Below are 115,343 nucleotides of genomic sequence, written 5' to 3'. Positions count from 1 at the left end.
CAAACGCAAACTGACGCCTTCCTCTTTTAATGTGATCTATACCACGCCGCTGAGTGCCATTTATGAAAAAATGAAATTTCAGTTGCTCAATGGTGCAATACTGAACTTGATTTCCGCCATTTTTATCGGGCTGTTTACCTGGATTCTGGAACGGCGGATTTTTATGCCGGCGGAGAATAATGCTGTGCGTCTGGAAGAGCATGAGCAGTTCAATCATAAAATTGTGGCCTCCGCACCTGTCGGTATCTGTATTTTGCGGACCCAGGACGGCACGGCACTGCTGAGTAATGAGCTGGCACATAATTACTGGCGGATGCTCTCTTTTGAGGATCGCAACCGTATCGGGCTTCTGATTAAAGAAAAGCGGCAGGGAATGGAGGATATGGTGACCCGTAACGGAGGACACCTTCAGGTCAGTTTCGTGCATTCACGCTATCAGAATGAAGAAGTGGCTATTTGTGTGCTGGTGGATATCAGCGCCCGTGTACAGCTCGTTACAGGAAGTGGCACAGGCGGCAGAGCAGGCGAACCAGTCCAAGTCCATGTTCCTGGCGACAGTCAGTCATGAGCTGCGTACACCGTTGTACGGCATTATCGGTAACCTGGAACTGTTGCAGTCAATGGCGCACTCTCAGGATGCACAGCGCCTGCTGGGCACCATGAATAACTCCTCATCTCTGTTACTGAAAATTATCAGCGATATTCTCGATTTCTCTAAAATCGAGTCCAAACAGCTGAAAATTGAGACAAGAGAGTTTAATTTCCGCGAACATATCCATTTTGTGGTGGCGAACTATTTGCCGCTGGTGGCAAAAAAACATCTTTCACTGTACTGCTTTATTGAAAAAAATGTGCCGGAGCTGGTGTGTAATGACCCGGTACGTATGCAGCAGGTCATCGCCAATCTGTTTAATAATGCGATTAAATATACACAGGTTGGTATGGTGTGCATTCATGTTTATGTGCACGGTGACTATCTGCATGTGGATATTCAGGATACCGGCGGGGGCATAAGTGATGATGAGCTGCGCCAGTTGTTTGACCCGTTCTATCAGATTATACCGAACAGGGACAGCCCGTCTCAGGGCACCGGGCTGGGGCTGCCTATCTGTGAAAAACTGATCTCACTGATGGATGGCGACATGATTGTGGAGTCACAGAAAGAAGTCGGCAGCCTGTTCGGGATACGTTTTCCGCTTTATACCGCGTACCGGTCCGGCAATTGTACTGATATTGAGCCGCTGACAGTCCCTCTGGTGTTTGAATTCAATAACCGTGTGCTGGCTGATTATATGCAGTGTGCGTGGTCAGGGATTGCCCCGGCACTGCTCTGTTTGGATGAGTGCGCGGATTTATCGCAGGCGGTGGTGATAACGGATATGGTTACACCGGTGATGAAGCAGGCACGGCTGCTGATTGAACTTAATGCAGGTTATACCGATAAACCTGTGCCGCAGGGCGGAAACCACTGGCTTCATAATACCCATCAGCTTGACGGCTTGTATGAATTTATCTCTGACCGGCTGGATAACCGTAAAGAAGAGCCGGATGATATGCCGCCGCCGGCGTTGCCGGATAATCAGCAGGCGAACTATGTCCGTATCCTGATTGTGGATGACCATCCGATCAACCGACACCTGCTTTCAGATCAATTGCATCTGTTTGGTTTCCATACGGCGACTGCGGATGACGGGCTGGATGCGCTGAATTTCCTGGAAACCCATGAGGTGGATATCATTTTGTCAGATGTTAATATGCCGAATATGAACGGCTATGATTTGACACGGGCATTGCGCAGGAAGGGCGTGGTGCTGCCGATTATCGGTATCACCGCAAATGCGATGGCAGAAGAGCGTGAGCGCTGTCTGGCCGCCGGTATGAATGATTGCCTCTCCAAACCGGTATCAATGCAGTCACTGCGCACCATGATGCAGAAGTATGTCCCTGAGGTTACCCCGGTAAAACCGGTGTAAGCGGTGTGGTAACAGGATAAAAAAACCGCCGTTCACTGAACGGCGGTTTTTTATTAATAACCGGTACGGTTACATTATACTTCTCTGTGACTGTCAATAGTGACAGACGAAAGATAGTTCAGCAGAGCGATGTCATTTTCAACACCCAGTTTCAGCATGGCAGATTTTTTCTGACTACTGATAGTTTTGATACTGCGGTTGAGTTTACGCGCAATCTCAGTAACCAGATGTCCTTCGGCAAATAACCGCAGAACCTCACTCTCTTTTGGTGACAGGCGTTTATCGCCATAACCGTTGGCATTTACTTTCTCCAGCAGTTTGGCAACACTTTCAGGTGTAAATTTCTTCCCTTTCTGCAATGAAGCCAGTGCTTTCGGCAGATCTGCCGGGGCGCCCTGTTTCAGTACGATCCCTTCGATATCAAGTTCCAGTACGGCACTGAGTATCGCCGGGTTATTGTTCATGGTAAGAACAATAATGGCCAGGTCAGGATAATGGCGCTTGATATACTTAATCAGCGTAATACCATCACCGTATTTATCTCCCGGCATAGAGAGGTCAGTTATCAGAACATCTGCATCCAGACGAGCTAAATTATTGATAAGTGCAGTTGAATCTTCAAACTCACCGACAACAGTGACTGTCTCCAGTTGTTCCAGGGATTTTTTAATCCCGAAAATAACGATGGGATGATCATCAGCGATAATAACATTCAGGTTATTCATACTCGTGGTTACCTTGCTGCAGCAATTCAATGACAATGGCATCGATTTCACGGATACCTTCATCAATTTTAATTTTGTTTTTGTCTGCGATATACTGTTCTATATCTTCACACCGTGTTTTCAGATAATCAAAGTCAAGCACAGCAAAGACCCCTTTAACCCGATGTACCGTCAGCGCCAGTGGCTGCAATTCACTTAATTCTGCTTCGGTGTACATCTTATTTATATCAGGAGGTACTGTGGTGGCAAACAAATCGTTATACGTACTTTGTGCCAATTGATTTTTATATAAAGCAACAATTTCCCCTACGGAAAGTGCGTTTGTATTAATACCCGAATCTCCGGGTAAGAATCTATCATCAAACTCATCCGAAGTTAAGCTTTGTTCGATGAGTAATGTAATTGCATTCAGAATCTCATCGTTGAAATTATAATTACATTCCACAAGAGAAGGTGTAATCATTTTATGTTCAACAATATCATTACGTAAAAATAATATCGGCTTTCTCGCTTTCTTATCAAAATCTGTTATCAGGATGTCGTACTCATCTTGCAATAACGCGCGATTTTTATCAAATAAAATTCCGCCGTTTTCACTTATAATTGCATTAATTATTTCCCGAATACTTGGATTAATGATATTGAGTTTGAAAAGAGTGTCTTCCAGAATACCGGATGGTTCACCACGCGACTCCGTTGCAGGCAGCGGCAGCTCTACAATGTAGTGGGTACCGATATCCGGTTTACTGTCAATTTTCAATTTACCTTTAAGCTTCTTACATAATAAATCACATAAATAAAATGCCAGACCTGAATTAGGACGATTCTCTGTTTCTGCTACCTGACACATAAAAGGATCATAGCGGTTAACAAGATCAGAAGAGGGCAAACCAGAGCCGCTGGCAATTATCTCAAATTTGATATTATTATGTTCATCTTTGAATATATTCTTAAGGCGGACAACTAATTTACCATATTTTAAATTACTGACAGCGTAATTCAGCAGTAATAAAATAACCTTACTTATGATCGAACCATCACCAATATAATTTAACTGTCTGTTTATACCGTTATGAAAATAAAGGGGTATCCCTTTGTCATTAATTTGTTGTGAAAACTGCTTCACAATATCTTCAATGGTTGTAGATAACAGGAACTCATCATTTGTTGGCTTCCAGTCATCTGTTTCGAGGTCGGCCAGTAAAATAATATTTTCAATCCATTCACTGAGGTAGCCGGACTCGGTCGCAACTTTATTCATCAACTGTCTGCCGGTATTGTCGGTGACATACATTTTCAGTGCGTGCAGGTCATTACCAAGTTGCTTAACCGGTATCGCTAACTCAGATTTAATATTCTTCAGCACGGAGTGGCGGGCTTTAATACTCTTATTATATTCACGGTCAGATAATTGCAGACGTCGCGCTGTCAATGCTTCCTGATCTTTATCCTGGAACAGGATCAGATAGGTATCATTCATACTGCGGACAGGGTTCATACTGACTTCATAGACGACATTATCAATGGTGGTTTGGATCCGTCCCTGATGTTCACGGGCCATATCACGTGTTTTACTTAAATCGCTTAATGCCAGTAGTTGATTGGCAATTGTGTTACTTATCAGCCGCTTATTAGTGGCGAAATCATAAATCGCAAGCCCGAGCGGGAGCTGGGCGACTATTTCATTCGTCATGGCTTCACTATTTTTTGCCTGGCGGATTAATGAATTCAGCGGAGAAATGAATCGCTTGCGGATATAAATAAGACCACCAACCGATAAAATACTGAAAAGCAAAATTGAGATTAACAACCATATATTGGCGGACAGCATCTCTTCAGCCAGTGCGAGCAGGGAGAGCTGATAGATAACCTGATACGGCATATCACTGAGGCGGTAGCTTAGTTTCAGTGACAGCCCGTTAATACTGATTTGCACCGGACTTGTCCGGTTGCTGATGACATTTGATTCCGCAGGGACCAGCGCGAGGTTTGCGAGGTCGAGGTTATCAGGCACCATGGTATTAATTGGTAAATCGAATGCGACCACACTGGTTAATTGACCGGGGTTATTAAACATCGCGCGGTATGTGTAGTAATAAGTCGATTCAGTCCGCAGTTTAGTAAATGACGACAATGTTTCCCGTTCATCCAGCGCTGTTGAATCCGCCAGCATTTCTGTGCGTTTTTCATCAGCACTGAGTGTCAGATAGCTTTCGCGATAGCGTAATTCCGGACGCAGGGCAGAGTGAGATGTGACTAACAGCAGACTGTTATCCAGACCATTAAGGTAATACATTGAATTGAACTGATTGTTTCCGCCCCACAAAATGGTCAGATAATCGGAAAACCGTCTGGCAATCGAATAGGTTTCGTCATCAGTTCGCCCGAATAAAATAGCATCAACAATCGGTACACGGCTGTCAATCCAGTAAATGTCATTCAGGATCTTATGTGGAGGAACGAGTTCGGGTCGTTTTTCCGTATCTGCTGCATTGGCAAGCCTGAACAGCTCAATTGACTGATATCTGTATGTTTCAACCTGATGTTCTATCCGGTTGCTGAAACTGAGTAATGCGCCTTTTTTGCTTCCCAGCCAGGCATCGTAGTAGTTATATCCATATAAGAAGAGAGATAAAACTAACAGCGAAACAAATGATGCATAAAAGCCGGGTATCGTATAAGGCTTGGAATTTGAATGTCTGTACATATTTTCCGTTACAACCTTATTAGTAAGTACTTGACTGAAAATCCACCGGGAATTGATTCTAGCATATTAATTACCGGCACAATAATAGCTGTAATCAGCCACAGATAAGGCGGAATGCCTGAATGTTGAGCAGACAGACAAAAAAAATGATTTTTTTTGCTTACAGGGGTAGACAGGTTCCTCATTTTTCAGGATAATCGCGCCCCATGGAAGGATGGCCGAGTGGCTTAAGGCAGCGGTCTTGAAAACCGCCGACGGGAGACCGTCCTAGAGTTCGAATCTCTATCCTTCCACCAAATTAGCCGGCTTAGCTCAGTTGGTAGAGCAACTGACTTGTAATCAGTAGGTCACCAGTTCGACTCCGGTAGCCGGCACCATATAAAACCCGCCATCTCTTTGAGATGGCGGGTTTTTCCTTTTGTACTCGCCAACAACGTTTAGTGTAGTGTGGGACATATTTGAGACATCACTCCTGAGAGCCACATCAATTTGCTGTGAGTGCCGGCTTAAATGCCTTGGTGCCAGGTGAGCGTAACGCCGTACCATTTCAATTGATTCCCATCCTCCCATTTCCTGTAATATCGACAGGGAGCTCTCGTCTTGATTAACAGGTTCGCTCCACGCGTACAGTAAACCATCAAACCGAAAGTTAATGATCTCTGCCGGTCTTAAATTTGTTTTCCGGGCTGTAATATCAATAACATTGATACAATGCTGCGGGAGGTACGCTGCAAACAACCACGTCCTGCCGCATCAAATTAAAAATTATCTTACTATAAAGACAGATGTTTTCGCATAATGAACGAGTGATGAGGCAGTAGACCCCAGGATATGTGTTTTGAAGCTTGGGTTGCGGGAACCGATAATAATGAGGTCGGCTTTTATTTGTTGTGATACATCAATGATTGTATCAGCAATGCTGCCAATCTTAACAAGTAACGTTATCTGATTTTCAGGTATTTCAAATTTGCTTATAACGGCTTTCAGTTCAACCTTAATACTCTCTGTCATTTCATCTTCTGACTTTGTGTTTTCAGTAATTACAGGATATCCAACACCATATTCATTATATTTTTCGATAGGTGAAATGACTGTCAAAAAATAAAAATGTGTATTTTTATTTATGGAATACCCGTTAACTTCGGAGATAACCTTATCAGTCAATGAGCTCTGATTAAGATCGATAGGTACAAGAATTATTTTATGCATAACCAACTCCTTAGTAGAAAAACCAGCGTATCTTTGATTAAGGATAGTCCATATTATCACTACTAATCGATAGTTTTTACAATTAGGGTATTTTTCAGGAGAAACCATTATGCAAAATATTATATTCAGTGGTATTTATCCCGGTAAACAGCCATTTCACATCAATCATTGGGATAAATAAGCAAGGTGACTTTATATAAAAACCCATATGAATCAAATTGATGGGTTTTTGATAGAGTGCTCATCTTCAATCGTTGTAATCGAAGTCTGCGCAGGTGCTTATTTTATGAGCGTGACGGATTAGCAATTCAGGCCATGAAGAAAATTTAATATCTCCACAGTTTGTTCGTCCATCTGTCGCTGTTGCGGTGTATTTATGATGTCCCCACAGATGTTGTACTACTGGCTTTCCTGGCATATTCCTGATTGTTTGTTCCGGTAACCATTTTTGTGACAGGCGAAATGTGTAAATCCGATATTAAAAGCGGGATAGAAAAAGATCACGCAAAAATCAGACAGATCGCTCCGTGGTCTTTTTTATAGAGTTACAGGCATGGCTGAATGACGGATTACAATAGCTGTGTTTCGTTAATCCAGACGACCTCAGTTATGCTTTTAGCAACTAATTTCCCGGTGTGGGGCATTTTAAAGTGTGCGTTAACAGATTCTTTATCTTTCCATTTTTCCCATAGTATAAATTCACCTTTTTCTCTGTCGGAAGGGTAAACAGAGAAAAAAATATTACCATCTTCATTTTGGGTTTCTGCTTCTAACCACTTTAAATCATTATAAACATCTTCAAATGAATGATTATTTATAATGCGTATGCAAGCTGTAATTAAGTACATAATGAATCCCGTTTCTACTAAATGTGTAGCCAGTTTATAATCAATCAGACGGCAGGGGCTAAAATATTTACAAAATTCGTACCAATTCAGAAAGCTTTGCTTTTTGAACTGCAAACCTCAGATTGTGCCGATGCAGCCGATGATGAATACCAAGAAAAATTTTTTTGTTACGATATAGATGTTTCAACTAATATTTGTATAAATACCATCTCATTTTTTTGAATCCCCGAGAGTATTTGAAAGGAAAAAATTTACTGATAATATTGATAATTATATCAATATTAAATATATATTTAATAACAAAAAATTTTTGGCGGAAGGATGCTATATAAGTAGGATGGATTTAAATGAAGCCACAAATAAAAAATATATCAGGAGCAGAGTAAATCGGACGTAATGCAGGATAAATTAAGTTCCCGGAAGGATGAGGATTCTTTCAGGATGTAAGTTAAATAAGTGACGTTAGGGAGATGGATGGAAGTAAAGATAACAATATCAGCTATAGATTTACGGACTTCTATAAAAATATCCAGCATTAATTATACCTTAAGTATCTTCAATAATCAGCTATTAGACCATCAAGTTTATCATTACTTAAATTATTTTCCATGTGAAAAGATAAGAATAAAGATCAAGAAAAATATAAAACAAAAAATGAGGTATAAAAAATAATTGATTTTTATCAATAAAAGGGCATTGCAATGTTAATTATCAATAACTAAATTAAATAAATCTATCTAATGGCTTCGTATTTATATGATTTTAAAGAATAAAACAAATAATCAATAATTCTTATTATCATATTGACTATGATTGAATTTATTAATATATTAATTCGCAACGGTATTTAGTTAATATAAGTAACCCTTATTAATTAAAAGGAATATGGTACGAATATTATATTCAAATCCATAGCTGTACCCGCAACTGTAGACGTAGCTGGATATCTTTATATTCATCAGGCTAATATGATGAGTAAGTCACTGTAATTATTATGGGAAGGCTGATATCTCAGAGTTCGTAAGCCAGTAGACCTACCGTTAAATGCAATATTCAATCTATAAGGCGGGATAGTCCTTATGATGAATGACAATTTCTTTAGTGAAATTGAGAAATATATTGGTTTAACTTGTATATTGCGACGTTATATCATTATTATTTAACACTATTACAACGTCCACGATACCTAGCTATATAATTTCATAAACATTCATTATATATATCTATTCCGATAACATAAAACACAACAATTGTGTCTTAATGAAATCAGAGGATAGTATGTTAAGTAACAATATTAAAACAAAAAATCAAAACCTACGAAATAAACTTATCATTAATACAAGTAGCCTCTTTCTATTACTATACTCCGGCATTTCATTATCTGCCCAAACTGAATACCCGCTCACAATTAAAAACTGTGGAAAGGATATTACTTTTACCAAAGCACCTGAACATGTTGTAACCGTAGGTCAGAACAGCACCGAAATCATGTATATGCTGGGGCTTGCTGATCGTGTTGCAGGAACATCACTCTGGTTTACCCCTGTCATGGAACAATTCAAAGAGCAAAATGCTAAAGTTGATGTTATTGCTGAAAATATTCCTACATTTGAAGGTATTCTCGCCAAGAAACCTGATTTGGTGGCAAGCCAGTTTGAATGGCAAATAGGTTCTGCGGGCGTGGTTGCAACTTATGAGCAATTTGATGAATTAAAGGTTCCTGTCTATTCCTCACCAGCTGATTGTGCAAAAAGTAATGAAGATGGTGGTGATGGTGTAAGAAAAGAAATGTTTGATATTAATCTTGTGTATCAAGAGATTAATGATCTGGCTAAAATATTTAATGTTCAGGATCGCGGTGATGAATTAGTGATGTCACTGAAAGAAAGAGAAAAATCAGCAAAAGAAAAAGTGGCGGATATCAAACCCGGCACTTCTGCAGTATTTTGGTTTTCCAGTGCAGATCTGGAATTAGATCCTTATGTTGCCGGAAAACTGGGTCCTGCGGCTTATATTGCTAAAGAGTTGGGAATCAAAAATATTATTAATTCTGATGAAGAATGGCCGACAGTTGGCTGGGAAACAATAGCAAAAGCAAATCCATCAATGATTGTATTAGGGGAAATGTCCCGCCGGCGTTTTCCTGCGGATGATTGGAAGGTAAAAATGGAATATCTCAAATCTGATCCTGTAACCAGTCTTATTCCTGCCGTTAAAAATGAATACTTACCTGTGATTGATGTACAGACAATGAATGCAGGTGTACGGACAATTGATGGGTTAGAGCAAATTGCAGATGCGTTATTAAAATATAACTTAGCTGAAAGTAAACATTAATAATACTTATGGTAAATCCTGCCGGAATTATATTTTTCGGCGGATTTTAAACTAATTCAGGTATGAATATGTATTTTTCTGCTGTGAAATATCGTGTCTGCATCCGGTTTTTTGCTAAAGCTATTTTTTATTTTTTAGTTACCGGTCTGATTTTATGTATTGCAGTTCTATTGGGGATATCCATAGGTGAAACGGTTATTCCATGGAAAAACGTAATAGAAACACTTGGAAATAAGCTTTTTACATTAAATTATGATGTCGATGCTTTAGATGCCGGGATCGTATGGAATTACCGGTTAACCAGAGCAATAGTTTCAGCATGTTGTGGCGCCTGTCTTGCTGTTTCCGGTGTGGTGTTACAGTCATTACTGCGCAATCCGCTGGCGGACCCTTATCTTTTGGGGATTTCAGCCGGAGCATCAACAGGAGCAGTTGCTGTAGCATTAATCGGGATTGGTGGCGGAATTATTTCTATGTCATTTGGTGCATTCATTGGTGCATTAATTGCGTTTTTATTTGTAGCGGCTTTAGCAGCTCTTGCACGTGGTGCAAGGGAGGCGGTAGCGACCCAAATTATACTTGCCGGTATTGCAAGCTCTCAGTTATTTAATGCAATAACGTCTCTGATTATCACAAAATCAGCAAACGCCGAGCAGGCCAGAGGGATAATGTTTTGGTTACTGGGTAATCTCAGTGGCGTTCGCTGGCCGGATGTCATGCTCGCAGTTCCGGTTACAGTTATTGGAGTGATGACGTGCTTTTGCTATGTGAGGTCACTCGACGCATTTACGTTTGGTACACAATCGGCGGCGTCTTTAGGGATCCCGGTTAAGCGGACCCAGGCTGTTTTGATAACGGCCACAACATTAATGACAGCCATTATGGTTTCGATTGTCGGCGCTATCGGTTTTGTGGGACTGGTTATCCCACATGCGGCAAGATTAATTGTCGGGCATCAACATCATAAATTATTGCCGGTCAGTGCAATAGTAGGTGCTCTTTTTATGATAGCAGCAGACGTTATCTCCCGGACAATTGTTACAGGGCAGGTTTTACCAATAGGTGTAATCACTGCATTAGTTGGTGCCCCGATATTTGCGGTTATTTTGGTTAGGGGGAAACGTTCAAAATGATTAATATCCGGAATCAGGCTGCATACACAGCTGAACAGTTCTCTATGACTGACACTATATTAAAAATTGAAAATATCAGCTTACGTATCAGGAAAAAAAATATCGTTAACAATGTCTCGATGAGGGTAAAAAGAGGCGAATTTCTGGGAATTATTGGTGCGAATGGTTCCGGAAAAACAACATTAATTTCTATGATTGCGGGTTTAAATAAACCCTTCTCCGGAATGGTCGAATTTGACGGAAAGAAAATAGGATTATATTCGCGTCGTCAACTGGCACAAAAAATGGCACTGGTTGAACAACACGCTGAAACAACCGACCAGATGACAGTAAGACAAGCTGTCGGGCTGGGCCGGACACCTTACTTAAGTCTGGTGAATCCGTGGTCTGAGAATGATAGTTCGGTTGTCAATGCAATACTCGATAAAATAGATATGAAAGATTTCTGTAACCGGAACTGGCAAACGCTGTCAGGGGGAGAGCGCAAACGCACGCATATAGGAAGAGCGCTTGCCCAGGAGCCAGAATTATTAGTGATGGATGAACCAACCAATCATTTGGATGTAAAACATCAGATAGAGTTGTTGTACCTGATAAAGTCACTGAAACTTACTGTTATAACATCATTACATGACCTTAATCATGCTGCGATGTTTTGTGACAGGGTGGCAGTTATGCAGGGGGGGGGGCTGGTCGCTATAGATATACCTGAAAAAATATTCACACCTGAAAATATAAAATTATTTTTCGGCATAACCGCTATTGTTGAGTCCGAAGAAAATAACGGAAATTGTTTTATCCGATATCAATACCCGCATTGCTAAATACCTCATTAAATTAAACAGGAAATAAAATGAATTTATTAAAGAGTATACTAATTTTAACCGGTTCACTTTTGCTGGTTTCCCCTGTTTTGGCAGAAACTCACGAAGTGCTGATGAAAAACCGGGGAGCATCAGGCCCGATGATTTATGAACCGGATTATATTGAAATTAAACCTGGTGATACTATTAAATTTGTCCGGACTCATAAAAGCCACAATGCAGCATCCATTAAAGAAATGTCACCTGCCGGGTACAAAGGATTTATGGGTAAAATTGATCAGGAAATAGAAGTAAAATATGATGATACGGGCTACTACGGAGTCAAATGTACTCCTCACTATGCTCAGGGAATGGTTATGTTAGTTAAAGTCGGTAATGCAGATTTACCTCAATCCTACCGCGATTTTAAAGCACCAGGATTAGCGGATAAGCGATTTAAAAAATTAATAGAGACGCACGTTGATAAATAATATTAATTTAAATTAATGGCGATGCCTGATTATCATAAATAATAGAACAGGCTATCCCATTTTATATTGTGTCATGCAACATATTTGTATTCTGCAAGAAATTAACTGCCAGTAAAAAAATAGGAAATATTTAATGAATGGCAAGAACGATAAAGTAATACAGGATACCGGTAAAACCTTACTAAGCCGCAGAAAATGTATCTACAGGCTGACACAGTTGATTGGTACTGTTGGCATAGCTGCCGCCGCCTGGCCTCTGGTAATGAGTTTTGGACCTGATAAGCGAAGTCTGGTGAGTAGCGGCCCGATAGATATTAATCTTGAGAATTTACAACCTGGTCAGGTAATAAAGAAAGTATGGCGTGATAAATTAATTTTAATTCGCTATCGAACGGAAAGTGAAATTCAGGCAGCACGCTCAGAAAATATATCATTTCAATTGGATCCTCAGCCTGATAGTGAAAGAGTCAGGGAAGGTTATGAGCAGTGGCTGGTTCTTTTTGGTAATTGCCCGCATGCCGGTTGTATACCAAGAGAAATTAGTGGTGAAAACACAGGATGGATTTGCCCCTGCCATGGATCTGAGTTCGATATGTCCGGTCGTGTGACTAAAGGTCCTTCAACAAAAAACCTGGATGTTCCGGAATATACTTTTTTGAATGAAGGACTGGTTCTTCGTGTAGGTGCCAGTAATGTATAAACCACATGAAGGAATTGGATTAAACCCTGAGAAATCAGTATTAAAGACGTTATTATCATTTCTTGGAAAAACAATAAGACTGCCTAAGTCTGGCTGGTTGCTATGGTCTTTTGGCACAGGCGCTATACTATTAGTTGTATTAATTATACAAATAGTAACAGGGCTGATTTTAGCCATGTATTATATACCAACTGCGGAGCAGGCATTTGATTCCATTATTAATATCATAAGAAATATAAACAATGGCGAGCTTATAAGAAATTTACATACGATAGGCGCATCCCTTTTTTTTGTTGCCTGTTATATTCATATATTCCGTGGTATGTACTTCAGTGTTTATCGCAGGCCATTCGTCAGGATGTGGATGATAAGTGTAACACTGTATTTGTTATTAATTATAACTGCTTTTCTTGGATATAGCCTTATATGGGGACAAAAAAGTTATTGGGCTGCAACTGTAATGACCGAATTAAGTAAAGCTATTCCGTTTATTGGTGGGAATGTGCACGATCTTATCGTTGGTGGGTTTTCTATAGGAACACCGATGCTTGGTCGTTTTTATGTTTTTCATTTTATGATACCGTTTATTATTGTTATTTTTACAGTTATACATATACGTACAGTTCAGCTTGCCTTTTCTAAAGCGGTCAAGAAGCCATTGACAGATAAACAACAAAAAAAATTATTATTTAATTATAAAATAACAAATGAGGATGCTATAAAAGTAGTATTGTTTTTATTTGTACTTGTTTGGTTTGTTTTCTTCTCTCCGCAATCATTAATGCATACAGATAACTTTATCAAAGCCGAATCAACGATCACACCAGAAATAGTATCACCGGAATGGTATTTCCTGACATTATTTTCTATATTACGGTGTTTTCCTGACGAACTTGTAGGTATTGCTGCAATGTTTGGTGCCATTTTTGTTTTTTATCTTTTACCCTGGCTGGATGGTTCAAAATCTAAGTTCAGAAACTATAATATATATTTAAAAATAATATTTTTCATTTGGGTCTGTAATGCTATCTTTTTAGGGTGGTTAGGCTCACAAGCATTAAGCGGTCCGGATTTAATTAATTGGTTGAATCATGAAGAGAGTGGTTGGATAAGGCCTGCATCTCAATTTTCGACAATAATTTATTTTTCTTATTTTTTTATTGTCTTGCCATGCAGGAAATTTATAGAGAAACAGGATTAATTTGATGAAAAACTTAATAGCTATCATTTTATTCAAATTCTTGCTTAGTTTGTCTTTTTACTCTTATGCTGAAGAACCTATAATTAAACCAGAAAAACCGGATATACAGCAATGGAGTTACTCTGGTATAGATGGAAAATATGATAAAGAACAGCTCAGGCGGGGACTCCAGGTTTACCAGGAGAAATGTCAATCCTGCCATGGGATGAAATATCTTGAATTTTATCAATTGACAGATTCAGATGGTCCCTCATTCACATCAGAAGAAGCTAAATTAATAGCGGAAGGCTATGTCTTTACTGATACTGATGACATGGGACAACCAATTGAACGGCAGGGAACACTTACCGACTATTTTCCCTCCCCTTATTTAAATTCACAAGAAGCAAGTTATCTTAATAATGGCAAAGAACCGGTGGATTTAACATATATTACAAAATCCAGAGGATATGAAAGAGGGCTTCCTCAATCCTTTTTTGATGTGTTTATTCCATATAATGAGCATGGTTCTGATTATGTTTATGCACTTTTGACAGGTTATCCTGAAAGTACCGGAGAAAATGACATGTATGTTTTTAATCGTTATTATCCGGGTGGGTTAATTGCTATGAATAAGCAATTACATGATGGCGATATTGTATATAAAGAGAATGTAAATGGTATAAATGTAATGCCTGAAACAGCAGAACAATATGCAAAAGATGTTACTGCTTTTCTGGCCTGGGCTGCAGATCCTTACATGAAAAGCAGAGCAGAGAAAGGATGGGTAGTTTTAGGGTATCTTTCTGTACTTCTTATCTTATTATTAATATTGAAAATAATAAAAAACAAATTAAAGGCGATTCAATGACATTACTAAAAATAGAGTCTCTTGTACATGATTATATTAAGCCAACACAACTATTTTTATCTGAACAACTTAACAATTTTTTCAAGTATGAGTACGATTTAAAAAATAATAAAGATGATGTGTTCTTATTAGAAAATAAATATATAATACCGGAGAGAAGTAATTTATGGATCGCTTTGGATCATCAAAATAGTGTCATAGGTTCTATTGCTGTATCTTCTTATGATAACCGAATAGATGTACTAACAGATCGTTATAATCTTAACACAACATCAGAAATTTGTAGGTGCTATGTTCACCCGGAACATCGTCGTAAAGGGATTGGAAGTCATTTATTGATGTTGGCAGAAAATTTTTGTGTTGAAAAATGTTTTAGTACTATTTATTTACATACTCATCATTTCCTTCCCGGTGGATATGATTTTTGGAAAAAAAATAATTATAGTACAACTTTTGATATGGGTTCGGCACAACAAATTATTCATATGGAAAAAACGTTATAAATTTCTATTATCCTTTTATAGTAGGCTAGTGACTAAATGTTAATTGCAGAAAAAATAACATTCATAGAAAAGGAATCAATTTTACTTAACGAAATTAGTTTTGTATTGAATTCTGGTGATGCCATCCGAATAGAAGGTAATAATGGCGCAGGTAAAACAACATTATTAAAAATAATTACAGGCATGATTCACCCGGATTCTGGTGAGATTAGCTGGAAAAATATATCTATTTTTAAATTAAAAGAAGATTATCACAGTAAAATAATTTATCTTGGACACAAGCTTGCTTTAAAAGGTGATCTGACCGTGTCAGAGAATCTTCAATTTTATTCTCTTTTAGCCAGGAAAAATAAAAGTAACATAACATTTGAATCTATTATTGATCAACTAAACTTGGGTAACTATAGCGATATTTTAGTCAGGAATTTATCTGAAGGTCAAAAAAGGCGGGTTGCTTTGGCGCGCCTGTGGCATAGTGATGCCAAATTATGGATATTAGATGAGCCATTTACTGCAATTGATTATGAATTAAAACAACAATTAATTAAATTATTTGATAGTCATATAGGAAATGGTGGGATGATTTTATATACATCACATCATTATGTTATAAGTAATAGTATTATACTTAAACTAAATGAGGAGGGTATTAATACTATATATCAGAATGGTAAGAGTATATGATCTCATTTTTTATAAAATATAACATAAAGGGTTTATCAAGAAACATTAATCAGATAGTTAGCCCATTATTATTTTTTATGATTGTGATGGTCTTTTTCCCTTTAAGTATTGGACAAAACACTCATTTACTGTCTGTTATTTCTGTTCCTATTTACTGGATTGTGGCAATGCTATCCTCATTATTATCTCTTGACCAAATTTTTAAGGATGACTATGATGATGGAACACTGGAACAATTATATATATCAACACATTCATTTTATTTTATTATTTTGTCAAAAATATTAATACATTGGGTTGTTTCTTTTTTACCAATAATAATTATCTCGCCACTTATGTCTGTTTTTTTATCAATGGAATATGATAAATTAATAATAATGGTTATTGCATTGTTATTAGGAACACCTATTCTTAGTATAATAGGGTCTATAGGTTCCGCATTAACGTTATCTCTTAACAAAAATGGCTTGCTTATCAGCATAATCACGCTTCCACTTTATATCCCTGTACTTATCTTGGGGAGTGGGATCAGTAATTTACATCAAAACAATCAACCTGTTGATGGGGCATTTGCTATTTTGATTTTATTGTTAGTTATAAGCGTTATTTTTGTACCCTTTGCTATTTCTGCTGCATTAAAAGTACATGTTTCTGATAGTAGATAGTTTGTAATGTATACATATGAACTATGTAAATAGTGTGGCTATTATTAATATGATTTACCTAAAAACATTGAGAGATATCATGAATATCCATAATGACCCTGAGAAAATATATATTTTGTGTAAGAGAGTAATTCCGATGTTTTGGCTTGTTTCAGTAACATTAATAATTATTGGTCTTACATGGGGATTGATTTATACACCGCAGGACCGTGTACAAGGTGATGGTTATCGTATTATCTACCTACATGTACCAGCTGCGATTTCATCTATTGTTATCTATATATTTATGGCTTTTTGCGCATTAATAAATTTAATATTCAGAATAAAATTATTTAATTGGTTGAGTTCATCTGTGATGCCTATTGGTATGATATCTACCCTAATTGCCTTAGTTACAGGCGCTATATGGGGAAAACCAATGTGGGGAACGTGGTGGGTATGGGATGCAAGATTAACATCAGAACTTATTCTGCTATTTTTATATTCTGGAGTCATTGCATTACATAGTACATTTGGTAATCATAGGAATGGAGATAATTTAACTAATATACTTATTATTGTTGGTGTTATTAACATACCCATTATTCATTACTCAGTAGATTGGTGGAATACGCTTCATCAAGGTACGACAGATTTACATAAAACGATAGATGTAAGCATGAGATATCCTTTAAGAATTGCTATAGTAGGTTTCTCTATGCTATTTATTACCTTATCGTTAATGCAATTAAGAAATATAATTTTGTATTCAGAGATAAACAAATATTGGGTTTATAAATATATCGTTAAATAAAAAGAGTGTCTTATGAATGAAATTTTGTGCTTGGCAGACAGTTTTATATCTATAAAAAAACATGAATACTATATTTTCCTGGCTTTTCTTTCAACATTGGTGGTCTTTATAATTACTTTACTTTATATACAGTATAGTCATTACATTATTATTACCAAAGTTAATAAAGGTTTTAATATGAATTTCCCTGTCAGGCAGAGAAGTGATAGAAGGTAAGGGGTTATGAGGGAAATAAGAAGGAAAAATAAATTGGTGCTGATTTTATTTGTTATTTTTGGCGTGATCCTATCATTTTGTTTATTGTTTTACATAGCGGGTAAAAATATAAATTATTTTCACACACCTTCAAGTATATTATATAGTAATACCGGGGCAGATTTACAGCCAGAGACAGGCACCAGTTTCAGACTGGGGGGAATGGTAAAGAAAAATTCAATTAGTCGCTCTGCTGATGGGCTTGATATTATATTTGTAGTATATGATGATAATGCTGAAATTAAAGTAGCTTATCATGGCATTGTACCTGATCTTTTTAAAGAGGGACAAGGTGTTGTTGCTCAGGGCATGCTGTCTGAAAATAAAATTTTTTATGCAACTCAGATTTTAGCTAAGCATAATGCGGAATATGCTCCTCATGACAGCATTGATTCAAAAAATAATGAAATACATATTATAAATGCGGATATACCGGGTATGAAACAATGATCCCTGAAATTGGCAGTATTTTATTAGCTTTATCATTATCATTTTGTATATTATCTTGCATTTATCCTTTACTTGGAGTTGTTAGATCCGAACAGCGTTTAATGCTAAGTATTAATATATTAACATTAGGGTATTTTGTTTGTCTTTTTGGCGCTTTAATTTGCTTGATATATATTATCGTCACCAATGACTTTACTGTTAAATATGTTATCCAAAATTCAAGTAGGTATTTACCCCTTTATTATAAAATTGCATCAGTCTGGGGAGGTCACGAGGGGTCCCTGCTTATGTGGATATTTTTAATGAGTGCATGGTCAGTTACAACTGCCTTTTTTAATAATATCGCATCAGATATAAAAGTAAAGGCATTGATTTTATTGGCATTTATTAATTCCGGATTTATAGGTTTTACTCTGCTTACGTCAAACCCGTTTGAGCGTTCATTTCCGTTTATTCCTCTGGAAGGTGATTCTCTTAATCCAATGCTGCAAAATGTGAATCAAATTTTTCATCCTCCATTAATATATCTTGGTTACACTGGTTTTTCTGTTGTTTTTGCATTTTCTGTAATATCTCTTATAACAGGACGCACTGATATATTGTTAATGCGCTGGTTACGTATACGCGTCATTATCTCCTGGATATTTTTAACGGGAGGAATATTGTCAGGAGCATATTGGGCTTATCACATATTAGGCTGGGGTGGTTGGTGGTTTTGGGATCCCGTTGAAAATGCTTCATTAATGCCATGGTTGGCCGTAGTAGCATTAATTCATTCCTTATACGTTACTGAGAAGAAACAAATTTTTGTACTCTGGACTATTCTGTTAGCAATAATTGTATTTGCAACATGTCTGGTCGGTCTTTTTTTAGTTCGCTCTGGTATTTTAGACTCAGTCCATTCATTTGCATTTGACTCTAAACAGGGATTATTTTTCTTATTATATATAATTATAGTAATTGGTTCTTCTTTAGTGTTATTTGCATGCAAGGGAAATAAGTTACTTTCTATTATAAATAAAAATGATAACTTACAGTCTATTTTTTCCAAAAAACATCTTATGTTATCTGGTAATGTTATTTTATTATCAGCACTTGGTATTGTTATTTTTGGGACATTTTCTCCATTAATTTATCAATTAGCCTGGCTTGGTAATATTTCTATTGGCGAATCTTTTTTTAATAAAACATTTGAGGTTTTATTTGTTCCATTATCTATTCTTATATCTGTTACACCTTTAACTAAATGGGATGCTATAGATATACAACGAATTAGATATTATTTATTTATTGATATTATCATAAGTATTATGTTGTCATTTTTAATAGTTAAGTTATATGCTGTTGGTTTTGATTTCATGGTGTGGTTGTATTTGTCTCTGGCCTTATTTATTGTAACTACAACTGTAACAAATCTCTATGTTACCCTGATAGTTAACCAGCGTTTACAAGAAAAAACAGCCCGATACTATGGTATGATTTTTGCCCATTTAGGTATTTCGGTAATGGTTATTGGCATAGTATTTAGCCAGTCTTATACTGTGACAAAAAATATCAGTATAGGTCCGGGGGAGTATAACTTTATAGATGATTATCAACTTTATGTTAATGAAAGTGAAATTGTTTATGAAGAAGGTTTTATCAGTGAGGTAATTACTATTCATGTTTATAAAAAAAATAAATTAATTACCCTGGTTTATCCGGACAAACGTTTTTACCCTGAGCGCAATGTAACTATTACAAATCCGGCTGTTTACAGTAGTATATCCAGTGATCTACATATTATACCCGGAGAGAAAACATCAGAAGGTTCATGGACATTTAGGTTATATAAAAAACCATGTATATTTTTTATATGGTTTGGCTGTGGTCTTATTATTTTTGGAGGGGTATTATGTATACTTTCAAAAAGTAACAAATATATTATAATAAATAAGGAATGTAAATGTGAAAGATAAAATTCTGGCCATTCCATTGATTTCATTTCTAATATTAATGTTTTTATTTTCATTCTATTTATATAATTATAAAGGCAAAACAGGAGAATTAATCTATGTAGGTATTCCATTATCTTATTCCAATATGAATCCATTATTTTATAATGAGCAATCTGCTTTGTTCTTGCCAAAGAAAAAGAAATATCTACTGAATGTATGGGCGACATGGTGCTTATTATGCAAAGCTGAACATGAGTTTTTGAATAAGCTCAGAGCCGATGGTGTAATTATTATTGGACTTAATTATAAAGATGAAAGACAAAAAGCCATTGACTGGTTAACGCATTATGAAAATCCTTACTTATTAAATTTCCTTGACCAAGGCAGTACTGTTGATATAGGGCTGATTATTTATAGTGTACCTGAAACATTTATAATTGATCAACATGGTATTATTTTGTATCGATACAGTGGTGAAATTAACAGCTCAGTATGGGATAGTCAATTAAAAGCTATTTTTGATGATTTATGATAATTGGCTGATGTTATCATCATACACTTTTTTTGTAAGATTATTTAGCCTTTTTATTTGTATTTATTAGAAGTTTTGGTGTTGGTAGAATAAAATTAAGCGAGAAGGATGACGAGTAAAATGAATATTTTCTCCATATTTATTATTTTTTTTATTCTTTGTGTGTCTTTATTTGTTATTCCGGCTTTCTTGTGTCCTGAGAAAGCAGAAGATTCAATAACATTATTAACATTTAAATCATTATTAATATCTAACCAGCTATGGCAGCCCGTTTTTTTGTCATGTACAATACTGTTGTTTATTCTTTCCGGAGGAGCATATTATTTATCCGGAGGTGGTGTTAAATATATGAACTTAAATTCATTAGTAGTATCTCCATCGTTAATTAAAAAAAATATAAATAATGAATTTTTAACTAAGAAGGATTTGGATGAATATATACTAAGCATTAAGTATCATTTAATTAACAACAGGAGTGATATTTTATTATGGGAGGCTTTAGGTAAACTATCGTTACATAACAGGGATGTTGAGACAGCATTAATTTCTTACAATCAAGCTTATATGATCAGTCCTGACTATAATCATAAGGTATTGTATATTCGTGCATTAATGAAAAAAAATACATATGAAAGCCTGGGGAAATCACAGAGTATGTTAGAGGATATGCTTGCTGATTATCCGGGGAATATAAGCCTTATGGAAATGCTTTCGGTTAGTTTCTTCCTTCAGAAGAAATATTCATCTGCAATTTCCATTTGGAGTAATATGATGGATTTATTAAATGTAAATGATTATCGATATGATTTATTGAAAGTAAGAATACAAAATGCGAATGAAAAATTAAGTTACGAGTAAAATTCTTGAGGTTTATCACTTTAATATATATAAGTGCATGCTAAATTGTTTAATATGGAAAAATTTGGTTGTGATGGCGGAAAATTATAAATAAGTATTTTATAAGACTGCTTTACATATATTTTCGCTGATAACTGCACTAATATAATTTAAATGTCCGATCCGAAGTGGAGCAGGTAAGTGGGTTATACAAGACGTAAATTTATAATCAGCATCAGTACCATCATGATATTTCCGGATCTGCAAGGTTCTGTATTTGCAGCGAAAGAAACTGCCATGACTTCCCGTTATGCATTAATTCATGATGAGAATCGTTGTAACGGGTGTAATTTGTGCGCTAGCATTTGTCATAAGCTACATCGTATTCCAAAGAATAGCGCCCGTTTAGCTATCGCAAGGATTCCGGTGAAAACGAATAATGATATTATTAGTCACCATTTTTTTCGCCACTCATGTCAGCATTGTGAAAATGCACCTTGTATTGAGGTATGTCCTACAGGTGCATCTTATCAGGATAATGACGGTATTGTCCGGATAGATACAGCAAAGTGTATCGGATGCAGCTATTGTATTTCTGCCTGCCCTTATCAGGTTCGTTATCTGAATTCAGAGACTAATGTTGCGGATAAATGTGATTTTTGCGCACAAAGCCGCCTGGCAAAAGGACTTATTCCAATTTGTGTAAAAGTTTGCCCTGAAAATGCATTACTCTTTGGCAGAGAAGATAGCCCGGAAATAAGTGACTGGATGAAAAAAAATAAATTTTATCAATATCAGTTAAACGGTGCAGGTAAACCTCATTTATACCGGCTTGCCCGCATGCAGCCATTAATGTAAGAGGATATATGAACGCTGAATTTTTTCAATCGCAGCTGCACCTTTATGTACCGGTTTATGATGTCAATTATTGGCCGGATTGGCTATTAATTGTAACTGTTTTATTTTCTGTTTTTTTTATAATAATTATTATTCATGTGTTATTACGTTTATTATCTTATTCGGGAAAAGAGACTAAGCCTTCAAAAAAAATATATCTTTATCCACTTTCTATTCGGCTATGGCATTTGGCTAATGCCGTGTTATTTTCGGTCTTACTGTTAACCGGGCTCATTAATCATTTTACATTGGTGAATTATAGGGTTACCGCTATTTTTGTAGATATACATAAGGTATCCGGTTATTTATTGTCTGTGACTTGGTTTTTTTATATTTCGTGTAATTTGTTGTCAGGTAATGCCCGACATTATTTTTTAAAGCGAGAATCATTAAGAAAAAGTATCATTCAGCAAATTTTATTTTATTCTTATGGCATGCTTAATCACAGTAAACCACCGTTTGTCGTTAGTCTGAGTGCCAAGTTTAATCCTCTTCAGCAAATAGTCTATTTATTTATCATGTACTTTTTTTTACCACTGTTACTCATTACCGGTTTTCTTTCACTGTATCCGGGTACAATTGATTTTTTATATAAAAACATATCACATTACATTTTTCAATTTCATTTTATGTTAGGCGTTGCCAGCGTTTTTTTTATTTTCAGTCATATTTATTTGTGCACTACAGGACGGACACCTACGGATATATTTAAAAGTATGCAGGATGGTTATCACCGGCATTAATAAACATTTTTTATTTCATTTGAAATTAATTTGTTTTTTGAAAGTTGTATTTATTAATCAACATCAGGCAGGGGGAGGCGATTTATCAGATGGATATTAACTATACTTAACCTGAAGAGAGCTTGGTTGTGAAACAGGCATGGACAGATTGAAATTATCTGTTCCTGAAGGCGTTCCCCTGTGAATTTCACTGCCATAACGTAAGTGTGGCAAGTGTTTTCTGAAGAGGAACATCTGTCATAGCTCTATTTCAATAAAACAGTGTCACAACAACCGTATCAGTATAATTTCCTGATACCGGCCAGTCCTGTGGCGGTATAGTGCCATGCACTGTTACACTCTGACTGTTACCATTGTCAGATACTATATTGACAGTATTGGTATGAATACTGTCACCCCACGGTGCTGAATTTGCCGCATCCTGATAAAGCTGATAGCTGACACAATTTCTCTGGTTACAAAGCTGCCGGCTGTTATCTTTATAATGTAATCCGGGGCCTAGTCCCAGATAAAACGATGTGTTAACAGGGCACCTGGCTGTAATTTTGGCTGTTGTTTTTGAGGCTAGTTTTTTTCCGCTGACAGGTGACAATGTGCCGAAATTCATATCACTGACGCTGTCTATCTGACATCCCTGTCTTATTTCTGTACTGGCGGATGATTGAACTGTCCGTAAATTTGTTTCCGGCATTGCGTTGCAACCGGGTAATTGCTCCTGTTTTTCTGCTGCCATAAACTTAATCACAGTAGAAAACCCATAGTTGTAATAAGACGATGCCACCAGTGATGTCTGGTTCGGCATTATTTTTGCCGATAGATTAAAATAGGCTTCTTTAGTGGATGCTGTCGGGAGGACATAATCGATTTGCGCATATTGTTGTGTCGAGCGACTTAAAGGAACACTCTGATCATTAAGCGGATAAAGGTTAAAATAGAGCTCATTTGCCGGATAGCTGTTTGTTCGCATAGTTAGCGGAGCCTCATCCTGTAAACGCAGGCAGGCACGGATATACCGTGTCGAATTTTCATAGTTATTACAGGTGAAAATAACCCTTCCGGTTGTTGCGTTAGCCTGACCCTGAGTACTGGTCCCGAAATTAAATGCGGTGCCACTTCCGTTCCAGCAATTGCTGCTTGCAAATGCAGCAGAGGATACGAAAAATATACCAATGAAAATCAAATAGTTATTATTTACAAGCATATTGCATTTTCCTCAGTAACGGCTGTGGTGCTCTGTTTTGTATCAGGTATCTGAATATGGCACTGGCCTTCTGGCCAGGTCACATTAATAGTTTCTCCGGGAGTCCATGATTCCAGGTAAATCCGGCTGTCATACCCGACAATTGTTTTTTGTGTTTTATCTTCAGTTGTCACTGTTGCTGCAAAGGGGATAGGTTGCCCGCTTTTTTGTGTCAATTCCAGCAACAATGCCCGTGTTTGGTATAGATTAAAGGTTACTCTGGTTCCGCTGCCATCCCTTAATATCACGCTTTTTTCAGTGTCTCTGATACGATAATCGGCAGGAAGTGACAAAGCATTAATTCTTATTTTTTGTGGTTCATAGCCATACAGGTCATTAAGCAGTAAAAATCCTTTTTCATCTGTTTTTCCTACTTCAACATTTTGCAGATAGACCGGGATTTCGGGTATTCCGGATGTGTCAGCAATTGCGAATGCATTTCCCAGTGTCCGCATAAAATAAAATTGACCGTCCAGAAGACCTATCGCTCCGTTACTGCCGGCAAACCAGCTGTCCTGGCTGTTATTACGGTTATAACCAAGCTGCCATTCGTTTATTTCATTACGGTGACTGATATCAGCATGAAGGTTATTATTATGACCTGTCTGAGATGAGAATCCCCATCCCCAACCGGTTTTATCCGGTATCAGGCTTTTCTGATATTGAATTTGCTGATTAACACGCTGATCTTCATAGCTGGTCTGGAGAGAGACATAATGTTCAGAAGATAAGGGAATATTAAGCATAAGATATAAGGCATGATCATTCTGATTTGTCAGTTCTTTGGTAGCATTGACAGATAATGTAAATGAATTATCCCATGTCCGTGTCCAGGAGATATTTGCATATTGGACTTTTGTCGATTGATATTGTCTGGTTACCCATCCGCTGCCAAGTGTTCCTATATTGTCAAATGCCTGGCTGATAAATACACTGTCAGATGTTTTCGGCAGCGTATTACCTGCCACTACCGACATATCCGCATAATTATCGCTGAATTGCTGATGATCTGCCGATATATTGAATTGAGGATTATTCCATTGCCATCCGGCTCCCCATTGTAACCCGCTATTGTTCCGGTAACGGCTAAATCCCGTATCAGCCCGGAATACGCCGAGGTAAGGTGAAATAAGCCAGTGATAACCAGCTCCTGTATTCTGAAGTGAACTGCTTACTTCACTGTGTACAGCCAGTGTGACTTTATTATTTAATCCGTAGCGTCCGTCACCGACAGTCATCAGTCGGGGGTTATAACTGAAAGAGCGGTCACTGTAATCATCACGCAGCCAGCCGGTGCTGATATCCCAGGTGTACAGTCCCGGGGACAATAACTGATTAGTGTTATAAAGCGATAAATCAATTTTCTGCTGTTGTCCGTTAATATCGGTAATGACAAGTTGCGCATTACCGGCACCGGAGAAATAGGGGGCGGTATTTAATGTGAATTGTCCGGGTTCAATCCGTTGCGTGCTGTTTTTCATACCCTCAATATATAAATCAACTGTCGAGGGTAATACAGCGGTACTGCTGTAAATAGGTTGTGATGCAGTATTAAAATTAGGCTGAACGGTATAGTTATGTGAAAACCGGATACCACCGAACCGGACTCTGTTTGTCCGTGATTGTCCACCTGTAATGCTGTCTCCGAGTGTCAGTACATTTAAAGAATCAACATTACTGTATGTCCAGGATGTCATCAGCCGGGTAAATGTATTGTCTGTTATGTCATTTGTGCGGGAAATCCGGGTATTAAATGATGATGAAAAACTTCCCTGACCATAACCAAATGCCCGCAGTTCAGTATATGCACTGGCACTGTCTGTGTATTTATCCTGACTGGCAAACAGATCATAGTTAATGACCCCGCCTTTAATTGCCGGAGCTATCTGATTTTCTTTCAGTAAAAAACCCTGTTCCGGGGAGGATTTGTTCTGATACCCGGCAAGCAGGTTGCTTTCGGCTGTAATAGAGAGGGATTGTGTCAGTGGGTCATAATTAAACGCCAATCCTGGTTGGGGAGTTAGTTTTATCCAGCCATCCTGTCTGGATAATGTTTCGGTATTTAATTGCAGAGACTGGCTTTCTTCCTCTGACAGCCAAAAGGTATCACCTTCTTTTTTTACCGGGATAAGATCAGGTATTGCCCGTTTATTAACTGAAACATCAAGATAAAGCAGTTCTGTTGCAGGTGCTGCAAGAGCGCCTGCGGTATACAAGGCGGTACTAATCAGAATTAATAACGAAATTCTGAGGTTCTGAATGTTCATTAATAGTCACTTTCAGTGTCTGTCCTGATGACAGGTTGCCCGGTATAGGCCATTGCATCTGACTGTTTGCCAGCACATATCCCAGCAAGCCTTTATTAATAATCTGTTCTTTTCCGTTACTGACAATCGCAACATCACTTAATTTAATGTGTTGGGCATTACTATTGCGAACCTGAAGCGTGGCCGGTTGTGTATGGCTATTAATGCGAACATCAATTTTATGGTTATCAAGGGCTTCTTCAGGTGTACTAATAAAGACAGGCAATGAATAACGAAGTAAAAAGTTTACCGCACCGTCACTTTTCGGAGCATCATTTCCCGGTAATTCGTCAATCACAAGGCGGTACGATTGTTCTGTCCCTGTTGTTTTAAGTCCCGGAATAATGATACGAATTAACTGTTGTTGTTCAGGCGGAATATCAGTGATCGGTGGGCTGACAATAATATTTTTTGTTTCCGACAGTTTATTCTTACCGTTTTGTTGTTCCCAGAGGAATATCCGGACCTGGGCATTAATAGCAGTGCTACCGGCGTTAGAAACATAGACGGCTTTAACTTTTTCATCTTGTGAAAAATCGATATTGACCGGATAAACCTGCAATGTTGCTGCATCAGCAGATAAAGAGATCAATAAAGCTAAGGGAAGAAAAATTTTTAATCTTTTAAATATTGATTTAAACATAAAATAAGCCGGTATAAGGCGGAAAAGGAGTCATAAAGACTCCTTCCGTTTTGTGTGATCAATAATCTACTAAAATAGAAACCGTATCTTTATAAACACCGGCAGGAGCCTGCTTCAGTGTATTTGCTGCAATTTTACCATAGATTTTTAATTGCTGGGCAGAACCGGTACCGGTTTCTGCCGTTCCGGTTGTCATCGGAATTTTGCCTGCCTGGTCGGTATATAAAGCATAAGAAACTTTATTACCGCTGTTGTCTTCCAGCATATACTCATCTGCAGCATCGGCCGTTAATTTATAGTTAGTTCCCTGGGTACATGTCACGGAGGCCGTAGCATCTGTGGTTTGCTCCCCGGCATTACTGAACTGGTTACCGAAATTCATATCACTGACAGAAACCGTACAGGCTTTAAGTACAGTCAGATAAACATTCATGTTCGCACTAACTTTCTCTGATGTAATCGTACTGGCAAAAGTAGTAGCAGAGGTAGATAACATCACTGCTAAACCTAAATATTTAATTTTTTTCAACGCGGGTTTACCTTAGTGGGGAGTGCTGTGTTTACTTATATAATTATCATTTTCATGCAGTTATAATTTTAGGTAATTCAAAATTAACATTTGCATCAGATAATTTTTTGTTTTTAGTAAATAGGTGGTTTACAGATACTTCCTATTTTTTATATTTTAAAATAATCGTATAGAAGATCAATAGATGCGGGGTTTAATTTTTGTATATAAGTAATATACGAAGTATTACTCTGACTATTGGTGAAAAAATAGCTTAAATCTGTAGAAAACTCGAGTATCTTTTTTTGTTCATTATTAGCTGCTGAAACATTAAAATAGCTGCTATCTGCTACGTATTAGTCTGTTAGGTAATAATAACTATTTTCATATTGAAAATAAGTGAAATAACGTTAATAACAACGGGCCATGCATGATGTTAGCCAATTTCGTCCAAGTCATAATGTTAAGAAAAAGTAATGTTCCTGCCACGGCAGAGTGACACTTTATACTATCAAAATACCAGTAAGGGTTTGCGGGGTGTTACATTAAAAAACACACATGACCAAATCAGTTAACCGGCTCAGCGTGATTAATCCGGGGATAAAGTACAGTGAATAACAAAACCTTATTTCGGTATTATCTGAAAATAGCCTGAATCTGTCTCAGATAAAAATATCACCTATTATAATGCATTTTATCTGATATCATCTGACAGTGAATGTCATATAAAATAGTGTGTTATGAATATTATGTGAGTGTTATTCCGGTTGGTTTTTTCTATTTTCATGAAGAATGTTTGCGTCAGATGTAATAAGTAAATATTACTAATTATGAATATATCAGAGCAGATCCATGGTTATTCATCATTATTTTCCGGACCGTAAGCGACGGGAACAACGCCACCGGTAAAGCACTATAATCATAATTCAGTTTATTGCAGATAGGGACGATACGTTATGACTGATAACCACGATATGCCGGATTATTCAGAATTGAATTATGAGGCCATCTCGCAGTGCAATATAATTAAAGATAAGTTACTGGCAGCGTTGGGAAAAAGAAATAGAGAAATGCAGCGTTTACGTATAAAAGCGCAGGAAATTCAGCGTGATTATCCGGGGGATCTGAAAAGACTCCAGGCACACATGCGAGAAATGAAAGATTCTAACAACGAAGTGATGTCTCTGGTCAGAGAATACAATGTATGGGCTGAAAAAGCGGGCCAGGAAAAGCTGGTATTAGAATGAATCCGGCAATATGTTAATAAAGAAAAATATATCCTGTTATTTTTCTGCCACTATCTTATTTTTTATTGTTCTGTTTTCCTCTGTTTTTATTAAACAAACAGCAGAAGGTAAAAGTAAGGACAGCAGCAGAATTAACTTTTTATCAGCAGAATCAGCTGATGAATTTTACCGGGTACTCCGTTCACGGACGGCGGTTAACCGGGCTGCTATATTAAACCGGCTGCCGGATGAAGTGGTAATGCAATACGCGGATAACCGCCTTGCTCTGTTTAATCAAACGCTGGCAGATGATCCGTCCGGCAAGCGCTGTTTCCGTGGTATCTATCCTGAAAACCCTGCAATATACACCTCCGCAGTACAGATAAAGCCGTTTATGGTACAAAACCCGGTTTCCGGATTATCCGGGGCGGAGATCGATGCATTATATATGGGGATCTTTCTCAGGCTCCGCCACACCTATGGTGATCTGATTGACGAAAAAGACGCAGATATTCCGGAAAAAGACGCTATATTAACCTGTGAAATAAAATCAGCGTTGTATCAGAGTATTTTGCAGTTAGATCCACACGAAGGTGCGGGATTACTGCGTTATTTATGGGTAAGTGAAGGTATCTTTTAACTTTCTGCAGCAACTGAACAGGAGCCATATTAATGCGCAGACGTGTTACAGGTGTATTGTGTGGTGTGCTGCTGTCAGTTATTGCGCCGGTCGCCCATAGTGTGGATAAACTGAGCCGGGCAGCACAGCAGTTGAATAGTCTGGTATTTTATGATGCAGCGTATGAAAAAATTCCGTATCCCGGTGGTGATGTGTCCCCTCTCAGGGGCGTCTGTTCTGATGTGGTGATCCGCAGTTACCGGAAAATCGGCATTGATCTGCAACAGGAAGTTCATGAGGATATGAAAGCGAATTTTTCCCGCTACCCGAGCCGGAAATTGTGGGGACTCACCCGGACAGATACTAATATCGATCACCGGCGGGTACCGAATCTGGCTGTTTTTTTCAGCCGCAAGGGAGAGAGTAAACCTGTTACACAGCAGGCGACAGACTATGTTCCCGGCGATATTGTGACCTGGCAACTGGATAACGGACGCCCGCATATCGGCATAGTGATTGATAAAAAATCGCTGCTCAGCGGGCGACCACTGGTTATGCACAATATTGGTGGCGGGCAGGTCAGTGAGGATGTGCTGTTTAGCTGGAAAATAACGGGACATTACCGTTACACGAAAGCAGGGTAAGACAGGGAGCCGGCATGATACCGGCTCCGGTAAATTATTTTTTTCCTGTCTGACGGCCGATAAGTCCGCCGATTGCTGCACCACCAACAGTACCCAATGCACTGCCATCAGTTAAGATAGCGCCACCAACAGCACCGACACCGGCACCAATTGCGGTGTGCCGGTCGCGTTTCGACATATTTGAACAGCCGGCAACAGCAAGTAACAGAGCCGCAGATAAAATCACCGTACTTACTCTTTTGATATTCGCATTCATATTATAAACTCCTGAGCAAAGGGCGTATGACAACATAGTTCTGTTTTGCATGCGCCAGTATCAGAATAATCGGGAAAACGTACGAAAATACCGGAATTATCACCGGTACTTTACCTGATTCAGGTTACGGGTGTTTTAAATGATAAGTGACAATATAAAATACTGTACGTTGAGTTTATCGCGTTATACAAATTTTCTACTTTTTCATTATGCTCCGCAATGGCACTTTCGCCGGATAAACCGGGGTCTGTGATAGTCACTGCGGCGAAATGATGCGTCGGCAGCAGTGCAAGTTGTGTATTATCTTTCAGCAGATACCAGGGTGATGCAGACGGAGAGGGGATTGTTTCATGTTTGCGCAGCCGCCAGCCGCCCAGCATTTGTTTGTCTGTCAGCTCTTTTAACAGGGGCAGAAGTTCCTCTTCTGCGTCACACTGAATATGTGCGACAGTGATATGTTCTGCGTGTGATGTCATCCTTATCCTCCGTGAAATCAGCAGATACCTTAATTCATAGTAACCCGTTCCCGGGCAAAAAACAGAGCGGATATGAACAGGTAATTCCTAATTTTGTTATTATCAGGCTGCGATCAGAATAATGACCGAATGAATAAGATAAAGTACGTTCATTATGACAAAAGAAGGGTTTATATTATGGAAAACTACGTATATCTTACCGGCTTGGTTATGATAATTTCGCTGGGTATTTATATTTTGTTAAGCCGGAAAATACCGTCAGGCAGAAAAATGGTATACGGATTTGTGCTGTTTACCTTTATTCTCGGATTTAGTGATACCTATAGTGAGCGACAGGAGCACACTGAACAAAATGCATCATCACCTGACAGCCGTGAAGGTGTGTCACTGGCTGATAATATATAAGGCTACCTTACAGGGTTATCCAATATCACCGGAATATAATAGTGTAGTGCGCGGATCAGGGATTTTGGCTCTGCACGGGTGTCTTCAGCTCTTTTGTCTGTTAACAGGTATTCTTCAATATCCGGATGGCCGGGATGACGGATAATACTCATTTCAGACAGAATATTATTGTAAATATCATAGGTAATATCCTGAAAATCAATATCTGAAAAATCACCGGAGAATATGATTTTCAGATAATGTACGCGGCCTGGTTCATAAACAATATCCTGTGGTGTTGTATTTGTCAGCCAGTGAGTTTCTGCCATTGTGGTATAACACATCGAAAATGTATCACCGGTTGATTTATTTACACCATGTGTTGCATATACGACATCCGGTAAAACAGGAAGCCGCTGTAAAAATAATGACCAGTATTGCTGACGTAATACAGGAGTATTCAGATTCCAGGTATCGGATGCTGCCTGATATATATGTGATGTACCGGTTAATATCTTCTGCGGCAGCATCGTTATTTCCAGTGATGAGTGTAGTTTATCAATATAACGTTTTGGCAGAACAAAACCACCGGGGTGCCAGCCATGTTTTTTCCGGTAACCGGATGGTGTAATACCAAAATGCTGTTTAAATGCACGACAAAATGTTTGCTGCGAATCAAACCGGTATTTTAATGACAAGTGCATCAGGTTAAGTGGCAGCAACCGCAGGGCAATTGCTGCACAGGACAAGCGGCGGGCCCGGACATAATTTGCCAGGGTATAGCCGGTTTGTTGTTTAAATATACGCTGAAAATGCCATTTTGAATAACCGGCTTTGTGTGCCACAGCTTCTAATGAAAGATCTGATTCCAGATTACTTTCTATCCAGCGAAGAATGTCATCAACAACGCGTTCATTAAACATAATTTTTCCGGTAGGTTTTTTTACCCGTGGTATTATATCTGCCTCAGCACTGAATAACAGTTGATTTACAATAACAGATAAATATCAGTGATCCTGGTCGGAATATGTTCTGTGGCGGATGGTCATGCAGGTGCTGTATAAATAATTTATACACAGATAATTGAATAAGCGTGGTTTTATTTGTTTACCGATGTAAAATACCGCAGATTTTATTAATGAGGTGAAAAATGAAAAAAATATTGGCAGTTATTGCACTTTCTTTTGTTCTGGCAGGATGTGGTGAAGCCACGCTGGATATGAGTACACAGGAAACAGCAAAAGAATCAATTACAACAATGGAAAAAGATCTTTCACCTGAAGATGCGCGTGAACTGAAAGGGGCTATTACCAAAATTGGTTTTCAGGCTGCCTTTGCATCGGGTGGTGATGAAGCAAAAATGATGGCTGCGATGAAAGAGAAATTGCAGGGAAAAACAGCAAAAGAAATTATTAAGCTGGCAAAATAATATAGTCGATCCCTCCGGAACACTCTGTACCGGAGAGATCGTCGCAGTAATCAGTTATTTTTTTCGGCGTCACGGTGATATTTCAGACGCTCTTTAAACCAGGCCCGCAACCGTGCAGGGCGCTGCTGTTCAGTTTCTTTATCAATTTTAAGCAGTTTCAGTTTATCCCGCTGTACAAGACTTTTAGCCAGCGATTCGATCTCTTCTTCTTCTTCCTGCGTCATCTTTGGCTTTGTTGAATTATCTGACATACATCCTCCTTTTTTGCCAGTTTACTTTATTTTTGTATCCGGGATAGCTCGGGTAATTACGTATTATTTATTAAAAACAGCGTGTTACTCATTTTATGACACACTATGTACCGTAAATATTTATTTTATTTGGTAAGCGCCTTAATCGTGGCATTAATAACCGGTTCTGCCTTAATAGCGGACATTTCGTGGTCACCCTGTGCCATCAGCAGCGGGCAGGCAAACCCGGAGATAACCTGATGTATTTCCGGGTTCTGGTAAGGTCCGGTGTAACAGGGATTTGCACTGACAAACAGGCTGATAGTCGGTACTTTTAATGCCAGGGCAATGTGCATTGTCCCGGTATCGCCGGTAACCAGTGCATCAATATTATTGACGGCTTGTGTCAGTTCAGCTACAGAGGTTTTTCCGATTAATAATTCCGTTCTGTGATGAAATTGCGTTGGCAGGAGGGTTAAAAATTGCTCACCTAACTGTATTTCACCGGGTGCGCCGAATAATACGATTGTTAATTTTTTATCATGGGCAAACAGCGCCAGTGCAACCTGCACAAAATAATGAACCGGCCAGCGGCGCTCTTCACTTGATGCACCCATCTGAAAACCCACCCGCAGGCAATCTGATTGTGTTTTTGTGACATCGCAGGGAACGTGCATCTCAACACTGGTTTCAGTAAATTGACAGCCAAGCGGGGCAATAAGATCCAGGCGTGCCTGAACCGAATGACCATGAAATGCCGTGAGATAATTTGTCAGCCAGCGCTCAGTGCCCCGGATCCCGGTATCTGAGCAACTGAATATAAACCGGGCTCCGCTTATTACTGCACTCAGATAATCATACGGGCCGCGGGAATGGAGTATAAGGAGTAAATCAGGTGCGCCCTGTGCGTTGATGGCTTTGACCAGTGCGGGCACGCCATGAATTTTCCCGTTCCACGGGATGACTTCATCCCAGTCTTTACCGGTGCCGCTGTTGATATAACTGTGCATTTTGTGGCTGGATACAACAGTAATACGGGCATCCGGAAAGCGGACTCTTACGGCGTGTATCGCCGGGGTGTTCATCAGAAAATCACCGAGTGCTGTAGTGGAATAAATAGCGATATTTCTAAAATCCGGATTTTTTAACTGTTTGAATTCAGAGACAGTGTGTGATAAATCACGGCGGCGGGTATAACACCGGAGGAACCATCCTGCTAATTTATGTTTGAGTTTTTTTGACATGGTATTCCTTATAAATTAAACCCGTATAATTCTGATTACCGACAGAGTTACCGTATCTCAGCGTCGCCGGGTGGCGAGCCAGCAGAGCAGGGAACCGCCTGTGACCATCAGCACGCCCTGCCAGAAAGCGAAAGAGAGGGCGGTACTGAGTAACAGAGATGAAAACGCGGTAGAGAGTACCGGTGTAAAATAAGAAAGTGTGCCAATTAGTGCTACATTGCCGCGCAAAACAGCGATAGTCCAGAGTGAATTAGCCGCACAGGTGAGGGCGGCAGCGGCAACCAGAAAACCAAGGGTGGAGACGGAGACATCAGCCGGTATTGCGATGCCGTCAAACGCGCTCAGTACCCACAGCCCCAGTGCAGTGAGGATAAAAAACAGGGTAATGCCATTGTTTCCGTCAGCCAGTTTGCGTGACAAATTACTGTAAAATGCCCAGATAATGGCCCCGGTAAATGCCAGCCCGTAACTCAGCGGATTGAGTGCGACATTGTCCATAACGGAGGAAAGGGATAACCCGCTGTCACCGCCGATCACCCGGCTTATTCCCAGTACGGCAAGCACCAGTCCGGCGATAAGCAGTAGTCGCAGGCGCTGTCCGCCCATAATCACTGCCAGCCCGACAGTAAGTGAAGGCCACAGATAATTAACCATTCCCAGCTCAATAGCCTGCTGGCGGTTCTGCGAAAAGCCCAGCGCCAGGATAAAACATAATTCATAGCTGACAAACAACGCCGTACCCCAGATGAGGTATTTTCGCGGATATTTACGGATGGCGGGAAGTCCCATAACGAGCAGCAACATCACAGAGCCCAGGGTATAAATCAGTGCTGCACCAAATGTCGGCCCGAAATCCTCACTCACCCGTTTGATTAAAGCAACAATTGTGCTCCAGAACAGGATAGCCAGAATGCCGTAAAAAGTGGCAGTGTGTGCGGAAAATTTTCCCATAAATATCAGCCTGTGATAAATACATTGATAGTATCTATACCCAACGTCATTCAGGATACAATTAACGAACCTGCAGTTTGAATGAATAAGGGGATATACGTTAAACTAATAATGAATTTGCCAGCATACCGCGATATCACCTCCGGACAAAGGGAGAGATCCTCATATCCGGCAAGACATGGAGCACGAAAATGGAAGCACAGGACATTCTGAATTTCTGGTTCAATGAAATCACGCCTGAACAATGGTTTAAAAAAGATACGCGGTTTGATACACAGATCCGCTCACGATTTCTGACTGTATGGGAGCAGGCAGCAGCCGGAGAGTGCTTTGGCTGGCGTGAACATATCGGCGGGCGTCTTGCTGAAATTATTGTTCTTGACCAGTTTTCGCGTAATCTTTTCCGCGATAATGCACAGGCTTTCTCACAGGATACTATGGCTCTGGTACTGGCGCAGGAAGCGGTAAAAACACCGGATTACCTGCAATTACCCCCTGTTCAGCGGAAATTTGTACTGATGCCGTATATGCATTCAGAATCGGCATTGATCCATAAGCAGGCAGTGCTTTTGTTTAAAGGTCTGGATGAGAATACCGAAGATTACGAGCGGCAGCACAAAGCGATCATTGACCGCTTCGGCCGTTATCCGCACCGTAATGAGATTCTGGGGCGAAAATCCACCCCGGAAGAATGTGAATTTTTACGACAACCCGGCTCCGCGTTCTGATTCTGATTCACGGGCAACAAAATGTGCGGCAATGCCGCGCATATCAAAGCCTGTTGGTGTCTGATGTACCCGCAGATGGAATTGCGGCAGAATCGCAAACAGGTGATCGAAAATATCGGACTGGATCTGCTCATAAGCTATCCACGCCGTTACATTGGTGAAAGCATAGATTTCAATCGGCAGACCATCCGGTGTCGGCGCTAACTGGCGCACCATAATGGTCATTTTTTTATGTATAGCCGGGTTTGCTTTAATATAGGCTTCTGCATAGGCGCGGAATGTTCCGAGGTTTGTCAGTCTGCGATGGTTGAGCGCACTGTCTTCCGGCTCTTGTGACTGTGCATTATAATCTGTTATTTCTTGTGATTTCGCATCAATATAACCAGAAATAAGGCGTGATCGCCGCAGTTTACTGATTTCTTTGTCATCCAGAAAACGGATGCTGGTGGTGTCTAAATTCATGCTGCGCTTAATGCGCCGTCCGCCTGAGGACGTCATGCCCTGCCAGTTTTTGAATGAGTCGGAAATCAGGGCATAAGTCGGGATAGTCGTGATGGTATTATCCCAGTTCTGCACTTTCACCGTGGTCAGCCCGATATCCGTCACCGCCCCGTCCGCCCCGTATTTCGGCATCTCCAGCCAGTCGCCCACATTCAGCATATCATTGACGGATAACTGAATTCCCGCAACCAGCCCCATAATCGGGTCTTTAAAGACCAGCATCAGTACGGCGGTCATCGCACCCAGTCCGCTCAGTAAAATCAGCGGCGATTTACCAATCAGCAATGAAATAATCAGGATGCTGAATAATACGGCGATAATGAGTTTCAGGCTCTGCATTACACCGCGCAGGGGAAGTTTACTCAGTGATTGTGTGCTGCGGGAAAGCGTCAGCAGGATATCCATCAGTGAGAAAAGCAGCAGCATGCCGAACAACAGACACCATGCCTGTGCGCCGGTGGTCAGAATTTCCTGTGTGGTGCCGCGGTGCAGCCAAACCAGTGCCTGGATATTTAATACCAGCCCCTGGATAAGAAAGGCAAACCGGTTGAACAGCTTGGTGCGGGTAATTAATGCGCCCCACGGACGGGAGCTTCCGGCTGAGCGGCGCTCTATATAGGGCAGCAGACCTTTGTGCAGCGCGAGGTGCAAAATCACACCTATGAGGACTATCAGGGATATGACACCGGTTATGGCCGTGCCTGAAGCATAATCCTGGTTGAGTTCGAATTGTTGTTGCAGCCACAGCCGCAGTTGTTGCTCCATAAAAAAGTCTCCGGGTCGGAATGTAACCGGCTCACTGGTGAGCAGAAAATGTTAAAAAAGGGATCGCATTGATTACTGTATCATTTTCCGACGGATTTAGCGCGCAATAGCCGGAAATACAGCAGGGAATTGTGGCAAAAGCGGAAAAAAAGAAAGAAAATCAGAAATGTGAATGGCGGATACGGGGGTGTGAAACAGACTGTCTGAGTCACACCACCCGGTATGTACTAAAAAAATCAATCAGGAGATTAACTGTTCTTTTTCAGCATTGAGGCAATCGCAATCAGACCGAATGAACTGAATAACAGCTCGATACCCACCAGAGTGGCAATCAACGTGACAGAGACAAGCGGACCATTACCGACCAGAAGATAGGCAATGAAAAGATCCAGCAGGCCGATAACCAGATTTAACCAGCCGCGCGGCTGTGAAAACTGACGCAGACCTGCCCCCAGGCGCAGGATCCCGCCGGCAATAAACAGGATAGCCAGCAAAATAGCGAGGCTCATCATGCCTTGCAGCGGATCGGTCAGGAATACATAACTCAGCAGAAGATAGGCAACGGCGACAAGAATGGAGAAAATTTTACTGCCACCGCTGTAAATCCGGCTGCTGAGTGTCATAAACAGCATGGAAATCCCGTTTATCAGGAGCAGACCGCCGATAATATAGCTGAGTGTCACTCCGGAAATCAGTGGATTCATGAGGCATGCCACGCCGCCGATAAGAAGCAGTATGGCGATAATCCATAAATAGCCCCGTTGTTTTTTCAGGGCATCAGCGGTCATCTGCGTTAAATTCTGACGATTAAAATCAAGCATAGTTTTTCCTTAGTAAGCCCGTAACATGGGATCAGGGCGTCAAAGTATAATATGACGCCGGATGCGGAATATACATGAAAAATATAGCGTAATTTAACATTATTTGCGATAAACCTGATTTTATAAATTCAGGACGGGTATCAATGCTCAATAATCATCACGGCGGTAGTGTCCGGCTCAAGCGCTTTAAATATATGCGGAACATCACCCGGATAGGAAATATAATCGCCTGGCAACAGGGTGGCGGGTTCGTCAAGTGTGCCGGCAACAGCACTGCCGGTCATCAGCAGGATATGTTCTGTTACCTGAGCCATGTGTGGCCCGGACACACGATCTTTACCCGGTTGGGCGGTAATTGTATAGAGATCACGTCGGTTGACAGATGATGCAGAGGAGAGCAAAAACGCATGATAATACGAGTTTTCAGCACTGACCCGTATTCCTTCGCCGCGCCGCAGCACAGTCATACGGCTTTTCGGTGTTTCAAACAGACTGGCAAACGGGATATTCAGTGCAACACAAAGTGCCCATAATGTCTCAATTCCCGGATTTCCCTGAGCAGATTCCAGCTGTGACAGTGTGGATTTTGCGATACCTGCACTGCGTGCAATATCGGCAATTGAGCGGCCCTGGCGCTGGCGCTCCTGCGTCAGGGTCGCCGCCATAATCTCAAGGGGTGGAGAGGCAGATGGTTCCATAGAATTCACTCTCTTTGATTAACAGGCTATAACCCGGAATTAACACTTGCGTAATTTAAAGCGTTCGACATAATGGACATATCGTTCATTTTATAAGTCTACCGCAATGAAACTTGCTCTTCCACTTGATAATGTCACGATCCGCAATATTGTTTTGGTATGTGTGGCGGATTTAATCGTCGGCGTATCCTATGGTGCTCTGGCTCATGCCAACGGATTTCCGCTCTGGGTGCCGCTGACGCTCTCAATAATTGTGCTTGCCGGGGCATCTGAATTTCTGTTTATCGGCGTGGTGGCAGCCGGTGGCAGTCCTGTCTCTGCCGCACTGGCCGGGCTTCTGGTCAATGCGCGCCATGTACCGTTCAGTATGGCGGTTCATGATCTTACCGGCAAGGGCGCTAAAAAACTCCTTGGCTTTCATATCCTTAATGATGAAAGTGTGGTGTTCGGGATGGCTGAAAAAGAGAAGGATAAGCAAAAAGCCGCGTTTTGGTTGTGTGGACTGGGGATCTTTCTGTGCTGGCCGCTGGGGACTATTATCGGCGAATTTCTTGGCACGTTTATTGTTGATACCAAAGCGCTGGGGCTGGATGCGATGTTCCCGGCCATTATTCTTGCACTTTGCCTGCCTGCTCTGCGTGAGGCAAAAACCCGCCGGGCAGCACTGTCGGGTGCGGTGATCGCGCTGGCAGCCACGCCATTCTTACCGCCGGGTATCCCGGTACTGTTATCACTGCTGGGGCTGGTTGTCAGCCTGGGGAGAGTATAATGCCGGATACATTATCAATATTGACCGGCATTGCGCTGTTGGCAGTCGGAACCTATGCTATGCGCGCATCCGGTGCGCTGCTCAGCGGACGTTTTTCTGTGTCATCACATGTGAAAAACCTGCTGTCTATGGGTGCGATTGTGATTTTGTTCGCCGTCGCCGTTACCATGACTATTTTCAGCGGACAGGAACTGTCGGACTGGCCTAAGATTGCCGGTGTGGCAGTTGCAGGGCTTCTGACATGGTATAAAAAACCCTTTCTGCTGATTGTCCTGGCCGCCGCCGTTGTCACTGCGCTGTTACGTTATCTGCTGTCATTGTGGTAATAATTTCCCCCTGTTACCGGCCGGTAACAGGGAACGCGCTACTGTATAGACCCAACGTCATTCAGGATGCAGCCAACGAACCTGCAGTGTGAATGAATAAGGGTATATATTACGTGTCTGAATTGTCATGATGTATCGCAGACGTACTGCTGCTCTCTGTAAGTGCAGAGATCCCGTGTGCAGAAATATGGATAACAAAACCGATCCCGCGCTGTTGTAAACCATCCGTGACAGACAAATACCCGCCAATTTTCCCGGCCAGATTTTGTGCAATTGCCAGCCCGAGTCCGCTGCCGGTTTCACAACTGCCCGGAACACGGAAAAAACGTGAAAACAGGCGGGGGCGATATTGTTCACTTATACCGTCGCCATTATCACGGATGATAATCCGGATATCATCTGCGTTACCGGTTTCCAGTGTGGTTTCGACCAGACTGCCCGGCGGGCAATATTTAACCGCATTATTCAGGATGTTGTTAATTATTGAGAACAGCGCCTGCTTATCGGTTGTGACCGGGTAAACCTGGGGACCATCAAAGGCCAGTTCAATATTTTTGCGCAAGGCATAAGGCACCATCATGGCGATGGTGTGGCTCAGTTCCCGGCTCAGGTCAATCTCTTCCATTTTCAGTGGGTAGTCTTCCGTTTCCAGCCGTGCCAGATCAATCAACTGGCGGGAAAGGGAAACAGCACGGTCAAGGCTGATTTCCATATCGGCGGTGATTTCATTGCGCTCTGCCGGGTCATCAATCTGTTTTAGCAGGTGAATCTGCGCCAGAACGGCCGCAATCGGGGTGCGCAATTCATGAGCGGCATCTGCCATAAATTGTTTTTCCCGTAAATTACCGGCATCGACCCGCTGCATTAACTGGTTAATTGCCCGGAGAACCGGACGCAGCTCATTGTACTGATGCTTCATACTGATAGGCGTCAGATTACCGGGATTGCGGGCGGCAAGACTTTGTGTGGTTTCCCGCAGCGGACGCATGCTGAGATAAGTGGTAATAATAGTCGATGCCAGCATGGTACCGAGGATAAACAGCAAAGGAATAGCGGTACCGGAAGCCGGATCGCCAATCAGCATGTGGCGGTCTGTTGCGGATTCTCCCACAACCGCCGTCCTGTTTACGGCAGTATCGGTATCATAAGCCAGATACCAGGTTTCACCTTCTTCACTAAAACGAACTATTCCGTTTGGTTTCAGCGGGATATGAATATCGGGTTTATTGCTGTAAAGAATCTCACCGTTACTGTCGAGTATGGCAATCAGCGGATCATAGTTTTCGTCTTCCAGACCACTGCGCATCGCGTTGGTGTACATGCTTTCAAGGGCGGAGGCAATTTGCCGGAAATTGGCAGAATCTGTAGGGGTATCTTTGAGCGTATCAGAAATACCGCGGGCAATAACTAACTGCTGGGTATTAAAATCTTCACTAACGTCAGGCAGATAAGCGTATTTCAGCCAGGCAATCCAGACGCCCCACAGTAAAAGCATGCAAACCGTCTGGAGAAAAACAGTATAAACAAAGATTGAGCGGACTTTCACTTATTCGCTGTCCTTTTTTAATAAATAGCCGATACCGCGTACAGTAATAATCTTTTCTTTGCCTATTTTCCGGCGTAAATTATGAATATGAACTTCCAGAGAATTACTTTCAATCCGGTCATCCAATCCGAATAACCGCTGTTCCAGTTCCTGTTTTCTGACAACATTGCCGGTATTGCGCATTAATTCGTATAACAGCTGGTACTCTTTGCCGGACAGTAATAATAATTCCTCATTCATGCTGACCTGATGATTCATCGGGTTTAAGGTAATATTATCCACCTTCCATAACTGAGAAGAGAACCCGGCAATTCGCCGTGACACGGCTTTTACGCGGGAAATCAATTCCGGCAGTTCAACCGGTTTGGAAATAAAATCATCTGCGCCGGAGTCCAGTGAATTAACCAGATGATCCCGCTGGCTGCGGGCAGTCATAATGATAATCGGGATCTGTTCTCCGCTGTTACGCCATTCGACAAGAGAATCAAAACCATCACCATCCGGCAGCCCCAGATCCAGCAACATCAGATCAAAATGCTGCTCAGTCAGCCGCTTACGGGCATCACTAAGCAAACGTAACCAGCACACACGGAACCCGGCGAGTTCCAGCCCCCGGCACAGCGCTTTACCTAATTGTAAATCATCTTCGACTAACAGAATTTGCACGTTGACTCTCTCTTTGTACTCTTTATATTTCAGTGTAATACTGCCCGATACTGTGACAACACAGACCAATTATAGTGGCATCGTGACTTAATATAGCCTTAATAAAGGATTAATAACCGGAGATCCGCTTAATAAAATCATCAATTAAATAACCTGCATATTTTTCTGTTTGTTTTTGCAGGACATAAAAGTAAAAAATGGTACCAAAAAGAATAAAGGCATATATAAAAATGGCCCAGATATAGGTAAGGCTGAGATCAAGAATGGTCAGCGCCAGATAACTTATGTCAATATCCAATGAAAACCAGTTAATAATTTTTTGAGAGAAAAGTAACAGAGTATAAAATAGCACCGGAAGTGCCAATATACCGGTCAGAATATTGATCCGGCGGCGGCGGGTGGCAAGGGTCGGATACTCGTCATTATTCATATACACGGCAATATCGGTAAGCTGACGATCCAGTTCATCGTGGCATGCAACCGGCACATCCTGTTGTTCTATCTGCTGATGCAAAAGGCGTAAAAGTTGGCTGTTATCGGTACTTTTTGCAAAAGCGGTAATAATTCCCATGGGGGACTCCTGAAAAATCCGTGTCGGATGGCTATTATTTAACAAATCGACCGCCGGGTCATGCGGCTTTATTAACATTTACTGAATTATAAAATATTTCGCTCTCCACGGGGAAATACAGATACGTTATATACCCAACGTTATCCAGGATGCAGGCGGGCTGAGAGCAGCCAACGAACCTGCAGTTTGAATGAATAAGGGTATAGTGGAAAGCATTGTGCTATATGGTTGACGGCAGAACACTTTCATTTATCAGGGACTATTATGTTACGCATTACCGCCTTGCTGGAAAATACCAATACAGACACCCGCCTGGAAGCACACGCAGGGCTGTGTCTGCTGCTTGATGACGGTGAAACATCTCTGTTGTTTGATACCGGTGCGGACGATACCTATATCCGCAATGCGCAGGCGCTGGGGATTTCTCTGGCAGAGATTGATGCGGTGGTGTTGTCTCACGGACATTATGACCATTTCGGCGGACTGACCCGGACTGCCCGGCACCATCTGCCGTCGCCGCTGACGGTTATTGCGCATCCGCATATTTTTGAGCCGCGCCGTGCCGCACTCTGGCTCGGCGGGTATCCGCTGAAATTTAAGCGACTTTCACCACCGTTTTGTGAAGAGACATTGCGGGCGCAGTATCAGTTTGTGCTGACGGAAAAACCGTACGCCATATCGTCCCGTTTTTTGTTTGCCGGTGAAATTACACAGCGGGCTGTAATACGCCGTTATGGTGTGCTGCTCAACAGCGGAGAGGCAGACTATGTGCGTGACGACAGCTTTCTTATCTGGCGCGGGGATGAAGGTATTGTGATTATTACCGGATGCAGTCACGCGGGGATTGAGTCAGTGGCAGAGCATGCCCGGAAACTGACGGATAATGCACCGGTTCAGGCGGTGGTCGGCGGGTTGCATCTGCGCCGTGCCACTCCGGCAGCACTGCGCCGGGCACAACAGGCGATTGACCCTGAAACGCAGGTGTTCGGCTGTCATTGTACCGGGAACAGAGGGCGCAATGCACTGAAGGCAAAAGATTTTAATACCGGACAGCAGCTGACATTTCTGTAATGCTGTCCGGGAAAGTATCCGTCGGGAATATTAACCGTGCTGTGCCAGGAATGCGGTGTAAGCATCAACCCATTTCTGTACAAACGCACCGGTTTTTTCATTGAATCTGCCGCCTGCATCGATCATATCATCGTTCCATTGCAGGTACATTTCCGGTTGATTGAGTGTCGGCATGTTAAGGAATGCCAGCACATTACGCAGATGCTGTTGCGCCATTGCGGTGCCCATCGCACCCGGCGAGGTGCCGATAATTCCGGCGGGTTTACTGTCCCAACTGTTCTGACCCCAAGGGCGGGAGCCCTGATCCAGTGCATTTTTCAGCACACCGGGGATAGATCGGTTATATTCAGCGGTTACAAAAATAACACCATCTGCCGGTTCAATCTGCTGTTTAAACGCACTGACCACCGGAGAGGGATGCGGGTCAGCATCCTGATTATAAAGAGGAAGTGAGCCGATACTGATAAACTCACACTGAATATGGGCGGGAAAAAGTGTCACCAGCGCCTGAGCCAGCCGGCGGTTGTAACTCTGTTCACGCAGGGAACCGACAACAACTGCAACACGGTATTGTTTCATTTTAACCTCTCTGAGCGGCTGTAGAGCCGGGGATGGATAAGAAATAAAACCTATGAAAACATTATTATCATAATGCCGGATACCGGAACAGATAACATTTTTTTGATAATTTTTTTGACCTGACAGCGAAAGCTGTACAAATAAGGATCACGTATGCAGGCCCCGAAAGCAATGCAGAAGCCCGTTCAACTCACGGCGCACGGCGAAACAAGAACAGATAATTACTATTGGCTGCGTGACGACAAACGTAAAAATAAAAAAGTAATACAGTATCTTACTGATGAAAATCAATACACGCATGAGAAACTTCAGGCGTGTGACCCGCTGCGTGATGAGCTGTATCAGGAAATGGTTGCCCGTATGCCGCAGGCAGATGAGTCCGCGCCTTATATTTACAACGGTTATATTTACCGTACCCGCTTTGATGCGGGCAAAGAGTATCCGTTGTATGAGCGCCGCCACGTAACAGATGAAGACTGGGAATTACTGGTGGATGGCAATGAACGCGCACAGGGACTGGCCTATTATGAACTGGTGTCACTGGCTATCAGTGAGGATAACCGCCGGATAGCGATAGCAGAAGATAAACTGGGGCGGCGTGAATATGTGGTTTCGTATAAAAATCTGACGGAGGCAACCTGGCACGAGTCCGTTATTACGGGTGTTGCCGATGACCTGGTATGGTCGGCAGATGCAGATACACTGTTTTATGTTAAGCAGGATCCGCAGACTTTGCTGCCGTTTGAGGTATATCGCCACCGGTTCACAACAGATGCCGCACAGGATGAACTGATTTACCGCGAAGAAGACGACCGTTTTTATACCGGGTTGGCACTCTCTTCCTCGCGTGAATGGATTATTATCGGCTGCCACAGCCCGGTCACGTCAGAGGCACATCTGATTAATGCCCGCGAACCACAGCAACCGGTTGTATGCTTTTCGCCGCGTCAGGACGGTCGCGAGTATCATATTGATCATCTTGACGGACAGTTTTATATCCGCGCCGATCATGAAAGTGAGTTGTTCGGCCTGTATCAGACCCCGTCCCCGGAACAACCGTGGGAGACTGTGATTGCCCCGCAGCCGGATACCGACCTGGAAGATTTCACGCTGTTCCGTGACTGGCTGGTATTGCAGGAACGCACAGCCGCGCTGCCGCATATCCGCCTTATTCATCGCCACAGCGGGGAGGAAAAGCAGGTTGCGTTTGATGATGCAGCTTACTGTGCGTGGCTCGGACTGAACCCGGAACCGGACAGCATCATGCTGCGCTATGGTTATACCTCAATGACCACACCGGCGACGGTTTATGAACTGAATATGGACACCGGCGAACGGATGTTGCTTAAACAGACGCAGGTTAATGGTTTTCAGCGGGATGATTACCACAGTGAGCGTATCTGGGTAACCGCACGCGATGGCGTACAGGTACCGGTTTCCCTGGTATGGCATAAGGATCATTATCAGCAGGGAAATAATCCGCTACTGATTGAAGGCTATGGCGCATACGGGTCAAGTATGGACCCGGATTTTGATGCCAATCGCCTGAGTTTACTGGATCGCGGGTTTGTTTATGCGCAGGCGCATATCCGTGGTGGTGGCGAGTTAGGTAAACGCTGGTATAACGCAGGTAAAATGCAGCATAAAATCAACAGCTTTAATGATTTTGTCGATGTTACCCGCGAATTGATTACGCAGCGTTTTGGTGCTGCTGATCGCATCTATGCCACCGGCGGCAGTGCGGGCGGGTTATTGATGGGGGCGGTGATAAACCAGGCGCCGGAGCTGTATCGGGGCGTGGTCACACAGGTTCCGTTTGTTGATGCGCTGACCACAATGTCTGATCCGTCCATTCCGCTGACCACTGGCGAGTATGACGAGTGGGGCAATCCGGACAATGAATCAGCATACCGCGATATCCGCGCTTATAGCCCGTATGACAATCTGGAGGCTAAAGCGTATCCGAACCTGTTGGTCACATCCGGTCTGCATGATTCTCAGGTTCAGTACTGGGAGCCGGCAAAATGGGTGGCAAAACTGCGGGAGCTGAAAACAGATGATAATCTGTTGCTGCTTTATACGGATATGGAGGCGGGGCACGGCGGGAAATCAGGGCGTTTCAATTACTTATGGGATATCGCGCTCGGGTATGTGTTCCTGCTGATGCTGGAAGAGCAGGCTGAAGATATGAAATAATACCGGCGAATACATTTGTGACACCGTCACCAATAAGTGACGGTGTCACAATACTAATCCGGATTATTCAGCGGCTTTGCGTTTACGGGGAGCCGTTTTTTTGTGTACCGCGATAATTTCACTCTCTATCTGTCCGTCCTGTAACAGCGTCGTGATTTTTTGTCCGACTTTCACCTGACGGGTTTTGTTCAGTACTTCGCCGCTGTCTGTCTGGCTGATACTGAACCCCCGGCTGAGTGTTGCCAGCGGACTGACACCCTCAAGCGTCGAGCAGAGCCGTGCAAAGCGTTCACGCTGCTGACTGACCTGCTGGCGCATGGCAGACGCGAGCCGGTACTGTAACTGCTGCACATGCCGCTGGTGCTGCTGTAACTGCGGGCGCGGATCACGGCGCATCAGGCGCTGATCCAGCATGGTCAGCTGACGGGTTTTCTGTATTACCGCCCGCTGTCCGGCCTGAATCAGCCGCTGCTGTAATCCCTGAATTAACTGTTGCTGCCGTGCCAGGCGCAATTGCGGATGCTGCTGTTGCAGACGGTGATGTAACTGACTGAATGTTCGCTGCTTTTTGGCAATAAAGTAATCCATTGCCATTTCCAGCCGTTGTTGTACCGACTGAATCTGCCGCAGGCGCTCCACCTGATCGCGGCTGACTAATTCAGCCGCCGCAGAAGGGGTCGGCGCACGTAAGTCCGCCACAAAATCGGCAATAGTCACATCTGTTTCATGACCCACGGCACTGATAACCGGCAGACGGCTGGCAAAAATTGCCCGCGCCACCCGTTCATCATTAAAACTCCATAAATCTTCCAGCGAGCCGCCGCCGCGCCCGACAATCAGCACATCACATTCATTACGGCGGTTAGCGGTTTCAATTGCGCGGACAATTTGCGCAGGCGCATCCGCACCCTGAACCTGTGCCGGGTAAATAATCACCGGCAGTGACGGGTCACGGCGGCACAGAATATTCAGGATATCGTGCAGTGCCGCGCCCGTTGCGGACGTCACCACTCCCACACAGCGGGCAGGAAGCGGCAGCGGTTTTTTCAGATGGGCGGCGAACAGACCTTCGGCATTCAGTTTTTCTTTGAGCTGCTCAAACTGCTGCTGAAGTAAACCTTCACCGGCAGGTTGCATGGATTCAATAATCAGCTGATAATCACCACGCGGCTCATACAGCGTAATGGCAGCACGCACCAGCACCTGCTGACCATTTTGCGGCGCGAACGTCACGCGGGTGTTATTTCCCCGGAACATCGCGGCGCGGACCTGGGATTTTTCGTCTTTCAGCGTAAAATACCAGTGACCGGATGAGGGTCTGGAAAAATTGGAAATTTCAGCGCTGATCCAAATCCGGCCCATCTCCAGTTCGAGTAACTGTCGTACGGTCGTGTTCAGGCGCGTAACGGTAAAAATTGCGTTGTTTTCTGATAGCAACATGTGAGCCAGATCAAATAATAAAACAATGACTTAATCGTCCGATACTACCGCCTTCTGACAGATTATCAACGCATTTTTTTAAAAAAAGGCTAGGCGCAACCGATTACCACCTGTATAATGCCGCGGCAATATTTTATCCCTTTTAATCCTGCTGCCTGGTGAGATATTGCACATGCTACGTATCAAAAAAGAAGCTTTAACATTCGATGATGTTCTCTTAGTTCCGGCCCATTCTGTGGTTCTGCCAAACACGGCCGACTTATCAACACAGCTCACCGCAAAAATCCGTTTAAACGTCCCGATGATCTCGGCGGCGATGGACACTGTAACGGAAGCACGTCTGGCGATTGCCCTTGCCCAGGAAGGCGGCATCGGGTTTATCCACAAAAACATGTCAATTGAGCGTCAGGCTGATGAAGTCCGCCGCGTGAAAAAACATGAAAGTGGTGTGGTCACCGAACCTCAGACTGTCACTCCCTGCACAACACTGCGCGAAGTCAAAGAACTGACTGTACAGAACGGCTTTGCCGGTTATCCTGTCGTTACAACCGAAAACGAGCTGGTGGGTATTATCACCGGTCGTGACGTGCGTTTCGTAACAGACCTGGAACAGCCGGTAACAGCAGTGATGACCCCGAAAGAGCGCCTGGTTACCGTCCGTGAAGGCGAAGCCCGCGAAGTGGTTCTGAAGAAAATGCATGAGCGCCGTGTTGAAAAAGCGCTGGTCGTGGATGATTCATTCCATCTGCTCGGCATGATCACCGTAAAAGACTTTCAGAAAGCAGAGCGCAAGCCAAACGCCTGTAAAGACGAGCACGGACGTTTACGTGTCGGTGCTGCTGTTGGTGCCGGTGCCGGTAATGAAGAGCGTGTGGATGCGCTGGTTGCCGCTGGTGTCGATATTCTGCTGATTGACTCCTCACACGGTCACTCCGAAGGCGTTTTACAGCGTATCCGTGATACCCGCGCAAAATACCCTAATCTGGAGATTATCGGCGGCAACGTTGCTACCGCAGAAGGCGCAAAAGCCTTGGCGGAAGCGGGTTGTAGTGCCGTGAAAGTCGGGATTGGTCCTGGTTCCATCTGTACCACCCGTATTGTGACCGGTGTGGGTGTACCGCAGTTAACCGCTATATCTGATGCAGTCGAAGCCCTTTCCGGTACCGGTATCCCTGTTATCGCCGATGGCGGGATCCGTTTCTCCGGTGATATCGCAAAAGCACTGGCAGCGGGTGCGGCCTGTGTCATGGTCGGCTCAATGCTTGCCGGTACGGACGAATCTCCGGGTGAAGTTGAACTGTACCAGGGGCGTTCTTATAAATCCTACCGTGGTATGGGATCACTCGGCGCGATGTCTAAAGGGTCATCTGACCGCTACTTCCAGACCGATAATGCAGCAGACAAACTGGTGCCGGAAGGTATCGAAGGCCGCGTTGCCTACAAAGGGGTGCTGAAAACTATCGTTCACCAGCAAATGGGCGGCCTGCGCTCTTGCATGGGACTGACCGGTTGTGCAACTATTCACGAACTGAATACTAAAGCAGAGTTTGTCCGTATCAGTGGTGCCGGGATTCAGGAAAGTCACGTCCATGACGTCACTATCACCAAAGAAGCACCGAACTACCGTTCAGGTCTCTGATTCATGCGGCGGCCTGCGGGCCGCCAGCCTATAATTGTTTGCTTTTGGAACATACATTAATGACTACGAATATTCATCAGCACCGCATTCTGATCCTCGACTTTGGCTCACAATATACCCAGCTTATCGCGCGCCGCATCCGCGAAATCGGTGTGTACTGTGAACTGTGGGCATGGGATGTTACTGAAGAACAGATCCGCGCATTTAATCCGAACGGTATTATTCTCTCCGGCGGACCGGAAAGCACCACAGAACATGACAGCCCGCGCGCACCTGACTATGTCTTCAGCGCCGGTGTTCCGGTTCTGGGAATTTGCTACGGCATGCAGACCATGTCGATGCAGCTTGGCGGGACGGTTGAAACCTCAGGTGAGCGCGAGTTCGGTTATGCGCAGGTTGAGATCCGTGAAACCTGTGAACTGTTCCGCGGCATTCACGACATGCTGGATGAAAACGGCAAACCACAGTTGGATGTGTGGATGAGTCACGGTGACAAAGTCACCTCGATCCCGTCTGATTTTACCACTGTTGCCAGCACAGAAACCTGCCCGTTTGCCATTATGGCGAACGATGCAAAACGTTTTTACGGCGTACAGTTCCATCCGGAAGTCACTCACACACATCAGGGTCTGGCTATACTGGAACGCTTTGTCCTGGAAATCTGCCAGTGTGACGCGCTGTGGACACCGGAAGCCATTATTGAAGATACCGTTATCCGTCTGCGTGAGCAGATTGGCGACGATCACGTTATCCTGGCACTTTCCGGCGGCGTGGATTCATCTGTCACCGCGATGCTGTTAGATCGCGCCATCGGCAAACGCCTGACTTGTGTCTTTGTTGATAACGGCTTACTGCGCCTGAACGAAGCAGAGCAGGTTATGGCGATGTTTGCGGGGCAATTTGATTTCAATATCATTCATGCCAAAGCCGAAGACCGCTTCCTCAATGCATTGAAAGGCATTGCGGACCCGGAAGCAAAACGCAAAGCAATCGGTCATACTTTCATTGAGATTTTTGATGAAGAAGCCTCAAAACAGAAACAGGTGAAATGGCTGGCACAGGGCACGATCTATCCTGACGTCATTGAATCCGCGGCATCTGAAACCGGCAAAGCTCACGTCATCAAGTCACACCATAATGTCGGCGGATTGCCGGACGATATGGAACTGGGGCTGGTTGAGCCGCTGCGTGAGCTGTTTAAAGATGAAGTCCGTCGTATTGGTCTGCAACTGGGTCTGCCATACGATATGTTGTACCGCCATCCGTTCCCGGGACCGGGTCTGGGTGTCCGCGTACTGGGCGAAGTGAAAAAAGAGTTCTGTGACATCCTGCGCCGCGCAGATGCTATCTTTATCGAAGAGCTCCACAAAGCCGACATGTACAATAAAGTCAGCCAGGCATTTACTGTCTTCCTGCCGGTACGTTCTGTCGGTGTTATGGGCGACGGACGTAAATACGACTGGGTTGTTTCCCTGCGTGCAGTCGAAACCATCGACTTTATGACAGCTCACTGGGCACATCTGCCATACGATCTGTTAGGTCGCGTATCTAACCGCATCATCAATGAAGTCGATGGTATCTCCCGCGTTGTCTACGACATCAGCGGCAAGCCACCAGCGACCATTGAGTGGGAATGATCCCGTAATAGGAACTAGCTGGCACTGACTGGCAAAATAACGAGTTAAGCCCATGTAAAATTGGGCTTTTTTGTTTTTGGTGCTTGTCGTATGGTCCACTTTCCCTTATCTAGAATAGCTCTAAAAAATATTAAAATTTTATGGTTGAGTTATCAATATTTATCTTCTCAATACCATAGTTAATTAAATTAATAATTCCATTGCCATAAAAATAAATTCTAGGGTAAGAGTAAAATTTTGTAATAGTTTCACCGATTTCGAAATTCATAAATTCACGGCTTATAGCCTCTTTATTTCGATGGTAAATTCCAGTATCAATTAGAAACTCAAAGCTACATATTCTAAAGTTGTAGGAATATTCAAATACATATTTTTCATTAGGAAGGTTATACCCGGAAAATATAGAAGGATCTTCAGTTCCTTCTATAACGTCAAAGTGGGCATCTTTGCACATTCTTATTATTTCCCCATTAAACCCAGAAGACTCACATAAATATGCAATCTCATCTAAACTTAAATTTTCCATATGAATAGATGTGAATATTTCAAATTTATCTTCAATGTCCTCCATATATCTTTCATGTATTTCATCGATATCCTCATGTGTAAAGCTATGCAATTCTTGGTCTATATTACTAGTTATAAACTCACTTAATGAATTATAGAGAGAAAAATTATTTTCCAAATTAAGATTAACCAAATCTTCTCTTAGATCAGAGTGAAATTCATTGTTTGTTTTATTTGAAGACATGAAGTCATGTGAGTTATTTGTAATGAAAATGATATCATCTTTTATTTTCCTCTTGGATAAATATTGTGTTAATGCATTCCAGATAAGAGCATCTCTATAACCTTTCTCATTATCCCTAAATGGCCGCTTGGAAAAAATGGCTTTATCTAATAACATATCGTTATCAATGTGTGATGATGATATAATATATTTATTTGGAAATGCTTTTAATAATTTATTTTGAAAGCTAAATTCTTTAATATCATCACTCAAATCATCTATAGAAAAATCATTATCGGAGAGTGTATTAACTTTTCTTTTTACTTGATGTATGTCTTTTTGTAATTTTTCAATTTCTTCGTTGTATTTTTTTGGGTTTCTTTGACTACAACGAAGGGTATGATAAGTTGATTTCCTGATGTATTCTTAATGAAATTAGATAGAACTTGAAACATGGCACTAGACATTTTCCAGTTATTATAAAATATATTGGTATCTATTAATATTAACATTTTCTTTCTTCCTGAGATGGCTTCATCGTCCTATGTGTTTGAACATGGGTGGTGGAGTTCATTGTTCTTCACAATTAAATCAACAGAATATATTTGCATGAACAATTTTTATATGAGTGAGAATTCATAAGCTTTGATCGAAATATCCTTAATCTTACTTTCGCTGATTCTATTTTTTAGATTTGAGTATACTTCTAGTGCTTCCTTATAAAACTGTGTATGGTCTGGATCATCATCAGCACATTCAATAGCTTTTGCAAAACACTTAGTCGCAGAAAACAATTTAGATATGCAAATAATCATCAACATATGTTTCAAAGCAAGGCTTTCGCTACGAGTATCAGGCAATGGAATTACAACAAACTCACCTTTAATATTTAAGGCTGAGCTTGCCTCATCTGCGACTTGTTGTAATGTTGGGTGTTTCATTTTGCATAACAGTTTATAGTTGTGATAACAAAGTTTCCATGCCAAGTTAAACTCTTCATTATTTGGAAATTTATCTGGTATGTTCCCGTATAAATCTTTATGTGCAGCCATTTTGCAGAGCTTTTGAGCCCCCCAAGGAACATCCGCATTCTTATTATTCAGAACTTCATCAGTCAGATCTTGGCGTTCAACCAGACAATTAACAACAAGAGCATTTTCGTAAAGCGAAGCAGCTACACATGCCGCTTGGTATGGATAGCCCCAGTTTATTAATAACCATGCACCTCTAAAATCACTCATGGAACGTTTCAGAAATGCAGCCGAAAGCTTAATTGGTTTAGTATTTGAATTTTTGCCTTTAAGAAACGGAGCTTTAATCGCTAGATTCATACAATCTTCGGCTAAGGAATCCCAAGGCTTTAAGTCTTCAAAACTACGATCAATCGCCCCCACTTCTAGATGAGCTAAATAATTCCAGTAGTGGTCTTGCCAATTATCTTTAGAAATCATATGTTAATCAATTTGTTATAATTTAAGGATGTCCATAAAAGGCTTCCGTGGAGTTATTACTAAGCATTCCAAAAACATGGGGAGTGATATGCTTAAGTTTTGCATGATGAGCTACACGGTTGAAAAAAGCAATGCCTGTAATACCTAGAACTGACGGCGGAAAGAGATGGCCACTCTGAATCCGAAACGGGAAAAATAGGTTGCTCAAATTAACAAAGGGTGACAATTACCTCGTTTGTTAAACCTGTGGCAATTTACACATATATAATCAAAGGGATGGTAATCACCACGCTATTCCCAGAATCAGATTTTTCGGGTACTTATTTGCTATGGTGAATAATTTGAGCGTTGTAAATGAGCCATGTTGGTCATATTTTTACAATTTTAAGAATAATCGCAATGTACAGGGGAGGGATATAGGTAGTGGTAATATAAAAATATTGGGTTATAAAATATCGAAGTAATATATAAATGGAGTTTATATGGGTATTATTACGCAGGAAAATAAAAAAAAGAAATAAAAGAACCGATGCTGAGACAAATAACACTCGGTGAAATGGCAATGGCTAAAACGATATTTGGCAATTCAATGTCATATAATGTTTGGGTTCATTGCGATAGTTATCTTCCGTTCGGTATGCAACCAGACAATGTAGCAATGGCTCCTAATGGGGATATTTATTTCAGGAAATTTCTTTATAGGCATGATTTTTCAGAAGACCGAGTTGAATTTAAACACCTTTTTATGCATGAGCTTACTCATGTCTGGCAGCATCAGAACGGGATGTGGGTTAGAACAAGAGGGCTATTTAGTAACTTTGCCAATTATAATTATTCACTTAATGCTAAAAGTAAATTAAGCGATTTCGGCATGGAAGCACAAGCCAATGTGGTTGCTGACTATTTTGTCTTAAAAACATTTGGAGTCAGAGAGTTTCTCAACGGTATTCAGGCAAATTATATTGGATTTGATGGTAAGGTAAATCCAGATACGATCATGGATTTATATCGTTCAACTCTCCCAAAAACTATTTTGTAGGATTGATATGCACAAATTTATAATTATTCCTTTGGTATTTCTGTTGAGTGGGTGCTGGCATACGAATGACCCAAGGCCAATAATAGTTAACGGTGATATCAGTATGAGTGCTGGTAAGTTATGTGTTAAAACCCCAAACGCATCTGATGATGAATACATTACATACATTAATGTATTTGGTTTTAAAGAACAAAAGACTATCGCTGATATAGATTATAGTGCAAGTCCCGTTAAATTAGATGAAGACAAATGCCTGCCTACACCTGATATTCAGTATCAGGAGAATGGAAAATATGCGTATACGGCCTCAACAGTTTTACAAAGAAAGCAGGCAAAAAAAATTAATCCTCACAGGCGATCGATTGGGGTTACATTTTTTATTAAAGAAGTTGACGGTGATAAACAAGCTGTTGATGCTTTAAATATGTAAATGTCTACAAAAACACCGGCGTAACCGGTGTTAATTACCAATATCAGATCACTCATTCAGCGCAGCCAGCACAAACTCCAGCCCGGTTCGCACTGTTTCTTGCTTCTGTGCGTGTAACGTAGTTCTTCAGCGCCACCAGTTCAGTCACGAAACTTAAATGTTCATATGCGTGGTCATTTTTGTATAAAAATAAAACCATCACTTTGAAGTGATCCCCCAAACACAACATCAGCGCAGATAATCAACTTATCAGGCAAATGATTAATTTTGACTCTAATCAATAAAAGGGATTATTGTCAGTATATGCATTGACTAAAATTGTAAGCAATACCATTATTGTGTGAAACGAATCACATAATGAAAATAAAATGATTAAAATGACGGGTGATGAAAATCAAATGAGTACAAAGCAGGGATTGGTTGCCATTGAGTATTCTGTTCAGATTTTTTTCAGGGTATCGCTTGTTATTATTGCCGTAACACTTTTGTGCCCGATAATTGCATTTGCCGTGATGTAATTTATGCCGATATTCTTAGTTTTGTCCGGGGTATATTTTGCGGATGAGGCTGAAATAAATGAAGCTCCGCACCGGGAACTTCATTTCGGTTATTTCTTTTGGAGCTGACTTTTTATATCTGACATTGTCAGCGGGACAGATCAAATTCTGCCCAGATGGGTGCGTGGTCCGAGGGTTTTTCCATGCCGCGGATCTCATAATCAATGCCGGTGGCAGTACAACGCGGTGCCAGTCCGAGGCTTGCCAGGATAAGATCAATCCGCAGACCCCGGTTTTCATCAAACCCGCGTGATCGGTAATCAAACCACGAGTAGCGGTCGTCCGTATCCGGATACATCGCACGGAAAGTATCTGTCAGCCCCCAGCCGAGCAGGCGCTCCATCCATTCACGCTCTTCCGGCAGGAAAGAGCATTTCCCTGTTTTCAGCCAGCGTTTGCGGTTGGCTTCACCAATACCGATATCAATATCTGTGTGGCTTATATTCACGTCACCCATGACAATGATCGGGTCCTGATTTGAACGCCCCGAAAGATAGTCCTGTAAATCCTGATAAAATTTCATTTTTGCCGGAAACTTCAGCGGGTGGTCGCGGCTTTCACCTTGCGGAAAATAGCCGTTAATAACGGTGAGTAACCCGGCGGGTGTTTCAATATCGGCCATAATAAGGCGGCGCTGAGCATCTTCGTCATCACCGGCAAATCCCTTACGTACGGCAACCGGTTTATTTTTTGTCAGCAGTGCAACACCATAGTGTGACTTCTGACCATGATGAAAAATGTGGTAACCCAGATGTTTAAGCGCATCATGAGGAAACATGTCGTCGTGAACTTTGATTTCCTGCAAGCCGATAACATCAGGCTGATGTTGTTCGATAATGGCTTCCAGCTGATGGGGGCGGGCTCTTAACCCGTTAATATTAAAAGAGACAAACTTCATAAAATTTCAACCGGTTGATGAGTTAACAACAAAAGAGTAACAGATCATGGAAAGAAAGTAACCTGTCAGAGGAATAATAAAAAATAAGACTCATTATACTTTTTATTATTCCTTAATTTTAATTGACAAAATTAGCATCATTAATAATGATTCATATTCATGCTGTAAAGAAAAAGAGCTAAGGGTTACTAAAATTTAAATATCAGCTTTTTGTTATTGTGTATTAATCTTTAAAGACAGGTTTAATTAAATAAGAAAATATAAGTATCAAAAAATATTATTTTTGAAATAAACATTAAAAATAAACGTATTTAAACGGTTTGTTTAATAAAAAAACGTTAGATATAAAGTCGTTACATATCAATAAGTAATTGTTTTATTGGTTGTTTACCACAGCAATAGGAATCGACATTATGTTTTTTTCAAGGAAGTTAGAAGCCTTTATGGCTGTTGTCGAATACGGCTCACTCAGCAAGGCAGCGAAAGTGATGAACAGAACAACGCCCCCTGTAGCAAAATCGATTAAAGATTTCGAGATTTTACTGGGAAAGCGTTTATTTAAGCGCGAGAAATTTGGTATGAGCCTGACAAGGGAAGGTCTGGAATTGTATAATGATCTGAAAGATCTGTATGCACAGGAAAAAGAAATTACTAAAAAACATATCAGCGGAACAATATGTAATAAGATAAATGTATTTTATGACTGGGGGAAAAGTAAATATATTGATGCATTATACAGAGCCGCATTTAAAGCAAATGTGCAAATTAATGTATTTCGGTTTAATTATGATTGCATTGATGAAATAAACGATTTTGAAGGAAATACATTACTGCTTTCTTCTGAGTCGGTTATCAGTGAGCGGTTTGCTTTATTGCGTAATTTACCGCAGGGGCAAATTGGTATCTGCTGTCGGCAATCACTTTTTCAGTCCTGTGATAATAATCTGCAAACATTATTATCACGCTGTGTCTGGTTATGTGAGCCGCTGTTATATGAAAGCCCGCTTCTGAAAACACTGTTACAACAGCATGATGAACAGAGCAAACATGAACATGTACACTTAATTGACAGCACGCACGGTTATCTGCATTTGTTGATTGACGGGGATTATCTCTGTTTTATTGATGAACACCCGAAAACATCACCATACAGCAGTGAGCTTATTTTTTTAGCGCTGTCACAGAGTGAGGCAGAAAACAGTTGTCATTTGTACAAATCAAAATCACATGCGAGTGTGCTGAATAAGATTATGGATTGTATTGAGAATTTAAAATAAAGGAGGGCAGAGCAGAAATGGTGGTGGGAGAAGGATTCGAACCTTCGAAGTCTGTGACGGCAGATTTACAGTCTGCTCCCTTTGGCCGCTTGGGTATCCCACCAGTTTTACATTGTGTGCCTGAACAGTTATTGCCTCAGGACGGGCTGCATAATAGCAAATATGCGGGTGCTGTAAAGTAAAAAAAGAGAAAAAATGAATGTCCGTTGTTTTTTTGCCCGAAGTGCACGGTTTCCGTGCAACTTCAGGCAATTGACCTGTTTACAGAATAACCGTGCGGTTACCGTAAACAAAAACACGTTGTGTCAGGATACGGCTCAGCGCATGACTGAGTACGCTTTTTTCAACATCACGTCCGGCGAGAACCATGTCATCAGCGCTGTAAGTGTGATCGATATTAATCACGCTCTGATAAATGATAGGACCTTCATCGAGGTTATTGTTTACGTAGTGTGCCGTTGCGCCGATAATTTTCACACCGCGTTCATAGGCCTGATGATAAGGGCGTGCGCCGATAAAGGCCGGCAGGAACGAGTGGTGGATATTGATTATCTGGTTCGGGTAGTGTTCAACAAATTCCGGTGACAGAACCCGCATGTATTTTGCCAGTACGACATAATCGGGCTGGTATTGATCAATCTGTTTAGTTATCTGTATATCGTGCTGTTCGCGGGTTAAACCGTCATGGCTGATATGATGGAACGGGATGCCGAATTGGGTGACGAGGTGACCCAGTACATCGTGGTTGCCAATGACCGCGGCAATATCGACATCCAGGCCGCCATAGGCGCTTTTCATCAGAATGTCGCCCAGGCAGTGCGCTTCTTTTGTCACCATAATGACAATACGGCGGCGGCCGGATGTTGTTAACTCACGGGTTGAACCTTTCGGCAGTGCATCGTCCAGGTCGGCGAGCAGGGTTTCGTCGTTAAAAATACCTTCAAGCTCGGTGCGCATAAAGAAGCGTCCGGTGCGGTGGTCGACGAATTCATTGTTCTGAACAATATTAAGCTGATGCTTATAACAAATATTGGTGATTTTCGCGATAAGCCCTTTTGCATCAGGGCAAATGGTTCTCAGGATCTTTTTCTGGCTCGTTTGGTATTGCATGGACGGTGTAAATCCTTAATAACTGATATTTTGTTGTTTGCAAGAGGGGGCTTATTCTGTGTCATGCACAGCATTTTTTATATTTTTTTCCGGAGCCGCAGGGGCAGGGGTCGTTACGACCTGTTTGCGGTGCCACGCCGTCCAGATAGAACCACTGACTGTCAATCAGGCGAAAGCGTGAGCGCTCATGGATAAGCTGTTTATCTTCGGACTTTTCATCAATAAAGCAAGCACAAAATTCGACGAAAGCCTCGTCCGGTACCGGACCCGTCTGAAAATCAATAATATTGAGACTCAGCCACTGTGTCCGGGCAAATCCGGCTTCAAGATCGTTCCGCAGTGGCTGCGCGCGCTCAGGCGGATACCAGGTGCGGATCAGGTGATCTGCATTCTGTGTGACAAAAGCACTGTAACGGGATCGCATCAGTGCCCGGGCATCGGGTGCGGATTGTTGTCCGGACAGATAAGGTCCGCAGCACTGCGCCATGTTTTTTTCACTGCCGCAGGGGCAGAGCGCATTATCAGTAAAATGAGGCATAAGTATCAATTAGTGTATTCAGGGTAAATAAACGTAAGGAACAGAGGTTAAATGCTACCGGAAATACAGATCACACGCTATCCTTTATCTTAGTAGTATAGCGGGAACCGCGCCGTCACTGGTGTTTGCGCCGGTCTGTGTAGTCATGCGGGGAATGAGGGAATGCCATGAAAAGAGCACTGGATGAAAAACGAATTTTAGTCATTGACGACGACCCGGCATTCAATATGACGCTGTCATCGTATTTACGGCACCTCGGTGCGACAGTATTGTCTGCCGAAGATGGTGCCCGGGCTCTGTTATGTATTGAAAATGGCTTTCAGCCGGAACTGATATTTTGTGATTTGAACATGCCGGTGATGAGTGGCACAGAATTTATCGCCGCTATACGGACTGTGTTACCGGATGTCCCGGTAATTGTTATTTCTGCGACTCAGAAAATGTCTGATATTGATGACGCGTTGCGCCTCGGCGCAAAAGATGTGTTACTCAAACCGCTTAACCGGTTGGAAGAGGTCAAAAACCTGTGTCTGTCTCATTTTTATCCCTTATTTTTTGCTCCGGGCTTGCTGGAAAAAAATGACCTGTCCGGTATCTGGTCGCAGCTGCAACATAATGTGGATGATGTTTTACGTTTATTAAAACAGCTTAATCCGCCGCCGACCCAGGTGCTGGCCAATTATCAGATCCGCTATGCGCAATTATCGGATGCCTGCCAGACCGGGCTGGTATTTGATGTGGCGGAGTTTTCAGATAACGAAGTGGCATTTTATTGTCTCGATATCAGCAAAAATACCGGGAATGGTCCGCTGGTGGCGATGCTAATCCGTGTTATTTTTAACGATTTGCTTAAACGTTATATTCATAATAATCACCGCCGGTTACCCAGTATGACGGCGATTTTAAATAAACTGAATACCCTGTTGCAGGATGCCGGTATTCCGGGGCAGTTGCCCTTGCTGCTGGGGTATTATCATACTCAGCGCAAATCAGTATTACTGTCCAGTGCAGGGATCAGTGCTGAACTGCGCTCAGAAAATAACGTTATTCGTGTAAACCGGGGTATTCCGCTGGGAACGCTCTCGGCGGTTTATTCCAACCAGATAAGTGAATTCAGTCCTCATCTGCAATGCCGGATATGGAACGGCAGCAGTCAGATCAAATTAAGTTTAACGCCGGGACCCCGTCTCGGGTAATTTCAGCGGCTTATCAACCCGGTCAGATATTAAACATCTCTTAACATCAATTGCCATTTACACAGGACAGAGTATTTATCCCTGAAAATTAGCTGGTATACTCAGACGCATTATTTTGTATTAATCGCGTATTGGTTTTGTATATACGCATTGAGGATGATGTATGTCAGCGCTGAAAAATAAGGTTCATAAGGCCGTGATCCCGGTTGCAGGATTAGGAACACGTATGCTTCCGGCCACTAAAGCAATTCCGAAAGAAATGTTACCGCTGGTGGACAAACCACTTATCCAGTATGTCGTTAATGAATGTATCGCCGCAGGGATCACTGAAATTATTTTAGTGACCCACTCCTCAAAAAACTCCATTGAAAACCATTTTGATACCAGTTTTGAACTGGAAGCCATTCTGGAAAAACGCGTTAAGCGCCAGTTACTCGATGAAGTTCAGTCAATCTGTCCCCGCCATGTCACTATTATGCAGACCCGCCAGGGTATTGCGAAAGGGTTGGGACACGCCGTGTTATGTGCCCGTCCGATGATTGGTGATGAGCCGTTTGCCGTTGTACTGCCGGACGTGGTTATCGATGAATACAGCACTGACCTGTCAAAATTCAATCTCAAAGAGATGATCCGGCGCTATGAAGAGCATCATGCAAGCCAGGTGATGGTCGAACCTGTGCCGCTTGAGGTTGTCTCAAACTATGGTGTGGTGGATTGTCATGGTGAAAACCTGGCAGCCGGTGAAAGCAAACCGATGTTTGCCGTGGTTGAAAAACCGGAGCCGGCTAAAGCGCCATCAAATATGTCTATTGTCGGACGCTATGTGTTATCTCCGGATATCTGGTCGCTGCTGGGTAAAACAGCGCCGGGCGCCGGGGATGAAATTCAGTTAACAGATGCTATCGCCATGTTGATTGAGAAAAACCCTGTTGAGGCTTACCGCCTGGTCGGTCGCAGTCACGATTGCGGCGACAAAATGGGTTATATGAAAGCGTTTGTCGAATACAGCATGCGCCATAAACATCTGGGTGGTGAATTCTCAGATTGGCTGAAAACATTACAGAATTAATTATTGTCGCTATAGGTGAACTATGAAAGTAACTGTATTTGGAATCGGATATGTAGGGCTGGTACAGGCAACCGTTCTGGCTGAAGTCGGTCATGATGTTATGTGTGTTGATGTCGATGCACAGAAAGTTGAAAACCTGAAAAACGGTCTTATTCCGATTTTTGAGCCGGGTTTAACGCCGCTGGTAAAGAAAAATTATGAAGAAGGGCGTTTAAGCTTTACCACAGATGCTGCAAAAGGCGTGGCACACGGAACATTGCAATTTATCGCGGTCGGTACGCCGCCGGATGAAGATGGCTCCGCTGATTTACAATATGTGACGGCGGTTGCCCGCACTATTGCGCAGTATATGGACGGTTATAAAGTCATTATTGATAAATCAACCGTTCCTGTTGGTACGGCAGATAAAGTTAATGCGACGATCAAAGCCGCTCAGGCCGAACGCGGCACTGATTTTGCGTACGATGTGGTTTCCAACCCTGAGTTCCTGAAAGAAGGGGCGGCGGTCGCAGACTGTATGCGTCCGGAGCGTATTGTTATCGGCTGTGATAACGAAGGCGTTGTTGATATCATCCGTGAACTGTATGAGCCGTTTAACCGCAATCATGATCGCATGATTGTGATGGATATCCGCAGTGCAGAGCTGACAAAATATGCGGCAAACTGCATGCTGGCGACAAAAATCAGCTTTATGAATGAGATCTCAAACCTCGCAGAACTGCTGGGGGCGGATATCGAAAATGTCCGCCAGGGGATTGGTTCTGACTCCCGTATCGGTTATCACTTTATTTACCCGGGCTGCGGCTATGGCGGCTCCTGCTTCCCTAAAGATGTGCAGGCACTTATCCGCACCGCAGAGCACATTGGTTTCACGCCGAGAATTTTGCAGGCTGTGGAAGAAGTGAATGAGTTGCAGAAATACAAACTGCCTTCTTTTATTAAGCGCCACTTCGGTGACGACCTGCGCGGCAAAACGTTTGCAGTGTGGGGGCTCTCTTTCAAACCGAATACGGATGATATGCGTGAAGCCTCCAGCCGTGTTCTGTTACAGGAATTGTGGGCAGCCGGTGCAAAAATACAGGCTTATGACCCGGAAGCCATGCAGGAAGCGCAGCGTGTTTTCGGACAACGTGATGACCTTGTACTGATGGGCACCAAAGAAGCCGCACTGCACGGCGCTGATGCACTGGTTATCTGTACCGAATGGCAGAGTTTCCGTGCTCCGGACTTTGATACCATTAAATCAGGTCTGAAAACACCGGTTATTTTTGACGGGCGTAACCTTTATGACCCGGAACGTTTAGAAAACCGTGGCTTTATCTATTATGGTATAGGCCGTGGTGCTTCCATTAATCCGGTAATTTGAGTCTGAATATGAAAATACTTGTAACCGGCGCGGCTGGTTTTATTGGTTATCATGTCACACAGCGTCTGCTTGAGCAGGGTCATGAGGTTGTCGGTGCAGACAACCTCAATGACTATTATGATGTTAATCTTAAGAAGGCACGCCTTGATCTGATTTTATCGCATCCGAATTTTCATTTTTTTAAAATGGATCTGTCGGTTAAAAGTGATGTTAGTGAATTATTTGTCTCACAACAGTTTGAGCGTGTTATTCATCTCGCGGCTCAGCCGGGTGTCCGGTATTCTATCCAGAACCCGATGGCGTATATAGATGCAAATATTCTGGCACACATGAATATTTTGGAGGGCTGCCGTCATCATCAGGTAGGGCATCTGATTTATTCCTCTTCCAGCTCGGTATATGGTCTGAACCGTAAACAGCCTTTCTCTGTGGAAGATGATGTTGATCATCCGGTTTCGTTATATGCGGCGACAAAGAAAGCCAATGAATTAATGTCACACAGCTATTCGCATCTTTATCAGTTACCTACAACCGGACTGCGTTTTTTTACAGTTTACGGACCGTGGGGACGTCCGGATATGGCATTATTTAAATTTGTTAAAGCCATGCTGGATGGTAAACCGATTGATGTTTATAACCATGGAAATATGGTTCGCGATTTTACGTATGTCGGTGATATTGCAGAAGCTGTGGTACGGTTATTAGATGTTATACCCGCAGCAGATGATGACTGGACGGTTGAGGAAGGTCTGAAATCAGCCAGTTCTGCGCCGTACAAAATTTATAATGTTGGTAACGGACAACCTACCCGGTTAGGCGATTTTATTCAGGCGATTGAAACCGCTCTGGGTATTAAAGCGGCTAAGCATTTTATGGATATGCAGGATGGTGATGTGTTATCCACCTGTGCAGACTCCGGTGAACTGTATAAAACGATAGGTTTCTCTCCAAATACACCGGTTAATTATGGTGTACAGCAGTTTGTTGATTGGTATATGTCGTTTTATCATGGCAAAAATAAGTAATCAGACAGACGGTGAGTAACAAAAAAGGAGGCGAAAGCCTCCTTTTTATCGTCATAATATCAGCAGATATATCCTTGTCCGCTTCTCTTGCCGCCTGCCTGCATCCTGAACGACATTGGGTATAAATGAACGAATAAAAAAAAGCCCTTCGCAGAAGGGCTTTTCAGTGTGGAAATCCGGATTATTTAATTAAGAAACTATCCAGAGATTTGCCTTCACTTTCGATTGCCTGTTTGATAACAGCTGGCGTGCGGCCCTGACCTGTCCAGGTTTTCTGCTCGCCGTTTTCATCGATGTACTCGTATTTAGCCGGACGCTGCGCACGTTTTGATTTGCTTGCAACTTTACCGGTAGACATTGACTGAATTAATTCTTCAGGATTGATACCCTGCTTGAGAATTAACTGGCGAACTTCTTCTAATTTACGGGTACGCTCTTCCAGTTCAGCTTTAGCCTGAGATTCTTCAGTACGGCGTTCTTCAACAACCGAAGTCAGTTTCTCCAGCATTTCTTCCAGACTTTCCAGGGTAGATTCTCTGGCCTGTGCGCGAAGAGTACGAATATTATTAAATGGCTTCAAAGATTCACTCATAATTCTGGTCTCAAATTAAATGTTGGCTGATGTGTAGTTAATAATAGATTGCTATTTAAAAATCTGCAATAGCAAATTTCGCAGTAAGGTTAAAACACATTTTTTTTAAAAGCAATTATTTCTGCGGAATAATAAGCCTCTTTGTGCTTTTTTGTTTAATTTCGATAAGGGGACGGGGTAAAAAGGTGTTGGTGTTCAGCAATTTCAAAAAGATTTGATCATAAACGATGAGGAAGATACAAATTATATTTAACCTTATCTTATGTAAAGAAACGTTATTCTTCAACTCAGATATAATAAAAAACAGGATAAAATGACCATTGCTGATAACAGTAGTGAATATTCGCCATGTAATCATGCTTCCTATGAATTGCGGTAACGATGAATAACGGATATTGCACATGCGGTTAAGGCATGCAGGCAAATACTGATCACGCTATTTTTATTGCGGCTGTGTTAGTATTGTGGCGATTTTTGAATGATTGAGAGGGAGAGAGCCGGTGGCTCAGCTTTATTTTTATTACTCCGCGATGAATGCGGGAAAATCGACCGCACTATTACAATCCTCCTATAACTACAATGAGCGAGGAATGCGCACACTGATATTTACGGCAGAAATTGATAACCGGTATGCTCACAGCAAAGTGACCTCCCGTATCGGCCTGAGCGCTGATGCACGGGTCTTTAGTGAGGATACTGATATTAGCAGTGTTATCACGCAGGAACATCAGCAGGCGCCCGTACACTGCGTATTAATAGATGAGTGCCAGTTCCTGACAAAAACGCAGGCAGAGCAGTTATGTTATATCGTCGATGATATTGATATACCCGTTCTCTGTTACGGATTACGCACTGATTTTAAAGGTGAGCTATTCAGCGGTAGTCATTATTTATTAGCCTGGGCTGATAAATTAGTGGAATTAAAAACAATTTGTCATTGCGGGCGGAAAGCCAGCCGTGTTTTGCGTTATGACGGACAAGGTCATGTAATGTCTGACGGTGCACAAATTGATATTGGCGGAAACGAAAAATATGTTTCGGTATGTCGTAAACATTACAGCGACGCGATGCGTACAGTAATGGCGGCACAATGTCATGGTGGCACGATGTCATTCATAAAATAGATACCCGTGTCATTTATACGGAAAATGCCGGACAAACGTGTCCGGCATTTTTATATTAGCGTCGGATAAAAGCACAGACAGAGACACAAAGGATACCCGGTAAACACGAAGGCGTAAGGCGGTATTTGTGTTGTTCATAATAAAATACTGAAAAATAGCCCCCGGCATCGTGTCTGTTTTGTTATTTGCATTAAGTGAAATATTAAAAATCAGCAGCAGGCTGAATTGTTGATCAAAAGAGAATACATATTAATATTGTGACAATTATTCAGTTATTATTATGGGATAGCTATTAAAAAGCCCTCAGAAGAGGGCTTTACGGTTATTATTTATCAAATAGATGATTATTTCTTAGCAGTTCGTTTTGAAACAGGTTTGACCAGAGACTTTGGCGCAGCAACCGGAACGGACTCGTCATAGACGCGGCCATAATAAGTATCCAGCATAATTTGTCTTAATTCAGCAATAAGCGGATAACGCGGATTTGCCCCGGTACATTGGTCATCAAATGCATCTTCAGACAGTTTATCCAGCTTCGCCAGGAATTCTGCTTCCGGTACACCGGCTTCGCGGATAGATTTAGGGATACCCAGAGAGGCTTTGATTTCATCCAGCCAGATCAGCAGTTTTTCAATTTTCTGAGCAGTGCGGTCACCGGCGGCACCCAATCCCAGATGATCGGCAATTTCAGCATAACGGCGGCGCGCCTGCGGGCGGTCATACTGACTGAATGCCGTTTGTTTGGTCGGGTTATCTGTCGCGTTATAGCGGATCACGTTACAGATAAGCAGGGCATTGGCTAATCCGTGCGGGATATGGAACTCAGAACCCAGTTTGTGCGCCATTGAGTGACAAACACCCAGGAAGGCGTTAGCAAACGCGATACCGGCGATAGTGGCGGCGTTATGGACGCGCTCACGGGCGACAGGATTCTTCGCGCCTTCATGGTAACTGGCCGGCAGGAATTCTTTCAGCAGTTTCAGTGCCTGTAATGCCTGTCCGTCTGAGTATTCATTTGCCAGAACAGATACATAGGCTTCCAGAGCATGCGTTACGGCATCCAGTCCGCCGAATGCGGTGAGGGATTTCGGCATATTCATGACGAGATTAGCATCCACGATGGCGATATCCGGGGTCAATGCATAGTCTGCCAGCGGGTATTTTTGTCCGGTTGCATCATCGGTCACAACGGCAAAAGGTGTAACCTCAGAGCCTGTGCCTGATGTGGTGGTGATCGCGACCATTTTGGCTTTTACGCCCATTTTCGGGAATTTATAGATACGTTTGCGGATATCCATAAAGCGCAGTGCGAGTTCTTCAAAATGTGTTTCCGGGTGTTCATACATGACCCACATAATTTTTGCGGCATCCATCGGTGAACCACCACCGAGTGCAATAATCACGTCCGGTTTGAAATTGTTCATCTGTGCGGCACCTTTGCGCACAACAGATAAGGTCGGATCTGCTTCCACTTCAAAAAATATTTCCACTTCCATGCCGTGTGATTTCAGCACGCGGGTAACTTCATCGACATAACCGTTATTGAATAAATAGCCGTCAGTGACAATAAATGCCCGTTTTGCGCCATCAGTCGCAATTTCTTCCAGGGCAATCGGCAGGCAGCCCCGGCGGAAGTAGATAGATTTCGGAAGTTTATGCCACAACATATTCTCAGCCCGTTTTGCCACAGTTTTGGTGTTGATCAGGTGTTTCGGCCCGACGTTTTCAGAAATGGAGTTACCGCCCCAGGAGCCGCAACCCAATGTCAGAGACGGAGAGAGCTTAAAGTTGTACAGGTCGCCGATCCCGCCTTGTGAGGCAGGGGTGTTAATGAGGATACGGGCGGTTTTCATTTTTTCGCCGAAGTACTTTATGCGCTCCGGGCGGTTATCCTGATCGGTATATAAGCAGGAGGTGTGACCGATCCCACCCATTTCCACTAATTTTTCTGCTTTTAATACTGCATCTTCAAAATCTTTACCGCGATACATCGCTAACAGCGGAGAGAGTTTTTCATGAGCAAACGGCTCTGATTCATCAACCAATGAAACGGCACCGATAAGAATCTTTGTCCATGCCGGGACTTCAATTCCCGCCATTTCAGCGATTTTCACCGCAGACTGACCGACAATTTTGGCATTCAGTCCGCCGTTGAGCAGGATAATATCCTGAACCGCTTTCAGATCTTTGCCTTTCAGGACGTAACCCCCGTGGTTTTCAAAACGCTCTTTAACCTGTTCATACACTTCATCAACGACAATGACAGACTGTTCGGATGCACAAATCACGCCATTATCAAAGGTTTTGGACATCAGAATAGATGCCACAGCGCGTTTGATATCCGCGGTTTCATCAATAACAACCGGGGTGTTACCTGCGCCGACACCAATGGCAGGTTTACCGGAGCTGTAGGCGGCTTTCACCATGCCCGGTCCGCCGGTGGCGAGGATCAGGTTAGTATCAGGGTGGTGCATCAAAGCATTGGATAATTCAACTGAAGGTTCATCAATCCAGCCGATAATATCAGCGGGCGCCCCGGCGGCAACCGCAGCATTCAGTACAATCTGAGCCGCTTTATTGGTGGCATTTTTTGCACGCGGATGCGGGGAGAAGATAATACCGTTACGGGTTTTCAGGCTGATCAGCGCTTTAAAGATAGCAGTGGATGTCGGGTTGGTGGTGGGGACTATCCCGCAGATGATGCCGATAGGTTCAGCAATGGTGATTGTCCCGAATGTCGGATCTTCAGACAAAATACCGCAGGTTTTTTCATCGCGGTAGGCATTATAGATATATTCAGAGGCAAAATGGTTTTTGATCACTTTGTCTTCAATAATCCCCATTCCGGACTCTTCAACTGCCAGTTTCGCCAGAGGGATACGCGCATCCGCTGCAGCAAGAGCTGCCGCACGGAAAATAGTGTCTACCTGTTCCTGAGTGAAACCGGCAAATTCACGCTGTGCTTTTTTAACGCGGGCAACTAATTCATTGAGTTCGGTAACATTGGTTACGGCCATACAGATGACTCCTGATAAATTGTTAAACTTTTTAAGCAAATTAGCGGGTCGGTACGATTTGATTATAGTCACAACAGCAAGAGGTAACTAAATCGATTTTGCTCATAACCGATAGCCTGTATCCCGAATTATTTAGAATATAACCGGGGAAAGCCCGCTGATTTGCTTAAAAAGCCCGTCAGGTATTCTGTTAATGACTGAAGTTGAATCGATTCAACTTCAGTAAAATGAGCTTAACATTACGGTGGGATATTAAAGTGATCAAAATCACAAATACAGCAGGCTGACACCATTCAGCTTGCGTATAAATGAGATTAATTATCAATTTCAATTATAGTGTCTGCCATCAATTTTACAGAAGAACTGATGATTGACTAAAATATATACATGGATAAGGGGATTAAGCTGTATCGCGTCAGCCTGTGGGGAGAAATATTCTGTTGAAAGCAATTTCTTTTATCCGGGATTCAACGGTATGATGTCCGGGTTAATATAATTATTACAACCCTTTGGCAATACGCGGCGGCGTATATCAGCCGTTCATTACAGTATTATTATACCCGACGAACCTGCAGTTTGAAGGAATAAGGGTATATCATCAGGTTGAGGATTTTTTGTGGGCAACACATTACTGGATTTTTCCGGCTATTTAAAATTTTTTGTCGGTTTATTTGCCTTAGTCAATCCGGTTGGTATTTTGCCGGTGTTTATGAGTATGACGAATTACCAGACCGCAGCCGTACGCAACCGAACCAATATGATTGCGAATTTTTCGGTTGCCATTATTTTGTGTCTGTCACTGCTGGTCGGCGATAAAATCCTCATGATGTTCGGTATTTCGATTGAGTCTTTCCGGATAGCAGGGGGCACGCTGATTGTTCTGATCGCACTGTCCATGATCAGCGGAAAGCTGGGCGAGGATAAACAAAACAAGCAGGAACAATCAGAAACCGCGATCCGCGATAATATCGGTGTTGTGCCGCTGGCGCTGCCACTGATGGCTGGACCCGGTGCGATCAGCTCCTGTGTGGTCTGGAGCGCGCGCTGGCAGGGCTGGCAAAACTTTGCCGGACTGGCGCTGACCAGCATTGTGTTTGCGTTTTTTTGCTGGTTGCTGTTCCGCTCAGCGGGGCTGTGGGTAAAATATCTGGGGCAAACCGGGATCAACGTCGTGACCCGTATTATGGGGCTGATGCTGATGTCATTAGGTATTGAACTGATTATTACCGGGATGAAAATGAGCTTTCCGGGATTACTGTCATAATCACGTTGTTTATTATTTATTATTTATTATTTATTATTTATTATTTATTATTTAAGCGGGGCATTTGCCCCGCTTTTGCTTTTGTTCAACTGATCAGCGAATTTCTTCTGTTGTCTCCATCCGGTGTTCTCCCCGGACTAATGCCGCGCGATCAAACTCCCGTACTATCTCACCGCGCGCCATAAATGCGGCCCGGTCAGACATATGCGCCACCACATCGGCGTCGTGACTGACCAGCAGATAGGTCATACTGTGTTCGGCTTTCAGGTGATTAAGCAGATTGAGAATTTCTGCCTGAACGGACATATCCAGTGCGGACGTCGGTTCATCCAGCAATAAAATCTGCGGACGCAGCATCAGAGCGCGGGCAATCGCAATACGTTGGCGCTGCCCGCCGGAGAGCTGATGGGGATAGCGCTGCGCTACATCTGGTGGTAATCCGACAGACGCTATTGCCTGTGTGACCCTGGCTTCAATATCATTCTCATTATGAATGTGTAACGGCTCTGCAAGGGCGCGGTGAATAGTATGAAACGGATGCAGTGACGCGTAAGGGTCCTGAAATACCATCTGCACATTTCGCCGCAGTGCGCCCTGATAGCGCAGCCCCGGATGGATATGCTGTGACAGCAGTTGAATACCTCCCTGCCATTCGCGCTGTAACCCGGCGATCACCCGCAGGATAGTGGATTTTCCGCATCCGGACTCACCGATAAGACTGAATGTTTCCCCTGCGCTAAGGTGAAAGCCAGCCTTGCAGACGACCTGACGCGGCCCGAAACTGACGGAAAGATTATTAACCTCAATAATCGGCGCTGGATTATTCTCCGGCATGATGTGTCTCCTGAGTCAGTAATGTCTGCAACGACTGTCTGTCCAGTACCGGTAAGTCCGTCCCGTAAGTCTGAGCATCAGGGCGGCAGGTCCACAAGGTACGGGTATAGGGATGCGTTGCCTGCGGCAGTTGTGCGGCGGGCAGCTCATCGACCTGCTGCCCCTGATACATCACCATCACGCGCTGACAGTGAGCGGCGACCAGCGGCAGGTCGTGACTTATCAGCAGTAATCCCATCCGGCGTTCTTCACACTGGCGGACAACCAGCTCCAGAATTTGATGGCGCAGCCGTGCATCAAGTGCCGATGTAGGTTCGTCGGCAATTAATACTGCGGGATTATTGATCAGGGCAATTGCAATCATGGCGCGCTGTCCCATTCCGCCGGAAAGTTGCCCCGGATAGCGGGAAAGGGCGGATTCAGCCAGCCCGGCTGCGCGCGCCATATCATATACGCGCTCACGGCGGTCGGTTTTTGACAGTCTCTGATGCCGCACCAGCGCTTCTTCAATCTGTTGATACAGATTTTTTACCGGATTGAGGGCATAACGCGGGTCCTGCATTATCATGGCGATATCATTACCGCGCAGTGCCGCCCACTGTTTTTCACGCAATGACAGTAGCGGGGTATTGTGAAATTCCAGCGTTTGCGCACTGACTTTGCCGGGTTTGCGCACCAGCCCCATCAGTGCTCTCGCTGTCATGGATTTACCGGAGCCGGATTCGCCGACCAGCGCCAGCCGTTCCTGTCCCAGGTTAAACGAAATGCTATTGACCACCCGCGCACGCGGATAATCCACTGACAGGTTTTTGACACGGATAAGTGGCTCAGTCATGTTCAGGCTCCATAATATCGCGTAAACCATCACCCAGAAGATTGAATGCCATACCGGCAGTCAGAATGGCCGCACCCGGTACTGCCGCAATCCACCACTGGTCAAAGATAACCTGCATGCCGTCCGCGATCATCGCTCCCCATTCCGCCATCGGTGGTTGTGCGCCAAGCCCTAAGAACCCCAGACCGGCGGCCGCCAGGATGATAGTCGCCAGATCAAGCGCGAGGCGGACAATTGCCGAAGGCAGACAGAGTGGCAGAATATGTCCCCACAACAGACGCAGTCCGCGGATCCCCAGCATTTCTGCACTGGCAAGATAATCACTGTTGCGCAGATGACGGATTTCACTGCGTGCCTGGCGTGCATACGCAGGCCAGGACGTGAGTGCGAGCGCCAGCGCGCCGTTTATCAGTCCCGGTCCCAGGATGGCGACAAACGCAAAGGCGAGGATCAGGCGCGGCATCGACATCACAATATCGGTAAAACGCATCAGAATAGTTTCAACCCAGCGCCCGTAAAACCCTGCCAGAATACCGATCAGTAAACCCGCGGGCAGAGTAATGACGGCAACCAGGGCGACCAGACCAAACATCGGGCGGGCACCATAAATCAGGCGTGAGAGGATATCCCGTCCGTAGCTGTCAGTGCCGAGCCAGTGTTGTGCACCCGGTGCCAGCAGGCGCTGTGCCGGGTTTTGCAGCACCGGGTCAAACGGGGCAAGCCAGGGGGCAAACAGGGCAACCAGCAGGAGAAAAAGAATAATCAGTGAGCCGGTCAGTGCGGAAGGTGATCGGCGGATTTTCGGCAGCAATGTCATAATGTCACCCGCGGATCAGTTAAGCGTACAATCATATCAGTTACATTATTGATAAAGATAAAGCAGATGCCGATAATCAGTGTGCCGCCCATCACGGCGGTTGTATCTCCGGCAAACAGAGCAGCGGTGAGATAGCGTCCGATGCCGGGCCAGGAGAAAACTGTCTCTGTCAGTACCGCACCTTCCAGCATTCCGGTGTACGCCAGAGCGACCACCGTTATCAGTGTGCCGCGGATATTCGGCAGCACATGACGGAACAGAACCTGCATGTCTGTATTGCCTTTGGCGCGCGCCAGGGTGACATATTCTTTGTTCATTTCACTCAGACACGCGGCGCGGGTCAGCCGGGTTATTCCGGCAAGGCAAAAATAGGCAAGCAGCGACACCGGTAATATCAGATGTGCAACGGCATTGGTAAACGCTCCCGGCTCGCCGGAAAGCCAGGTATCAATCAGCACAAATCCGGTTTTTGCCTCAATCGTATATTGATAAATATCATCCAGCCGTCCGGGTCCCGGACTCCATTGCAGCGTGGCGTAAAACAGCAGCAGCATCAGCAGTCCCAGCCAGAAAACAGGAACCGAGTTGCCGAGAAGTGTCAGGGTACGGATGATAAAATCAAGCGGTGAACCGGCATAGCGGGCGCACAACACACCACACAGAATACCGAGCGATGACCCCGCGATCAGTGCAAGGGTTGCCAGCTCAATTGTGGCGGGCAGGGTAGTCAGTACACCGTTGAGCACCGGTTGCCCCATAGAAGAGGCCATTCCGAGATCCCCGTGCAACAATCTGCCCAGATAATGCCAAAACTGAATATAAACCGGCTGATCCAGCCCCAGCTCCAGTTTTACCTGCTGATAGGTTTCGTGGCTGGCGTGATCGCCGACAATCTGCAGAACCCGGTCAACCGGGGACAGAGCAGAAAGTGCGAAGGTGATAATCAGCAGCCCGAGTAGTGTCAGTGCCAGCGTAAAAATACTCTGAACAGTGACACGCAGGACATGGCGCAGCACAGTGGCGGCAGGTGACGATTCAGACATACAGCTATTCCTGAATAAAACAAAAGACAATAACCCCGCAAGTGATCCCTGCGGGGTTATAACCGTATTCATTCACACTGCAGGTTTGTTCGCTGCATCCTGAAGTATGACGGGTATCAGCAGGTTATTTGGTGACTCTGTCATAATACACCATATCCGCATTCAGTCCCTGCTGATAGCCTTTCACGTTATCGCGCAGAACAACCTGGTTTTGTCCCTGAGCCATAAACACATACGGCGAGCTGCGCTGTAATTCTTCCTGCATCGCGGCATACATCTGTGTGCGTTTGGCTTTATCCGACTCTGCCACCGCTTTTAGTGTTGTTTCTGACAGTGCGGGGATATCCCAGCCGTTCAGCCATGCGACGGTGCTGCTTTTTCCGTCATTAAAGGCGAAGGCGCTGGCGTTTGAGTGCGCATCAAAATAGTCCGGTATCCAGAAACGGACTGCCGCCTGATGTGAACGCGCCCGCACCCGTGAATATACCTGGCTGCCCGCCGCAGGCAGAAGCTCCACGCGGATACCGCCCTGTGCAAAGCTTGCCTGAAGTGACTGTGCGATAGTGATATATGGCGGTTTATTCTCCACATCCAGTGTGAAGTGAGCATCTTTAATACCCGCTTTTTCCAGAATAGCTTTTGCTTTGGCAGGATCAAACTTATACGGGTTATTGGTCAGCGTACCGGGTAAACCGACCGGCAGGAAGCTCTGATGAATAAAATACTGACCTTTCAGTAAATCTTTTGTAATACCTTCATAATCAACCAGATAACGTGCTGCCTCCCACAGTGCCGGGTTTTTCAGCAGCGGATTTGCACTGTTTCCGGTATTGAAGGCCAGGTAATCCTGTTCAGCGGACGGAATGTTTTCCACTCTGATACCGGCGGTATTTTTCAGCGCAGCAGTCTGGTCAGCTCCCAGTTCGCGGGCAATATCCGCATCTCCCTGCTGAATAAGCAGGCGGCGTGATGCCGGGTCCGGCACATTTTTAATAATAATGGAGGCAATTTTAGCTTTACCGGTGGAAACATGCGGGTTAGCGGCCATCACAATAGCCTGATTTGGCTGATAAACTTTCAGAAAATAGGCACCGCTGCCGGCGGAATGCATTTTCAGCCAGGCGTTACCGAAATCATTATTTTTAATATTTGGTGTCACTAATTTTTCATCAACAACGGACGCAATCGGTGTGGATAATAAATTAAGTGCCACATCCGGGCTGATATCCGCACTCCACTTAATTTTCAGAGCCCGATCACCGGTTTTTTCAAATTGCTGTGCAATATTGTCTTTATTCCAGCCGAGAATATTGAGAATAAATGCCGGTGATTTATTCATTGTCACTGCGCGCTGATAAGAGAAAATAATATCTTCAGGGCGCACCGGGTTACCGGAAGCAAATTGTGCATTTTCTTTAATACGGACAGTCAGTGTTTTATTCGCAGCATCAGCCTGCCAGTCCTCTAATAAGATTGCATCAAGTTGTGCCGGATTATCACGGTTTGGCTGAACAATACGCTGGTAGAAACTCGGGACAGTCTGAATACTGGAAAGCTCATTACTTTCGGCGGGATCGAGGCTGACAATATCATCCAGACCCTGAACAACAATCAGTGTACCCGGTGGTGTTGCTGCAAATGCGGAGGCTGAAAAGAGCAGAGCCAATGACACTGACAGTGTTGTTTTTCTCATGGTACTTCCCCTGGATGCAGTGTTTATGATTATCCCCGTCATACTTCAGGATGCCCGGCGGAGCTTGCCGCCTGCCTGCATCCTGAATGATGTTGGGTATCTGTTTTAATAATGACACGTTAGAAAAAATAGCCGGGATTTGCAAAGTCTGTTACGGACTTGTTTATAACTATTCGTTATAGATATTGTTAATGATAGTCCTTCATTTCAATTCCGGTAGACCGGAAGATAAAAACAGTTATAAAACTGTATTGATATAACAACAGGTTATCAGTACATAAGAAATAATGATAAAAATGCGGCTGTATTTTATCAGCACAAAGACGTAGTACAGTTTATTGATTTTCGGGTATAACAGATAAAGTGCTCAAATAAACACCGTTACCCGGCTTTATGCCGGAAAGGATATTTATACACATTAGTTCTTTGATTTTGAACCGGAAATTATCCTTTTGCTCTTTTTATTTACAGTTGTATTTTAACTGGTTATTAATATTTAATTGGTTAAAACTGTGATGCATGTAGGTTTTTGCTCTGGTTAAATTGCTTTTTGTTAATTAAATGTTTATTTTTCTGTTTGGGCAAAAGCGAGTGTCCTGTAGTGCGGGGGGAAATAATTATCTGTTTATTTTACCGGTGCTTTTGGGGCTGATAAGAACGTTTACAAACAAAAACAGTCACCGGGCTTAAAAATTACGGGCAGAGGTAAGAAATGGACCGGTAAAATAAACAGAACTTATTTTTGACTATACTCAGTAATAACGCATTTGCGGTACTTCAATCACGTTGTTCGTGTAATTGGTGTTATTCAGACCGGGACGGAAAAATGAAAAAAAACATTATTGCTGTTTCCCTTACACCCGCGTTGTTGCTGAGTGTTTTCGCATGTCCGGCATCAGCGGCACAGGTGCCTACCGGAACAAAATTGGCAGCAAAACAAGAAATTGTTATTAATAACGGCAGTGAACCGGTATCACTGGACCCGCATAAAGTGGAAGGTGTGCCGGAGTCCAATATTATTCTTAACCTGCTGGAAGGTCTGGTTTCCACAGATGCGGACGGAAAAATTGTGCCGGGTGTGGCGCAGAGCTGGTCATCTCCGGATAACCGGACCTGGACATTTATATTATATCCGGATGCAAAATGGAGTGATGGATCACCGGTCACCGCCAATGATTTTGTCTACAGCTGGCGGCGGCTGGTGGATCCGAAAACCGCATCGCCTTACGGCAGCTATTTGCATTATGCTTACGTCGAAAATGTGGATGAGATCCTCAAAGGCACAAAATCACCGGATACACTCGGTGTGAAAGCATTGGATGACCACACTTTGCAGGTACAACTTACACAGCCGGTGCCGTATTTTGTGGATATGCTCAGCCATACGGCACTGAAACCGGTGCCTAAGGGCGCGATTGAGCAGTTTGGTGATAAATGGACGACAGTCGGGAAATTTACCGGCAACGGCGCATATACCCTGTCATCATGGAGTGTGAATGAGCGCCTGGTACTGAAGCGCAATCCGAAATACCGCAATGATCAAGAAACCGTGATTGAGCAGGCGACCTTTTTGCCGTTGCAATCAGAAACCAGTGATATAAACCGGTATCGCGCCGGAGAGATAGATATCACTAACAGTGCGGTTCCGCCGGTCTTATTCAGCAAGCTGAAAAAAGAGATCCCGGCAGAGGTGCATATTTCCCCTTATTTATGCACGTTTTATTATGAAATCAATAATTCAGCCACCTCATTTACCGATCCCCGTGTCCGGGAAGCCATTAAACTGGGTATTGATCGCGATATCATTGCCAATAAAATTATGGGACAGGGACAGATCCCGGCATACGGCTTTACACCGCACTATATTAACGGCGGGAACTTTATCACTCCGGACTGGGCATCCCTGACGCAGGCTCAGCGTAATGAAAAGGGACTAAAATTACTGGAAGAGGCCGGTTTCAATGAGAAAAGCCCTCTGACCTTTGAATTGCTCTATAACACGTCTGATCAGAACAAACAGCAGGCGATTGCTGCCGCATCCATGTGGAATAAAAACCTCGGGGTGAATGTGATACTGAAAAACCAGGAATGGAAAACATCGAATCAAAACCGTCACGAGGGTAACTATCAGGTCGCACGGGCAACCTGGTGCGCGGATTATAATGAACCCTCATCATTTTTGAATATTTTCCTGTCAGACAGCAGTAATAACACCAGTTTCTATCGTAATGCCACTTTTGACAGTGCAATGCAGCGCGCATTACTGGCTACCGATGAAAAAACGCGCCAATCCGCTTATCAGCAGGCAGAAATGCAGTTAGATCAGGACTCTGCATTGATCCCTGTCTATTATCGCGTGAGTGTGCGGTTGATAAAACCAGCAGTTGGCGGATTTACCGGTAGTGACCCGCTTGATTATATGGATATTAAGCGCTTATATATGGTAGAAACGTATTAATAATAAAAATTTGCACGCTAATAAGTAGTGCGAAAACAATAAAGGCATGAGTAACAAAAAATAAGTGCCTGAAAAACACGCAACAAACGCAAAACACATTCGTCAATGGGGAGTTATGTAAGATGGTAAAGCTGACAAAGAAGAGTTTATTAACGCTAAGTGTGATTAGTGCGCTGGGAATGGGGTTGGGTGCTCAGGCGTTTGCGGCGGAGGTTCCGGCAGGGGTTCAGCTGGCTGAGAAGCAGGATCTGGTCCGTAATAACGGATCTGAGCCACAGTCGCTTGATCCGCATAAAGTGGAAGGGGTTCCGGAAGCGAATATTATCCGTGACCTGATGGAAGGGATCACACTTGAAGGCCCTGACGGTACTGTTTTACCGGGATCTGCGACATCCTGGGAAAATAAAGATTTTAAAGTCTGGACGTTTAAAATCCGTGAAGGCGCAAAATGGTCAAATGGTGATCCCGTCACCGCACAGGACTTTGTTTACAGCTGGCGTCGTTTAGCTGATCCGAATACCGCGTCGCCGTATGCGAGTTATTTACAGTATGCCCATATTGCGAATATCGATGATGTTATTGCCGGGAAAAAGAAACCGGAAGAGCTAGGTATTAAAGCGCTGGATGATAAAACATTAGAAATTACCCTGACAGAAGAAGTGCCGTATATTCCGAAACTGCTGGCGCATAACTCTATGTCACCGGTGCATCCGGCTTCTGTGGAAAAATTCGGTGATAAATGGACGCAGCCGGGAAATTATGTCAGTAACGGCGCGTACAAACTGAAAAACTGGGTGGTAAACGAAAAAATCGAGCTGGAGCGTAACCCGAACTATTGGGATAACCAAAAAACCGCTATTAATAATATCCGCTTCCTGCCAATTTCGTCAGAAGTCACTGATGTAAACCGCTACCGCAGCGGTGAAATCGACATGACGTATAATAACCTGCCGATTGAATTGTTCCAGAAACTGAAAAAAGAGATCCCGGACGAATTACGTATTTCACCGTATATGTGTACCTATTACTATGAAATCAATAATGAAAAAGCGCCATTTAATAATCCGAAAGTCCGTGAGGCTCTGAAACTCGGTTTAGATCGCGATATTATGGTTAATAAAGTGAAAGCGCAGGGCGATACCCCGGCTTATGGTTTCACACCGCCGTTTACCGATGGTATGTCTGCGAAAGAGCCGGAATGGTTCTCCGGAATGACTCAGGCACAGCGTAATGAAAAAGCACGGAAACTGCTGGAAGAAGCGGGCTACACCAAAGATAAGCCGCTGAAATTCAATCTGCTGTATAACACGTCTGATCTGCACAAAAAAATGGCGATTGCCGCCGCATCTATCTGGAAGAAAAACATCGGTGTTGATGTGCAGCTGGAAAACCAGGAATGGAAAACATTCCTCGATACCCGCCATCAGGGTACTTATGATATTGCCCGCGCCGGCTGGTGTGCCGATTACAACGAGCCTTCATCCTTCCTGAATATGATGCTCTCCTACAGCAGCAGTAATACCCCGCATTATAAAAATACAGATTTTGATAAGCTGATGAAACAGTCTCTTCAGGTGAAAACTGATGAAGAGCGGGCAAAAATCTACCAGCAGGCTGAAACCGTGCTGGATAACGATTCCGCCATTGTGCCTGTCTATTACTATGTCAGTACCCGTTTAGTGAAACCGTACGTGGGGGGATACAGCGGAAAAGATCCGTTAGATCACCTTCATACAAAAGATCTTTATCTGATGAAAAAATAATAAAGACGGTTGGCAGCCTCCCCGGAGGCTGCCTGTGTATACCCAACGTCATTCAGGATGCAGGCAGGCGGCAAGGGAAGATAGACGGGGAGCATACATCAGTATGTGACCTGGCTAACTGAGCGAAGCCAACGCACCTGCAGTTTGAATGAATAAGGGTATGTATGTACCCCGGGAGCGGGTACTGTATAGGAACGGGCAATGTTTAAGTTTATTCTTCGCCGTATACTCGAGGCGATCCCGACACTATTTGTGTTGATTACCATCTCTTTCTTTATGATGCGTCTGGCACCGGGCAGTCCTTTTACCGGTGAGCGCAAATTACCACCGGAAGTGATGGCCAATATTGAAGCAAAATATCACCTGAATGATCCCATCCATGTTCAGTATTTCGACTATTTAGTCCAGTTGTCGAAAGGGGATTTCGGACCCTCATTCAAATATAAAGACTACTCTGTGAATGATTTAGTGGCGACAGCATTTCCCGTCTCCGCCAAACTTGGCATAGCGGCGTTTGTGCTCGCATTGATCGCGGGGGTGAGCGCAGGGGTTATTGCCGCGCTGAATCAGAATACCCGGTGGGATTATACGGTTATGGGTGTAGCCATGACCGGGGTTGTTATTCCGAGCTTTGTGGTGGCGCCACTGTTGGTTCTTGTTTTTGCTATCCACCTGCACTGGCTGCCGGGCGGCGGCTGGAACGGGGGGCAACTGAGTAACATTATCCTGCCTATGGTCGCACTTTCACTGGCTTATATTGCCAGTATCTCCCGTATTATGCGCAGTTCAATGATTGAAGTGATGCACTCCAACTTTATCCGCACCGCGCGGGCAAAAGGGCTGCCGATGCGTAAAATCGTCTGGCGGCATGCGCTGCGTCCGGCGCTGTTACCGGTTGTTTCTTTTATGGGACCGGCGTTTGTGGGGATTATTACCGGCTCGATGGTCATTGAGACGATTTTCGGTTTACCGGGCGTCGGGCAGTTATTTGTGAATGGCGCGCTTAACCGCGACTACTCACTGGTACTGAGCCTGACTATCCTCGTCGGGGCGCTGACTATCGCCTTTAACTGTATCGTTGATGTGCTGTATGCCGTTATCGATCCGAAAATCCGCTATTAATTCCGGAGCACGCTATGTTACCGAATGAAAAAAAATGCGAAGCTCTGGCGAATTTTGCGGAGCAGCAAAATGTTGAAGGGCGCAGTTTATGGGCGGATGCCCGTCGTCGTTTTATACACAATAAAGCGGCGATCACCAGCCTGTGTCTCCTGTTTTTAATTACACTGTTTGTTATTTTTGCGCCGATGTTATCGGATTTTGCTTACGATGATACGGACTGGGAAATGATGTCTGCGTCACCGGACAGCGAAACCGGACACTATTTCGGTACGGATTCCTCCGGGCGTGACCTGCTGGTGCGTGTGGCAATCGGCGGGCGTATTTCGCTGATGGTCGGTCTGGCGGCAGCGCTGGTGGCTGTGCTGGTGGGAACACTCTACGGCGCAATGTCCGGGTATGTCGGCGGTAAAACTGACTCCGTAATGATGCGCGTACTGGAGATCCTCAACTCCTTCCCGTTTATGTTTTTTGTTATCTTACTCGTTACCTTCTTCGGGCAGAATATCTTCCTGATCTTTGTGGCTATCGGGATGGTGTCCTGGCTGGATATGGCGCGTATTGTGCGCGGACAGACCCTCAGCCTGAAGAGCAAAGAGTTTATTGAAGCCGCGAAAGTCTGTGGTGTGCCGACCCGCAATATTATTCTGCGCCATATTGTGCCGAATGTGCTGGGTGTGGTGGTGGTGTATGCCTCACTGCTGGTGCCGAGCATGATCCTGTTTGAATCCTTCCTCAGTTTCCTGGGACTGGGAACACAGGAGCCATTAAGCAGCTGGGGTGCATTGCTTAATGATGGCGCAAACTCCATGGAAGTATCGCCCTGGTTACTGATGTTCCCGGCAGCATTCCTGGTGGTGACTCTGTTTTGTTTTAACTTTATCGGCGATGGGTTGCGTGATGCCCTTGACCCGAAAGATCGCTGAGGAGGCCGCCAATGACTCAGTTATTACAGGTAAAAGACCTGAATGTGGCGTTTAAAACGCCGGACGGTGATGTTACTGCTGTCAATAAACTCAACTTTTCATTATCGGCGGGTGAAACACTCGGCATTGTCGGTGAGTCCGGCTCCGGAAAATCACAAACTGCGTTTGCACTGATGGGGTTATTAGCCCGTAACGGCGTGGTCAGCGGCTCTGCCATGTTTAATGGTCGTGAAATTCTCAATCTGAAAGAGAAAGCCTTAAATAAAATGCGCGCGGAAGAGATTTCCATGATCTTCCAGGACCCGATGACATCCCTTAACCCGTATATGAAAGTAAGCCATCAGCTAACTGAAGTGCTGATGTTGCATAAAGGGCTGAGCAAACATGATGCCTTTGAAGAATCGGTACGGATGCTGGACGCGGTAAAAATGCCGGAAGCCCGTCATCGCATGAATATGTATCCCCATGAGTTTTCCGGCGGAATGCGCCAGCGCGTGATGATCGCGATGGCACTGTTATGTAAGCCGAAACTGCTTATTGCCGATGAACCGACCACGGCGCTGGATGTGACTGTTCAGGCGCAGATTATGACGCTGCTCAATGAACTGAAACATGAATTCAACACAGCGATTATTATGATCACGCATGATTTGGGTGTTGTCGCGGGAATTTGTGACAAGGTGCTGGTGATGTATGCCGGGCGCACTATGGAGTACGGCACCGCGCGTGATGTATTTTATCAGCCTGTGCATCCGTATTCTATCGGGTTGCTTAAAGCGGTTCCGCGTCTTGATGGCCCTGAAGATAGTGCACTTGCCACTATTCCCGGAAATCCGCCGAATCTGCTGCGTCTGCCGGCAGGCTGTCCGTTCCGCCCGCGCTGCCAGTATGCGATGGAACAGTGTGCTCAGCAGGAGCCGCCATTAAATGCATTTGCTCAGGGCCGTTTGCGTGCCTGCTTTAAAACAGTTGAGGAGCTGGCATCATGACGAATCCTGAACGTCCTGTTCTGCTGGAAATTGAAGATTTAAAAGTCCATTTTTCTGTCAGAGATAACAAACAGTGGTTCTGGCAACCGGCAAAAAGCCTGAAAGCCGTTGATGGTGTTACTGTCCGTCTGTATGAGGGAGAAACCCTCGGCGTTGTCGGCGAATCCGGTTGCGGAAAATCAACCTTTGCGCGGGCAATTATCGGGCTGGTTAAAGCGACAGAAGGGCGCGTAACCTGGCTTGGCAAAGATTTGAACGGCATGAGTGAAAAGGACTGGCATAATATCCGCAATGATATTCAGATGATTTTCCAGGACCCCCTGGCGTCACTGAATCCGCGTATGACTATCGGCGATATTATTGCTGAGCCGCTGCGCACCTATCATCCGCGCATGAAAAAATCAGAGGTTACGGAAAAAGTGAGAGCGATGATGATGAAAGTCGGGCTGCTGCCTAACCTCGTCAATCGTTATCCGCATGAATTTTCCGGTGGTCAGTGTCAGCGCATCGGGATTGCCCGTGCCTTAATTCTGGAGCCGAAACTGGTTATCTGTGATGAACCGGTATCTGCCCTGGATGTCTCAATTCAGGCGCAGGTGGTTAATCTGCTTAAAGAATTACAGCGGGAAATGGGGTTGTCGCTTATTTTTATTGCGCACGACCTTGCGGTGGTAAAACACATTTCTGACCGCGTTCTGGTGATGTATCTGGGACACGCAGTAGAGCTTGGCACATATGATGAGGTTTATCACAATCCGCTGCATCCTTACACCAAAGCACTGATGTCTGCGGTGCCGGTGCCTGATCCGGACAGAGAACAGAATAAAGTTATTCAGTTACTGGAAGGCGAACTGCCGTCACCGATTAACCCGCCGACAGGCTGTGTTTTCCGCACGCGCTGCCCGCTGGCAGACAGTGAATGTGCGCGCACGCGTCCGTTACTGGAAGGCAGTTTCAGGCATGCCGTTTCATGCCTGAAAGTCGATCCGCTGTAAATTTAAGTTCTGTCTTATCTGCGACGAAGCGCTCATTTTGAGCGCTTTTTTTCATTGTGTAACATCCCTTTTTCTTCGCCCGCAGCAATCTTTCTGATGCACAAAAAACGGCCATTGAGGCAGGTACTGATTTCCGCTATTAACAACAGGCCGGTATGTACCCTTATTCATTTATAACATGCGCCGGTACGGGGATTTCCCGGGTAATCGGGAGACACAGGTCGTTGACATCTGTCAACGAATTAGCTACGGTACAGGTATCAGCGGACATGAAGAGGCATCCGGATAAACATATTCAGTCAGCTATTGAATATGCATTGCTTCAGGGCTGGGTTTGGATCCCTGCGGGAAATTCGGCACATGCGTTTTGCCGGTTACGGTGCGGCTCTCCGGCTGAGAAACACCGGTTACACCAGATGAGTGTCTGGTCAACACCGCGAAACCCGGAAAATCATGCAAAGCAAATCATAAGGAAGGTAGACAGTTGTTCGTTATGACTGAATTAATCAGGGCGGTAAATACTGCCTCCATACAAGGGAAAAAGTATGGCACTGTATAATTTTACTTTAACGCTTTCCGGCGTTACCGCAGATACAAAAAATCTGGAAGATGCATTGTTTAAAAGTGGTTGTGATGATGCACTACTCTGTTTTTACGGGAAATCGGTGTATCTGGAATTTGACCGCGAAGCGCCATCCCCGGATACCGCTATCCGCAGCGCTGTTGAGGATGTTGAATCTGCGGGGCTGAATGCCAGGGTTGAATCTGTGGATTCTGCCCTGGTCGGGCTGAGTGATATTGCCGAACTGACAGGCATGTCGCGTCAGGCGATTGCGCTACTGAAAGACGGTGCCCGCGGACAGGGTAACTTTCCGTGCCCTGTTCAGCGCCTTCGCGGACAGTCCCCGTTGTGGGACTGGGCGGCAGTCGCCGTCTGGCTGGTACAGCAGGGGCGGTTGACGGCACAACCTGAGCTTGCGGAGAACGCAAAAACCATCGTCAAGTGGAATGTGGCGCTGCGTGCCGGTGCTGCTGAAAACCCCGCAGAGATTGAAGCGATTACCCGGTCATTGCTGGCACGCCGTGAAAAATGTCGTTGCTGAGGGGGAATGCGGGGTAAGAACCCCGCACGCGACCGGGAAACAAAAAAGACAGGTTATTTCCGCCAGCGGATAGCAAATTCCGGGGTGCCGGTAAACCGGCGCGAGAGGAGAACGCGGGCGAAAATCTGGTCGATATCGGCATCATCGTCCGGTGCCAGCCCGATAACCACTTCTGCGCAGTCCGGATTTTGTGCCGGAAAAGAGGTGATTTCAGACCAGTCATTACCGGTGGGTACCAGTTCCGCACCTCCGCAATCTTCAAATTGCAGATTAAACAACAGGACATCGGCGGGATCCAGATTATCCATTGCCTGTTCCAAAAACAGATCGTATGCCATTTCAATGGCTTCTTGCTCGCTGAGGCGGCGGGGACGAGGGGTGCTCATGGTCAGACAGCTTTCCGTTTATTCCCTGCAACAGGACAGTCGCAGGGATAATAAAATAATCAGTATTACAATAACGGGCTGAAGAAGTAACACAGCCGCTCAAGAATACGGTTTGTCAGCGGGCGTTTTTCCCACTCAGCGTAATCGAGCCGCGCAGAACGGCTGATATAATCGTTTTGCACGATATTCAGATCACCGGCAAAACTCTCATCATCAATGACAGCCGTAATTTCAAAATTCAGCCATAAACTGCGCATATCCAGATTAACCGATCCTACCATACTGAGCTGGTCATCCACTAACACACTTTTCGTATGCAATAAGCCGTCTTCAAACAGGTAAATCTCTACACCGGCTTCCAGCAGTTCGGTATAAAATGCACGGCTTGCCCAGCGGACAAGAAAAGAGTCATTGAGGCGCGGCATCACAATCGCCACCCGCACGCCGCGCATGGCGGCGGTACAGATAGCATGCATCAGGTCATCGCTCGGGACAAAATACGGTGTGGTGAATGTCAGGCGCTCCTGTGAAGCAAAAATTGCTGTCATCAGTGACTGCTGAATAAGCTCTTCCGGAAAGCCCGGACCGGATGCCACTATATTTACGGTATGTCCGCTGTCTTTTTCAAACGGCATTTCGATATCATCAGGCGGTGGCGGAAGACGGCGCTCACCGCGCTCCATTTCCCAGTCAAAGGCGTAGATAATCCCGAACAGTGCCGTAACCGGACCTTCCATCCGGACAAGGATATCGACCCATTCTCCCACGCCTGAATCTTGCTTAAAGTAGCGAGGATCAACCATATTCATGCTGCCGGTGTATGAGATGTAGTTATCGATAACCACGATTTTGCGATGCTGACGCAAATCCATACGGCGCAGCGCAAAGCGCAGAATATTGACCGGCAGTGCCTCGACAAACTCGATACCCGCATCCCGCATCATCTTTGGATAATCACGGCGGAAGAAGTGCCAGCTACCGGCGGAATCTACCATAATACGGCACTTTACACCGCGTTTGGCGGCGGCAAGCAGGGCATTGGTGACGTGATCAACATCACCGCCGGGTTTCCAGATATAAAACACCATATCGATATTGTATTTTGCATTATCGATATCTTTTACTATCTGCTTCAGCGAATCTTCACAGGTAGTAAATAACTGAATTTGATTACCTTTTACACCGGGAACACCCTGGCGGCTCTCTATCAGCTGGAATAACGGAGCAGCCTGTCTGCTGTTCTCTGTGGAGAAAATATGTTTTGACTGACGCAGCCCTTCCAGCCAGCCGGCAACAGATGGCCACATCCCTTTTGCCTGATCGACTCTCCGGCGTCCCAGATGCAGCTCACCAAAGGCGATGTAGGCAATAATTCCGATGAACGGCAGGATATAAATAATCAGTAGCCAGGTCATGGTGGAGGTCACCGGGCGGCGTTTGTACATAACACGCACAGTGATACCGGCGATCAGCAGCCAGTAGAAAAGAATACTCAGCCAATACAACAATGTATAAAATGTCGACATAGGTATGTTCTTTCCTGAAAATGAGGTTTACAGATACATCAGAGATGAAATCAGATTGATAGCGCACAGGAAAATGTATCAGAAAGCTTTCTGTAATGCTGCTTTATTTGTGATTTCAGTCTGTTTGACCAGGTTTTGGTTCAATTGTCTGAGGTTATTGCGGGAAAGCGGTTGGTTATTGTGTCAGGGAGCTTATAATAATGCTCCTTATTATGAAGCTTAATTATATACCCAACGTCATTCAGGATGCAGCCAACAAACCTGCAGTTTGAATGAATAAGGGTATACACACTGTTTAAAAGGGTTTAGCCATGAGGCACAGCAGGCCGGAAGTTTCACGTTGGCGGATGTTAAGACAGGTAACCCGTCGTCGTCGTCGCTGGTTAGAAAGTCAGTCCCGCCGGAATCTGCGGATTTTTTCACTGCGAAAACTGGATATTGCAGGACAACGTCGTTCACTGCTGTTTGCACATACGCGTTTTAGTCATTAAAGAGTGACATTTCGCACGACAAGTGACAATGGTTATGTTTTTCTTATTGAAATTGATTGCTATTTGCATTTAAACTAGTAGCCATTGTCATTATTAGTTTCTTATAAGATTGTATCGATATGTCTATTTTTCGTTGGGTGAGTTGGCCGATTCTGATTTCTCTTTCTCTGCACGCGTCTGTGGCAGCGGCAATCTATTACAATATGAACAAGGAAAGTGCGGAAGAACCGAAGCTGATGAGCGTTGAAATGGCTGTATTTGCACCGGCACCCGCCGCCGCAGTACCACAGCCGGAGCCTGAACCAGAGGTTGAACCTGAACCGGAGCCGGAACCTGTGGTGAAACCGGTTATCGAAAAACCGGTGGAAAAAAAGCCGGTTGAGAAAAAACCAAAACCTAAGAAAGAAAAGAAAATTGAAAAACCGGCGGTAAAACCGACGGAAACGAAAGCACCGGTCTCTGATAAGCCGTTGTTCAGCGGAACACCGGACGGACAGCAGGATGTGAAAAAAACAGCGCCGGGACCTGTGAGTAACCAGCCGTCAGCCGGGTTGAGCGACAGCGGTGGCGGTGACCCGAAAGCACTGAGCCGCGCTGATCCTGTCTATCCCGCACGCGCCCGCAGTCTGGGTAAAGAGGGAACAGTCCGCGCCAGATTTGATGTGGATGAAAACGGGCGTATTCAGAATATCGATATTATCGACGCAACCCCGAAAAATATGTTTGACCGGGAAGTCCGCCAGGCAATGCGCAAATGGCGCTATGAGAAAAAAGCGAAGAAAGGTCTGACCACGACGATTATTTTCCGCCTCGACGGTAAAACATCCGTTCAATAAACAGTGTATACCCTTATTCATTCAAACTGCAGGTTCTTTGGCTGCACTCAGTTAGTCGGGTCACATACTTGTGTATGCTACCCGGCGGTCGGAGCTTGCCGCCTTCCTGCATCCTGAATGACGTTGGGTATATAAGAAGAGGACCCGGCCGTGAGCCGGGTTTTTTATGTCCGGTTATTGACCCGGTGAAAGTGTCGCAGGAAAGATATCAGCACGCAGATTAATCAGGTCGTCCGGTGTTACATGGATAACACCTTCGCCCGGAATATCAATTTCTGCAATCATAAACAACGCCATAGTGGTCAGCAGCGGCAAAATTAAAATCATAATATTATTGCCGGGCAGCCCGCGGATATTATACCCGATCAGCACATTAGCACTCGTGGCAAAGAGAATGAGTAAAACCCAGGCGGCTCCCGGAATTTGATAACGCCAGCTTGCCATGGTTTTTTCTTCAGACACATACAGATCACTGAATGCCGTTAATACAGAGGCGATCACCGGATTGGGTGCGGTACGGGCCTGTGTGGCGGCTAATCCCCAGAGTGCGTTCTGAGCATCAAGGGACAGATCCCGCCAGCGTTCAGTTTTTGCCTGTGATCCTGCATTAAAAAAGGAAATGCGGGCATCAAGATAATCTTTCAGTAAAACCTGCGCCTGTAAATTATTTTCAGGAGAGAGCAGTTGTGCGCGCTGATAGGCATTGCCGATAGTAATGGCTTCGTTTTCTTCCATCTGCTCGCGGTTATTATAGCCGCCGATAGAAATTGTCAGTAAAAAGCCGATTAATAACCCCAGCAGGGATAATACCGCCCCGAGCACAATTTTGGTTTCATCATCCGCCAAATCTGTTTTACCGTGACGTTTTTTGAACAGGTATTTTCCGCCATAAGCAGAAAAGACAGAAAGAATAAAAATAACGACGAATAATAATACAGAGTTGGAGACTAATGCGTTAAATAGTGCTGACATAACAGAGACCCTTCAACTTAACCCTTATTCATGATTCATGCAAAAAGCAGGTTCGTTGGCGGAATGCCCCTGCCTGTATCCTGAATGACATTGGGTACAAAAACGTCCCTGCAAAAAGCAGGGACGCTGATGGAATCAAGCAGCTGGTAAACAGGCTGATTTGATAGTTAATACTGATTTATCATCCGCTGATATAATTTACTGTCCTCAGGGTTTATTTCAGCAGTCTGACTCTGACTGCTTTACCTTTAATCTTGCCTTGCTGTAACTGCTTGCGTGCATGGTTTGCGACAGACTGACGGATTGCAACATAGGTGTGCATCGGATGGATAACGATTTTACCGATGTCAGCGCCATTAAGCCCCATATCGCCGGTCATAGCGCCCAGAATATCACCGGGACGCAGTTTGGCTTTTTTACCGCCGTCAATACACAGAGTTGCCATTGCCGGCTCCAGCGGGGTGATGGTCAGTCCTGCCGGTACCGGCTGCCAGTTCAGTTTCATCCGGAGCATTTCTTCCAGCGCATTGGCGCGCGGCGCTTCTTCCGGTGCGCAAAGGCTGACGGCCAGTCCGCTTTCGCCTGCGCGGGCAGTACGCCCGATGCGGTGGATATGAATTTCAGGATCCCACGCCAGTTCATAGTTAATAACCATTTCCAGAGACTTGATATCCAGCCCACGGGAAGCAACATCAGTTGCAACCAGCACGCGGCTGCTGCCGTTCGCAAAGCGAATCAGGGTCTGGTCGCGATCACGCTGTTCCATATCACCATGCAGCACCAGTACGCTCTGATTGCTGTCGCTCAGTGCTTCAAAGACATCCTGGCAATCTATCTTTGTGTTACAGAACACCACGCAGGACGCCGGTTGTTCACGGCTCAGCAATTTCTGTAATAAATCAACTTTACCGCGGCGGGACACTTCATAGAACTGTTGTTCAACGGCAGGCAGTTCATCGGCGCTGTTAATTTCAATTGCCAGTGGGTCGCGTTGAAAACGGCGGCTGAACGTTGCAATCTCATCCGGCCAGGTGGCGGAAAATAACAGTGTCTGACGATTTGCCGGGGTGCTGTCGACGATGGTACTGATATCATCAGCAAAGCCCATATCCAGCATGCGATCAGCTTCATCCAGCACCAGGGTCTGTAACCCGTCCAGATGCACAGTTTCTTTACTCAGGTGATCAAGCAGACGACCAGGGGTTGCCACAATGATATGTGCGGCGTGGATCAGTGAATCGCGCTGAATACTGAACGGCACGCCGCCGCATAAGGTCAGAATTTTGATGTTCGGCAGATAACGTGCCAGACGGCGCAGTTCACCGGCGACCTGGTCTGCCAGTTCACGCGTAGGGCACAGCACCAGCGATTGTGTGGTGAATTGTCTGGCATCAATCTGCTGTAACAGACCCAGACCAAAAGCTGCGGTTTTGCCGCTGCCGGTTTTTGCCTGGGCGCGGATATCTTTTCCGGCGAGAATTGCCGGCAGTGCTGCTTCCTGAACAGGGGTCATGGTCAGATAGCCCAGTTCGGTCAGGTTAGCGAGTTGTTCTGCGGGAAGCGCGTTAAGTTCAGCAAATGAGGTCACAATGAAAATTCCGGATTAAATAAAAAGAGAGATATCCGCCAATGATACTATCCCTTACCGGTTGTGTCGCGGGGAACCTGCTGTATCCAAAAAGGCCACTCAGTGAGAGTGGCCCGGAGGAAATGCATTATCTTAATTTTAATCGTTGTTACTGCTGCCTAACTGAAAATTACGTTTTCCGTCAGGTAACGGGCGGGGACGGTTATCAGCGTCAACGGCGACATAGCAGAACACCGCTTCTGTCGCCCGGTAGCGATCACCAATCGGATCCGTCGCCACTTTTTTCACCCAGACTTCGACCTTGACTGTCATGGATGAATTGCCGGTTTTCAGACAGCGCGCGTAACAGCAGACCACATCCCCGACAGCCACAGAGCGCAGGAAGGTGATGCCGTCGACACGCACGGTGACGACGCGCCCGAGTGCCATTTCTTTTGCCAGAATTGCACCGCCGATATCCATTTGTGACATTAACCAGCCGCCGAAAATATCACCGTTGGCGTTGGTATCCATCGGCATGGTTAAGGTGCGCAGCACCAGTTCCCCGTTAGGTAAACATTGTTGTTGAGTCATGAGAAACACTTACGTCCGTTTGACAAAAAGGATACCGTCCAATACAGACAGGTATCCGGTTGATTTTATTATTTTTCTTCTTCGCGCGGCAGATGACGGTAAATATATACCACACTGATAAGGGTAAACACCAGCGTTACAGCGGTCAGACCAAAGACTTTGAAGTTAATCCAGGTATCCATCGACAGCCAGAATGCGACATAAATATTGACCGCAGCACAGATAATAAAGAACAGGGACCAGGCGAGATTCAGACGTTGCCATACGTGAGGCGGCAGCGTCAGCTCTTTACCCAGCATTTTCTGGATCAGCGGTTTTCCGAAGAACAACTGGCTGCCCAGCAATACCAGGGCAAACAGGGCATAAATAATAGTCACTTTCCATTTGATAAACAGCGGATCATGGAAAACGATGGTCAGTGTGCCGAAAATCGCCACAATCGCAAAGGTGATAACGGCAGATTTTTCCAGATGTTTATACAGGAACCAGCGAACAGCGAGTGCTACCGCAGATGCGGCGATTAATGCGCCGGAGGCATAATAGATATCCATGGTTTTATATATGGCAAAAAAGATAACCAGGGGAATAAAATCGAGTAGTTGCTTCATAATTGAGTCAGTCCGAAATTTAAAGTTATTTTAAGCACATTGCCATCAGCCGCTTATTTTTAAAGAAAAAAAATATATTACAAATGACTTTGCAATATTTTACCATAAGACGGGCGATGACTATCTTCTTTATCCGCATTCGGTTATAAATCAGTTTAATTATTAGCTGTAAAATTAAATTTTACGTCTTAATACGACACATCTATAAGGGGCAACAATGCCGCAAAGCCGACTTCTGCGCTGGATGCCGGGACTTTCCGTTTTTCTGCACTATGAACGCAAAAACCTGCGTTATGATATCCGCGCCGGGCTTTCTGTCGCCGCAGTCGCACTGCCGGTCGCGATCGCCTATACCGGGCTGATGGGCATTAATGCGATTGTCGGGCTGTATGCCTGTATTCTGCCGATGGTCACGTATGCCTTATTCGGCTCATCGCGCCAGTTGATTGTCGGGCCGGATGCCGCCACCTGTGCAGTTATTGCGGCGGCGATTATTCCGCTGGCGAAAGGTGACCCGGATACGCTCTGGCAACTGGCGATCATTATGACGCTGATGACCGGGGTCTGGTGTCTGATCGCCGGTCACTTCAAACTTGCCGCGTTCGCCGATTTCCTTTCACAGCCAATTTTACAGGGGCTGCTTAATGGTGTGGCGGCAACGATTATTGCCGGGCAGATTGGTAATGTGCTGGGCGTCTCCGGGCTGCCGTCTCCGCTGATTGAGCGGCTGTTTGCCTTACCCGGAAAATTACACCTGGTTCACTTTCCGACACTGCTGCTGACCGCTGTCAGCCTGGCGGCGCTGTTGCTGCTGGGTAAAATTCGCCGCAACTGGCCGGGTCCGCTGATTGTGATGACTATCGCCACACTGGTCAGTGCCTGGATGGATTTTTCCACGATGGGTATCGGGATTGTCGGCAATCTGGGTGACGGACTGCCGCATATCAAAATGCCGGCGTTTGACCCGGGTTTGCTGCGTGAACTGGTGATCCCGTCATTAAACTTAGCCGTGATCAGTATCGTCAGCTTTATGATGACGGTCCGCAGCTTTGCCGAGAAAAACGGCTATGCCATCGATGTGGATCAGGAACTGCGCGCACAGGGCTATATTAATATCGCCTCCGGCTTATCCCAGGGATTTGCTGTCAGTGCCGCGACCAGCCGGACGGCGGTGAATGACGCCAGTGGCGGGAAAACCCAGATGGTATCACTGATTGCCGCCGGTCTGATCGCGCTGGTGCTGCTTTTTCTGACAGGTTTTCTGGGGCATATTCCGCTGGCAACCCTCGGCGTGGTTCTGATTTATTCATCCTGGTCGATGTTCAGTATCCGCCAGATATTTTCATTCCGTAAGCGCAATCACTCCGCGTTTACCCTGGCGCTGTTTACCCTGGTTGCTGTCCTGCTGGTGGGGCTGATTAACGGCATTGGTTTTGCTGTTCTGCTGGGGCTGATGCAGTTTTTGCGCACGGTTTTCCGTCCGACTGACCAACTGCTGGGGGTGGATGAGCAGGGCATGATCCATTCAATGAATAACAGCAATGTGGATATTGATCAGGTCGACGGATTAATGATGTACCGGTTCAATTCTCCGTTGACCTATTTCAATGTCGCTTATTTCAAAAAGCGGGTATTGCAGATGGTGAATACGGCACCGAAACGCCCTGCCTGGGTGGCGATTGATGCAACCGTCAGCTTTATTAACAATGACATGAGCGTGTTTACCACACTGAATGAGCTGGTGACAGAGCTGAAAATCAAAGGTGTCACGCTTATACTGGCGGGGCGGCGTACAGAACTGACGCGCTGGGTCTCTGAAAATAAAATCAAACGCAATGATGAGGATTTGATTATTGTGCCTGATCTCTACTTTGCTATCCGCCTGATCCAAAGCAAACAGCAAAGCAGAGTCAAAGCGATGGAAGAAGCGCTGTCACAGGCGGAAGAGGGCAGCAGCGGAGAAACACCGCAGACTGCCTGATCACCAGCTGATTACCACGCAAAATCCGCCCTGCGGAGGTTGGCGGAACTGTATGGTCAGATGATGCAGTTCCGCAATGCGTTTTACGATAGACAATCCCAGCCCGCTGCCGGTTTTTTCCTGCCCCGGCGGGCGGTAAAAACGCTCACCTAACCTGGCCTGCACATCTGCGCTTACACCCGGTCCGTCATCTTCAATTACTAATTGTTGCGGACTGAGTGTTAATTGTACAGTGCCGCCATCCCGCCCGTAGCGGACTGCGTTATGCAGCAGATTGCGCAGCATCACAGTAAGAAGAAGGTGTTCGCCGCTGATAGTCTGTTCCGGATCTGTGATTGTTTTGCGCACAGTAACCTGGTGTTTATCGGCTTCATTCAGTGTTTGTGCAACCGCATCACTGATGATATCCGTCCAGCGCAACACAGTGCAACTGACAGGTTGTGATTGCGATTCCAATCGTGACAGTGTCAGTAGCTGATCCACCAGGCGTGTTGCCCTGTCGATACCGGTTAACAGGTTGGTGACGACGTGTTCGCGGGTTTCCGCGTCGTCTCCGGCGATCTGCATCACTTCTGATTGCACCCGCAGGGCTGCCAGCGGACTGCGTAATTCATGGGCTGCATCAGAGGTAAACTGACTCTCCCGCTCCCGTAACTTACTGATACGTATAAATAATCCGTTCAGTGCATCCAGCATTGGTTTTACCTCGCGGGGCAGTACCGGCGGGGCAACGGGGGTGAGATCGGCAGGGTTACGGCGCTGTAACTGACGGGCAAGCAGGCGCAGGGGCTTCAGTGAACGCGTCAGTAGCCACAAAAACAGCAGCAGCATTACCGGCAGCGCAACCAGCCAGGGAATAACCTGCGCGGTGATAATTTTCAGCCCTGTATCCTCGCGGTACTCCCATTCCTGACCGACCACAATGACATAGTGGTCATCGACAGACGGCAGTTGCACAAAGCGCCACTTATCACTGTCATCAATCAGTGAGCCATCACGAAAGCCGGATTTTTTATCAGAAAAGGGGATTTTTCTGCCATTTTCGCCATCATCGAGAACCCGTTCCCCTTGCGGCGTAAAAATGGCAAAGGCGAGAGCATCATCATCCTGTTTCCCCCGGTTACCGGAGAGGATTTTTTTTGTTTTTTTAATTATTGACGGAGGAAGATCCAGATTGGACGGCAAAACAGACAGGCGTTTGGCAAAGCCCATTTGTTGCGTGTCGAATAATTCATTAAGGGATTTTGTGGTCTGGAACCAGGCAAATACGCTGGCGGTACCCCAGGTTATCAGGGAGAGCAACAGCAGCAAGCAGCCCAGGCGCAGGCGCAGACTAAAGATTTTCATCGTCATTACCCAGAATATAGCCGATACCGTGGCGTGTTTTGATAAATTCGCGGCCTAATTTACGGCGCAGATGATGGATATGCACTTCGACCGCATTGCTGGATACCTCTTCATCCCAGTTATACAATTTTTCTTCAATCATGGCGCGGGTGAGGACTTTCTGCGGGTTATTCAAAAACAGCGCGAGCAGGGCGAGTTCTTTTCCTTTCAGGGATACGGGTACGCCGTTGCGGGTGACAGTCATTGCGACGGGGTCCATCTCCACATTGCCATGCGCCAGTTTTGCTGATAGCTGACCGTGGCGGCGTCGGATCAGCGCCTGCAAGCGCGCAGCGACTTCCGCAAGGGCAAACGGCTTACACAGATAATCATCCGCTCCCTGCTGTAACCCGCCAACCCGCTGCTCCAGTGCATCACGGGCAGTTAAAATCAGCACCGGCTCATCGCGGCTCTGCGCCCGCCACTGTTTCAGAATATCCAGCCCGTCAATCCCCGGCAGAGAAAGGTCGAGGATCACCGCATCATAAGGTGCGGAAAACAGCGCCTGCTGCCCGGTTATGCCATCCGTAAACCAATCTATAGTGAAGCCGAGCTTTGTCAGCCCGATTTTCAATCCGTCGCCAATCAGGCGGTCATCTTCAATTAATAAAATTCGCATTATATTTATCCCCGGAATATATACCCTTATTCATTCAAGATACCGCCAACGAACCTGAAAATTGAATGAATAAGGGTACAGCTGTGCTAGTTTTAACGCAGAAGCCACGGGATAACCACCTGTTTTGTCTAAAATTAAAAATATAATTAAAAATAGGCTATCTTTAAGATCCTGTTAAGAACTTAATGGTTAAATACACCTCATGAAGCAACAATGCTTCCTTATATCAGGAGATAAATAATGAAGAAATTACCTGCACTCGCATTACTTGCTACATTACTGGCCGGCTCCGCAGGCTCCGTTTTTGCTGCAACAAACGGTGGGTTTGAAGGTCCCGGCGCACCATCTGCAACCTCTGCCACCACAACCCAAACCGGCGGATTCAGCGGCCCGGATGCCCGTAAAATGACGGTTGCCGACGCGCTGAAATTATCCGATGATGCAAATGTTGTGCTGCGCGGAAAAATCGTCAGCCAGATTGATAATAAGCATTACGAATTTAAAGACAGCACCGGCACCATCCGTGTGGAAATCTCCCCGAAACGCTGGGATGGCTTAAAAGTCACCCCGCAGGATGAAATTGAAGTCGAAGGGGAAATCGATAAAGAGTGGAGTAAAATCGAGCTGGATGTAAAAGCGGTGCGCAAAGTTCAGTAATCGCTTAATGTTTAGTTTTGAAAATGCCCCGGAATGGGGCATTTTCATATCAACTACCCTCTGATTGCACTGTCCAATTCATAACCCACATCCGCATAAACCCGCTTAATATATCGAACAGATGCCTCTGCATCACCGGTGTTTATTTTAAAGCCCATTTTGTCTGCGGTTATTTTCTGGAATTCACCAAATAACCGCAGCATGACAAACAGTGACTGCCAGTTATTTTTCGGGTCTGCATCGGAATAGGTATCGGATATAACTTGCATTTCTGCGTTGGTAAGATAACGGGACAGATATTTCCCGGCTTTGCCGGTAGTGAGGTTAAATCCGTGTATGCAGCCGATTTTCCAGTCAAGCATCTGCATAAATGCCGGACGGATGACATTGTCTGTCATCTCTTTGGCAAAAGTGATTTCATGTCTTGCCAGACCTTTTGCCACATTGGTGGCGCACCACCAGAACTCATTGGCAGTTTCTGCAAATAAACGGGTATCCGGTGGGGTGATAAAATAACTGCTTTCGTCTGCGGGCGGCAGCGAATTAAATAAATGGTCTTTATCCAGCCAGAGAATACTCAGGCTGTCGTGTGTGTAATCTGTTGTTAAGTGACTGAGGGGAAACAAAGTCAGATCAATACGGTGACTATCTTCATAGATCATCAGATATGTATATGCCGTACGCGCAGGTGTATCTTTATTTTCCGGCAACATATCATCAGGGCATTGCTGTAATACCGGAACACCTAAGAGAGTTTCCCACGCGCGGGCTGATTTAGCCGCGTTAATATCCTGCACAAAAAAGACTAAGTCAAAATCCTGATATTTGTCTTTTTTAACCTGCTTATTTGCCCGTGAGCCATTGAGGATAACGGCTCTGATATTATCATCAGATTGCGCACAGCAAAGAATTGCCTGAGAAATATTATCATTACTTCGCATTATCCGGCACCGGTGATAAAAAAAAGCCCCATCAGGCAGACGGGGCGGGGAATAACGAATTACTGATAATCTTTAATCGATTGTGATTGGGTAAATAACTGATAAAACCGGAACAGATAAATAATCATCAGGCCGCTGATAACGTTATTTAAGAACAATACGATGACCATCGTAATATGTTCATTCGGCAGCGGTAACCGGCTGAGTAACAAGACGGATGCTTGTTTCAGTGCAAACCAGATTAAAATAGCCGGCAGAAGTGTTCTGATATTTTTCATCGCAATATTACCGCTGATTTTAATCGCAGTGAAAATACTGTTTTTTTCGGTGAACATCACGATAGGCGCGAGCGCCAGCAGCATAGCCAGCACCAGACCCGGCAAATACATGGCAACTAACCCGAGAGCTATCACCAGTGAACAGATAAGCAGCAGAACCAGCATGCGCAGTATACGTCCGGCGGAGCCGGTGATTGCCTGAACCGCAGTCAGTGTCCTGCCCTGTGATGCGCTGAATACCAGAAAAATCATGGATGTCACAAAAACCGCATTACCCAGCAGAGAGCCTAAAATACTGCCCAGCCCGGTTTTCAGCATCTGCCACTGGTCATCGGCAGTCAGTGCGGCGACTGCGCGCTGAAATTCGCCGGAACCCTCATTAATATAGGTGGATTCCAACATACGGATGATATCCGTTCCGTTAGAGTTATAAGTCAGCAGGACGTTGAGAGCAACAGCAATAACGGCGGTGAGCAGAGAAATAACCAGAACAGATGCAGCCTGATTGCGGAAAAAATTAAGACTGTCGCGGGCAAGATCTGACACCGACATGGACATGAAAAAACTCCTGTATCCTGAATGACGTTGGGTATAGACATGATTAAAACGCTTTACGTAATTGTAAAACAAAATGGCGGAGAGTGTAACCTGTACGCGGGGCAAAAATACAGGTTTCAGGCATTACAGGATAAATAATAATCATAAAAATATACATTTCAGCAACAATAACAAAACAGAGATAAAGTCTGAAAGGTACACATGACATGTTTAAAATTGATATAAATCACCTGAATTATTAACACACTAAAAATGATGAAATGTATTATTGATTCAGATCAATAAAAGAAATAAATCCCATGGAATAATAAATCCGAATTTGTGTGATTATTGTTTTTTATTTAAATGTTGTGATCTGTCTTGGATCATAATTCGATTTAAGGCTGTATATTTCAAACTGTATTTATTGTATTTTTTTTCTTTTTTTAGGATGGGATAGATAATGAAAAAGCTCTCTGCTGTGTTTTTAGCACTGGCAACGGTTTTGCCGTCAGTTTCAATTGCGCACCAGGCCGGTGATATGATTGTTCGCGGCGGTACAGCAACTGTACGCCCGAATACCGGGTCTGATAACGTTCTGGGTTCTGTTGGTTCTTTTGAAGCGAATAATAATACTCAGTTAGGTTTGACCTTTACTTATATGGCTACTGATAATATCGGTATTGAATTATTAGCTGCTACTCCGTTTGAACATAAAATTTCAACCCCGGGAACGGGTGAAATTGCAACGGCTAAACATTTACCACCAACTCTGATGGCACAATATTATTTTCGTACCCCGGAAGATAAATTACGTCCGTATCTCGGTGTCGGTATTAACTACACATTCTTCTTTGATGAAGGATTTAACGACAACGGTAAAAATGCCGGTTTAAGTGACCTGAGCATGAGCGGATCATGGGGTGTGGCAGCGCAGGCTGGTCTGGACTATGAATTAGACAAAAACTGGTTACTGAATGCCTCTGTCTGGTGGATGAATATCGAAACAGATGTGGATTTCACAGCCGGTGGCGAAAACTATTCGTACAAAACCCGTCTTGACCCATTTGTCTTTATGTTCGGTGCTGGTTACAAATTCTGATAACCGCAGTTAGCTGAAAATAGCTGAAAAAGAAAACGGCGCCTGAAAAGAGCGCCGTTTTTTTATATCTGAACTTGCATCATCGCAGCTTCATGGAGTTAATTACAAGCTTGACGCCCGGTACCTTACGCGCGGTATTCACAGCCAGAGTCGCTTCTTTGTCGCTTGAGACAAACCCGCTGAGCTGTACTTTGCCTTTAAAGGTTTCCACACTGATTTGGGTGGATTTAATGCCTTTTTCACCCAGCAGTGCTGTTTTTACTTTTGTCGTGATCACGGAGTCATCAAAATAGCCTCCGGTGCCTTCGCTTGTTGCGCTCGGGGCACAGGCGGACAGCGTAAACGCCATAAACATGACAACAAAGAGTGATGTGACCAGTTTCATATACTTCATTATGTTCTCCTTATTTATACTCATCATACTTCAGGATGCCCGGGTGTTGACTTCGCAAATCCCGCCGGGTCACATAGTTTATCTATGCTCCCCGTCAATCTTTGCTTGTCGCCTACAGGCATCCCGAATTATTTAGAGTATAGATGGCAATGAGTGCCTGACACTTTGAGTATTAATGAAATCAATATGATTCACAACAAGAATAACCCACCAATATAAGTGCGCTAAACGAAATAATCACAATTGTGTCGCGTTTTTCATTTTCTGAGTAAATTCCCGCAGGCGTTCACACATCAGCGGCACATTATCCAGATGTTCTGCAATAATATTAACGACGGCTGAACCGGAAATTGCCCCCGCAGCACCATTTTTAAGTGATTCACGGACTTGTTCCGGTTCGGATATTCCGAAGCCCTGAATCGGCGGCGCGGCCTTATAAGCATTCAGTTTACCCGCGAGAGAGGCGAGAGATTTTTCTGCCCGGTTTTCTGCGCCGGTGACACCAGCACGGGAGAGCAGGTAGGTGTAGCCTTTCCCGGCGGCGGCAATAGCCTGTAATAATGCATCGTCTGCATCCGGCGGGCAGATAAAGATAGGTGCGATATTATTAGCCAGCGCAGCCTCGCGGAACGGCTGTGATTCATGAAGAGGCACATCGGCGATTAATACCGAATCCACACCGGCGGCTGCCGCATTGGCATAAAACTGGCTGATCCCGCCATGAAAAACCAGATTGGCATACATCAGCAATCCGATAGGTAATTGCGGATATTTTGCGCGGATCTGCGCTATCAGTTCAAAACAGCGGGCAGGGGTAATACCGGCGGCAAAAGCACGCAGGTTGGCATCCTGAATGGTCGGACCGTCTGCCAGCGGATCAGAAAATGGAATACCGAGCTCAAGTGCATCCGCACCACCTGCCACCAGGGCATCAATAATCTGCAAAGAGACCTCAGCGGACGGATCACCGAGCGTGACAAACGGTACAAAAGCACCCTGGTTGCGGGCAGTCAGCTGTTGAAAAAGTTGTTCATACCGGCTCATCAGAAATCCCCTCTTTCTTTAAGAATGTCATAAACAGTGAAAATATCTTTATCACCCCGTCCGGAGACATTGACGATAAGAAGTTGTTCTTTTTCCGGATTTTCCCGGATCATTTTCAGGGCGTGCGCCAGTGCATGTGCGGATTCCAGTGCCGGGATAATCCCTTCGTGGCGGCTCAGTGCTTTAAAGGCGTCAAGTGCTTCATCATCGGTCGCAGAGACATAATCTGCCCGCCCGATAGCATTAAGATGCGCGTGTTGCGGGCCGACAGACGGGAAGTCCAGTCCGGCAGAAACAGAGTAAGATTCTTCAATCTGGCCGTCTTCTGTCTGCATCATCGGTGATTTCATACCGAAATAGATACCAACGCGTCCGTGTTTCAGCGGTGCGCCGTGCTCGCCGGTTTCAATACCGTGTCCGCCCGGCTCGACACCAATCAGGCGGACAGATTCATCCGGGATAAACCCGGCAAATGCGCCGATAGCATTAGAGCCACCGCCGATACAGGCGATCACCGCATCCGGCAGGCGACCTTCGCGCTCAAGAATCTGTGCGCGGGCTTCATCGCCGATCATGCGCTGAAATTCGCGGACAATGGTCGGGTACGGGTGCGGACCTGCCGCCGTACCTAATAAATAGTGAGCACGTTCATAACTGCCGCTCCAGTCGCGCAGTGCTTCGTTACAGGCATCTTTCAGGGTGGATGAACCGCTGTGAACCGGGATCACTTCCGCACCCATCAGACGCATACGGAAAACGTTGGGTGATTGACGCTCCACATCTTTCGCGCCCATATACACGCGGCATTTCATGCCCAGCAGTGCGCAGGCGAGTGCGGTTGCCACGCCGTGCTGACCGGCACCGGTTTCTGCAATAATTTCGGTTTTGCCCATGCGTCTTGCCAGCAGTGCCTGTCCCAGAACCTGGTTGGTTTTATGTGCACCACCGTGCAGTAAATCTTCCCGCTTGAGATACAGCTTGGTTTTGCTGCCCGCCGTCAGGTTTTTACACAGAGTCAGTGCGGTCGGGCGTCCTGCATAATTTTTCAGGAGATCGGTAAATTCGCGCTGAAATTCCGGGTCTTCTTGTGCGGCAATAAAGGCATCTTCCAGTTGATCCAGTGCCGGGATTAAAATCTGCGGGACAAATTGCCCGCCGAACTCGCCAAAATAGGGATTTAACTTACTCATTTTTCTGATCCTTTCTGTTTAAGTCGTTAGGCAACGTGCATATGTAATTTTTCAAATAAGATGCGGATTTTGTCTGCATCTTTAATTCCGGGGGCGGATTCTGCGCCGGAGTTGAAATCAAGCCCGGATGCGGCGCAGGCGGCAGCTGCAAGGCAGTTTTCTGCATTCAACCCGCCCGCAAGGGTAAAGGGCACCGGCAGTGAGGCGGGCAGTGTTGCCCAGTCAAATGTGTATCCGGAGCCGCCTTTGCCGTTATCCAGCACCAGGCGCACCACGCCGTCAGGCACGGTAATGTCCGGCTGATGTGACATATCCAGTGCTTTCCAGATTTCACACTGTACCGGCAAATGCAGACGGAGTATCGCGATATCATGGGCATCTTCGCTGCCGTGCAACTGAACGGCATGCAGTTTCAGTCGGCGGGCAATCGCGGCAATCTCTGCCGGGTCGTGATTACGAAACACACCGACATATGCCAGCGGTGCGCCGGATATAACAGCAGCGGCCTGAGTTTCATTCACACAGCGCGGGGAGTCACTGACAAATATCAGCCCGCCGAATGCGCTACCGGCATCATAGACGGCGCGGGCATCTTCTGCGCGGGTCAGCCCGCAGACTTTGTGTTCACCGAATATCAGGCGGCGGATAGCAAAATCCAGATCCGGCTGCGCCATAATCGCACTGCCGATCAGAAAACCATTGGCATACGGGGAGAGCTCACGGATGTGCTGATGTGTGGTAATACCTGATTCGCTGATAATAATGCAGTCAGCCGGAATGCGCGGCGCAAACGCTTTTGTACGGTTGCGGTCAATAGAGAGATCGCGTAAATCGCGGTTATTAATACCGATGACTTTGGCTTCCAGATGAATGGCGCGGGTCAGTTCCTCTTCTGTACTGACTTCTGTCAGCACACCCATATTCAGAGAGTGAGCAAGGGTCGCGAGAGAGTGATATTCCGCGTCATTTAGCACAGAAAGCATCAGTAAAATCGCATCAGCGCCGTAATGACGTGCCAGATAGACCTGATAGGCATCAATCATAAAATCTTTGCACAGTACCGGCTGCGAAATCTGTGCGCGCACCCGGCGCAGATAGTCATGCTGCCCCTGAAAGTATTTTTCGTCTGTCAGAACAGATACTGAGGATGCATAAGGCGCATAAGCCAGGGCAATCTCATCCGGATTAAAATCCTGTCGGATCAGTCCTTTGGATGGTGAGGCTTTCTTACATTCTAAGATATAAACGGTTTTTGTGCTGCTCAGTGCCTGATAAAAATCCCGGTCACTTGGCTGTAATGTATCGGCGAAATCCAGCAGTGGCTCTTGTTTCTTCCGCTCAATTAATGAGATACGTTTATCGTTAACTATTTGTTCTAATACGGTGCCTTTCATGGTCATTATCCTCTCGCGGCCAGGGCGGTGACGCGCTCAAAGGCGTTGCCACTGTGGATCATTGCCAGCGCATGATGCGCATTGGCTCGTAAGTCTTCGTTATCATTAAGTTTCATCAGCAGGGCGACATTGGCGGCAACCGCATGATTATGCGCGGGCGTGCCTTCGCCCTGTAATAACCGGGTCAGTAATTGACGATTTTCGTCCGGTGTGCCGCCGTGTAATTCATTCATGTCATAAGCCGGTAATGCAAAATCATCCGCCGTCAGGCTGTATTCGCGGATCTCTCCGTTATGCAGTTCTGCAACCTGTGTCGCGGCATGAAGGGAAACTTCATCCATCCCGCCACTGTGAACGACCGCTGCCCGCTGATAACCCAGCATTTTCAGGGTTTGTGCGACAGGGCGGATAAGCGCCGGGCTGTAAACACCAATCAGCGCCACCGGCGGGCGTGCCGGGTTGATTAGCGGGCCGAGAACATTAAACAGTGTGCGGGTTTTCAGTTGCTGGCGCACCGGGGCGGCGAAACGAAAGCCGTCGTGATAGTGGGGCGCAAACAGAAAACAGACGCCGACATCATCCAGGGCGCTGCGCGATATCTCCGCCGGGGTATCGAGCGCGATACCGAAGGCATTGAGCAAATCAGACGATCCTGTCTTGCTTGAAACACTGCGGCTGCCGTGTTTGGCAACTTTTATACCGCAGGCAGCGGCGACAAATGCGCTGGCGGTCGAGATATTGATACTGTCGGAGGCATCACCGCCGGTGCCGACAATATCACTGAAGCTATAGTCCGGACGGGGAAACGCCCGTGCATTATCCAGGCATGCTTGTGCGGCTCCGGCGATTTCGTCCGGCTGTTCGCCGCGCATTTTCATGCTGATTAAGGCGGCGGCAAGCTGGGTTTCGCTCAATTCGCCACGGATAATCGCAGAGAAGAGTTCCCGGCTTTCCGCCTGGTTTAGTGCCTCGCCCCGGTACAGTTTTTCAAATAAAATTTGCATCTCTCTATTCCTTAATCTGTTTTTATGTTTTTCTTCAGGGTTGAGTTATGCCTGTGCCCATTCCAGCGTATTTGCCAGCAATGCCGCACCTTCCGGGGTTAAAATTGATTCAGGGTGAAACTGTAATCCGCAGACTTTGTGTGAATCATGGCGCACCGCCATCACAATATTGTCGCTGGTGGCACAAATTGTTAGTGCCGACGGGGTGATTTCTGCTGCAAGTGAGTGATAACGTGCCACTTTCATCGGATTCGGCAGACCACGGAACATGGCCTGATTATCATGTTGCAGCAGGCTGGCTTTGCCGTGTAATACAGTGCCTGCGCTGCTGACTTTGCCGCCGTAAGCTTCAATAATCGCCTGGTGCCCGAGACAAATTCCGATGACCGGGTAACGCCCTGTGACAGCGCGCAACACCTGCGGCTGACAACCTGCATCTGCCGGTTTACCGGGACCCGGTGAAAGCACCAGAACCGGATTGTGCATCTTGTCCAGTGCCGTGAGAATAACCTCTGCCGGAACCCGGTTGCGGTAAATCACCACTCTGTGCCCTTGTGCGCGGAACTGATCGACCAGGTTGTAGGTGAAAGAATCAACATTATCGAGCAGTAAAATATCAGCCATCAGAATGTCTCCTCTGCGTGATGTGCGCGGGTGATTGCGCGGATCACCGCACGGGCTTTGTTACGGTTTTCATCGGCTTCTGCCTGCGGATCGGAATCCAGTACCACGCCGCCGCCCGCCTGCACAATGGCGATACCGTTTTCAACATACGCGGAGCGGATAACAATGCAGGTGTCAAATGTGCTGTCGCCGCGGAAGTAGCCGACCGCACCGCCGTAGCTGCCGCGGCGGATTTTTTCTGTCTGTGCAATCAGTTGCATAGCGCGGACTTTAGGGGCACCGGTCAGTGTACCCATATTCATACAAGCCTGATAAGCATGAAAAATATCCAGGTCATTACGTAATTCGCCGGTTACGCGGGATACCAGATGCATTACAAATGCATAGCGATCCACTTTTGTCAGTTCTGCCACGCTGCGTGTGCCGGGGCGGCAGATGCGGGCGAGATCGTTACGGGCGAGATCCACTAACATAAAATGTTCGGCAAGCTCTTTTTGGTCAGTACGTAAATCCAGTTCCAGGCGGCTATCTTTATCTGCATCAACATTGCCGTCTGCATGTAAGCCCCGGGGACGGGTGCCCGCAATCGGGTAGATTTCAATCAGGCGGGTTGTGGGATCATATTTCAGCGCACTTTCCGGTGACGCGCCAAACAGGGTGAAATCACTGTCCTGCATATAGAACAGGTACGGACTCGGATTGCTGTTTTTCAGGACCCGGTAAGCGGCCATCGGCGACGGGCAGGGTAACTGAAAGCGGCGCGATGGCACGACCTGGAAAATATCACCCTGAACGATGTATTGTTTTAAGTCGGTGACAATGCGGCGGAATACATCATCTGAATGTGACGTTGTCACGTTTATGTCTGCCGTGGATACAACAGCGGAACCGGTGATTTCATTCGCCAGTGTGGTTAACAGCGTATTGTGCTGTGATGTCAGGCGCGCCTGTTCTGTTTTATCGCCGGTAAATGTGAGAGTGATAAGCTTGCTGGTTTGTTGCTGGTGATCAATGGTCAGCAGAGTTTCAGCCAGATAAAAACAGTAATCCGGGCAATTATTTGCCGATGTTACTGCCGGTAACGTTTCAAAGTTGGCTACCAAATCATAACTGAACAGACCGCCGCAGAATAAATTCCTGCGGTCATCAGGCGTTGACGGCAGGCTCATCAGGGTGCGCAATACATCAAATACAGAATCTGCACGCAGCCGGGTATCTTCATCGGTGTCTGCCACAGGCGGTGTGAAGCGGGCAGTCAGCATAGTGTCTGTGATTTCACATTCTGCTTTTGCCGCCAGTTGTGTATGCAGTGCCGGTAGCAGCGTTGCCCCGTTTGTATTCAGTGCTTCGGCGGTCACGGTATGACCCAGGCAGTGTATCCGCAGGGCGCTGTGCAGAATAAGCAGACTTTTTAAATTTGCCTTAGAGGTTATTTCAGCAGATTCTAATAACAGTGTTGCCGGGCGTTGTGCACAAAGTGCGGTAAAGACGGCGGCAGGATCCGGCTGGTAGTGTGGATAATCAATCCGGGTTATGTGTGTGAAAATCGGGCTGTTCATTATTATTTACCTTATCTCATGAATATTTTTGCCATAAAAAAACCCGCCGGGGGGCGGGTTATGTGCTCTGATTCAGCTTGTCAGCTGACATGCACGCACAACCATTGCGCCCGACGGGAAGAGTTACGCCACCAACGATTGTTTAGTTTGTGCATGTTCATGAGATGTCCTTTATGAAATCTGTGATTAAATATACCTCGTTCTGCGTACTAGTAAACTAGATCGCGATTGGTGTGTCAAGGATATTTGTGGAATACTACGCCTCCCCGGGAAAAGCCCGGGTAAACAGGCGGTTGTCAGAGAGAATAAAGAGGAGACGCGATGGAGCCGGAAAACACAGGTATAGACCGGGAGTGCTATGATTTACATAGCCATACCACAGCGTCAGATGGCATTCTGACCCCAGAGCAGTTACTGGACAGAGCCCTGGAGATGGGCGTGACAGTGTTGGCGATTACTGATCACGATACGACAGATGCACTTCCTGTCGCGCATCACTATCAGCAGACACATAATTTGCCGCTGAAAGTGATTAATGGTGTTGAAATATCAACGCTGTGGGAACATCATGAAATTCATATTGTCGGGCTGAATATTGATATTTTGCACCCGGCTATGACAAAATTATTAGCGCAGCAATCAACACGCCGCCGTGAGCGCGGAATGCAGATTGGTGAGCGCCTGGAGAAGGCCGGTATCCCCGGCACCTGGGAAGAAGCTTGTGAGCTGGCGCAGGGCGGAGAAGTCACCCGCGGGCATTTTGCCAGGGTGTTGATTGCCCGGAAAGTGGAATCCACCATTCCGAAAGTGTTTAAACGTTTTTTAGCCCGCGGAAAAACCGGCTATGTGCCGCCGCAGTGGTGTGAAATCAGTGAGGCAGTTGATGCCATTCATGCCGCCGGTGGTCAGGCGGTGCTGGCGCACCCCGGTCGCTACGGGTTATCCGCCAAATGGCTGAAACGGTTGTGTGATTTCTTTAAACAGACCGGTGGCGATGCGATGGAAGTGGCGCAGTGCCAGCAGGCGCCGGATGAGCGCCGGGTACTGGCGGAATATGCGTTAACATATGGATTAAAAGCCTCTCAGGGCTCCGATTTTCATCAGCCGTGTTCGTGGATAGAACTGGGCCGTAAATTGTGGTTGCCGGGAGGCGTTATACCAGTCTGGCAGGATTGGTCGTGAAGGATTAACAGAGGAAATACAATGGGCCAGATGTTTCATATTCATCCTGATAACCCGCAGGCACGCGTAATAAAGCAGTGCGTGGAGATTATCAATAAGGGCGGAGTGGTCATTTATCCGACAGATTCCGGCTATGCTATCGGCTGCCGCCTGGAAGATAAGGACGCATTGCAGCGGATTTGCCGCCTGCGTCAGATTGACAGTAATCATAACTTTACCCTGATGTGTCGTGATTTATCCGACATTTCGACCTACGCCCAGGTGGATAACAGCGTATTTCGTTTAATCAAAAATAATACGCCGGGTAATTACACCTTTATTCTGCGGGCAACAAAAGAAGTGCCCCGTCGTCTGATGAGTGAAAAACGTAAAACAATCGGGATGCGGATACCTGCTAATCCGATTGCTATGGAGCTGCTCGCCGCAATGGGTGAGCCGATTATGTCTGCCAGTCTTATCCTGCCGGGTAATGATTTCGCGGAATCTGATCCGGAAGAGATCAACGATACCCTCGGCAAGCAGGTGGATTTGGTGATTAACGGCGGGTATATCGGGCAACAACCGACAACGGTGATTGACCTGACAGATGACACGCCGGTTATTGTCCGCGAAGGTACCGGGGATGTTTCACCGTTCCTGTAAGCACGGCTGATGTGCGTGGTATGTGTAAAATTGCGTTAACGCCGTGCATGAACCTGTGTATAATGCTGCGGTTGATTTTCATGACGCCTGTGAAGGCGACAGCAGAGGGTGCTCAATGAGCCAGAAGACAGAAAAGTTACAGAAAGTATTAGCCCATGCAGGGCATGGTTCACGCCGTGAAATTGAAGGCTATATCGAAGCAGGACGCATCTCTATTGACGGAAAAACCGCCACGTTGGGTGACCGTATTGATGTTAATACCAGTGCAAAAATCCGTTTTGACGGACGTGTACTGGGTGTGAAAGACGCACAAAAAAATCCGTGTCGCGTACTGGCATACTACAAACCGGAAGGGGAATTATGTACCCGTAATGATCCGGATGGCCGTCCGACCGTTTTTGACCGTTTACCTAAAATTTCAGGGGCACGCTGGATTGCAGTCGGGCGACTGGATGTTAATACCAGTGGTTTGCTGTTATTCACAACCGACGGTGAGCTGGCAAACCGCCTGATGCACCCGAGTCGTGAAGTGGAACGCGAATATGCGGTACGTGTGTTCGGTGAAGTGGATGACACCAAGCGCAATCAGTTACTGAAAGGTGTTCAGCTGGAAGATGGTCCTGCCTCATTCCGCGCCCTGAAATTTAAAGGCGGTGAAGGGATCAACCAGTGGTTCAATGTCACGCTGACAGAGGGCCGTAACCGGGAAGTCCGCCGTATGTGGGAAGCCGTGGGTGTGCAGGTCAGTCGCCTGATCCGCGTCCGCTACGGGGATATCGATTTACCTAAAGCGCTGCCGCGTGGCGGGTGGGTTGAACTGAACCTGGAAAAAACGAATTACCTGCGCGAATTAGTGGGACTGGCACCTGAAATAACAACGAAAGTGTCAGTAGAAAGTGACAAGCGCCGGATCAAAGCGAATCAGATTCGCCGTGCGGTGAAACGTCATGCTCTGCCGGGAGCCGGTGCGCCGAAGCGTGCCTCTGCCCGTCCGGCCTCTTCCCGCCAGGGAACCGGTGTTACTCAGAAGCGCCGCGCAGGGAAATAATCGCGTTTCTTACGAAAAACACGTATTTTTGTGTGTTGAGATAGCTGAGTAATATTATAAACGCCCGAAGTAAGTGACTGCGGGCGTTTTTTTATGTCCGGATCATGCAAATAACCATCAGGTACGCTAAGATATTCTGTCTGTACTTTCATCTGCAGGCGTATTTCCGGTAAAAGACCTTTTCTGCGAAGGAGATGAATATCGCGATAACCAGATATAGCCTGTTTGCGCTCATCTGTTTTCTTCAGGGATGTGATGACAGCACACAGCCTGAAATGCCTGAACAGAGCCGGTATTACTTTAGTAATATTACCGGGGACGATCTCTTTTTCACGCTGAACGGGAAAAGTATTCATGTTGCTCACCGGGAAAGCAGCATGCTTTATTTACCGACCGGACTAAATCATCTGGAAACGCCTCAGGGACAATCTATTCAGTTTATTGCCTATCCCGGTAACAGCGGTGGTATTATTAATCCTTCACGCGCCCGTTATTATTCCTACACTATTTATGATGACGAAATGCTGCATTCCCCGATGTTTAATTCACTTGTAAAGCAATTTGAATTTGACGGACATTATTATCAGGGGCCGTTGCGCACCAGTAATGCGGAGCTTATCGATAATAATATTTTTAAATGTCAGTATCCGGGTGAAGTGGCTGATGTAAAAGCAGAGCTGGAAAGTTATGTTGCAGGTAAAAAGGGAATGATGACGGTTTGCTTTAATGAACCTGAGTTTCGTCAGTTTCTGAAATATCATCCCCGCGGGGTGAGTTCATTACCGGAAAATACGATTATTACGGCCGATCAGGATGCTGAAATTACGTTTATTTATCGTCTGCGCAATTTTAATTTTATCGATCCGCAATTACAGCAGGGTGAAAAAGAAATAGCCGCGATACTGACAGAATATCAGCACCAGCGGGATGTGAATAAAAAACGCGATATATACAACCGCTATCATACGGTTCTGATGTCTATGGCGCAGCACTACCGGCAGGCGACCTTGCGTCGGGAAAAAGATAATACAGCTGAAAAAGAGGAAGGCCGGAAATTCAGCGATTTTATTCAGGAATCAGGGGAAATCTTTGGTGCCGGGATATTACCTCTTACAGAGGATGATTTACCCCCGGCACACTAATATACCCTTATTCATTCAAACTGCAGGTTCGTTGGCGGCACTCATCCAGCCGGGTCACATACTGATGTATGCTCCCCGTCTATCTTCCCTTGCCGCCTTCCTGCATCTTGAATAACGTTGGGTATAGTGTTGCTGTTCTTATTCCGCCGGCCCGGCTTTCCGGCCCGGTTGCGCATCAAAACTTATTCCGTTTTTACCCGCACTGTCATTACACATAACATACAGATACGTCGGCATAATATCTGCCGGTGTTTTCAGTTTTTCAGACGCTTCATCAGGGAATGCACCGGCACGCATTGCTGTACGGGTGCCGCCGGGATTAATACAGTTGGTGCGCAGACCTGTTCCTGCATATTCCTGAGCAAGCACCTGCATCATGCCTTCTGTCGCAAATTTGGAAACGGCATAAGCGCCCCAGCCCGCGCGGCCTTCACGACCCACACTTGATGATGTAAAGACGAGTGAACTTTGTGGTGCGCGCAGCAGCAGCGGCAGCAGTGCCTGTGTCAGCATAAAGGTGGCATTCACATTTACCTGCATCACATCCTGCCATAACTGCGGCGGCTGTTCCGTCATCGGGGCAACCACACCCAGAATCCCGGCATTATGCAGAACGCCGTCAAGATGCGGCACAGCGTGTGCCAGAACAGCGGCAAAATCACGGCACTGTTCCGCTGTCAGTGTCAGCAAATCATGGCAATAAATGCGGGGAGTGGCGCCGTACTTTTGTGCGATTTCATCACTGACAGCACGCAGCTTGCTCTCTGTACGCCCCGTCAGAATAAGGCTGGCACCGTAACTGGCGTAGGTGAGTGCCGCTTCACGGCCGATCCCGTCACCGGCACCGGTTATCAGAATAACTTTATTTTGCAGGGCATCAGGTGAGGACGGGGTAAAGTGAGATACGTCATTATTATGCATGGCAGATAACTCCGGAAAAGCGAATGGACGGGTATCACATCACAGACGTAGTGTGAATCCGTTTTTATCATACCGTCCTCAGTGCGTGATTGCCATCAAGGGTTACAAAACTAGTTGAGCATTTATCAGTTTTTTTAGTTAAAATAGCGGCATTCAATTTTTCAGTATTAAGGTGTGCCGGTGGAGTTTCTCTCACAATACGGTTTGTTTCTTGCAGAAACCGTAACAATTGTTCTGGCAATCATTGCCATTGTTGTATTTTTTGTCATGCTCAGCATCCGTAAAGGGCAGTCTTTAGGTAAATTACGTCTGACTGATCTGGGGGAAAACTACCGAGACAGACAGCGTGAAATGCAGCATGCCCGCATGAGTGAAGCGGAGCAGAAAATCTGGAATAAAGCCTTTAAAAAACAACAAAAAAACGAAGATAAAAAAGACAAAAACAATGCGAAAGACGGGCAGACCCGTTTACGCAAACCATGTGTTTATGTGATTGACTTTAAAGGCAGCCTGGATGCTCATGAAGTTGAGTCGCTGCGTGAGGAAATCACGATTATCCTGTCTGTCGCAGAAAGCGGGTTGGATGAAGTACTGGTTCGTCTCGAAAGCCCGGGCGGACTGGTTCATGCTTACGGACTGGCAGCAGCGCAACTGACGCGCTTACGTGAGAAAAACATCCGTATCACGATCGCGGTGGATAAAGTAGCTGCCAGCGGCGGGTATATGATGGCGTGTGTGGGCGACAAAATTGTGGCTGCACCGTTTGCTATCCTCGGCTCGATTGGTGTGGTGGCGCAGGTACCGAATATTCACCGCCTGCTCAAGAAAAATGATATTGATGTGGAGATGCATACCGCCGGTCAATACAAACGTACGCTGACCTTTATCGGACAGAATACAGATGAAGGGCGTGAAAAATTCCGTCAGGAACTGGATGAAACACACGTTCTGTTTAAGCACTTTGTATCTGAGAATCGTCCGTCACTGGATATTGAAAAAGTGGCAACCGGTGAACACTGGTACGGCACACAGGCAAAAGATCTGGGACTGGTTGATGAAATAGCGGTCAGTGATGACTTAATTATCGCAGCAATACCTGACCACGAAGTGATTCAGGTGCGTTATTTCCGCCGCAGACGGCTTATCGATAAACTGACGCAAAGTGTTATGCTCAGTGCGGATCGTCTTATTCTGCGCTGGTGGCAGCGCGGTAACGGACCGGTCGGAAAATAACCGGAAATAAGCATAAATTAACGGCAGCTTCGGCTGCCGTTATTGTTTCTGTCAGTTTATACCGGACATCATCATTCAACCGACTAAATGATATTGCTCTGACATAGTATGTGCGAGATGTTTAAACATATTAAATGCCGCGGCACTTTTGAGTGTCGGCAGGCCCTGGTCGTCTAAAAAGTATTCACCTTTAAAAACCAGTACGCCACATTTTTGTTCAACATCAACAGCGATCATTCCTTCAATGAAATCGTCATGTTCCTGTATGATTTTATTCGCTTTTTCTAACAGTTCGGCTTTACCGGAGGCGATGGTTTCTTTTTGCATTTTGTGAACTCCTTTAAAAAATATTTTGTTGCGCATCACTATTTATCAGGTAAAGTGTGGGTTTTTCAAGATCCCCGCACTTTTGCGGGATGACTGCTTGCGTAATACACTTTAGCGACGGCGATATTAAAAATACATCATTTCACGACAGATGTTTTGAGTTGAAACAAAGCATTAGTATAAAAAGAGTTGATCTATTACGAAAGTGCCGCAATATAAAAGAAATGTATTTAACGCAAAAATTGGCGTTTTTATAACCGCCCCGAAAATTTAGGTAATGATAATTATGGGTAAAGCTCTGGTCATCGTGGAGTCCCCGGCAAAAGCCAAAACGATTAACAAGTATCTCGGCAAAGACTACGTGGTGAAATCCAGCGTCGGTCATATCCGGGATCTGCCGACAAGTGGTTCAGCGAGCCGTAAACCCGCTGTAGCAGGCGACAAAGTAAAAGATAAAGTAAAAAAAGTAAAAAAAGACGAACGTACTGCATTAGTCAATCGTATGGGTGTTGACCCGTTTAACGGCTGGGAAGCGAATTATCAGATCCTGCCGGGCAAAGAGAAGGTCGTATCGGAATTACAGCACCTTGCCAGTGACGCGTCTCACATCTATCTCGCGACGGACCTTGACCGCGAAGGGGAAGCTATTGCGTGGCACCTGCGGGAAGTTATCGGGGGTGATGACAGTCGTTTCAGCCGTGTGGTCTTTAATGAGATCACAAAAAATGCGATTACCCAGGCGTTCGAACAGCCCGGTGAACTGAATATTGATCGGGTGAATGCCCAGCAGGCGCGTCGTTTTATGGATCGCGTGGTGGGCTATATGGTGTCCCCGCTGCTGTGGAAAAAAATTGCCCGCGGTTTATCTGCCGGCCGTGTGCAGTCCGTGGCAGTCCGCCTGATTGTTGAGCGCGAGCGCGAAATTAAAGCTTTTGTGCCTGAAGAGTACTGGCAGATCCACGCTTTACTGTCTGATAAAAAAGAACAGTTACGCATGGAAGTTGCGCAGGAAAACGGCAAAACCTTTAAACCGGTCAATGAGAAACAAACTCAGGCTGCGGTGGCAAAACTGCAATCTGCCGCGTACAAGGTTGTTGACCGGGAAGATCGCCCGACATCCAGCAAGCCCGGCGCACCTTTTATTACCTCCACGTTGCAACAGGCTGCCAGTACCCGCCTGAGCTACGGCGTGAAGAAAACCATGATGATGGCTCAGCGTCTGTATGAAGCCGGACACATTACCTATATGCGTACCGACTCAACAAACCTGAGTCAGGATGCGATTGTAATGGCGCGGGAATATATCACTGAGAATTTCGGTGATAAGTATCTCCCTGAAAATCCTAACATTTACAGCAACAAAGAAAATTCGCAGGAAGCGCACGAAGCTATCCGTCCGTCTGATATTACTGTTACGGAAGCGGATTTGTCGGATATGGAGCCGGATGCCCGCCGTCTGTATCAGCTAATCTGGCGCCAGTTTGTGGCATGTCAGATGATGCCGGCAAAATACGACTCAACCACACTGACAGTGGAAGCCGGTGATTTCAGTCTGAAAGCCAAAGGGCGAACATTGCGTTTTGACGGCTGGACCAGAGTCATGCCTGCGCTGCGTAAGAATGATGAAGACAGAACGTTGCCGCCGATTGAGGTAGGTACTGTAATGGCACTGGATTCTCTGGAGCCGGCGCAGCACTTTACCAAGCCGCCTGCACGTTTCAGTGAAGCATCGCTGGTGAAAGAGCTGGAGAAACGCGGCATCGGGCGTCCGTCCACGTATGCATCGATTATCTCCACTATTCAGGATCGCGGTTATGTCAAAGTGGAAAGCCGTCGTTTCTATGCAGAAAAAATGGGGCAAATCGTCACGGATCGTCTGGAAGAGACATTCGCTGAGCTGATGAACTACGATTTTACCGCGCGGATGGAAAACCAGCTTGACCACATTGCCAATAATGATGCGCAATGGAAATCTGTGCTGGATGAGTTTTTTGCCGATTTCAGCAAGCAGCTTGATAAAGCCAGTCTGGAGCCGGAAGAAGGCGGTATGCGCACAAATCCGATGGTGATCACCTCAATTATCTGCCCGACCTGTGAACGTCCTATGGGGATCCGCACGGCATCGACCGGCGTATTCCTGGGCTGTTCCGGTTATGCATTGCCGCCGAAAGAGCGCTGCAAACAAACTATTAATCTGATCCCGGAACATGAAATTCTGAATATCCTCGAAGGGGATGATGCGGAAACCAATGCTCTGCGCGCCCGTCGCCGCTGCCCGAAATGCGGTACAGCGATGGACAGCTATCTTATCGATACCACCCGTAAAATGCATGTGTGCGGTAATAACCCTGAGTGTGAGGGCTATGAAGTCGAAGAAGGCGAGTTCCGCATTAAAGGGTATGAAGGCCCGGTTGTTGAGTGTGAAAAATGCGGCTCTGAAATGCACCTGAAAATGGGACGTTTCGGTAAATACATGGGTTGTACCAACGACGAATGTAAAAATACCCGTAAAATATTA

114 protein-coding genes, 3 tRNA genes, 1 pseudogene and 1 riboswitch (2 of these 119 cut by a window edge) are annotated in these 115,343 nt (G+C 45.1%); of the genes and pseudogenes, 63 read left to right on the top strand and 55 right to left on the bottom strand.

Going from position 1 to position 115,343, the window contains the following annotated elements; all coding sequences use genetic code 11:
• A protein-coding gene (locus ACMHKJ_RS03330) for a hypothetical protein (protein WP_413492057.1) crosses the window boundary here: on the top strand, positions 1-568 show its final stretch. The gene continues 869 nt to the left of window position 1, outside the view; 568 of the gene's 1,437 nt are visible here — the last part of the coding sequence; its start codon lies beyond the left edge, outside the window; its stop codon occupies positions 566-568.
• Complete coding sequence (locus tag ACMHKJ_RS03325; protein WP_413492056.1) at positions 483-1,973, top strand: response regulator; 1,491 nt, start codon at positions 483-485, stop codon at positions 1,971-1,973. The genes ACMHKJ_RS03330 and ACMHKJ_RS03325 overlap by 86 nt, the downstream gene beginning before the upstream one ends.
• Before the next feature lie 74 nt (positions 1,974-2,047).
• Here the strand turns inward: ACMHKJ_RS03325 and rcsB are convergent, their stop codons facing one another.
• Both rcsB and rcsD read right to left on the bottom strand, forming a co-directional pair.
• Positions 2,048-2,698 carry a response regulator transcription factor RcsB gene (gene rcsB / locus ACMHKJ_RS03320; protein ID WP_150384730.1) on the bottom strand — a complete coding sequence of 217 codons (651 nt, stop codon included), beginning with the start codon at positions 2,696-2,698 and terminating at the stop codon, positions 2,048-2,050.
• Positions 2,691-5,405, bottom strand: a complete 2,715-nt coding sequence (gene rcsD / locus ACMHKJ_RS03315; RefSeq protein WP_413492054.1) for a phosphotransferase RcsD — start codon at positions 5,403-5,405, stop codon at positions 2,691-2,693. Before rcsD ends, rcsB begins: the two co-directional genes overlap by 8 nt.
• A gap of 208 nt (positions 5,406-5,613) precedes the next feature.
• Between rcsD and ACMHKJ_RS03310 the strand changes: the two genes are divergently transcribed.
• Both ACMHKJ_RS03310 and ACMHKJ_RS03305 read left to right on the top strand, forming a co-directional pair.
• Positions 5,614-5,701, top strand: a tRNA-Ser gene (locus tag ACMHKJ_RS03310).
• A 5-nt stretch (positions 5,702-5,706) separates the two neighbouring features.
• A tRNA-Thr gene (locus ACMHKJ_RS03305) sits at positions 5,707-5,782 on the top strand.
• 388 nt (positions 5,783-6,170) lie between these two features.
• Here the strand turns inward: ACMHKJ_RS03305 and ACMHKJ_RS03300 are convergent.
• Together ACMHKJ_RS03300 and ACMHKJ_RS03295 are read right to left on the bottom strand one after the other, a co-directional pair.
• Positions 6,171-6,614, bottom strand: coding sequence for a universal stress protein (locus tag ACMHKJ_RS03300; protein ID WP_413492053.1), 444 nt, complete (start codon positions 6,612-6,614; stop codon positions 6,171-6,173).
• 569 nt (positions 6,615-7,183) lie between these two features.
• Positions 7,184-7,462 (bottom strand): putative quinol monooxygenase, encoded by a 279-nt coding sequence (locus tag ACMHKJ_RS03295; protein ID WP_413492051.1) that lies wholly within the window; start codon positions 7,460-7,462, stop codon positions 7,184-7,186.
• 233 nt (positions 7,463-7,695) lie between these two features.
• Here ACMHKJ_RS03295 and ACMHKJ_RS03290 point away from each other — a divergent pair.
• From ACMHKJ_RS03290 to phsC, 18 genes and pseudogenes are all read left to right on the top strand, one after another.
• Positions 7,696-7,909: pseudogene (locus tag ACMHKJ_RS03290) on the top strand (IS200/IS605 family transposase); the annotation flags it as partial.
• 379 nt (positions 7,910-8,288) lie between these two features.
• A riboswitch (cobalamin riboswitch) is annotated at positions 8,289-8,518 on the top strand.
• Positions 8,519-8,740: 222 nt separating this feature from the next.
• Entirely contained in the window at positions 8,741-9,799 is a 1,059-nt protein-coding gene (locus ACMHKJ_RS03285) for an ABC transporter substrate-binding protein (RefSeq protein ID WP_413492050.1), read from the top strand.
• Positions 9,800-9,867: 68 nt separating this feature from the next.
• On the top strand, positions 9,868-10,932 hold the full coding sequence (locus ACMHKJ_RS03280; RefSeq protein WP_413492049.1) for a FecCD family ABC transporter permease: 1,065 nt from the start codon (positions 9,868-9,870) through the stop codon (positions 10,930-10,932).
• Positions 10,929-11,756: an ABC transporter ATP-binding protein gene (locus ACMHKJ_RS03275; RefSeq protein ID WP_413492048.1), complete on the top strand. Its 828-nt coding sequence runs from the start codon at positions 10,929-10,931 to the stop codon at positions 11,754-11,756. The genes ACMHKJ_RS03280 and ACMHKJ_RS03275 overlap by 4 nt, the downstream gene beginning before the upstream one ends.
• Positions 11,757-11,785: 29 nt before the next feature.
• On the top strand, positions 11,786-12,226 hold the full coding sequence (locus ACMHKJ_RS03270) for a pseudoazurin (RefSeq protein WP_413492047.1): 441 nt from the start codon (positions 11,786-11,788) through the stop codon (positions 12,224-12,226).
• Positions 12,227-12,359: 133 nt separating this feature from the next.
• The gene (gene petA / locus ACMHKJ_RS03265; RefSeq protein ID WP_413492046.1) at positions 12,360-12,926 is read left to right on the top strand and encodes a ubiquinol-cytochrome c reductase iron-sulfur subunit; all 567 of its coding nucleotides are present in this window, start codon (positions 12,360-12,362) and stop codon (positions 12,924-12,926) included.
• A complete protein-coding gene (locus tag ACMHKJ_RS03260) occupies positions 12,919-14,127 on the top strand; it encodes a cytochrome b N-terminal domain-containing protein (RefSeq protein WP_413492044.1) in 1,209 nt (402 codons plus the stop codon). Before petA ends, ACMHKJ_RS03260 begins: the two co-directional genes overlap by 8 nt.
• 4 nt (positions 14,128-14,131) lie before the next feature.
• Positions 14,132-14,977 carry a cytochrome c1 gene (locus ACMHKJ_RS03255; protein WP_413492043.1) on the top strand — a complete coding sequence of 282 codons (846 nt, stop codon included), beginning with the start codon at positions 14,132-14,134 and terminating at the stop codon, positions 14,975-14,977.
• Entirely contained in the window at positions 14,974-15,480 is a 507-nt protein-coding gene (locus ACMHKJ_RS03250) for a GNAT family N-acetyltransferase (protein ID WP_413492042.1), read from the top strand. Before ACMHKJ_RS03255 ends, ACMHKJ_RS03250 begins: the two co-directional genes overlap by 4 nt.
• A gap of 36 nt (positions 15,481-15,516) precedes the next feature.
• The gene (gene ccmA, locus ACMHKJ_RS03245) at positions 15,517-16,164 is read left to right on the top strand and encodes a cytochrome c biogenesis heme-transporting ATPase CcmA (RefSeq protein WP_413492041.1); all 648 of its coding nucleotides are present in this window, start codon (positions 15,517-15,519) and stop codon (positions 16,162-16,164) included.
• Positions 16,161-16,829 carry a heme exporter protein CcmB gene (gene ccmB, locus ACMHKJ_RS03240; protein ID WP_413492040.1) on the top strand — a complete coding sequence of 223 codons (669 nt, stop codon included), beginning with the start codon at positions 16,161-16,163 and terminating at the stop codon, positions 16,827-16,829. The genes ccmA and ccmB overlap by 4 nt, the downstream gene beginning before the upstream one ends.
• Positions 16,830-16,908: 79 nt before the next feature.
• A complete protein-coding gene (ccmC, locus tag ACMHKJ_RS03235; protein WP_413492039.1) occupies positions 16,909-17,622 on the top strand; it encodes a heme ABC transporter permease CcmC in 714 nt (237 codons plus the stop codon).
• A gap of 222 nt (positions 17,623-17,844) precedes the next feature.
• The gene (ccmE, locus tag ACMHKJ_RS03230; RefSeq protein ID WP_413492038.1) at positions 17,845-18,327 is read left to right on the top strand and encodes a cytochrome c maturation protein CcmE; all 483 of its coding nucleotides are present in this window, start codon (positions 17,845-17,847) and stop codon (positions 18,325-18,327) included.
• Positions 18,324-20,285 carry a heme lyase CcmF/NrfE family subunit gene (locus ACMHKJ_RS03225; RefSeq protein ID WP_413492037.1) on the top strand — a complete coding sequence of 654 codons (1,962 nt, stop codon included), beginning with the start codon at positions 18,324-18,326 and terminating at the stop codon, positions 20,283-20,285. Before ccmE ends, ACMHKJ_RS03225 begins: the two co-directional genes overlap by 4 nt.
• Positions 20,275-20,796: a DsbE family thiol:disulfide interchange protein gene (locus ACMHKJ_RS03220; RefSeq protein WP_413492036.1), complete on the top strand. Its 522-nt coding sequence runs from the start codon at positions 20,275-20,277 to the stop codon at positions 20,794-20,796. Before ACMHKJ_RS03225 ends, ACMHKJ_RS03220 begins: the two co-directional genes overlap by 11 nt.
• A gap of 120 nt (positions 20,797-20,916) precedes the next feature.
• The gene (locus ACMHKJ_RS03215) at positions 20,917-21,654 is read left to right on the top strand and encodes a tetratricopeptide repeat protein (protein ID WP_413492035.1); all 738 of its coding nucleotides are present in this window, start codon (positions 20,917-20,919) and stop codon (positions 21,652-21,654) included.
• Between the two features lie 225 nt (positions 21,655-21,879).
• Entirely contained in the window at positions 21,880-22,491 is a 612-nt protein-coding gene (locus tag ACMHKJ_RS03210) for a 4Fe-4S dicluster domain-containing protein (protein ID WP_413492109.1), read from the top strand.
• A gap of 8 nt (positions 22,492-22,499) precedes the next feature.
• Complete coding sequence (gene phsC / locus ACMHKJ_RS03205) at positions 22,500-23,273, top strand: thiosulfate reductase cytochrome B subunit (RefSeq protein WP_413492034.1); 774 nt, start codon at positions 22,500-22,502, stop codon at positions 23,271-23,273.
• A 250-nt stretch (positions 23,274-23,523) separates the two neighbouring features.
• On the opposite strand, the gene ACMHKJ_RS03200 is transcribed toward phsC, so the two are convergent.
• The 4 genes from ACMHKJ_RS03200 to ACMHKJ_RS03185 are packed head-to-tail and all read right to left on the bottom strand — an operon-like array spanning position 23,524 to position 27,991.
• Positions 23,524-24,474 carry a Csu type fimbrial protein gene (locus ACMHKJ_RS03200; protein WP_413492033.1) on the bottom strand — a complete coding sequence of 317 codons (951 nt, stop codon included), beginning with the start codon at positions 24,472-24,474 and terminating at the stop codon, positions 23,524-23,526.
• The gene (locus ACMHKJ_RS03195) at positions 24,465-26,780 is read right to left on the bottom strand and encodes a fimbria/pilus outer membrane usher protein (RefSeq protein WP_413492032.1); all 2,316 of its coding nucleotides are present in this window, start codon (positions 26,778-26,780) and stop codon (positions 24,465-24,467) included. Before ACMHKJ_RS03195 ends, ACMHKJ_RS03200 begins: the two co-directional genes overlap by 10 nt.
• Positions 26,737-27,462: a fimbrial biogenesis chaperone gene (locus ACMHKJ_RS03190; RefSeq protein ID WP_413492031.1), complete on the bottom strand. Its 726-nt coding sequence runs from the start codon at positions 27,460-27,462 to the stop codon at positions 26,737-26,739. Before ACMHKJ_RS03190 ends, ACMHKJ_RS03195 begins: the two co-directional genes overlap by 44 nt.
• Positions 27,463-27,520: 58 nt before the next feature.
• Positions 27,521-27,991: a Csu type fimbrial protein gene (locus tag ACMHKJ_RS03185; protein WP_082970569.1), complete on the bottom strand. Its 471-nt coding sequence runs from the start codon at positions 27,989-27,991 to the stop codon at positions 27,521-27,523.
• A gap of 935 nt (positions 27,992-28,926) precedes the next feature.
• On the opposite strand from ACMHKJ_RS03185, the gene ACMHKJ_RS03180 reads away from it, so the two are divergent.
• Genes ACMHKJ_RS03180 through ACMHKJ_RS03170 form a run of 3 tightly spaced genes read left to right on the top strand, consistent with a single transcriptional unit; the run spans position 28,927 to position 30,459 of the window.
• On the top strand, positions 28,927-29,217 hold the full coding sequence (locus tag ACMHKJ_RS03180; protein WP_413492030.1) for a hypothetical protein: 291 nt from the start codon (positions 28,927-28,929) through the stop codon (positions 29,215-29,217).
• A 10-nt stretch (positions 29,218-29,227) separates the two neighbouring features.
• Positions 29,228-29,836 carry a hypothetical protein gene (locus ACMHKJ_RS03175; protein WP_413492029.1) on the top strand — a complete coding sequence of 203 codons (609 nt, stop codon included), beginning with the start codon at positions 29,228-29,230 and terminating at the stop codon, positions 29,834-29,836.
• 32 nt (positions 29,837-29,868) lie between these two features.
• Complete coding sequence (locus tag ACMHKJ_RS03170) at positions 29,869-30,459, top strand: DUF1287 domain-containing protein (protein WP_413492028.1); 591 nt, start codon at positions 29,869-29,871, stop codon at positions 30,457-30,459.
• Positions 30,460-30,493: 34 nt separating this feature from the next.
• Here ACMHKJ_RS03170 and osmB read toward each other — a convergent pair whose 3' ends face one another.
• Positions 30,494-30,715 (bottom strand): osmotically-inducible lipoprotein OsmB, encoded by a 222-nt coding sequence (gene osmB, locus ACMHKJ_RS03165; RefSeq protein ID WP_413492027.1) that lies wholly within the window; start codon positions 30,713-30,715, stop codon positions 30,494-30,496.
• Between the two features lie 119 nt (positions 30,716-30,834).
• Entirely contained in the window at positions 30,835-31,191 is a 357-nt protein-coding gene (locus ACMHKJ_RS03160) for a hypothetical protein (RefSeq protein ID WP_413492025.1), read from the bottom strand.
• Between the two features lie 177 nt (positions 31,192-31,368).
• On the opposite strand from ACMHKJ_RS03160, the gene ACMHKJ_RS03155 reads away from it, so the two are divergent.
• Positions 31,369-31,596: a hypothetical protein gene (locus ACMHKJ_RS03155; RefSeq protein ID WP_413492024.1), complete on the top strand. Its 228-nt coding sequence runs from the start codon at positions 31,369-31,371 to the stop codon at positions 31,594-31,596.
• Between the two features lie 2 nt (positions 31,597-31,598).
• Here ACMHKJ_RS03155 and ACMHKJ_RS03150 read toward each other — a convergent pair whose 3' ends face one another.
• Positions 31,599-32,498, bottom strand: coding sequence for a helix-turn-helix domain-containing protein (locus tag ACMHKJ_RS03150; RefSeq protein WP_413492023.1), 900 nt, complete (start codon positions 32,496-32,498; stop codon positions 31,599-31,601).
• Positions 32,499-32,725: 227 nt separating this feature from the next.
• On the opposite strand from ACMHKJ_RS03150, the gene ACMHKJ_RS03145 reads away from it, so the two are divergent.
• The gene (locus tag ACMHKJ_RS03145; protein ID WP_150384721.1) at positions 32,726-33,004 is read left to right on the top strand and encodes a DUF6694 family lipoprotein; all 279 of its coding nucleotides are present in this window, start codon (positions 32,726-32,728) and stop codon (positions 33,002-33,004) included.
• Positions 33,005-33,054: 50 nt separating this feature from the next.
• Here the strand turns inward: ACMHKJ_RS03145 and ACMHKJ_RS03140 are convergent, their stop codons facing one another.
• From ACMHKJ_RS03140 to yddG, 3 genes are all read right to left on the bottom strand, one after another.
• Positions 33,055-33,255 carry a hypothetical protein gene (locus ACMHKJ_RS03140; protein ID WP_413492022.1) on the bottom strand — a complete coding sequence of 67 codons (201 nt, stop codon included), beginning with the start codon at positions 33,253-33,255 and terminating at the stop codon, positions 33,055-33,057.
• Positions 33,256-33,380: 125 nt separating this feature from the next.
• Complete coding sequence (locus ACMHKJ_RS03135; protein ID WP_413492021.1) at positions 33,381-34,478, bottom strand: glycosyltransferase family 9 protein; 1,098 nt, start codon at positions 34,476-34,478, stop codon at positions 33,381-33,383.
• 57 nt (positions 34,479-34,535) lie between these two features.
• Positions 34,536-35,429 (bottom strand): aromatic amino acid DMT transporter YddG, encoded by an 894-nt coding sequence (yddG, locus tag ACMHKJ_RS03130; RefSeq protein ID WP_413492019.1) that lies wholly within the window; start codon positions 35,427-35,429, stop codon positions 34,536-34,538.
• A gap of 191 nt (positions 35,430-35,620) precedes the next feature.
• Between yddG and ACMHKJ_RS03125 the strand changes: the two genes are divergently transcribed.
• Positions 35,621-36,157, top strand: coding sequence for a DUF924 family protein (locus tag ACMHKJ_RS03125; protein WP_413492018.1), 537 nt, complete (start codon positions 35,621-35,623; stop codon positions 36,155-36,157).
• Here ACMHKJ_RS03125 and ACMHKJ_RS03120 read toward each other — a convergent pair.
• The 3 genes from ACMHKJ_RS03120 to ACMHKJ_RS03110 all read right to left on the bottom strand — a co-directional run bounded on the left by ACMHKJ_RS03120 (position 36,131) and on the right by ACMHKJ_RS03110 (position 38,942).
• A complete protein-coding gene (locus ACMHKJ_RS03120) occupies positions 36,131-37,423 on the bottom strand; it encodes a mechanosensitive ion channel family protein (protein WP_413492017.1) in 1,293 nt (430 codons plus the stop codon). The two genes, ACMHKJ_RS03125 and ACMHKJ_RS03120, sit on opposite strands and share 27 nt — an antisense overlap.
• 248 nt (positions 37,424-37,671) lie before the next feature.
• Positions 37,672-38,244, bottom strand: a complete 573-nt coding sequence (locus tag ACMHKJ_RS03115) for an HdeD family acid-resistance protein (RefSeq protein WP_413492016.1) — start codon at positions 38,242-38,244, stop codon at positions 37,672-37,674.
• Between the two features lie 140 nt (positions 38,245-38,384).
• Positions 38,385-38,942, bottom strand: a complete 558-nt coding sequence (locus ACMHKJ_RS03110; RefSeq protein WP_413492014.1) for a helix-turn-helix domain-containing protein — start codon at positions 38,940-38,942, stop codon at positions 38,385-38,387.
• A 106-nt stretch (positions 38,943-39,048) separates the two neighbouring features.
• On the opposite strand from ACMHKJ_RS03110, the gene ACMHKJ_RS03105 reads away from it, so the two are divergent.
• Positions 39,049-39,711: an AzlC family ABC transporter permease gene (locus ACMHKJ_RS03105; RefSeq protein ID WP_413492012.1), complete on the top strand. Its 663-nt coding sequence runs from the start codon at positions 39,049-39,051 to the stop codon at positions 39,709-39,711.
• Positions 39,711-40,037, top strand: a complete 327-nt coding sequence (locus ACMHKJ_RS03100; protein ID WP_413492011.1) for an AzlD domain-containing protein — start codon at positions 39,711-39,713, stop codon at positions 40,035-40,037. Before ACMHKJ_RS03105 ends, ACMHKJ_RS03100 begins: the two co-directional genes overlap by 1 nt.
• Before the next feature lie 109 nt (positions 40,038-40,146).
• Here ACMHKJ_RS03100 and ACMHKJ_RS03095 read toward each other — a convergent pair whose 3' ends face one another.
• The 3 genes from ACMHKJ_RS03095 to ACMHKJ_RS03085 form a co-directional block, all read right to left on the bottom strand.
• Entirely contained in the window at positions 40,147-41,532 is a 1,386-nt protein-coding gene (locus tag ACMHKJ_RS03095; protein WP_413492009.1) for an ATP-binding protein, read from the bottom strand.
• Positions 41,533-41,583: 51 nt separating this feature from the next.
• Positions 41,584-42,249, bottom strand: coding sequence for a response regulator (locus ACMHKJ_RS03090; protein ID WP_413492008.1), 666 nt, complete (start codon positions 42,247-42,249; stop codon positions 41,584-41,586).
• A gap of 109 nt (positions 42,250-42,358) precedes the next feature.
• Positions 42,359-42,820 (bottom strand): DUF6097 family protein, encoded by a 462-nt coding sequence (locus ACMHKJ_RS03085; protein ID WP_413492006.1) that lies wholly within the window; start codon positions 42,818-42,820, stop codon positions 42,359-42,361.
• A 264-nt stretch (positions 42,821-43,084) separates the two neighbouring features.
• On the opposite strand from ACMHKJ_RS03085, the gene ACMHKJ_RS03080 reads away from it, so the two are divergent.
• Positions 43,085-43,891, top strand: coding sequence for an MBL fold metallo-hydrolase (locus tag ACMHKJ_RS03080; RefSeq protein ID WP_413492005.1), 807 nt, complete (start codon positions 43,085-43,087; stop codon positions 43,889-43,891).
• Positions 43,892-43,921: 30 nt separating this feature from the next.
• On the opposite strand, the gene ACMHKJ_RS03075 is transcribed toward ACMHKJ_RS03080, so the two are convergent.
• Positions 43,922-44,470: an NADPH-dependent FMN reductase gene (locus tag ACMHKJ_RS03075; protein ID WP_413492004.1), complete on the bottom strand. Its 549-nt coding sequence runs from the start codon at positions 44,468-44,470 to the stop codon at positions 43,922-43,924.
• A 153-nt stretch (positions 44,471-44,623) separates the two neighbouring features.
• Between ACMHKJ_RS03075 and ACMHKJ_RS03070 the strand changes: the two genes are divergently transcribed.
• Complete coding sequence (locus ACMHKJ_RS03070; protein ID WP_413492003.1) at positions 44,624-46,666, top strand: S9 family peptidase; 2,043 nt, start codon at positions 44,624-44,626, stop codon at positions 46,664-46,666.
• Positions 46,667-46,729: 63 nt separating this feature from the next.
• Here ACMHKJ_RS03070 and xseA read toward each other — a convergent pair whose 3' ends face one another.
• Positions 46,730-48,106: an exodeoxyribonuclease VII large subunit gene (gene xseA, locus ACMHKJ_RS03065; protein WP_413492002.1), complete on the bottom strand. Its 1,377-nt coding sequence runs from the start codon at positions 48,104-48,106 to the stop codon at positions 46,730-46,732.
• Between the two features lie 172 nt (positions 48,107-48,278).
• Here xseA and guaB point away from each other — a divergent pair, with 172 nt between their 5' ends.
• Both guaB and guaA read left to right on the top strand, forming a co-directional pair.
• Positions 48,279-49,745, top strand: coding sequence for an IMP dehydrogenase (gene guaB / locus ACMHKJ_RS03060; protein WP_413492000.1), 1,467 nt, complete (start codon positions 48,279-48,281; stop codon positions 49,743-49,745).
• Positions 49,746-49,804: 59 nt separating this feature from the next.
• Positions 49,805-51,382, top strand: coding sequence for a glutamine-hydrolyzing GMP synthase (gene guaA / locus ACMHKJ_RS03055; protein ID WP_413491999.1), 1,578 nt, complete (start codon positions 49,805-49,807; stop codon positions 51,380-51,382).
• A 130-nt stretch (positions 51,383-51,512) separates the two neighbouring features.
• Here guaA and ACMHKJ_RS03050 read toward each other — a convergent pair whose 3' ends face one another.
• The gene (locus ACMHKJ_RS03050; protein ID WP_413492108.1) at positions 51,513-52,532 is read right to left on the bottom strand and encodes a PIN domain-containing protein; all 1,020 of its coding nucleotides are present in this window, start codon (positions 52,530-52,532) and stop codon (positions 51,513-51,515) included.
• Between the two features lie 200 nt (positions 52,533-52,732).
• The gene (locus ACMHKJ_RS03045) at positions 52,733-53,563 is read right to left on the bottom strand and encodes a hypothetical protein (protein WP_413491997.1); all 831 of its coding nucleotides are present in this window, start codon (positions 53,561-53,563) and stop codon (positions 52,733-52,735) included.
• 562 nt (positions 53,564-54,125) lie between these two features.
• Here ACMHKJ_RS03045 and ACMHKJ_RS03040 point away from each other — a divergent pair.
• The 3 genes from ACMHKJ_RS03040 to ACMHKJ_RS03030 all read left to right on the top strand — a co-directional run bounded on the left by ACMHKJ_RS03040 (position 54,126) and on the right by ACMHKJ_RS03030 (position 55,550).
• Entirely contained in the window at positions 54,126-54,602 is a 477-nt protein-coding gene (locus ACMHKJ_RS03040) for an eCIS core domain-containing protein (RefSeq protein ID WP_413491996.1), read from the top strand.
• A 7-nt stretch (positions 54,603-54,609) separates the two neighbouring features.
• A complete protein-coding gene (locus tag ACMHKJ_RS03035; RefSeq protein WP_413491995.1) occupies positions 54,610-55,032 on the top strand; it encodes a putative T6SS immunity periplasmic lipoprotein in 423 nt (140 codons plus the stop codon).
• Between the two features lie 368 nt (positions 55,033-55,400).
• Positions 55,401-55,550 (top strand): hypothetical protein, encoded by a 150-nt coding sequence (locus tag ACMHKJ_RS03030; RefSeq protein WP_413491993.1) that lies wholly within the window; start codon positions 55,401-55,403, stop codon positions 55,548-55,550.
• Positions 55,551-55,677: 127 nt separating this feature from the next.
• Here the strand turns inward: ACMHKJ_RS03030 and xthA are convergent, their stop codons facing one another.
• Positions 55,678-56,487 carry an exodeoxyribonuclease III gene (gene xthA, locus ACMHKJ_RS03025; protein WP_413491992.1) on the bottom strand — a complete coding sequence of 270 codons (810 nt, stop codon included), beginning with the start codon at positions 56,485-56,487 and terminating at the stop codon, positions 55,678-55,680.
• Positions 56,488-56,900: 413 nt separating this feature from the next.
• Here xthA and ACMHKJ_RS03020 point away from each other — a divergent pair, with 413 nt between their 5' ends.
• Positions 56,901-57,764 (top strand): LysR family transcriptional regulator, encoded by an 864-nt coding sequence (locus ACMHKJ_RS03020; protein WP_413491990.1) that lies wholly within the window; start codon positions 56,901-56,903, stop codon positions 57,762-57,764.
• An 18-nt stretch (positions 57,765-57,782) separates the two neighbouring features.
• On the opposite strand, the gene ACMHKJ_RS03015 is transcribed toward ACMHKJ_RS03020, so the two are convergent.
• The 3 genes from ACMHKJ_RS03015 to ACMHKJ_RS03005 form a co-directional block, all read right to left on the bottom strand.
• Positions 57,783-57,867 (bottom strand) — tRNA-Tyr (locus ACMHKJ_RS03015).
• A gap of 158 nt (positions 57,868-58,025) precedes the next feature.
• Positions 58,026-58,874, bottom strand: a complete 849-nt coding sequence (gene purU / locus ACMHKJ_RS03010) for a formyltetrahydrofolate deformylase (protein ID WP_413491989.1) — start codon at positions 58,872-58,874, stop codon at positions 58,026-58,028.
• A gap of 61 nt (positions 58,875-58,935) precedes the next feature.
• A complete protein-coding gene (locus ACMHKJ_RS03005) occupies positions 58,936-59,412 on the bottom strand; it encodes a YchJ family metal-binding protein (protein WP_413491988.1) in 477 nt (158 codons plus the stop codon).
• Positions 59,413-59,579: 167 nt separating this feature from the next.
• Here ACMHKJ_RS03005 and rssB point away from each other — a divergent pair, with 167 nt between their 5' ends.
• From rssB to ACMHKJ_RS02985, 4 genes are all read left to right on the top strand, one after another.
• Positions 59,580-60,608: a two-component system response regulator RssB gene (rssB, locus tag ACMHKJ_RS03000; RefSeq protein WP_413491987.1), complete on the top strand. Its 1,029-nt coding sequence runs from the start codon at positions 59,580-59,582 to the stop codon at positions 60,606-60,608.
• A 163-nt stretch (positions 60,609-60,771) separates the two neighbouring features.
• A complete protein-coding gene (gene galU / locus ACMHKJ_RS02995; RefSeq protein ID WP_413491985.1) occupies positions 60,772-61,677 on the top strand; it encodes a UTP--glucose-1-phosphate uridylyltransferase GalU in 906 nt (301 codons plus the stop codon).
• A gap of 22 nt (positions 61,678-61,699) precedes the next feature.
• On the top strand, positions 61,700-63,043 hold the full coding sequence (locus tag ACMHKJ_RS02990; protein ID WP_067362000.1) for a UDP-glucose dehydrogenase family protein: 1,344 nt from the start codon (positions 61,700-61,702) through the stop codon (positions 63,041-63,043).
• Positions 63,044-63,051: 8 nt separating this feature from the next.
• Positions 63,052-64,068, top strand: coding sequence for an NAD-dependent epimerase (locus ACMHKJ_RS02985; protein ID WP_413491984.1), 1,017 nt, complete (start codon positions 63,052-63,054; stop codon positions 64,066-64,068).
• A 181-nt stretch (positions 64,069-64,249) separates the two neighbouring features.
• Here ACMHKJ_RS02985 and hns read toward each other — a convergent pair whose 3' ends face one another.
• Positions 64,250-64,660, bottom strand: a complete 411-nt coding sequence (hns, locus tag ACMHKJ_RS02980) for a histone-like nucleoid-structuring protein H-NS (protein WP_067362003.1) — start codon at positions 64,658-64,660, stop codon at positions 64,250-64,252.
• A 500-nt stretch (positions 64,661-65,160) separates the two neighbouring features.
• On the opposite strand from hns, the gene ACMHKJ_RS02975 reads away from it, so the two are divergent.
• Complete coding sequence (locus ACMHKJ_RS02975) at positions 65,161-65,784, top strand: thymidine kinase (protein ID WP_413491983.1); 624 nt, start codon at positions 65,161-65,163, stop codon at positions 65,782-65,784.
• Positions 65,785-66,128: 344 nt separating this feature from the next.
• Here the strand turns inward: ACMHKJ_RS02975 and adhE are convergent, their stop codons facing one another.
• Complete coding sequence (gene adhE, locus ACMHKJ_RS02970; RefSeq protein ID WP_413491982.1) at positions 66,129-68,801, bottom strand: bifunctional acetaldehyde-CoA/alcohol dehydrogenase; 2,673 nt, start codon at positions 68,799-68,801, stop codon at positions 66,129-66,131.
• Positions 68,802-69,417: 616 nt separating this feature from the next.
• On the opposite strand from adhE, the gene ACMHKJ_RS02965 reads away from it, so the two are divergent.
• A complete protein-coding gene (locus ACMHKJ_RS02965; protein ID WP_413491981.1) occupies positions 69,418-70,065 on the top strand; it encodes a YchE family NAAT transporter in 648 nt (215 codons plus the stop codon).
• 93 nt (positions 70,066-70,158) lie between these two features.
• Here ACMHKJ_RS02965 and ACMHKJ_RS02960 read toward each other — a convergent pair whose 3' ends face one another.
• The 5 genes from ACMHKJ_RS02960 to ACMHKJ_RS02940 form a co-directional block, all read right to left on the bottom strand.
• Positions 70,159-70,899, bottom strand: coding sequence for an ABC transporter ATP-binding protein (locus ACMHKJ_RS02960; RefSeq protein WP_413491980.1), 741 nt, complete (start codon positions 70,897-70,899; stop codon positions 70,159-70,161).
• On the bottom strand, positions 70,886-71,734 hold the full coding sequence (locus ACMHKJ_RS02955; RefSeq protein ID WP_413491979.1) for an ABC transporter ATP-binding protein: 849 nt from the start codon (positions 71,732-71,734) through the stop codon (positions 70,886-70,888). The genes ACMHKJ_RS02960 and ACMHKJ_RS02955 overlap by 14 nt, the downstream gene beginning before the upstream one ends.
• Complete coding sequence (locus ACMHKJ_RS02950) at positions 71,727-72,551, bottom strand: ABC transporter permease (protein ID WP_413491978.1); 825 nt, start codon at positions 72,549-72,551, stop codon at positions 71,727-71,729. The genes ACMHKJ_RS02955 and ACMHKJ_RS02950 overlap by 8 nt, the downstream gene beginning before the upstream one ends.
• Positions 72,548-73,594, bottom strand: coding sequence for an ABC transporter permease (locus ACMHKJ_RS02945; RefSeq protein WP_413491977.1), 1,047 nt, complete (start codon positions 73,592-73,594; stop codon positions 72,548-72,550). The genes ACMHKJ_RS02950 and ACMHKJ_RS02945 overlap by 4 nt, the downstream gene beginning before the upstream one ends.
• A gap of 124 nt (positions 73,595-73,718) precedes the next feature.
• Entirely contained in the window at positions 73,719-75,287 is a 1,569-nt protein-coding gene (locus ACMHKJ_RS02940) for an ABC transporter substrate-binding protein (RefSeq protein WP_413491976.1), read from the bottom strand.
• A gap of 826 nt (positions 75,288-76,113) precedes the next feature.
• Here ACMHKJ_RS02940 and ACMHKJ_RS02935 point away from each other — a divergent pair.
• The 8 genes from ACMHKJ_RS02935 to ACMHKJ_RS02900 all read left to right on the top strand — a co-directional run bounded on the left by ACMHKJ_RS02935 (position 76,114) and on the right by ACMHKJ_RS02900 (position 84,640).
• On the top strand, positions 76,114-77,745 hold the full coding sequence (locus tag ACMHKJ_RS02935) for an ABC transporter substrate-binding protein (RefSeq protein ID WP_413491975.1): 1,632 nt from the start codon (positions 76,114-76,116) through the stop codon (positions 77,743-77,745).
• Between the two features lie 122 nt (positions 77,746-77,867).
• Entirely contained in the window at positions 77,868-79,508 is a 1,641-nt protein-coding gene (gene oppA, locus ACMHKJ_RS02930; RefSeq protein WP_413491973.1) for an oligopeptide ABC transporter substrate-binding protein OppA, read from the top strand.
• Positions 79,509-79,709: 201 nt separating this feature from the next.
• Positions 79,710-80,630, top strand: coding sequence for an oligopeptide ABC transporter permease OppB (oppB, locus tag ACMHKJ_RS02925; RefSeq protein ID WP_067362035.1), 921 nt, complete (start codon positions 79,710-79,712; stop codon positions 80,628-80,630).
• A 14-nt stretch (positions 80,631-80,644) separates the two neighbouring features.
• Positions 80,645-81,553 (top strand): oligopeptide ABC transporter permease OppC, encoded by a 909-nt coding sequence (gene oppC, locus ACMHKJ_RS02920; protein ID WP_067406432.1) that lies wholly within the window; start codon positions 80,645-80,647, stop codon positions 81,551-81,553.
• Between the two features lie 11 nt (positions 81,554-81,564).
• A complete protein-coding gene (gene oppD / locus ACMHKJ_RS02915; RefSeq protein ID WP_413491971.1) occupies positions 81,565-82,542 on the top strand; it encodes an ABC transporter ATP-binding protein in 978 nt (325 codons plus the stop codon).
• Entirely contained in the window at positions 82,539-83,537 is a 999-nt protein-coding gene (gene oppF, locus ACMHKJ_RS02910; protein ID WP_067362044.1) for a murein tripeptide/oligopeptide ABC transporter ATP binding protein OppF, read from the top strand. The genes oppD and oppF overlap by 4 nt, the downstream gene beginning before the upstream one ends.
• Before the next feature lie 269 nt (positions 83,538-83,806).
• The gene (locus tag ACMHKJ_RS02905; protein WP_413491970.1) at positions 83,807-84,034 is read left to right on the top strand and encodes a hypothetical protein; all 228 of its coding nucleotides are present in this window, start codon (positions 83,807-83,809) and stop codon (positions 84,032-84,034) included.
• Positions 84,035-84,082: 48 nt separating this feature from the next.
• On the top strand, positions 84,083-84,640 hold the full coding sequence (locus tag ACMHKJ_RS02900) for a helix-turn-helix transcriptional regulator (protein ID WP_413491969.1): 558 nt from the start codon (positions 84,083-84,085) through the stop codon (positions 84,638-84,640).
• Between the two features lie 53 nt (positions 84,641-84,693).
• Here ACMHKJ_RS02900 and ACMHKJ_RS02895 read toward each other — a convergent pair whose 3' ends face one another.
• Positions 84,694-85,026, bottom strand: a complete 333-nt coding sequence (locus tag ACMHKJ_RS02895; RefSeq protein WP_413491968.1) for an HI1450 family dsDNA-mimic protein — start codon at positions 85,024-85,026, stop codon at positions 84,694-84,696.
• Positions 85,027-85,091: 65 nt separating this feature from the next.
• Positions 85,092-86,552, bottom strand: coding sequence for a cardiolipin synthase (cls, locus tag ACMHKJ_RS02890; protein ID WP_413491967.1), 1,461 nt, complete (start codon positions 86,550-86,552; stop codon positions 85,092-85,094).
• Between the two features lie 311 nt (positions 86,553-86,863).
• Between cls and ACMHKJ_RS02885 the strand changes: the two genes are divergently transcribed.
• Both ACMHKJ_RS02885 and ACMHKJ_RS02880 read left to right on the top strand, forming a co-directional pair.
• Positions 86,864-87,043 (top strand): YciY family protein, encoded by a 180-nt coding sequence (locus ACMHKJ_RS02885; protein WP_067406413.1) that lies wholly within the window; start codon positions 86,864-86,866, stop codon positions 87,041-87,043.
• A gap of 119 nt (positions 87,044-87,162) precedes the next feature.
• Positions 87,163-87,879 carry a TonB family protein gene (locus tag ACMHKJ_RS02880; RefSeq protein WP_413491966.1) on the top strand — a complete coding sequence of 239 codons (717 nt, stop codon included), beginning with the start codon at positions 87,163-87,165 and terminating at the stop codon, positions 87,877-87,879.
• 174 nt (positions 87,880-88,053) lie between these two features.
• Here ACMHKJ_RS02880 and ACMHKJ_RS02875 read toward each other — a convergent pair whose 3' ends face one another.
• The 4 genes from ACMHKJ_RS02875 to ACMHKJ_RS02860 form a co-directional block, all read right to left on the bottom strand.
• On the bottom strand, positions 88,054-88,851 hold the full coding sequence (locus ACMHKJ_RS02875) for a bestrophin-like domain (RefSeq protein ID WP_413491965.1): 798 nt from the start codon (positions 88,849-88,851) through the stop codon (positions 88,054-88,056).
• Positions 88,852-89,065: 214 nt separating this feature from the next.
• Positions 89,066-90,439 carry an ATP-dependent RNA helicase DbpA gene (gene dbpA / locus ACMHKJ_RS02870; protein WP_413491964.1) on the bottom strand — a complete coding sequence of 458 codons (1,374 nt, stop codon included), beginning with the start codon at positions 90,437-90,439 and terminating at the stop codon, positions 89,066-89,068.
• 138 nt (positions 90,440-90,577) lie between these two features.
• Entirely contained in the window at positions 90,578-91,012 is a 435-nt protein-coding gene (gene yciA / locus ACMHKJ_RS02865; RefSeq protein WP_413491963.1) for an acyl-CoA thioester hydrolase YciA, read from the bottom strand.
• A gap of 68 nt (positions 91,013-91,080) precedes the next feature.
• The gene (locus tag ACMHKJ_RS02860) at positions 91,081-91,620 is read right to left on the bottom strand and encodes a septation protein A (protein ID WP_413491962.1); all 540 of its coding nucleotides are present in this window, start codon (positions 91,618-91,620) and stop codon (positions 91,081-91,083) included.
• A 217-nt stretch (positions 91,621-91,837) separates the two neighbouring features.
• Between ACMHKJ_RS02860 and ACMHKJ_RS02855 the strand changes: the two genes are divergently transcribed.
• Positions 91,838-93,601: a SulP family inorganic anion transporter gene (locus tag ACMHKJ_RS02855; RefSeq protein ID WP_413491960.1), complete on the top strand. Its 1,764-nt coding sequence runs from the start codon at positions 91,838-91,840 to the stop codon at positions 93,599-93,601.
• Here ACMHKJ_RS02855 and qseC read toward each other — a convergent pair whose 3' ends face one another.
• Both qseC and qseB read right to left on the bottom strand, forming a co-directional pair.
• Positions 93,602-94,948 (bottom strand): quorum sensing histidine kinase QseC, encoded by a 1,347-nt coding sequence (qseC, locus tag ACMHKJ_RS02850; RefSeq protein WP_413491959.1) that lies wholly within the window; start codon positions 94,946-94,948, stop codon positions 93,602-93,604.
• Complete coding sequence (qseB, locus tag ACMHKJ_RS02845) at positions 94,935-95,606, bottom strand: quorum sensing response regulator transcription factor QseB (protein ID WP_413491958.1); 672 nt, start codon at positions 95,604-95,606, stop codon at positions 94,935-94,937. The genes qseC and qseB overlap by 14 nt, the downstream gene beginning before the upstream one ends.
• Positions 95,607-95,846: 240 nt before the next feature.
• Between qseB and ACMHKJ_RS02840 the strand changes: the two genes are divergently transcribed.
• On the top strand, positions 95,847-96,263 hold the full coding sequence (locus ACMHKJ_RS02840; protein ID WP_413491957.1) for a YgiW/YdeI family stress tolerance OB fold protein: 417 nt from the start codon (positions 95,847-95,849) through the stop codon (positions 96,261-96,263).
• Positions 96,264-96,316: 53 nt separating this feature from the next.
• On the opposite strand, the gene ACMHKJ_RS02835 is transcribed toward ACMHKJ_RS02840, so the two are convergent.
• Complete coding sequence (locus tag ACMHKJ_RS02835; protein WP_413491956.1) at positions 96,317-97,204, bottom strand: aminoglycoside 6-adenylyltransferase; 888 nt, start codon at positions 97,202-97,204, stop codon at positions 96,317-96,319.
• Between the two features lie 59 nt (positions 97,205-97,263).
• Positions 97,264-98,040 (bottom strand): YciC family protein, encoded by a 777-nt coding sequence (locus ACMHKJ_RS02830; protein WP_413491955.1) that lies wholly within the window; start codon positions 98,038-98,040, stop codon positions 97,264-97,266.
• Positions 98,041-98,482: 442 nt separating this feature from the next.
• Here ACMHKJ_RS02830 and ompW point away from each other — a divergent pair, with 442 nt between their 5' ends.
• Positions 98,483-99,121 carry an outer membrane protein OmpW gene (gene ompW / locus ACMHKJ_RS02825; RefSeq protein WP_413491954.1) on the top strand — a complete coding sequence of 213 codons (639 nt, stop codon included), beginning with the start codon at positions 98,483-98,485 and terminating at the stop codon, positions 99,119-99,121.
• Positions 99,122-99,200: 79 nt separating this feature from the next.
• Here ompW and ACMHKJ_RS02820 read toward each other — a convergent pair whose 3' ends face one another.
• From ACMHKJ_RS02820 to ACMHKJ_RS02790, 7 genes are all read right to left on the bottom strand, one after another.
• Positions 99,201-99,515 carry a BON domain-containing protein gene (locus ACMHKJ_RS02820; RefSeq protein WP_067362083.1) on the bottom strand — a complete coding sequence of 105 codons (315 nt, stop codon included), beginning with the start codon at positions 99,513-99,515 and terminating at the stop codon, positions 99,201-99,203.
• 237 nt (positions 99,516-99,752) lie between these two features.
• Positions 99,753-100,559, bottom strand: a complete 807-nt coding sequence (gene trpA, locus ACMHKJ_RS02815) for a tryptophan synthase subunit alpha (protein ID WP_413491953.1) — start codon at positions 100,557-100,559, stop codon at positions 99,753-99,755.
• A complete protein-coding gene (gene trpB, locus ACMHKJ_RS02810) occupies positions 100,559-101,749 on the bottom strand; it encodes a tryptophan synthase subunit beta (RefSeq protein WP_413491952.1) in 1,191 nt (396 codons plus the stop codon). The genes trpA and trpB overlap by 1 nt, the downstream gene beginning before the upstream one ends.
• A 26-nt stretch (positions 101,750-101,775) precedes the next feature.
• Positions 101,776-103,143, bottom strand: coding sequence for a bifunctional indole-3-glycerol-phosphate synthase TrpC/phosphoribosylanthranilate isomerase TrpF (gene trpCF / locus ACMHKJ_RS02805; RefSeq protein ID WP_413491951.1), 1,368 nt, complete (start codon positions 103,141-103,143; stop codon positions 101,776-101,778).
• 5 nt (positions 103,144-103,148) lie between these two features.
• Entirely contained in the window at positions 103,149-104,147 is a 999-nt protein-coding gene (gene trpD / locus ACMHKJ_RS02800) for an anthranilate phosphoribosyltransferase (protein ID WP_413491950.1), read from the bottom strand.
• 45 nt (positions 104,148-104,192) lie between these two features.
• Positions 104,193-104,771 (bottom strand): aminodeoxychorismate/anthranilate synthase component II, encoded by a 579-nt coding sequence (locus ACMHKJ_RS02795; RefSeq protein WP_413491949.1) that lies wholly within the window; start codon positions 104,769-104,771, stop codon positions 104,193-104,195.
• Entirely contained in the window at positions 104,771-106,330 is a 1,560-nt protein-coding gene (locus ACMHKJ_RS02790; RefSeq protein WP_413491948.1) for an anthranilate synthase component 1, read from the bottom strand. The genes ACMHKJ_RS02795 and ACMHKJ_RS02790 overlap by 1 nt, the downstream gene beginning before the upstream one ends.
• A 321-nt stretch (positions 106,331-106,651) precedes the next feature.
• Here ACMHKJ_RS02790 and rnm point away from each other — a divergent pair, with 321 nt between their 5' ends.
• From rnm to rluB, 3 genes are all read left to right on the top strand, one after another.
• Positions 106,652-107,512, top strand: coding sequence for an RNase RNM (gene rnm, locus ACMHKJ_RS02785; RefSeq protein WP_413491947.1), 861 nt, complete (start codon positions 106,652-106,654; stop codon positions 107,510-107,512).
• 21 nt (positions 107,513-107,533) lie between these two features.
• Positions 107,534-108,154 (top strand): L-threonylcarbamoyladenylate synthase, encoded by a 621-nt coding sequence (locus ACMHKJ_RS02780; RefSeq protein ID WP_067362105.1) that lies wholly within the window; start codon positions 107,534-107,536, stop codon positions 108,152-108,154.
• 115 nt (positions 108,155-108,269) lie between these two features.
• Positions 108,270-109,202, top strand: coding sequence for a 23S rRNA pseudouridine(2605) synthase RluB (gene rluB, locus ACMHKJ_RS02775; RefSeq protein ID WP_413491946.1), 933 nt, complete (start codon positions 108,270-108,272; stop codon positions 109,200-109,202).
• Here the strand turns inward: rluB and ACMHKJ_RS02770 are convergent.
• Entirely contained in the window at positions 109,178-109,558 is a 381-nt protein-coding gene (locus ACMHKJ_RS02770) for a hypothetical protein (protein WP_413491945.1), read from the bottom strand. The two genes, rluB and ACMHKJ_RS02770, sit on opposite strands and share 25 nt — an antisense overlap.
• Before the next feature lie 21 nt (positions 109,559-109,579).
• Here ACMHKJ_RS02770 and ACMHKJ_RS02765 point away from each other — a divergent pair, with 21 nt between their 5' ends.
• Entirely contained in the window at positions 109,580-110,344 is a 765-nt protein-coding gene (locus ACMHKJ_RS02765; RefSeq protein WP_413491944.1) for a hypothetical protein, read from the top strand.
• A 138-nt stretch (positions 110,345-110,482) separates the two neighbouring features.
• On the opposite strand, the gene ACMHKJ_RS02760 is transcribed toward ACMHKJ_RS02765, so the two are convergent.
• Entirely contained in the window at positions 110,483-111,265 is a 783-nt protein-coding gene (locus ACMHKJ_RS02760) for a YciK family oxidoreductase (protein WP_413491943.1), read from the bottom strand.
• Between the two features lie 180 nt (positions 111,266-111,445).
• On the opposite strand from ACMHKJ_RS02760, the gene sohB reads away from it, so the two are divergent.
• On the top strand, positions 111,446-112,498 hold the full coding sequence (gene sohB, locus ACMHKJ_RS02755; RefSeq protein WP_413491942.1) for a protease SohB: 1,053 nt from the start codon (positions 111,446-111,448) through the stop codon (positions 112,496-112,498).
• A gap of 75 nt (positions 112,499-112,573) precedes the next feature.
• Here sohB and ACMHKJ_RS02750 read toward each other — a convergent pair whose 3' ends face one another.
• Positions 112,574-112,825, bottom strand: a complete 252-nt coding sequence (locus tag ACMHKJ_RS02750; protein ID WP_413491941.1) for a DUF2498 family protein — start codon at positions 112,823-112,825, stop codon at positions 112,574-112,576.
• A 286-nt stretch (positions 112,826-113,111) separates the two neighbouring features.
• Here ACMHKJ_RS02750 and topA point away from each other — a divergent pair, with 286 nt between their 5' ends.
• Positions 113,112-115,343: the 5' portion of a type I DNA topoisomerase gene (gene topA / locus ACMHKJ_RS02745; protein ID WP_413491940.1), read on the top strand. 369 nt of this gene lie beyond the right edge of the window; only the first 2,232 of its 2,601 coding nucleotides appear in the window; its start codon is at positions 113,112-113,114; its stop codon lies beyond the right edge, outside the window.

The organism is Morganella psychrotolerans (genome assembly GCF_965118875.1).
GTDB lineage: Bacteria > Pseudomonadota > Gammaproteobacteria > Enterobacterales > Enterobacteriaceae > Morganella > Morganella psychrotolerans_C.
Note: the sequence above shows the minus strand (reverse complement) of the source record. Positions and strands in the feature narration are given on the sequence as shown.

Coding starts and splice junctions, on each gene's coding strand:
- ACMHKJ_RS03275 (WP_413492048.1), top strand. CDS start 10,929: ATGATTAATATCCGGAATCAGGCTGCATACACAGCTGAACAGTTCTCT.
- ACMHKJ_RS03255 (WP_413492043.1), top strand. CDS start 14,132: ATGAAAAACTTAATAGCTATCATTTTATTCAAATTCTTGCTTAGTTTG.
- oppC (WP_067406432.1), top strand. CDS start 80,645: ATGTTACCGAATGAAAAAAAATGCGAAGCTCTGGCGAATTTTGCGGAG.
- ACMHKJ_RS03180 (WP_413492030.1), top strand. CDS start 28,927: ATGACTGATAACCACGATATGCCGGATTATTCAGAATTGAATTATGAG.
- ACMHKJ_RS03225 (WP_413492037.1), top strand. CDS start 18,324: ATGATCCCTGAAATTGGCAGTATTTTATTAGCTTTATCATTATCATTT.
- ACMHKJ_RS03020 (WP_413491990.1), top strand. CDS start 56,901: ATGTTTTTTTCAAGGAAGTTAGAAGCCTTTATGGCTGTTGTCGAATAC.
- ACMHKJ_RS03260 (WP_413492044.1), top strand. CDS start 12,919: ATGTATAAACCACATGAAGGAATTGGATTAAACCCTGAGAAATCAGTA.
- ACMHKJ_RS02835 (WP_413491956.1), bottom strand. CDS start 97,204: ATGCGAAGTAATGATAATATTTCTCAGGCAATTCTTTGCTGTGCGCAA.
- ACMHKJ_RS03195 (WP_413492032.1), bottom strand. CDS start 26,780: ATGAACATTCAGAACCTCAGAATTTCGTTATTAATTCTGATTAGTACC.
- ccmB (WP_413492040.1), top strand. CDS start 16,161: ATGATCTCATTTTTTATAAAATATAACATAAAGGGTTTATCAAGAAAC.
- ACMHKJ_RS02830 (WP_413491955.1), bottom strand. CDS start 98,040: ATGTCCATGTCGGTGTCAGATCTTGCCCGCGACAGTCTTAATTTTTTC.
- oppD (WP_413491971.1), top strand. CDS start 81,565: ATGACTCAGTTATTACAGGTAAAAGACCTGAATGTGGCGTTTAAAACG.
- osmB (WP_413492027.1), bottom strand. CDS start 30,715: ATGAATGCGAATATCAAAAGAGTAAGTACGGTGATTTTATCTGCGGCT.
- ompW (WP_413491954.1), top strand. CDS start 98,483: ATGAAAAAGCTCTCTGCTGTGTTTTTAGCACTGGCAACGGTTTTGCCG.
- ACMHKJ_RS02895 (WP_413491968.1), bottom strand. CDS start 85,026: ATGAGCACCCCTCGTCCCCGCCGCCTCAGCGAGCAAGAAGCCATTGAA.
- ACMHKJ_RS03140 (WP_413492022.1), bottom strand. CDS start 33,255: ATGTCAGATAATTCAACAAAGCCAAAGATGACGCAGGAAGAAGAAGAA.
- oppA (WP_413491973.1), top strand. CDS start 77,868: ATGGTAAAGCTGACAAAGAAGAGTTTATTAACGCTAAGTGTGATTAGT.
- ACMHKJ_RS03145 (WP_150384721.1), top strand. CDS start 32,726: ATGAAAAAAATATTGGCAGTTATTGCACTTTCTTTTGTTCTGGCAGGA.
- ACMHKJ_RS03120 (WP_413492017.1), bottom strand. CDS start 37,423: ATGGAGCAACAACTGCGGCTGTGGCTGCAACAACAATTCGAACTCAAC.
- ACMHKJ_RS03125 (WP_413492018.1), top strand. CDS start 35,621: ATGGAAGCACAGGACATTCTGAATTTCTGGTTCAATGAAATCACGCCT.
- ACMHKJ_RS02855 (WP_413491960.1), top strand. CDS start 91,838: ATGCCGCAAAGCCGACTTCTGCGCTGGATGCCGGGACTTTCCGTTTTT.
- rluB (WP_413491946.1), top strand. CDS start 108,270: ATGAGCCAGAAGACAGAAAAGTTACAGAAAGTATTAGCCCATGCAGGG.
- ACMHKJ_RS02820 (WP_067362083.1), bottom strand. CDS start 99,515: ATGAAGTATATGAAACTGGTCACATCACTCTTTGTTGTCATGTTTATG.
- ACMHKJ_RS02840 (WP_413491957.1), top strand. CDS start 95,847: ATGAAGAAATTACCTGCACTCGCATTACTTGCTACATTACTGGCCGGC.
- ACMHKJ_RS03250 (WP_413492042.1), top strand. CDS start 14,974: ATGACATTACTAAAAATAGAGTCTCTTGTACATGATTATATTAAGCCA.
- galU (WP_413491985.1), top strand. CDS start 60,772: ATGTCAGCGCTGAAAAATAAGGTTCATAAGGCCGTGATCCCGGTTGCA.
- ACMHKJ_RS03155 (WP_413492024.1), top strand. CDS start 31,369: ATGGAAAACTACGTATATCTTACCGGCTTGGTTATGATAATTTCGCTG.
- ACMHKJ_RS03175 (WP_413492029.1), top strand. CDS start 29,228: ATGTTAATAAAGAAAAATATATCCTGTTATTTTTCTGCCACTATCTTA.
- ccmC (WP_413492039.1), top strand. CDS start 16,909: ATGAATATCCATAATGACCCTGAGAAAATATATATTTTGTGTAAGAGA.
- rnm (WP_413491947.1), top strand. CDS start 106,652: ATGGAGCCGGAAAACACAGGTATAGACCGGGAGTGCTATGATTTACAT.
- ACMHKJ_RS02955 (WP_413491979.1), bottom strand. CDS start 71,734: ATGACTGAGCCACTTATCCGTGTCAAAAACCTGTCAGTGGATTATCCG.
- ACMHKJ_RS03190 (WP_413492031.1), bottom strand. CDS start 27,462: ATGTTTAAATCAATATTTAAAAGATTAAAAATTTTTCTTCCCTTAGCT.
- trpCF (WP_413491951.1), bottom strand. CDS start 103,143: ATGAAAGGCACCGTATTAGAACAAATAGTTAACGATAAACGTATCTCA.
- purU (WP_413491989.1), bottom strand. CDS start 58,874: ATGCAATACCAAACGAGCCAGAAAAAGATCCTGAGAACCATTTGCCCT.
- ACMHKJ_RS03040 (WP_413491996.1), top strand. CDS start 54,126: ATGGCTAAAACGATATTTGGCAATTCAATGTCATATAATGTTTGGGTT.
- ACMHKJ_RS03215 (WP_413492035.1), top strand. CDS start 20,917: ATGAATATTTTCTCCATATTTATTATTTTTTTTATTCTTTGTGTGTCT.
- guaA (WP_413491999.1), top strand. CDS start 49,805: ATGACTACGAATATTCATCAGCACCGCATTCTGATCCTCGACTTTGGC.
- ACMHKJ_RS02990 (WP_067362000.1), top strand. CDS start 61,700: ATGAAAGTAACTGTATTTGGAATCGGATATGTAGGGCTGGTACAGGCA.
- ACMHKJ_RS02780 (WP_067362105.1), top strand. CDS start 107,534: ATGGGCCAGATGTTTCATATTCATCCTGATAACCCGCAGGCACGCGTA.
- trpA (WP_413491953.1), bottom strand. CDS start 100,559: ATGAGCCGGTATGAACAACTTTTTCAACAGCTGACTGCCCGCAACCAG.
- ACMHKJ_RS02900 (WP_413491969.1), top strand. CDS start 84,083: ATGGCACTGTATAATTTTACTTTAACGCTTTCCGGCGTTACCGCAGAT.
- yddG (WP_413492019.1), bottom strand. CDS start 35,429: ATGGGAAAATTTTCCGCACACACTGCCACTTTTTACGGCATTCTGGCT.
- ACMHKJ_RS03105 (WP_413492012.1), top strand. CDS start 39,049: ATGAAACTTGCTCTTCCACTTGATAATGTCACGATCCGCAATATTGTT.
- oppB (WP_067362035.1), top strand. CDS start 79,710: ATGTTTAAGTTTATTCTTCGCCGTATACTCGAGGCGATCCCGACACTA.
- ACMHKJ_RS03095 (WP_413492009.1), bottom strand. CDS start 41,532: ATGCTTTTACTGTGGGGCGTCTGGATTGCCTGGCTGAAATACGCTTAT.
- guaB (WP_413492000.1), top strand. CDS start 48,279: ATGCTACGTATCAAAAAAGAAGCTTTAACATTCGATGATGTTCTCTTA.
- ACMHKJ_RS03135 (WP_413492021.1), bottom strand. CDS start 34,478: ATGTCAAAAAAACTCAAACATAAATTAGCAGGATGGTTCCTCCGGTGT.
- cls (WP_413491967.1), bottom strand. CDS start 86,552: ATGTCGACATTTTATACATTGTTGTATTGGCTGAGTATTCTTTTCTAC.
- ACMHKJ_RS03075 (WP_413492004.1), bottom strand. CDS start 44,470: ATGAAACAATACCGTGTTGCAGTTGTTGTCGGTTCCCTGCGTGAACAG.
- rcsB (WP_150384730.1), bottom strand. CDS start 2,698: ATGAATAACCTGAATGTTATTATCGCTGATGATCATCCCATCGTTATT.
- ACMHKJ_RS02950 (WP_413491978.1), bottom strand. CDS start 72,551: ATGACATTGCTGCCGAAAATCCGCCGATCACCTTCCGCACTGACCGGC.
- ACMHKJ_RS03100 (WP_413492011.1), top strand. CDS start 39,711: ATGCCGGATACATTATCAATATTGACCGGCATTGCGCTGTTGGCAGTC.
- ACMHKJ_RS03080 (WP_413492005.1), top strand. CDS start 43,085: ATGTTACGCATTACCGCCTTGCTGGAAAATACCAATACAGACACCCGC.
- ACMHKJ_RS02945 (WP_413491977.1), bottom strand. CDS start 73,594: ATGTCTGAATCGTCACCTGCCGCCACTGTGCTGCGCCATGTCCTGCGT.
- ACMHKJ_RS03200 (WP_413492033.1), bottom strand. CDS start 24,474: ATGCTTGTAAATAATAACTATTTGATTTTCATTGGTATATTTTTCGTA.
- xseA (WP_413492002.1), bottom strand. CDS start 48,106: ATGTTGCTATCAGAAAACAACGCAATTTTTACCGTTACGCGCCTGAAC.
- ACMHKJ_RS03035 (WP_413491995.1), top strand. CDS start 54,610: ATGCACAAATTTATAATTATTCCTTTGGTATTTCTGTTGAGTGGGTGC.
- ACMHKJ_RS02960 (WP_413491980.1), bottom strand. CDS start 70,899: ATGCCGGAGAATAATCCAGCGCCGATTATTGAGGTTAATAATCTTTCC.
- rssB (WP_413491987.1), top strand. CDS start 59,580: ATGAAAAGAGCACTGGATGAAAAACGAATTTTAGTCATTGACGACGAC.
- ACMHKJ_RS02860 (WP_413491962.1), bottom strand. CDS start 91,620: ATGAAGCAACTACTCGATTTTATTCCCCTGGTTATCTTTTTTGCCATA.
- phsC (WP_413492034.1), top strand. CDS start 22,500: ATGAACGCTGAATTTTTTCAATCGCAGCTGCACCTTTATGTACCGGTT.
- ACMHKJ_RS03085 (WP_413492006.1), bottom strand. CDS start 42,820: ATGGGAATTATTACCGCTTTTGCAAAAAGTACCGATAACAGCCAACTT.
- qseC (WP_413491959.1), bottom strand. CDS start 94,948: ATGAAAATCTTTAGTCTGCGCCTGCGCCTGGGCTGCTTGCTGCTGTTG.
- ACMHKJ_RS03295 (WP_413492051.1), bottom strand. CDS start 7,462: ATGTACTTAATTACAGCTTGCATACGCATTATAAATAATCATTCATTT.
- ACMHKJ_RS02770 (WP_413491945.1), bottom strand. CDS start 109,558: ATGAATACTTTTCCCGTTCAGCGTGAAAAAGAGATCGTCCCCGGTAAT.
- ACMHKJ_RS03110 (WP_413492014.1), bottom strand. CDS start 38,942: ATGGAACCATCTGCCTCTCCACCCCTTGAGATTATGGCGGCGACCCTG.
- ACMHKJ_RS02760 (WP_413491943.1), bottom strand. CDS start 111,265: ATGCATAATAATGACGTATCTCACTTTACCCCGTCCTCACCTGATGCC.
- ACMHKJ_RS02880 (WP_413491966.1), top strand. CDS start 87,163: ATGTCTATTTTTCGTTGGGTGAGTTGGCCGATTCTGATTTCTCTTTCT.
- ACMHKJ_RS03070 (WP_413492003.1), top strand. CDS start 44,624: ATGCAGGCCCCGAAAGCAATGCAGAAGCCCGTTCAACTCACGGCGCAC.
- ACMHKJ_RS03115 (WP_413492016.1), bottom strand. CDS start 38,244: ATGCTTGATTTTAATCGTCAGAATTTAACGCAGATGACCGCTGATGCC.
- ACMHKJ_RS02905 (WP_413491970.1), top strand. CDS start 83,807: ATGAAGAGGCATCCGGATAAACATATTCAGTCAGCTATTGAATATGCA.
- ACMHKJ_RS02750 (WP_413491941.1), bottom strand. CDS start 112,825: ATGCAAAAAGAAACCATCGCCTCCGGTAAAGCCGAACTGTTAGAAAAA.
- hns (WP_067362003.1), bottom strand. CDS start 64,660: ATGAGTGAATCTTTGAAGCCATTTAATAATATTCGTACTCTTCGCGCA.
- ACMHKJ_RS03045 (WP_413491997.1), bottom strand. CDS start 53,563: ATGATTTCTAAAGATAATTGGCAAGACCACTACTGGAATTATTTAGCT.
- ACMHKJ_RS03210 (WP_413492109.1), top strand. CDS start 21,880: ATGATATTTCCGGATCTGCAAGGTTCTGTATTTGCAGCGAAAGAAACT.
- ACMHKJ_RS03285 (WP_413492050.1), top strand. CDS start 8,741: ATGTTAAGTAACAATATTAAAACAAAAAATCAAAACCTACGAAATAAA.
- trpD (WP_413491950.1), bottom strand. CDS start 104,147: ATGCAAATTTTATTTGAAAAACTGTACCGGGGCGAGGCACTAAACCAG.
- ACMHKJ_RS02795 (WP_413491949.1), bottom strand. CDS start 104,771: ATGGCTGATATTTTACTGCTCGATAATGTTGATTCTTTCACCTACAAC.
- ACMHKJ_RS03300 (WP_413492053.1), bottom strand. CDS start 6,614: ATGCATAAAATAATTCTTGTACCTATCGATCTTAATCAGAGCTCATTG.
- ACMHKJ_RS03280 (WP_413492049.1), top strand. CDS start 9,868: ATGTATTTTTCTGCTGTGAAATATCGTGTCTGCATCCGGTTTTTTGCT.
- rcsD (WP_413492054.1), bottom strand. CDS start 5,405: ATGTACAGACATTCAAATTCCAAGCCTTATACGATACCCGGCTTTTAT.
- ACMHKJ_RS02940 (WP_413491976.1), bottom strand. CDS start 75,287: ATGAGAAAAACAACACTGTCAGTGTCATTGGCTCTGCTCTTTTCAGCC.
- ACMHKJ_RS03030 (WP_413491993.1), top strand. CDS start 55,401: ATGATTAAAATGACGGGTGATGAAAATCAAATGAGTACAAAGCAGGGA.
- ACMHKJ_RS03005 (WP_413491988.1), bottom strand. CDS start 59,412: ATGCCTCATTTTACTGATAATGCGCTCTGCCCCTGCGGCAGTGAAAAA.
- ACMHKJ_RS03270 (WP_413492047.1), top strand. CDS start 11,786: ATGAATTTATTAAAGAGTATACTAATTTTAACCGGTTCACTTTTGCTG.
- ACMHKJ_RS02790 (WP_413491948.1), bottom strand. CDS start 106,330: ATGAACAGCCCGATTTTCACACACATAACCCGGATTGATTATCCACAC.
- adhE (WP_413491982.1), bottom strand. CDS start 68,801: ATGGCCGTAACCAATGTTACCGAACTCAATGAATTAGTTGCCCGCGTT.
- ACMHKJ_RS03160 (WP_413492025.1), bottom strand. CDS start 31,191: ATGACATCACACGCAGAACATATCACTGTCGCACATATTCAGTGTGAC.
- yciA (WP_413491963.1), bottom strand. CDS start 91,012: ATGACTCAACAACAATGTTTACCTAACGGGGAACTGGTGCTGCGCACC.
- xthA (WP_413491992.1), bottom strand. CDS start 56,487: ATGAAGTTTGTCTCTTTTAATATTAACGGGTTAAGAGCCCGCCCCCAT.
- ACMHKJ_RS02875 (WP_413491965.1), bottom strand. CDS start 88,851: ATGTCAGCACTATTTAACGCATTAGTCTCCAACTCTGTATTATTATTC.
- trpB (WP_413491952.1), bottom strand. CDS start 101,749: ATGAGTAAGTTAAATCCCTATTTTGGCGAGTTCGGCGGGCAATTTGTC.
- ACMHKJ_RS02885 (WP_067406413.1), top strand. CDS start 86,864: ATGAGGCACAGCAGGCCGGAAGTTTCACGTTGGCGGATGTTAAGACAG.
- ACMHKJ_RS02935 (WP_413491975.1), top strand. CDS start 76,114: ATGAAAAAAAACATTATTGCTGTTTCCCTTACACCCGCGTTGTTGCTG.
- ACMHKJ_RS02985 (WP_413491984.1), top strand. CDS start 63,052: ATGAAAATACTTGTAACCGGCGCGGCTGGTTTTATTGGTTATCATGTC.
- ACMHKJ_RS03150 (WP_413492023.1), bottom strand. CDS start 32,498: ATGTTTAATGAACGCGTTGTTGATGACATTCTTCGCTGGATAGAAAGT.
- ccmA (WP_413492041.1), top strand. CDS start 15,517: ATGTTAATTGCAGAAAAAATAACATTCATAGAAAAGGAATCAATTTTA.
- oppF (WP_067362044.1), top strand. CDS start 82,539: ATGACGAATCCTGAACGTCCTGTTCTGCTGGAAATTGAAGATTTAAAA.
- petA (WP_413492046.1), top strand. CDS start 12,360: ATGAATGGCAAGAACGATAAAGTAATACAGGATACCGGTAAAACCTTA.
- qseB (WP_413491958.1), bottom strand. CDS start 95,606: ATGCGAATTTTATTAATTGAAGATGACCGCCTGATTGGCGACGGATTG.
- ACMHKJ_RS02765 (WP_413491944.1), top strand. CDS start 109,580: ATGCTTTATTTACCGACCGGACTAAATCATCTGGAAACGCCTCAGGGA.
- ACMHKJ_RS03170 (WP_413492028.1), top strand. CDS start 29,869: ATGCGCAGACGTGTTACAGGTGTATTGTGTGGTGTGCTGCTGTCAGTT.
- ccmE (WP_413492038.1), top strand. CDS start 17,845: ATGAGGGAAATAAGAAGGAAAAATAAATTGGTGCTGATTTTATTTGTT.